At 60.3% G+C, this 89934-nt stretch carries 86 protein-coding genes and 1 pseudogene; 47 read left to right on the top strand and 40 right to left on the bottom strand.

Annotated features, from left to right (window positions below):
* Positions 1-738, top strand: a 738-nt coding sequence (locus ACMX25_RS29710; RefSeq protein WP_414953521.1) for an IS66 family transposase, incomplete at its 5' end; no start/stop codon positions are given.
* 358 nt (positions 739-1096) lie between these two features.
* On the opposite strand, the pseudogene ACMX25_RS29705 reads toward ACMX25_RS29710, so the two are convergent.
* Positions 1097-1350 (bottom strand): annotated as a pseudogene (locus tag ACMX25_RS29705) (GlsB/YeaQ/YmgE family stress response membrane protein).
* 260 nt (positions 1351-1610) lie between these two features.
* On the opposite strand from ACMX25_RS29705, the gene ACMX25_RS29700 reads away from it, so the two are divergent.
* Complete coding sequence (locus tag ACMX25_RS29700; protein WP_414953520.1) at positions 1611-2108, top strand: hypothetical protein; 498 nt, start codon at positions 1611-1613, stop codon at positions 2106-2108.
* Positions 2109-2135: 27 nt separating this feature from the next.
* On the opposite strand, the gene ACMX25_RS29695 is transcribed toward ACMX25_RS29700, so the two are convergent.
* Positions 2136-3011, bottom strand: coding sequence for a lipid A biosynthesis lauroyl acyltransferase (locus tag ACMX25_RS29695; protein ID WP_414953519.1), 876 nt, complete (start codon positions 3009-3011; stop codon positions 2136-2138).
* A gap of 403 nt (positions 3012-3414) precedes the next feature.
* Between ACMX25_RS29695 and ACMX25_RS29690 the strand changes: the two genes are divergently transcribed.
* The gene (locus ACMX25_RS29690) at positions 3415-3717 is read left to right on the top strand and encodes a YciI-like protein (RefSeq protein ID WP_414953518.1); all 303 of its coding nucleotides are present in this window, start codon (positions 3415-3417) and stop codon (positions 3715-3717) included.
* 36 nt (positions 3718-3753) lie between these two features.
* Here ACMX25_RS29690 and ACMX25_RS29685 read toward each other — a convergent pair whose 3' ends face one another.
* Together ACMX25_RS29685 and ACMX25_RS29680 are read right to left on the bottom strand one after the other, a co-directional pair.
* Positions 3754-4797, bottom strand: coding sequence for a LysR family transcriptional regulator (locus tag ACMX25_RS29685; RefSeq protein ID WP_414953517.1), 1044 nt, complete (start codon positions 4795-4797; stop codon positions 3754-3756).
* Between the two features lie 146 nt (positions 4798-4943).
* Entirely contained in the window at positions 4944-6311 is a 1368-nt protein-coding gene (locus ACMX25_RS29680) for a mechanosensitive ion channel family protein (RefSeq protein WP_414953516.1), read from the bottom strand.
* A gap of 165 nt (positions 6312-6476) precedes the next feature.
* On the opposite strand from ACMX25_RS29680, the gene ACMX25_RS29675 reads away from it, so the two are divergent.
* The 6 genes from ACMX25_RS29675 (at position 6477) to ACMX25_RS29650 (ending at position 10622) form a co-directional block, all read left to right on the top strand.
* Positions 6477-6698 carry a hypothetical protein gene (locus ACMX25_RS29675; protein ID WP_414953515.1) on the top strand — a complete coding sequence of 74 codons (222 nt, stop codon included), beginning with the start codon at positions 6477-6479 and terminating at the stop codon, positions 6696-6698.
* Positions 6699-6714: 16 nt separating this feature from the next.
* Positions 6715-7092 carry a fluoride efflux transporter CrcB gene (crcB, locus tag ACMX25_RS29670; protein ID WP_414953514.1) on the top strand — a complete coding sequence of 126 codons (378 nt, stop codon included), beginning with the start codon at positions 6715-6717 and terminating at the stop codon, positions 7090-7092.
* A 19-nt stretch (positions 7093-7111) separates the two neighbouring features.
* Complete coding sequence (locus ACMX25_RS29665) at positions 7112-7582, top strand: GNAT family N-acetyltransferase (protein ID WP_414953513.1); 471 nt, start codon at positions 7112-7114, stop codon at positions 7580-7582.
* A 120-nt stretch (positions 7583-7702) separates the two neighbouring features.
* Complete coding sequence (gene hutH, locus ACMX25_RS29660) at positions 7703-9238, top strand: histidine ammonia-lyase (RefSeq protein WP_414953512.1); 1536 nt, start codon at positions 7703-7705, stop codon at positions 9236-9238.
* Positions 9239-9258: 20 nt separating this feature from the next.
* Positions 9259-9954, top strand: a complete 696-nt coding sequence (gene hutC, locus ACMX25_RS29655) for a histidine utilization repressor (RefSeq protein WP_414953511.1) — start codon at positions 9259-9261, stop codon at positions 9952-9954.
* A gap of 338 nt (positions 9955-10292) precedes the next feature.
* On the top strand, positions 10293-10622 hold the full coding sequence (locus tag ACMX25_RS29650) for a DUF4148 domain-containing protein (protein WP_414953510.1): 330 nt from the start codon (positions 10293-10295) through the stop codon (positions 10620-10622).
* 165 nt (positions 10623-10787) lie between these two features.
* Here ACMX25_RS29650 and ACMX25_RS29645 read toward each other — a convergent pair whose 3' ends face one another.
* Positions 10788-11522, bottom strand: coding sequence for a TetR/AcrR family transcriptional regulator (locus ACMX25_RS29645; protein WP_414953509.1), 735 nt, complete (start codon positions 11520-11522; stop codon positions 10788-10790).
* 356 nt (positions 11523-11878) lie between these two features.
* On the opposite strand from ACMX25_RS29645, the gene ACMX25_RS29640 reads away from it, so the two are divergent.
* From ACMX25_RS29640 to hydA, 5 genes are all read left to right on the top strand, one after another.
* The gene (locus tag ACMX25_RS29640) at positions 11879-13138 is read left to right on the top strand and encodes a Zn-dependent hydrolase (protein WP_414953508.1); all 1260 of its coding nucleotides are present in this window, start codon (positions 11879-11881) and stop codon (positions 13136-13138) included.
* Between the two features lie 59 nt (positions 13139-13197).
* A complete protein-coding gene (locus ACMX25_RS29635) occupies positions 13198-14535 on the top strand; it encodes an NAD(P)-dependent oxidoreductase (protein WP_414953507.1) in 1338 nt (445 codons plus the stop codon).
* Positions 14536-14560: 25 nt separating this feature from the next.
* A complete protein-coding gene (gene preA, locus ACMX25_RS29630) occupies positions 14561-15853 on the top strand; it encodes an NAD-dependent dihydropyrimidine dehydrogenase subunit PreA (protein WP_414953506.1) in 1293 nt (430 codons plus the stop codon).
* 128 nt (positions 15854-15981) lie between these two features.
* Entirely contained in the window at positions 15982-17490 is a 1509-nt protein-coding gene (locus tag ACMX25_RS29625; RefSeq protein ID WP_414953505.1) for an NCS1 family nucleobase:cation symporter-1, read from the top strand.
* Positions 17491-17511: 21 nt separating this feature from the next.
* Positions 17512-18990, top strand: coding sequence for a dihydropyrimidinase (gene hydA / locus ACMX25_RS29620; RefSeq protein ID WP_414953504.1), 1479 nt, complete (start codon positions 17512-17514; stop codon positions 18988-18990).
* Between the two features lie 48 nt (positions 18991-19038).
* On the opposite strand, the gene ACMX25_RS29615 is transcribed toward hydA, so the two are convergent.
* From ACMX25_RS29615 to ACMX25_RS29580, 8 genes are read right to left on the bottom strand one after another with little or no spacing between them, the layout of a single operon-like run.
* Entirely contained in the window at positions 19039-20319 is a 1281-nt protein-coding gene (locus ACMX25_RS29615; RefSeq protein WP_414953503.1) for an MSMEG_0569 family flavin-dependent oxidoreductase, read from the bottom strand.
* Between the two features lie 26 nt (positions 20320-20345).
* Positions 20346-20630 (bottom strand): MSMEG_0570 family nitrogen starvation response protein, encoded by a 285-nt coding sequence (locus ACMX25_RS29610; protein ID WP_414953502.1) that lies wholly within the window; start codon positions 20628-20630, stop codon positions 20346-20348.
* A 9-nt stretch (positions 20631-20639) separates the two neighbouring features.
* Entirely contained in the window at positions 20640-21812 is a 1173-nt protein-coding gene (locus tag ACMX25_RS29605) for an MSMEG_0565 family glycosyltransferase (protein ID WP_414953501.1), read from the bottom strand.
* A gap of 11 nt (positions 21813-21823) precedes the next feature.
* Complete coding sequence (locus ACMX25_RS29600; RefSeq protein ID WP_414953500.1) at positions 21824-22789, bottom strand: sll0787 family AIR synthase-like protein; 966 nt, start codon at positions 22787-22789, stop codon at positions 21824-21826.
* The gene (locus ACMX25_RS29595; RefSeq protein ID WP_414953499.1) at positions 22786-23346 is read right to left on the bottom strand and encodes an MSMEG_0567/Sll0786 family nitrogen starvation N-acetyltransferase; all 561 of its coding nucleotides are present in this window, start codon (positions 23344-23346) and stop codon (positions 22786-22788) included. Before ACMX25_RS29595 ends, ACMX25_RS29600 begins: the two co-directional genes overlap by 4 nt.
* 2 nt (positions 23347-23348) lie before the next feature.
* Positions 23349-24431, bottom strand: coding sequence for an MSMEG_0568 family radical SAM protein (locus ACMX25_RS29590; protein WP_414953498.1), 1083 nt, complete (start codon positions 24429-24431; stop codon positions 23349-23351).
* Positions 24424-25437 (bottom strand): Nit6803 family nitrilase, encoded by a 1014-nt coding sequence (locus ACMX25_RS29585; protein ID WP_414953497.1) that lies wholly within the window; start codon positions 25435-25437, stop codon positions 24424-24426. The genes ACMX25_RS29590 and ACMX25_RS29585 overlap by 8 nt, the downstream gene beginning before the upstream one ends.
* 37 nt (positions 25438-25474) lie before the next feature.
* Positions 25475-25957, bottom strand: a complete 483-nt coding sequence (locus ACMX25_RS29580; protein WP_056365868.1) for an MSMEG_0572/Sll0783 family nitrogen starvation response protein — start codon at positions 25955-25957, stop codon at positions 25475-25477.
* Positions 25958-26370: 413 nt separating this feature from the next.
* Here ACMX25_RS29580 and ACMX25_RS29575 point away from each other — a divergent pair, with 413 nt between their 5' ends.
* The 3 genes from ACMX25_RS29575 (at position 26371) to ACMX25_RS29565 (ending at position 29405) form a co-directional block, all read left to right on the top strand.
* A complete protein-coding gene (locus tag ACMX25_RS29575; protein ID WP_414953496.1) occupies positions 26371-27762 on the top strand; it encodes an aminotransferase-like domain-containing protein in 1392 nt (463 codons plus the stop codon).
* 52 nt (positions 27763-27814) lie between these two features.
* Entirely contained in the window at positions 27815-28597 is a 783-nt protein-coding gene (locus ACMX25_RS29570; RefSeq protein WP_414953495.1) for a CDP-diacylglycerol diphosphatase, read from the top strand.
* Positions 28598-28697: 100 nt separating this feature from the next.
* A complete protein-coding gene (locus ACMX25_RS29565) occupies positions 28698-29405 on the top strand; it encodes an aspartate/glutamate racemase family protein (RefSeq protein WP_414953494.1) in 708 nt (235 codons plus the stop codon).
* A gap of 33 nt (positions 29406-29438) precedes the next feature.
* Here the strand turns inward: ACMX25_RS29565 and ACMX25_RS29560 are convergent, their stop codons facing one another.
* The 5 genes from ACMX25_RS29560 to ACMX25_RS29540 all read right to left on the bottom strand — a co-directional run bounded on the left by ACMX25_RS29560 (position 29439) and on the right by ACMX25_RS29540 (position 32469).
* A complete protein-coding gene (locus tag ACMX25_RS29560) occupies positions 29439-29777 on the bottom strand; it encodes a hypothetical protein (protein WP_414953493.1) in 339 nt (112 codons plus the stop codon).
* Between the two features lie 94 nt (positions 29778-29871).
* Positions 29872-31116 carry an aspartate carbamoyltransferase gene (locus ACMX25_RS29555; protein WP_414953524.1) on the bottom strand — a complete coding sequence of 415 codons (1245 nt, stop codon included), beginning with the start codon at positions 31114-31116 and terminating at the stop codon, positions 29872-29874.
* A gap of 81 nt (positions 31117-31197) precedes the next feature.
* On the bottom strand, positions 31198-31617 hold the full coding sequence (locus ACMX25_RS29550) for a secondary thiamine-phosphate synthase enzyme YjbQ (RefSeq protein ID WP_414953492.1): 420 nt from the start codon (positions 31615-31617) through the stop codon (positions 31198-31200).
* A 168-nt stretch (positions 31618-31785) separates the two neighbouring features.
* The gene (locus ACMX25_RS29545) at positions 31786-32106 is read right to left on the bottom strand and encodes a DUF4148 domain-containing protein (RefSeq protein ID WP_414953491.1); all 321 of its coding nucleotides are present in this window, start codon (positions 32104-32106) and stop codon (positions 31786-31788) included.
* An 81-nt stretch (positions 32107-32187) separates the two neighbouring features.
* Positions 32188-32469, bottom strand: coding sequence for a DUF4148 domain-containing protein (locus ACMX25_RS29540; RefSeq protein WP_414953490.1), 282 nt, complete (start codon positions 32467-32469; stop codon positions 32188-32190).
* A gap of 347 nt (positions 32470-32816) precedes the next feature.
* Here ACMX25_RS29540 and ACMX25_RS29535 point away from each other — a divergent pair, with 347 nt between their 5' ends.
* From ACMX25_RS29535 to ACMX25_RS29520, 4 genes are all read left to right on the top strand, one after another.
* Positions 32817-33491: an anti-sigma factor family protein gene (locus ACMX25_RS29535; RefSeq protein WP_414953489.1), complete on the top strand. Its 675-nt coding sequence runs from the start codon at positions 32817-32819 to the stop codon at positions 33489-33491.
* Between the two features lie 161 nt (positions 33492-33652).
* The gene (locus tag ACMX25_RS29530) at positions 33653-34171 is read left to right on the top strand and encodes an RNA polymerase sigma factor (RefSeq protein ID WP_414953488.1); all 519 of its coding nucleotides are present in this window, start codon (positions 33653-33655) and stop codon (positions 34169-34171) included.
* On the top strand, positions 34168-35031 hold the full coding sequence (locus ACMX25_RS29525; protein ID WP_414953487.1) for an anti-sigma factor family protein: 864 nt from the start codon (positions 34168-34170) through the stop codon (positions 35029-35031). Before ACMX25_RS29530 ends, ACMX25_RS29525 begins: the two co-directional genes overlap by 4 nt.
* Positions 35032-35297: 266 nt before the next feature.
* Positions 35298-35837: a cytochrome b gene (locus ACMX25_RS29520; RefSeq protein WP_414953486.1), complete on the top strand. Its 540-nt coding sequence runs from the start codon at positions 35298-35300 to the stop codon at positions 35835-35837.
* Between the two features lie 31 nt (positions 35838-35868).
* Here the strand turns inward: ACMX25_RS29520 and ACMX25_RS29515 are convergent, their stop codons facing one another.
* On the bottom strand, positions 35869-36906 hold the full coding sequence (locus tag ACMX25_RS29515) for a S1C family serine protease (protein ID WP_414953485.1): 1038 nt from the start codon (positions 36904-36906) through the stop codon (positions 35869-35871).
* 189 nt (positions 36907-37095) lie between these two features.
* On the opposite strand from ACMX25_RS29515, the gene ACMX25_RS29510 reads away from it, so the two are divergent.
* The 8 genes from ACMX25_RS29510 (at position 37096) to ACMX25_RS29475 (ending at position 44257) form a co-directional block, all read left to right on the top strand.
* Positions 37096-38118 (top strand): aliphatic sulfonate ABC transporter substrate-binding protein, encoded by a 1023-nt coding sequence (locus tag ACMX25_RS29510; protein ID WP_414953484.1) that lies wholly within the window; start codon positions 37096-37098, stop codon positions 38116-38118.
* Positions 38119-38125: 7 nt separating this feature from the next.
* A complete protein-coding gene (soxC, locus tag ACMX25_RS29505; RefSeq protein ID WP_414953483.1) occupies positions 38126-39373 on the top strand; it encodes a sulfite dehydrogenase in 1248 nt (415 codons plus the stop codon).
* On the top strand, positions 39366-39881 hold the full coding sequence (locus ACMX25_RS29500) for a c-type cytochrome (RefSeq protein WP_414953482.1): 516 nt from the start codon (positions 39366-39368) through the stop codon (positions 39879-39881). The genes soxC and ACMX25_RS29500 overlap by 8 nt, the downstream gene beginning before the upstream one ends.
* 17 nt (positions 39882-39898) lie before the next feature.
* Entirely contained in the window at positions 39899-40927 is a 1029-nt protein-coding gene (locus tag ACMX25_RS29495; protein WP_414953481.1) for a sulfonate ABC transporter substrate-binding protein, read from the top strand.
* Positions 40928-41165: 238 nt separating this feature from the next.
* Positions 41166-42314 carry an FMNH2-dependent alkanesulfonate monooxygenase gene (ssuD, locus tag ACMX25_RS29490; protein WP_414953480.1) on the top strand — a complete coding sequence of 383 codons (1149 nt, stop codon included), beginning with the start codon at positions 41166-41168 and terminating at the stop codon, positions 42312-42314.
* Positions 42315-42327: 13 nt separating this feature from the next.
* The gene (gene ssuC / locus ACMX25_RS29485) at positions 42328-43122 is read left to right on the top strand and encodes an aliphatic sulfonate ABC transporter permease SsuC (RefSeq protein WP_414953479.1); all 795 of its coding nucleotides are present in this window, start codon (positions 42328-42330) and stop codon (positions 43120-43122) included.
* Positions 43119-43943 (top strand): ATP-binding cassette domain-containing protein, encoded by an 825-nt coding sequence (locus tag ACMX25_RS29480; protein ID WP_414953478.1) that lies wholly within the window; start codon positions 43119-43121, stop codon positions 43941-43943. The genes ssuC and ACMX25_RS29480 overlap by 4 nt, the downstream gene beginning before the upstream one ends.
* A gap of 98 nt (positions 43944-44041) precedes the next feature.
* Entirely contained in the window at positions 44042-44257 is a 216-nt protein-coding gene (locus ACMX25_RS29475; RefSeq protein WP_031357267.1) for a TOBE domain-containing protein, read from the top strand.
* A gap of 20 nt (positions 44258-44277) precedes the next feature.
* On the opposite strand, the gene ACMX25_RS29470 is transcribed toward ACMX25_RS29475, so the two are convergent.
* The 7 genes from ACMX25_RS29470 to ACMX25_RS29440 form a co-directional block, all read right to left on the bottom strand.
* Positions 44278-45024, bottom strand: coding sequence for an ABC transporter ATP-binding protein (locus ACMX25_RS29470; protein WP_414953477.1), 747 nt, complete (start codon positions 45022-45024; stop codon positions 44278-44280).
* A complete protein-coding gene (locus tag ACMX25_RS29465) occupies positions 45021-45884 on the bottom strand; it encodes an ABC transporter permease (protein WP_414953476.1) in 864 nt (287 codons plus the stop codon). Before ACMX25_RS29465 ends, ACMX25_RS29470 begins: the two co-directional genes overlap by 4 nt.
* On the bottom strand, positions 45881-46882 hold the full coding sequence (locus tag ACMX25_RS29460) for an aliphatic sulfonate ABC transporter substrate-binding protein (RefSeq protein WP_414953475.1): 1002 nt from the start codon (positions 46880-46882) through the stop codon (positions 45881-45883). The genes ACMX25_RS29465 and ACMX25_RS29460 overlap by 4 nt, the downstream gene beginning before the upstream one ends.
* Positions 46883-47045: 163 nt before the next feature.
* Positions 47046-47849, bottom strand: coding sequence for a MetQ/NlpA family ABC transporter substrate-binding protein (locus tag ACMX25_RS29455; RefSeq protein ID WP_414953474.1), 804 nt, complete (start codon positions 47847-47849; stop codon positions 47046-47048).
* Between the two features lie 162 nt (positions 47850-48011).
* On the bottom strand, positions 48012-48866 hold the full coding sequence (locus tag ACMX25_RS29450; protein ID WP_414953473.1) for a CmcJ/NvfI family oxidoreductase: 855 nt from the start codon (positions 48864-48866) through the stop codon (positions 48012-48014).
* Between the two features lie 117 nt (positions 48867-48983).
* Positions 48984-49799: a MetQ/NlpA family ABC transporter substrate-binding protein gene (locus ACMX25_RS29445; RefSeq protein ID WP_414953472.1), complete on the bottom strand. Its 816-nt coding sequence runs from the start codon at positions 49797-49799 to the stop codon at positions 48984-48986.
* A gap of 118 nt (positions 49800-49917) precedes the next feature.
* A complete protein-coding gene (locus tag ACMX25_RS29440; protein WP_414953471.1) occupies positions 49918-50709 on the bottom strand; it encodes an SDR family NAD(P)-dependent oxidoreductase in 792 nt (263 codons plus the stop codon).
* 223 nt (positions 50710-50932) lie between these two features.
* Between ACMX25_RS29440 and ACMX25_RS29435 the strand changes: the two genes are divergently transcribed.
* The 5 genes from ACMX25_RS29435 (at position 50933) to ACMX25_RS29415 (ending at position 59508) form a co-directional block, all read left to right on the top strand.
* Positions 50933-51880 (top strand): TauD/TfdA dioxygenase family protein, encoded by a 948-nt coding sequence (locus tag ACMX25_RS29435; RefSeq protein ID WP_414953470.1) that lies wholly within the window; start codon positions 50933-50935, stop codon positions 51878-51880.
* A gap of 1048 nt (positions 51881-52928) precedes the next feature.
* Complete coding sequence (locus tag ACMX25_RS29430) at positions 52929-54209, top strand: DUF445 domain-containing protein (RefSeq protein ID WP_414953469.1); 1281 nt, start codon at positions 52929-52931, stop codon at positions 54207-54209.
* Positions 54210-54269: 60 nt separating this feature from the next.
* Positions 54270-54746: a nuclear transport factor 2 family protein gene (locus tag ACMX25_RS29425; protein ID WP_414953468.1), complete on the top strand. Its 477-nt coding sequence runs from the start codon at positions 54270-54272 to the stop codon at positions 54744-54746.
* Positions 54743-56734: an amylo-alpha-1,6-glucosidase gene (locus tag ACMX25_RS29420; protein ID WP_414953467.1), complete on the top strand. Its 1992-nt coding sequence runs from the start codon at positions 54743-54745 to the stop codon at positions 56732-56734. The genes ACMX25_RS29425 and ACMX25_RS29420 overlap by 4 nt, the downstream gene beginning before the upstream one ends.
* 41 nt (positions 56735-56775) lie before the next feature.
* Positions 56776-59508 carry an MGH1-like glycoside hydrolase domain-containing protein gene (locus ACMX25_RS29415; RefSeq protein WP_414953466.1) on the top strand — a complete coding sequence of 911 codons (2733 nt, stop codon included), beginning with the start codon at positions 56776-56778 and terminating at the stop codon, positions 59506-59508.
* 57 nt (positions 59509-59565) lie between these two features.
* Here the strand turns inward: ACMX25_RS29415 and ACMX25_RS29410 are convergent, their stop codons facing one another.
* Entirely contained in the window at positions 59566-60630 is a 1065-nt protein-coding gene (locus tag ACMX25_RS29410) for a TAXI family TRAP transporter solute-binding subunit (RefSeq protein WP_414953523.1), read from the bottom strand.
* Between the two features lie 175 nt (positions 60631-60805).
* The gene (locus tag ACMX25_RS29405; protein ID WP_414953465.1) at positions 60806-62422 is read right to left on the bottom strand and encodes a hypothetical protein; all 1617 of its coding nucleotides are present in this window, start codon (positions 62420-62422) and stop codon (positions 60806-60808) included.
* Between the two features lie 561 nt (positions 62423-62983).
* Between ACMX25_RS29405 and ACMX25_RS29400 the strand changes: the two genes are divergently transcribed.
* Both ACMX25_RS29400 and ACMX25_RS29395 read left to right on the top strand, forming a co-directional pair.
* Entirely contained in the window at positions 62984-65443 is a 2460-nt protein-coding gene (locus ACMX25_RS29400) for a putative bifunctional diguanylate cyclase/phosphodiesterase (RefSeq protein WP_414953464.1), read from the top strand.
* 101 nt (positions 65444-65544) lie between these two features.
* Positions 65545-66183 carry a TenA family transcriptional regulator gene (locus tag ACMX25_RS29395; protein WP_414953463.1) on the top strand — a complete coding sequence of 213 codons (639 nt, stop codon included), beginning with the start codon at positions 65545-65547 and terminating at the stop codon, positions 66181-66183.
* A 19-nt stretch (positions 66184-66202) separates the two neighbouring features.
* Here ACMX25_RS29395 and ACMX25_RS29390 read toward each other — a convergent pair whose 3' ends face one another.
* A complete protein-coding gene (locus tag ACMX25_RS29390; RefSeq protein WP_414953462.1) occupies positions 66203-67786 on the bottom strand; it encodes an aldehyde dehydrogenase (NADP(+)) in 1584 nt (527 codons plus the stop codon).
* 57 nt (positions 67787-67843) lie between these two features.
* Entirely contained in the window at positions 67844-68776 is a 933-nt protein-coding gene (locus ACMX25_RS29385) for a dihydrodipicolinate synthase family protein (RefSeq protein ID WP_414953461.1), read from the bottom strand.
* Positions 68777-68896: 120 nt separating this feature from the next.
* Between ACMX25_RS29385 and ACMX25_RS29380 the strand changes: the two genes are divergently transcribed.
* The 8 genes from ACMX25_RS29380 (at position 68897) to ACMX25_RS29345 (ending at position 74327) form a co-directional block, all read left to right on the top strand.
* Positions 68897-69856: a LysR family transcriptional regulator gene (locus ACMX25_RS29380; protein ID WP_414953460.1), complete on the top strand. Its 960-nt coding sequence runs from the start codon at positions 68897-68899 to the stop codon at positions 69854-69856.
* Between the two features lie 175 nt (positions 69857-70031).
* The gene (locus ACMX25_RS29375) at positions 70032-71264 is read left to right on the top strand and encodes a sensor histidine kinase (protein ID WP_414953459.1); all 1233 of its coding nucleotides are present in this window, start codon (positions 70032-70034) and stop codon (positions 71262-71264) included.
* A 56-nt stretch (positions 71265-71320) separates the two neighbouring features.
* Complete coding sequence (locus ACMX25_RS29370) at positions 71321-71617, top strand: type II toxin-antitoxin system RelE/ParE family toxin (RefSeq protein ID WP_414953458.1); 297 nt, start codon at positions 71321-71323, stop codon at positions 71615-71617.
* Between the two features lie 10 nt (positions 71618-71627).
* Positions 71628-71918, top strand: a complete 291-nt coding sequence (locus tag ACMX25_RS29365; protein ID WP_414953457.1) for a HigA family addiction module antitoxin — start codon at positions 71628-71630, stop codon at positions 71916-71918.
* 65 nt (positions 71919-71983) lie between these two features.
* A complete protein-coding gene (locus tag ACMX25_RS29360) occupies positions 71984-72148 on the top strand; it encodes a hypothetical protein (RefSeq protein WP_414953456.1) in 165 nt (54 codons plus the stop codon).
* Between the two features lie 131 nt (positions 72149-72279).
* Positions 72280-73011, top strand: a complete 732-nt coding sequence (locus tag ACMX25_RS29355; RefSeq protein WP_414953455.1) for a haloacid dehalogenase type II — start codon at positions 72280-72282, stop codon at positions 73009-73011.
* Positions 73012-73063: 52 nt separating this feature from the next.
* Positions 73064-73789 carry a haloacid dehalogenase type II gene (locus tag ACMX25_RS29350; RefSeq protein ID WP_414953454.1) on the top strand — a complete coding sequence of 242 codons (726 nt, stop codon included), beginning with the start codon at positions 73064-73066 and terminating at the stop codon, positions 73787-73789.
* A gap of 43 nt (positions 73790-73832) precedes the next feature.
* Positions 73833-74327 (top strand): Lrp/AsnC family transcriptional regulator, encoded by a 495-nt coding sequence (locus tag ACMX25_RS29345; RefSeq protein ID WP_414953453.1) that lies wholly within the window; start codon positions 73833-73835, stop codon positions 74325-74327.
* An 18-nt stretch (positions 74328-74345) separates the two neighbouring features.
* Here ACMX25_RS29345 and ACMX25_RS29340 read toward each other — a convergent pair whose 3' ends face one another.
* The 9 genes from ACMX25_RS29340 to ahpC all read right to left on the bottom strand — a co-directional run bounded on the left by ACMX25_RS29340 (position 74346) and on the right by ahpC (position 84292).
* Positions 74346-75464: an LLM class flavin-dependent oxidoreductase gene (locus tag ACMX25_RS29340; RefSeq protein ID WP_414953452.1), complete on the bottom strand. Its 1119-nt coding sequence runs from the start codon at positions 75462-75464 to the stop codon at positions 74346-74348.
* Complete coding sequence (locus tag ACMX25_RS29335) at positions 75461-76693, bottom strand: acyl-CoA dehydrogenase family protein (RefSeq protein WP_414953451.1); 1233 nt, start codon at positions 76691-76693, stop codon at positions 75461-75463. Before ACMX25_RS29335 ends, ACMX25_RS29340 begins: the two co-directional genes overlap by 4 nt.
* 24 nt (positions 76694-76717) lie before the next feature.
* Positions 76718-77653 carry an ABC transporter substrate-binding protein gene (locus tag ACMX25_RS29330; RefSeq protein WP_414953450.1) on the bottom strand — a complete coding sequence of 312 codons (936 nt, stop codon included), beginning with the start codon at positions 77651-77653 and terminating at the stop codon, positions 76718-76720.
* Positions 77654-77793: 140 nt separating this feature from the next.
* On the bottom strand, positions 77794-79383 hold the full coding sequence (locus tag ACMX25_RS29325; RefSeq protein ID WP_414953449.1) for a rhodanese homology domain-containing protein: 1590 nt from the start codon (positions 79381-79383) through the stop codon (positions 77794-77796).
* Positions 79380-79976, bottom strand: a complete 597-nt coding sequence (locus ACMX25_RS29320; protein WP_414953448.1) for a cysteine dioxygenase family protein — start codon at positions 79974-79976, stop codon at positions 79380-79382. The genes ACMX25_RS29325 and ACMX25_RS29320 overlap by 4 nt, the downstream gene beginning before the upstream one ends.
* 14 nt (positions 79977-79990) lie before the next feature.
* Positions 79991-81070 carry an LLM class flavin-dependent oxidoreductase gene (locus ACMX25_RS29315; protein ID WP_414953447.1) on the bottom strand — a complete coding sequence of 360 codons (1080 nt, stop codon included), beginning with the start codon at positions 81068-81070 and terminating at the stop codon, positions 79991-79993.
* 179 nt (positions 81071-81249) lie between these two features.
* Positions 81250-81723, bottom strand: a complete 474-nt coding sequence (locus tag ACMX25_RS29310; protein ID WP_414953446.1) for a hypothetical protein — start codon at positions 81721-81723, stop codon at positions 81250-81252.
* Between the two features lie 276 nt (positions 81724-81999).
* Complete coding sequence (ahpF, locus tag ACMX25_RS29305) at positions 82000-83595, bottom strand: alkyl hydroperoxide reductase subunit F (RefSeq protein WP_414953445.1); 1596 nt, start codon at positions 83593-83595, stop codon at positions 82000-82002.
* Between the two features lie 133 nt (positions 83596-83728).
* Positions 83729-84292 carry an alkyl hydroperoxide reductase subunit C gene (gene ahpC, locus ACMX25_RS29300; protein WP_414953444.1) on the bottom strand — a complete coding sequence of 188 codons (564 nt, stop codon included), beginning with the start codon at positions 84290-84292 and terminating at the stop codon, positions 83729-83731.
* 265 nt (positions 84293-84557) lie between these two features.
* On the opposite strand from ahpC, the gene ACMX25_RS29295 reads away from it, so the two are divergent.
* On the top strand, positions 84558-85253 hold the full coding sequence (locus tag ACMX25_RS29295; protein WP_414953443.1) for an NADPH-dependent F420 reductase: 696 nt from the start codon (positions 84558-84560) through the stop codon (positions 85251-85253).
* Positions 85254-85307: 54 nt separating this feature from the next.
* Here the strand turns inward: ACMX25_RS29295 and ACMX25_RS29290 are convergent, their stop codons facing one another.
* Complete coding sequence (locus ACMX25_RS29290; RefSeq protein WP_414953442.1) at positions 85308-86975, bottom strand: ABC transporter substrate-binding protein; 1668 nt, start codon at positions 86973-86975, stop codon at positions 85308-85310.
* A gap of 333 nt (positions 86976-87308) precedes the next feature.
* Here ACMX25_RS29290 and ribA point away from each other — a divergent pair, with 333 nt between their 5' ends.
* Together ribA and ACMX25_RS29280 are read left to right on the top strand one after the other, a co-directional pair.
* Positions 87309-87959, top strand: a complete 651-nt coding sequence (gene ribA, locus ACMX25_RS29285) for a GTP cyclohydrolase II (RefSeq protein ID WP_414953441.1) — start codon at positions 87309-87311, stop codon at positions 87957-87959.
* A gap of 220 nt (positions 87960-88179) precedes the next feature.
* Positions 88180-89454, top strand: a complete 1275-nt coding sequence (locus tag ACMX25_RS29280; RefSeq protein WP_414953522.1) for a tyrosine-type recombinase/integrase — start codon at positions 88180-88182, stop codon at positions 89452-89454.
* The last annotated feature ends 480 nt before the right edge of the window (positions 89455-89934 follow it).

The raw sequence follows: 89934 nt of genomic DNA, 5'->3' as shown, positions 1-89934 counted from the left end.
GGCATGCGCGTGGGACCTATCCTGCACTGGCTGCACACGGCCTCGACCCAGGCGCTGACGTGGTATGGCTCGCACCGCACGCGTGGCCGCGAAGCACTGGACAGCTTCGGCATCCTGCCCTTATTTACCGGGGTCGCGGTGCACGACGGCTGGGTGCCTTACACCTACTACGACTGCGAGCATGCGTTATGCAACGCGCATCATATGCGTGAGTTGATCGGGGTATGGGAATCCACCCAGCAGCCCTGGGCCGAACACATGCTCAAGCTGCTGCGCCAGGCCAAGCGCGAGGTCGATCACAGCATCGCCAGCGGCCATACGAGCTTGAACCACACGCGCACAAACCACTATCAGCGACGCAGCCGCGCCTTGATCAAGCAAGGCCGTAAGCTTAACCCGCAGCAGGCTCGTGACCCGACGCGTCAAGATGTGCGCGGCAGAATCAAACAAAGCGAAGCCTACAATCTGTTGGGCCGGCTCGAGCGTCATGCCAAGCAAGTGTGGCGCTTTATCGCCGACCATCGCGTCCCATTTGACAATAACCAAGCCGAACGCGATATCAGAATGCCCAAGCTCAAACAAAAGGTGTCGGGGTGCTTCCGCACCGCGCGCGGACTTCAGGCGTTTTGCATCATCCGATCGTATCTGGCTACCCTGCGCAAACAACGTCGCCCGCTCATGGCCGCGCTCGCTCTCAGCTTCGCTGGACACGTTCCCTCGCCTTTAGCTGCTGACTAGTTACCTTTGGACAAAGAAATGACGTGCCGCCACGCGCAGTGGCTAATAGTGATAAAGAAAACAGCTAACCTAAGCAGACCACTAACCCCGAAAGCACCAACCCGGCAATGAACCAGACCGCTAACGCCAGAACCCGTGCTACCGGGCATTGACCCCGACCGCTAACGCAAGAACCGACCACCCATAAATCAACCCCGCCCACTATCCCCAAAACCGCCAGACCCTTAAACCCCGTCCACCGGCGCGAGCAAAAAAAACCGGCGAATTAGGCAAAAAAAAGGCCGCTCCAACCTTCGTTGGAAACAGCCTCTTCCATTCAACCCGAAAAACTCATAAGAACAAATCGAGTCTCAAAGATTCAAGCCCGCCGCCGCACGACCAACCCCCAAATAAACAGCAAGACGATAGCGCCGACGATCGAGGCAATCCACCCTGCAGCCTGCCTTCGTGATACCAGCCGAGTGCACGGCCGGCATAGCCTGCTACAAGCGAACCGGCAATGCCCAGCACGATGGTCATGATCCAACCCATGCTGTCGTCGCCTGGTTTGATCGCTCGCGCAATCAGACCAATGATTCCCCCAATAATAATGGTACCGATAATTGAAAACATGAAGATTCCTCCGTTGTGTTAGCGAAAGTTGGCAAATCGCCCGGATTATCCGGGGCGCACGCCGGCGCACATGCGCGCGACACGCCTGCAACAAAAACGGCAGACGGCGTGCAATGTGCCCGTCGAGTAGACCGATCGGCCAGCGTGTGGGCATTTTCGACGATGCCGCGGCTTCTTGCAGGTTAAAATTCGTCGCTTAGGCACTCTGCAACACCCGCGTGCTCCCACACCGTTTCATGCAACTCGAGCTTCTTATTCTCATGACCGATTCAGACTCCGATCTCCAACCCGCCGAAGACACCACGCTCCACGAAGCCCGCCTATGGCGCGACGACGGCTGGACCGCGAAGGTGATCAAGAACGAAGATGACGACGGCTGGGCAGTCGAGATGATCAAGGACGGCGAAGCCGAACCAGCGCTCACCGGTCCCTGGACCATGGGCCGCGACAAAAAGAACCCAAAGCCGCTGGATCCGAACGCGTTCCGCACGCTGATCAAGACGGCGTCCGAAGTATTGCGCCGGCACGAGCAACAGCTTCACGCCATGCTTCACAAGGATTTTACGGTTCGCGCGGACGGCGAGGATGTGACGGTGTCACTGGATATCGTGCCTAATGAGGACGATCCCTACGCAGACCTGAAGGCCCTTGACTCGTTCGGCGCGCTGCTTGCCCACGTGCGAGTGTCCGCGGGATTCAAGCTCACTAAGACGAGCGCGCAGGCCTGGGTGGACAACGACTTCCGCAAGCCTGACTGATCGCGGCGCGCACTGGCACTGGCATTATCAGTAGACGCCGGCCACACCCTCCGGCCGATGTTTAAAGCGACGATGCACCCAGTAATATTGTTCCGGAAAACGCACTATTTGCGATTCCAGGAATTCGTTCATCCGGCGCGCATCGGTTTCATCGCTTGCCGACGGAAAGTCGGCTAGCGGCTCGAAGATCGTCATCTTGTAGCCCTTGTAGTCGGGCAGCACTTCGGTCACAAACGGCACCACGCGCGCGCCGCCAAGCCGCGCCAGTCGCGACACCGAGGTCAACGTGCAGGCCTGTACGCCGAAGAACGGCACGAAGACCGAGTTTTCGATTCCATGATCCATGTCGGCGGCCAGCATGACGGAGCCGCCCTTGCGGAGCAGTTTCAGAATGCGGCGGGCGCTGTCGGCGCGCATGACCATGTCGGCGCCAAAACGGCCTCGCTGTTCGACGGCCAGCGTGTTGAGCCGCTTGCTGGACATCGGCGTATAAAGCGCCGTGATGGGCAGCTTCATGGAGTACAGCATGCAGCCCACTTCAATGGCGACGAAGTGAAAGCCCATGAAAATAGTGGGCTGGGCGTTTTCGTCGTCGAGATCGATACGGCTCTCAAGCTGCACGAGTTTTTCGATAGCGCGAGCCGAGCCGAACCACTGCACGCCGCGCTCGACATAACTGCGCACAACGTGACGAAAATGCGAACGCCCGAGCAGTTCGTATTCAGCGGCGGTCTTTCCGGGGAAGCACAGTTGCAGATTGACCTGCACAATATGTTTGCGACGGCTCGGAATGGAATAAAGCAGTGCGCCGAGGCCGCTGCCGAATCGCGCGACCAGGCCGTATGGCAGGCGAGCGAGCGCGCGGAGCAGCGCTACGACGAGCGCGAAACCGAAATTATTCAAATTTGCCCCTTGAAACGGGCGGCGAAATACGTGTCACGGGCGCCGGGTGAATTTAAACTTCGACGATCGGCATGCGGCCGGATGTCGAAGAGGAGTAACGGCGAAACCCAAGCGCGGCGAGAGTGATTAATCCGAGTGATTAACCCTTCAACCGAAGAACCAAGAGGCGAAAAAGCCGCGGAACAGGCATGTTCCGGAGTATGTCCGACGCTGCCGGAATCTTGAGCGTCGCGGGCAATTCGCGAATCTGCGCGAAGGTAAAAGTCGAAAGTGCCGCCATGATCGCACACACGGACTCCGGCATACAGTTCGACGTCGCTACCCGCTCTTACACGCGCGTATGTCAGCCTCAAAAGCGGCACAATCGTGCGATTTACTTCTGTTTCATACCGGAGACAAGCTGATGCACTTCCTGTTGATTTACGAATTGAGCGCCGATTATCTAGAACGCCGCACAGCGTTTCGTGACCGCCATCTGACGGCGGCGTGGACATCGGCGGAACGTGGGGAGTTGTTGCTGGGCGGGGCGCTGGAGGAACCCGTCGACCGGGCGATCCTGCTGTTCAAGGCGGATTCGCCCGCCGTGGTGGAGGCGTTCGCGCGGGCCGATCCGTATGTGACCGAGGGGTTGGTCACGCGCTGGGAAGTGCGCAAGTGGAATACGGTGGCGGGCGAGGGGGCTACTCAGCCGGTCAAACCGGCGTGAGCGCCCGCGCCCGGCAGCGGTCACGCATGCGGCGCCTCATGACTCGCTAGTGGTTTCTTCATGCGCGTCCTCATCGCGGGCTGCAGCAGGCCTTGGCGCCGCAGCCTTGGTTGAAGCGGAGGCGGACGCCGCAGCCGGGCGGCGAGCGGTGCGAAACAGGCGCGTGAGCGTATCGTCCATTTCCTGCGAGCGCTCGAACAATTCCGCGAGCCAGTCCACGAACGCGCTGACCCTCGGCGCGGCTTGCCGGCTCTTGACGAATGCCACCGATACATTCATCGGCATCGACTTCCATTGCGGCAGCACTTCGCGCAGTTGCCCTGAACGCAGGTACGGTAACGCGGCAATGCGCGGCGGCTGAATCAGCCCGAGTCCTTGCAGGCCGCACGCGAGATACGCGTGCTCGTCGGTGACCTGAACGAACCCCGCCATCTTCACGGTCACCGCTTCGCCATCCACTTCGAAGTCGAAGTCACACGGCCGGCCCGTGCGCGGCGAAACACAATTCACCGCAATATGCTGCGCTAGCTCGTCGAGCGTCTTCGGCGTGCCGTGCGCTTCCAAGTACGCGGGCGTTGCACACGTCACGTGTTCAAAGGTGCCGAGACGCCGCGCGATCAGCCCTGAATCCGGCAATTCGCCAAGTTGCACGCTGCAATCCACGCCTTCGCCAACGAGGTCGACAGCGCGATTGCAGATGCCGATAGACAACTCGATATGCGGATAACGCGCATGGAAATCGGGCAGCGCGGGGACGACCAGCGCGGTGGCGACGGTATCGGGCAACTCGATGCGCAGACGTCCGCGCAGACGCTCGTCGCGGCCGTGAAAGCCCGCTTCCAGGTCGTCGATATCCGCGAGAATGCGCACGCAGCGCTCGTAACACTCGGCCCCTTCGGCCGTGAGATTGAGACGCCGCGTGGTGCGTGCGAGCAGTTGCACGCCGAGCAGCGCCTCGAGTTGTTGAATGGTCGTCGACACGCTTGCACGCGGCATGCCGAGAGATTCGGCGGCGCGTGAGAAGCTGTTGGTATCGACGACGCGGATGAAAACACGCATAGCATGAACGCGATCGGTCACGGGAGTTTTCCTGTAGAAGCGATGATGCGATGACCGGCGGGCGCCTTCGGTTGATGCAGAAGGAATGTCGGCAAGGTTCACACTTTAGGCATCAGGACGGTTCGCGTGAATACACAAAAGTCGCGGATTCTTGCCTGCTTCTCCGGCTAGAGCGTGGGGAACTCGCCGCGCAAACGGCCGCTGTCCGCGCCGCCAATGGCGCTTGCGCTGCTTGCGCCGCTTGGGCCGATTGCACCGGTCACGCCCCCGCCAATCGCCCTGCTCACGAGTCCGCTCATGTCGGAGCCCGACGGCGCTTGATAGAGCCGCAGGCCCATCTCCGGCAGGATAGACAGCAGATGGTCGAACACATCGCCCTGGATGCGTTCATATTGTGTCCATGCGGTGACGGCGGTGAAACAATAGACCTCGACCGGAATGCCTTCCGATTGCGGTTCCATCATGCGTACCATCATCGCCATGTCCTGCCTGATCTCCGGATGCCGCTGCAGATACGCGAGCCCATATGCGCGGAAGGTGCCAATATTTGTTAGCCGCCGCCGGTTCGCCGGTTCGCTCGCGAGCTCACCAAGATTCTTGTTCGCCTGGTCGACTTCAAGCTGTTTTTCTTCCAGGTAGTCGTGCAGCAAACGGAACTGCTTGAGCCGGGCGGTTTCTTCATCGGTGAGAAAACGCACACACGTGGCATCTATTCTTAACGTGCGCTTGATACGCCGCCCACCCGATTCGAACATCTGCCGATAGTTTCTATAACTCTCGGAGAACAACTTGTAGGTGGGCACGGTCGTCACCGTGTTGTCCCAGTTCTGCACCTTCACGGTATGCAGTGCGATGTCTTTCACGAAACCATCGGCGTTGGATTGCGGCATCTCGATCCAGTCGCCAATGCGCAACATGTCATTCGATGTGAGCTGCGTGCTCGCCACCAGCGACAGCAATGTGTCCTTGAACACGAGCAGCAATACGGCCGACAACGCACCGAGCCCGGAGAGCATCCAGAGCGGCGAGCGGTCGATCACAATCGACAGCACCAGCACGCCGCATATCAACGCGAGCGCAAGCTTGCCGATCTGTATGTAGCCTTTGATCGAACGAGTCTGCGCCTGCATGCTGTCCGCGTAGACGTCCTGCCATGCGCTGAGCGCGCCGCCCATCGCGAAGAAGACGCAGACCCACGCGCCCGCGTGCGCGAGCCGCTCGATCACATCTGCCATGTGACCAATGTACGGCACCTCGCCGATACCGATGGCGACCGCCGCGAATGGCACGGCGTACCAAAGCTGGTGATACGCGCGATGCCGGGCAAGCGACTTGTCCCACGCTTCGCGTTCGGTCAGCACGAGCAGCCGGTGCGCGAAATACAGCACGATGCGCGCGACCACCCACTGCGCGAACAGCGCGGCCAATACGAGCATCAGCATGCCGAGCGCGAATTGCGCCCAGTGGTGAGTGGGGTAGTGCTGCTGCACGGTGTCTGCAACAGTGTCTATCAGATCGTCCAGATTCAAGTTCATACGGGCAGTGTGAGACCTAAAAAAGCGAACTTGGCTACGACAAACGAAGCGATCCGTATTGTGCATGAAAGGCGGCGTCGCGCTTTCTCGTTTTCTGTGCCGGGTTCCTGATGCGCTCCATTATGATTACGGCTTCATGCATTTCCGCGCGCGAGCGCAACGCCCATGCGAACCGTCAAGCTGGAACATAACGACGACACCGTACTCGATCCCTCCGATCCCCAACTGGTCATACGCGGCTCCTTGCTGCTGGACGGTCACGAATGCGGCGGCTGGGAACAACGGCGCGACGGCACCTGGATTGCGAGGCTTTCGGCATCTGGCGAGACAATTGTCGCGGCAAGCCGTGAGCAACTCATCGAGCGCCTGACGCTCATTTCTCTCTGACCTTCATCCTTCGCTCATGTATCTGTCGATTCTGGCTGTAGGTATTGGCGGCGCGCTCGGTTCCCTGATTCGATGGGTCCTCGGCCTGCGCCTGAACGCGTTGTTCCCCAATCTCCCGCTCGGGACGCTGGCCGCAAACGTCATCGCGGGCTATGTGATCGGCGTGGCGGTGGCGTGGTTCGCGCGTTTCCCCGGGGTATCGATGGAATGGCGCCTGTTCGTCATTACCGGCTTGATGGGCGGCCTGTCCACCTTCTCGACGTTCTCCGCCGAAGTCGTCGCGCATCTGCAGCAGGGGCGCTACGGCTGGGCGGCGGGCGAGATCGCGATCCACGTGACGGCGTCGGTGGTGATGACCATTTTGGGCATCGCGACGGTTTCGCTTACGCGCTGAAGGCCGCGTGTTGTCGTCGATGCCACCCGTCATTCGGCGTTATGAGGCTGCGGATCTGGACGCAGTTATCGGTGTGTTTTTGCGCTCGGTGCGCGAGGTGGCGTCGCGTGATTACGATGCCGCCCAGATCGCGGCGTGGGCGCAAGTGGACCGCGATGTCTGGTTGCGTCGCCGGCTTGACCGGCTCACGTGGGTCGCTTTAATCGACGGCCTGACGGCGGGTTTCATCGATCTCCAAAGCGATGGGCACATCGACATGTTATTCGTCGATCCTGCCTGCCAGCGCAGGGGCGTGGCGAGCGCGCTGCTCGCTACGGTGGAACACGCGGCGCGTGCGCAGCGGCTCGCGGTCCTCGATACCGACGCCAGCATCACGGCCCGTCCGTTCTTCGAAAAGCACGGTTTCCAGGTTGTCCGCGCGCAAGTGGTGGCGTTGCGTGGCCAGCATTTGACGAATTTTCGGACGATGAAATGGTTGCGCGCTGTATAGACAACTGAACGAAAACATAGCCGATCGATCCCTGAAAAATCCATTTAGGTGTTTTCAGCCCTTGTTTTGGGGGATTTGTTTGTTTAGACTGGTCCGCAACTTGTATAGACAGGACTTGCCATGATCACATTGACCCCCGGCCACCTCACGCTCGCGCACCTGCGCCAGATCGCCTGCGGCTCCGACGCCCTGACACTCGATCCGGCCAGCTTCGCGGCTATTGACGCTTCCGCGCAAACCGTTGCCGATATCGCCGCCAAGGGCGAGCCGGCCTACGGCATCAACACGGGTTTCGGCCGTCTGGCGAGCACCCACATTCCCGCCGATCAGCTCGAACTATTGCAGCGCAACCTGGTGTTGTCGCATGCGGTGGGCGTGGGCGAGCCCATGTCGCGACCGGTCGTGCGTTTGCTGATCGCGTTGAAGGTATCGAGCCTGGGACGCGGGCATTCGGGCATCCGCCGCGAAGTCATCAATGCGCTGATCACCCTTTTCAACGCCGATGTCCTTCCAGTAATTCCGGTGAAAGGTTCTGTCGGCGCTTCGGGCGATCTGGCGCCGCTCGCGCATATGTCGACGGCGTTGCTGGGTATCGGCGAAGTCACCATCCGTGGTGAGCGTGCAAGCGCGCTGGACGGTCTGCGCGTGGCCGGCCTCGAACCGCTGACGTTGCAGGCCAAAGAAGGTCTCGCGCTGCTCAACGGCACGCAGGCTTCGACGGCGCTCGCTCTGTACAACATGTTCGCGATCGAAGACCTGTACCGCACGGGGCTGGTGTCGGGCGCGCTGTCGGTGGATGCCGCGATGGGTTCCGTCGTTCCCTTCGATGCCCGCATTCACTCGCTTCGCGGCCACGCCGGACAGATCGATGCCGCTGCGGCGTATCGCACGTTGCTGGAAGGCTCTGGAATCAACTTGTCCCATCAGGATTGCGACAAGGTGCAGGACCCGTACAGCTTGCGTTGCCAGCCTCAAGTCATGGGCGCGTGCCTCGACCAGATGCGTCACGCAGCGGACGTCCTGCTGATCGAAGCGAACGCTGTATCGGACAATCCGCTGATTTTCCCGGACACCGGCGAAGTGCTGTCGGGCGGTAACTTCCACGCAGAACCCGTTGCATTCGCCGCCGATAACCTCGCTATCGCCGCCTCGGAAATTGGTGCACTCGCCGAGCGCCGGATCGCGCTGCTGATCGATGCAACGCTCTCTGGTTTGCCTCCGTTTCTCGTACGCGATGGCGGCGTGAATTCGGGCTTCATGATCGCGCATGTGACCGCTGCGGCGCTGGCATCGGAGAACAAGACCTACGCACATCCGGCATCGGTTGATTCGTTGCCGACATCGGCGAATCAGGAAGATCACGTCTCCATGGCGACGTTTGCGGCGCGCAAGCTCGGTTATATCGCGGAGAACGTGGCGCATATTCTGGCGATCGAGTTGCTCGCGGCGGCGCAAGGCGTCGACCTGCGCGCGCCGCATCAAACCAGCCCGCGTCTCGCCGAAGTCATGAAGACGCTGCGCTCGGAAGTCGCGCATTACGATCTCGATCATTATTTCGCACCGGATATCGAGGCGATTGCGAAGCAGGTTGTCAGCGGCGAGATCGCGAAACATTCCCCGCTTTCGTTTGCTTCGGAAACACTCACGCACGTTTAACCGGACATCACACGCCCAGCATGAGCACGCCCGCGTATCAGGAAATCAAGGATCACATTCTCACGCGCATTCATGCGGGCGAGTGGAAGGAAGGCGATCAGGTGCCTTCCGAAAACGAACTGGCGCGCGATTTCAAAGTCGCGCGCATGACGGTCAATCGCGCGTTGCGCGAGCTGACCGCCGAGCAGATCCTGACCCGCGTGCAGGGCGCCGGCACGTTCGTGGCGCAGCCGAAATACGCATCGACGCTCGTGGAAATTCGCAGCATCTCCGATGAAATCACGGGGCGTGGCCATGTGCATCGGGCGGAAGTGATGCACTTGGGCGCGTCCGTGCTCGACGAACGTCTCGCGCTGGAGATGCAGCTCACCGAGGGCAGCCCCGTATTTCATTCGCGGGTGCTGCACTTTGAAAACGACTTGCCGATCCAGCTGGAAGAACGCTGGGTTAATCCGGCGCTTGCGCCGGAATACGCGCGCCAGGATTTCACCAAGATCACGCCGAATCAATATCTGATGGTGGCCGCGCCGTTGCAGCGGGTTGAATATCGGATTGAGGCGGCGCTTCCCGATGAAAACACGGGCCTCGCGCTCTCGATGAAAACCGGCAAGCCCTGCCTCATGTTGCATCGGCGGACGTGGTCGCGGGACGCGGTGGCGTCGGTGGCGAACCTCTGGCATCCCGGCGATCGATATCAATTCACGGGCCATTTCTAGGCGCGTCAGTTGTACTTCTATTCGTTCTGGACCTTCCCCAGGTCCGGGTTAATTCTTGTGGAAATCGCAATACGGGGCGCTGTAGCGCCGCTCGTTTTCCAATTTCAGCCGCATTCGTTCGTTTTTTGAGTAATAAATTCCGAATTTCTACCCTCATCTCCACTTAGCCGGCCACTTCCGCTCGATTATTGCGTTCTAAACAATGATGTTTCGCGTAAATAAGGGTTTTCCCTCAAGGTGCTGAAGCATAGACTTCTTACATCCGAAACAAATCGGCAAACGCTTATATCCGCCTGAGATTGTTTCGAGACCACAAACAAAATACCGGAGGTTTCACCATGTTCAAGTCACTTATTCCCGCAGTTGTTATCGTGTCGGCATTGGCAGCTCCGACGTTCGCATTTGCGCAAAGCACTGACAACGGTCCGCTGACACGCGCTGAAGTCAAGGCGCAATTGGTTCAACTGGAAAAGGCGGGATATAACCCGGCTGGCGACCAAGTCAACTATCCGCAGAACATCCAGGCCGCTCAGGCTCGTGTCGATGCTCAAAACGGTCAGGCAGCAACGTCGTATGGTCCTTCGACCAGCGGCACCTCGGCAGCAGGCGTTCGCAGCTCGGCTGCGCCGGCGCAAAACGCTCCCGGTTCGGTGTTCTTCGGTCACTAATCGGATCGAGCTGACGCTGAGAAGTTTGAAGTGGACCTGACTGGATCAGGTTCGGCGCAAGAGTTGATTGAATGACGGTTTGTTCTTTCCTAGTCAGCGCCAAATGAAAAACTCGCCCCCGCTTGATAGCGGCTGGCGAGTTTTTTTGTGCTCGAACAACCGCGGTCACTCCGGCGACTTCGCGCCGCACGCCCGGATCACGAGCTTCACCACTTCCTCAGTCGACGCATCAAACGCTTTCTGCGATAGCGCGCGCTTGCCTTTCAACGCCCGGATCTGCGCGTCGAAATCCGCGTAATGCTGCGTCGTCGCCCAGATCATGAACATCAGCGTCTGCGCGTCGACGGGCGCAAGCAGGCCACGCGAAACCCAACCATCGATCACGATTACCCGCGTTTCAAGCCACGGCTTGACGCGCTCGTTCAAGATGTCCTGCATGTGCACCGCGCCGTGAATGATCTCGCTCGCCCACACCTTCGAGCCGAGCGGGCGACGCCGCGACAATTCCATTTTCGTGCGTACATACCCCCCGATTGCTTCGACAGGGTCATCGCTGGACTCGAAGGTATCGGCGGCGCGATGCCAGTCTTCGAACAGATCCTCGAGCACACGCCGATAAAGTGCCAGCTTCGTCGGAAAGTAGTAATGCAAGTTAGCTTTCGGCAAGCCTGCACGTTCCGCGATCATCGCGGTACTTGCGCCTTCAAGTCCGCGCTCGGCAAATACCGACTCTGCGCACGCTAAAAGATGCGCTTCATTAGTCTCGCGAATGTGTGCCTTGCGTCGCCGCAATGGAGTGGGCGCAACGTCGTTTTTCGCGGCCTCTGCGGTCGCTTCGTCATCTCTCATCGTTTTCCTTGCATGGCGCTGTGCGCCTTCTCCATCTTGGTCGCGCCTCATTCTATGCGCATTGACGCCATCGCTGCATAGCCGCTTGTTCGACTCTTCCAAGGCTCTGCTGCATTGCAATGGCACGCTTCTCGCTATGTTTTTACTCTAATCGGAAACCCCGAAAGACGTTGATTTGCAAATATTAATCGGCTACAACCTGTCCAGTTGGACAGGATTTGCGAGGCGATGAATCGTGACTGAATCACCGCTATGAGACGGTCAACGTGAATGGATCAACATTGCACCGGCGCCGTGCGTCAGCGCCCCACAAGCCGACGCCAATGCACCAGATTCGTATCAGTCAAAACCCTTAGTCGAGCAACTAAGTCGAGCAGTCAAGTCGACACATGCAAGGAGAACGCGAAATGGATGCGGTAACTGATTCAGCGCTGGATACGTCGATCAGAGTCAATGGCAAGCGTCTCTGGGACAGCCTCATGACGATGGCAAAAATTGGCGCGACGCCGAAGGGCGGCGTGTGCCGGCTGGCGCTCACCGACCTCGATCGCGAGGGCCGTGACCTGATCGTCAGTTGGGCGAAGGAAGCGGGTTGCACGGTCAAGGTGGACCAGATGGGCAACGTGTTCATGCGTCGCGCCGGGCGCAACGCAGATGCCGCGCCGGTCATGACGGGTTCGCACGCGGACTCGCAGCCGACAGGCGGCCGCTTCGACGGCATCTACGGCATCCTGGGCGGCATCGAAGTGATTCGCTCGCTCAATGATCGTGGCATCGAGACAGAACATCCGGTGGAAGTCGTGATCTGGACCAACGAGGAAGGCTCGCGTTTTGCGCCTGCTATGGTCGCCTCGGGCGTGTTCGCCGGCGAGTTCACGCTCGACTACGGGTTGTCGCGCAAGGACGTGGACGGCAAGACGATTGGCGAGGAACTCAAGCGGATTGGCTATGCCGGCGATGAGCCATGCGGCGGCCGCAAGCTGCACGCGGCGTTCGAACTGCACATCGAACAAGGGCCGATCCTTGAAGCGGAAAACATGACGATCGGCGTGGTCACCGACGCGCAAGGGCAGCGCTGGTACGAGATCACGCTGACCGGGCAGGAAGCGCATGCGGGTCCTACGCCCATGCCGCGTCGACGCGATGCGTTGCTCGGCGCGTCGCGTGTCGTTGAGCTCGTGAACCGCATCGGGCTCGATCACGCGCCGCTGGCGTGTGCAACTGTCGGCATGATGCAAGTGCATCCGAACTCGCGCAACGTGATTCCTGGCCGCGTATTTTTCACTGTCGATTTCCGTCATCCCGACGACGCGGTGCTCGCGAAAATGGACGCCGCATTGCGTGCTGGCGTGGAGAAAATCGCAAGCGCGTCTGGGCTCGAAACGCAGCTTGAACAGATCTTCTATTACGCGCCTATCGCCTTCGACGCCGCGTGCGTGAAGTCCGTTCGCGCAGCCGCCGGACGCTTTGGTTATGCGCATCGGGACATCGTCTCGGGCGCGGGACACGACGCGTGTTACCTCTCGAGGGTCGCGCCCACGTCGATGGTCTTCGTGCCTTGCGTCGATGGCATTAGTCATAACGAGATCGAGGATGCATCGGAGGAATGGATCGAGGCGGGCGCAAACGTGCTGCTCCACGCCATGCTCGAACGCGCGGGGCGCTAAGCCTGAACGGGCGTAGTCGAAGATCATTCGCTTGGCCTTACCTTGACGAAGGAACGTGTATGACCATGAAGCCCATTGGCGACATTGCATCGAACAGGCTGTCGCAAGAACAATTGTCGTGTCAGTTTTCGGATGTGGCGCCCCTGCTCAATTCCACGGCGGCGGCCGCAGCGTCGAGCCGTTGCCACTATTGCTACGACGCGCCTTGCATCAATGCATGCCCCACAAAAATAGATATTCCCAGCTTCATTCGCAAGATTAGTCACGGCAACATGAAAGGCGCGGCCGTCGACATCCTGTCGGCCAATCCCTTGGGCGGCGCATGCGCACGCGTGTGTCCAACTGAAATTCTCTGCGAAGGCGCTTGCGTCAGAAATAATCAGGATGACAAACCAGTTCAGATCGGTGCGTTGCAACGTCACGCCACCGACTGGGCGATGGCACGCGGCGAGCCGCTCTTCAAACGCGCGGCGGATACCGGACGTCATGTGGCGGTGGTCGGCGCGGGGCCGGCGGGATTGGCGTGTGCGCATCGCCTGGCGCTCGACGGCCACCGGGTTACGCTCTTCGACGCCCGGCCGAAGCCCGGCGGCCTGAATGAATATGGTATTGCGGCGTACAAGGTGGTCGAGGATTTCGCGCAGCGTGAAGTGGAGTGGCTGTATTCGGTGGGTGGGATCGAGGTGAAGAACGACGTGATGCTCGGCCGCGACGTAACGCTGAGCGACTTGCGCAAGCAGCATGACGCCGTGTTCCTTGCCATCGGGCTGGGCGGTGTGCGTGTGCTGGAACTCGAAGGCGAGACGTTTCAAGGCGTGGTCAACGCGGTCGATTTCATCGAACAGGTGCGTCAGGCGGATGCGCTTGCAAACATTCCAGTAGGACGACGCGTGGTGGTGATCGGCGGCGGCAACACAGCCATTGATGCGGCAGTGCAAAGCCGTAAGCTGGGCGCTGAAACGGTGACGATGGTGTATCGACGCGGCGTGGAGAACATGGGCGCCACCTGGGCCGAACAAGAGTTCGCGCAGACCAACGGCGTGACGATCATCACGCACGCGAAGCCGGTGCGTTTAACCGATGCGGGCGGCCAGGTGACGGGTGTTGAGTTCGAAACGCCAGAGGGCGAGCGCTACGTGATTGAAGCCGACATGGTGCTGAAGGCGATTGGGCAAACGCTCGCGCCCGATGGTCTTGCGAACGACATGCTGACGCTCGACGCAAGCCGTATCGCGGTGGATTCGAGCGGCCGTACGACGCTCGACAACGTCTGGGCTGGCGGCGATTGTGCGGCGACCAGCGGCCTCGACCTGACGGTGCAGGCGGTGCAGGACGGCAAGGTTGCGGCCGAATCCATCCATGCGTTCTTCGCGGCAACGGCCATCAAGGCCGCATAAAAACCCACGATAAGGGAGCCAGCTCATGGCCGATCTTCGCAATACGTTTGCCGGTATTAAATCGCCGAATCCTTTTTGGCTCGCATCAGCACCGCCCACCGATAAAGCCTACAACGTCAATCGTGCCTTCGAAGCGGGTTGGGGCGGCGTCGTATGGAAAACGCTGGGCCTCGATCCGCATGTGGTGAACGTGAGTTCACGTTATGGCGCGGTGCAATGGAATGGCCAGCGCATCGCAGGACTGAACAATATTGAACTGATCACCGATCGTCCCCTCGATATCAACCTGAAGGAAATCACCGAGGTCAAGCGCGACTGGCCGGATCGCGCGCTGATCGTCTCGCTAATGGTGCCGTGCAACGAACGCGACTGGAAGTGGATCTTGCCGCTGGTGGAAGACACCGGCTGCGATGGCGTCGAACTGAATTTCGGCTGCCCGCACGGCATGAGCGAGCGCGGCATGGGCGCGGCGGTCGGCCAGGTGCCTGAATATGTGGAGATGGTCACGCGCTGGGTCAAGGAAGGCACGAAGCTGCCGTGCATCGTCAAGCTGACGCCGAACATTAGCGACATCCGCACCAGTTCTCGCGCGGCTTACAAGGGCGGCGCGGACGCGGTGTCGCTGATCAACACCATCAATTCGATTGTCGCGGTCGACCTGGATCTCATGGCGCCCATGCCGACAGTCGACGGCAAGGGTACGCATGGGGGATACTGCGGCCCGGCAGTCAAACCGATCGCGCTGAACATGGTCGCGGAGATTGCCCGCGACGTGGAAACGCCTGACTTGCCGATCTCCGGAATCGGCGGCATTTCGTCATGGCGCGATGCGGCCGAGTTCATGGTGCTGGGCGCAGGCAACGTGCAGGTTTGCACAGCGGCCATGCACTATGGCTTTCGGATTGTGTCCGATCTCGCGGATGGCCTCTCGAACTGGATGGATGAAAAAGGCTATGCCACGCTCAACGATATCCGCGGACGGGCCGTGCAGAATGTGACTGACTGGAAGTACTTGAATCTGAAATACGACATCAAGGCGCGCATCGACCAGGACAAATGCATTGAGTGCGGGCTGTGCCATATCGCTTGCGAAGATACGGCGCATCAGGCGATCATGCGCGAGAAGGACGGCAAGCGGCATTTTGAAGTCATCGACTCCGAATGCGTCGGGTGCAATTTATGCATGCATGTATGTCCCGTCGAGCAATGCATCACGATGGAACGCGTGGATGCCGGCGAATATGCGAACTGGACGACGCATCCGAACAATCCCGCACGCGTGAACGCCGACGTTGAAGAAAACGTGAAGGCCGCCTAGAGTTGAGAACCCGTAGCAAACTAACGATAAAAGTCCCCCCGGCGTCCGACGCCCGACCTGGAATCACAGCCTGATTTACAAGCCTGATCCGCGGGCGCGGACCGTAACGATCTGAGGAGATCAACCTGATGAAGCAGCCAGCGCATTCTGTCGACCCGCAGTTCGCGGCCGGCGCCAGCAGCAGTCTATATAACGACGATCTGGCGCCAACCACGGCCGCGCAACGGACATGGAAGTGGTATCACTTTGCGGCGCTCTGGGTCGGCATGGTGATGAATATTGCGTCGTACATGCTCGCGGCCGGGCTCACGGAAGAGGGCATGTCGCCGTGGCAGGCGGTGCTCACGGTGCTGCTTGGCAACATGATCGTGCTCGTGCCCATGCTGCTGGTCGGGCATGCTGGTGCGAAGCATGGCATTCCCTACGCGGTGCTCGTGCGCTCCTCGTTCGGTACGAAAGGCGCGAGACTGCCCGCGTTGTTGCGCGCGATCGTGGCGTGCGGATGGTATGGCATCCAGACCTGGCTCGGCGGCAGTGCGATCTATACGTTGATCAATATTCTCGTCGGCAATACGACGCACGGCGCACCGTTGCCCTTCCTCGATATCTCGCTCGGTCAGCTCGCGTGTTTTTTGTTTTTCTGGCTGATCCAGGTCTATTTCATCCTGCGTGGCACTGACTCCATTCGCTTCCTTGAAAGCTGGTCCGCGCCGATCAAGATCATCATGTGCCTCGCGCTCGTGTGGTGGGCGACCTCGAAGGCGGGCGGTGTGGGTGCAATGCTCGCGCAGCCATCGCAGTTCGTGGCCGGCGGGAAGAAGGAAGGTTTGTTCTGGGCGACGTTCTGGCCGGGTCTCACGGCCATGGTCGGTTTCTGGGCCACGCTCGCGTTGAACATTCCTGACTTCACGCGTTTTGCGCGCTCGCAGAAAGACCAGATCATCGGGCAATCGATTGGTCTGCCGGCGCCCATGGCGCTGCTGTCCGTGATCTCGGTGGTGGTGACGTCGGCGACGGTGGTGATCTATGGAAAAGCGATATGGGATCCTATCGATCTGACCAGCCGCATGACGGGCATCGGCGTAGGTGTGGCGCTGGTAATCCTGACGCTCGACACCATGAGTTGCAATCTTGCCGCTAACCTCGTGGGTCCGGCGTATGACTTTTCGAGCCTTTGGCCGAAGGGCATTTCGTATCGCGTGGGCGGGATGATCACGGCGATCATCGCTATTGTGATGATGCCGTGGAAGATCCTGGCGACCACGCAAGGCTACATTTTTACGTGGCTCGTGGGGTACTCGGCGCTGCTCGGACCTGTAGCGGGCATCCTCATGGTCGACTACTTTCTTATCCGCGGCACCCGCCTGAATACGCGCGAACTCTTTAACGAGAATGGCGAATACAGCTACACGGGTGGATGGAACATGGCTGCCGTGGTCGCGTTGCTCGTGGGTGTTTTGCCCAACTTGCCCGGTTTCCTGCATACGGCATTTCCGGCTGCGTTTCCGAATGTACCCGCGTTCTTCAACACGCTTTACACCTATGCATGGTTCGTGGGCCTTGCGCTCGCATCGATTGTTTATGGCGCATGGATGAAGATGGGCAAGCGCCCGACGGCGCGCATTGCCAGCGCCTGATTTTCTCTTTGGAGACACAAGATGACGATCCTGATTCGCGGCGGCACGGTGATTGACGCGGACCGTACTTATCGAGCGGATGTGTTGTGCGCAGATCCGGGGGACGGCGGCACGATCCTGCAAATCGGCCTCGATCTCGAGGCTCCGGCGGGGACTGAAACAATCGATGCATCGGGCCAGTATGTGATGCCCGGCGGTATTGATCCGCATACGCACATGGAGCTGCCGTTCATGGGCACCACGGCAAGCGATGACTTCTATACAGGCACGGCGGCAGGGTTGTCGGGCGGCACGACGAGCATTATCGATTTCGTGATTCCCCGCCCTAAGCAACCGTTGATGGCGGCGTTCAACGAGTGGCGCGGCTGGGCGGAGAAGGCTTCCTCCGACTACGGTTTTCATGTGGCGGTGACGTGGTGGGACGAGTCGGTGTACCGCGACATGGGCACGCTTGTGCATGATCATGGCGTGTCCAGTTTCAAGCACTTCATGGCGTATAAAAACGCCATCATGGCCGACGATGAAGTCCTCGTGAACAGCTTTGCGCGATCATTGGAACTGGGCGCATTGCCTACTGTGCATGCCGAGAATGGCGAGCTTGTGTTCCAGCTTCAAAAGCAATTGCTCGCGAAGGGCTTCACTGGACCGGAAGCGCACCCGTTGTCGCGGCCGCCCGAAGTGGAAGGCGAAGCGGCGAATCGCGCGATCAGGATTGCGCAGGTGCTGGGCGTGCCTATCTACATCGTGCATGTGTCTTCCAAAGATGCCGTCGATGTCATCACTCGCGCGCGCAGCGAAGGTCAACGCGTGTTTGCTGAAGTGCTGCCGGGGCATCTGGTGATCGATGAATCGGTCTATAGCGATCCTGACTGGACGAGGGCCGCCGCGCACGTGATGAGCCCGCCGTTCCGTACCGCGGAGCATCGGGAGGCGTTGTGGCGTGGTCTGCAATCGGGGCAGCTGCACACCACGGCAACTGACCACTGCGTATTTTGTGCGTCGCAGAAAGCCATGGGCCGCGAGGACTTCACGCGCATTCCCAACGGTTGCGGCGGGGTGGAAGATCGCATGTCGATCCTCTGGCACCATGGCGTGAACAAGGGGCGCTTGACGCCGAATGAGTTCGTGCGCGTGACCTCCACCAATGCTGCGCAGATTTTTAACCTGTTCCCGCGCAAGGGTGCGGTCCAGGTGGGAGCGGATGCCGACCTCGTTGTGTGGGACCCGGCGGCGACGCGGACGATCTCGGTCAAGACCCATCACCAGAAGGTGGATTTCAACGTGTTCGAAGGTATGACCGTGCAGGGCGTGGCGACGCACACGCTCACGCGTGGCGCACATGCATGGGCAGACGGCGACCTGCGCGCGGTGCGAGGCGCGGGGCAATATTTGAAGCGCCCGCCGAACGGCGCTTACTTCGATGCCACCCGGATTGCGAACGAGTTGAAGGAGCCGCATCCGATCCATCGTGCGGGTGACAAGGTCGTGAAGGCGGCTTGAGATAGTAGGTAGTGTTGCAACGAACCGGCGCTTGAGGCGCCGGTTTTTTTAGACCGTCGCTTCGTCGCGTGTAATGACCTTCGCTTCCCGGCAAGCTCCGATCTTCTCCACAACATGCGCAGCGTCCCGTGCGACGCCTGAGAAGCGGCCCGATCCCCATGTGTGCAGCCACGGCAACCCGACGAAGTAGAGCCCGTCCTGCGGGGTCAGGCCACGCGTGTGTGAGGGATAACCGCGGCCGTTGAAAATGGGCGCGTCGAGCCAACTGAAGTCCGGCGTGAAGCCAATGCACCACACAATCGACCCTATTCCGCTCGCTTCCAGATGGAGCGTCGTGCGTTCCTCCGCGGGTGACCACACGGGTTCATAGCGCGATCCGGGCGGAGCCTCGATGCCATGCCTTTCGATGTACGCATCGATGCCCGCGTTGATGCCGTTGAAAGTCTTGTCGGCGCTATCGAGATTCTCAATCAGGTTGGGCGCGAAATGCAGCACGCCGTCTTGCAGGTCCTGAAGCCGGCCGTACAGTTCCATGCCTTCAGCCGCGAACTTGCGCAGATCAATATCGCGGCCACCATCACGGCCGGTCACATAATGATTGGTGTTGTCGCGGACGCCTTCACGCAGCGGATGCTGGTCGACGGGCATGTCGTAGTACTTCATGTCGGCGAGCCAGTCGACCACATCGCGACCCCGGTAAAAGCGAGCACAGCGTGGCGCTTCGCCCACCGCGAGGACAACCTTGCGGCCGGCCAGATGCAGGTCTTCCGCGATCTGCGCGCCCGATTGTCCCGACCCTACGACCAGCACCGCGCCCTCAGGCAAAGCCTGCGGGTTGCGATATTCCGACGATTGAATTTGTTTGATTGAACGCGGCAAGCGCTCAGCCATGCGCGGCACGACAGGCGTGTGATACCCGCCCGATGCAACCACGACCTGGTCCGCCGTGAACTGCCCCTGGCTCGTGGAAACACTGAAACCGCCTTCGCTGTTTCGCGCGACCCGCTGCACTTCCGCGTGCTCGATCACGGGGGCATCGACGGTCCTGATGAAGCCATCGAGATACTCGATGATCTCGTCCTTCTTCATGAAACCGTGCGGATCGTCGCCCGTATAAGGGTAGCCGGGCAGCGCGCATTGCCAGTTCGGTGTGACGAGGCAGAATGCATCCCAGCGTTGCGTGCGCCATGTATGCGTGACGGTGTTTTTCTCCAGCACGAGATGATCGATCCCTGCTTGCTTCAGGTAGTAGCTGACCGACAATCCTGCCTGACCGCCGCCTACTACGATAACGCTGGTGTGCGTTGTGTTGCCCGATGTTGTCGACATGATTCGTCCTTTCGGAAAGAGTGCGCTCAGACGAGCGCGATGACCTTGACCTTCGCGTCCGGCTCACCTGTAAATCGTTCGGCTTCCCCTTCAATCTTCGCTAGCTGATCCATTGCCGCCGAGCATGCAAAACCGTACTTTTCGCGTACGCGTTCAGAGGCGATGTTGAGCGCTTCACGGGCGCGCGAGACGAAGTCATCGACAGGATAATCTTCTCCAGGCGTAAAGAAATCGCTGACCACTTGCGAGGGCGAATAACAATTTTCTTCGCGGTTATCGGGCCACTGGATTCGAAAATGCATGACCGGCATGACGGGTTCCTAAAGTGTTGGAAGAGAGCGGCTTGCAAGCAAGGCGCCATAAATGTCGAGATGTTTTCGTGCCGATGCCTGCCAGCTCATGCGATCGAGCAGCGCGGGTACAGCGTGATTGAAATCGGTTCGATGACGGCCGTCGATCACACGTTCGAGCGCGGAAGCTACCGAGGCGGGATCGGTGGGCGCGGCCCAGCAGCACAGCGAGTCATCGAGATATTCAGTGAACGGGGCGATGTTCGACGCCACGACCGGCGTGCCGCATGCAAGCGCTTCCAGTACGACCAGACCGAAACCTTCTCGCAGAGAGACCATGGCGAGGACATCGGCGCAACGAAAAAGTGCGGGCATGTCGGCGTCATCGAGCGGGCCGGTGATGACTACTTTTTCCATGAGGCCATACTCGCTCACGCGTTCCATGAAGGCACGCGCGTAAGCGTCATGATCGAGCAGGCTTGCACCACCCGCGATAATCAAGCGCGCATGGGGATGACGTTTGGTCAGCGCCGCGAATGCATCAAGCAGGCCAAGCGTGTTCTTGCGCGCTTCAACGCCACCGACTGCGAGCACAATCGGTCCGCTGCCATCATCGATACCAAGACGCTGCCGCAATCGTTCATCGTGAGGCGTGCGCTGCGTCGAATAGCGTGTCAGGTCGACGCCGTTCGGCACTGTCGCCGCTTCTATGTCATAGGTATCGCGCATCTCACGCGTCCACATTTCACTGACGCACAGCACGTGGTCCGCGTCGCGCCACGCTCGCGTTTGCCACGCGGCGAGGCGCGGGTTGTCGAAGTGATCCAGGTGATGCACTGTCCGCACAAAGCCTGCTATTCCACCTTCCGCCGTTAGCTCGGCAAGCGCGTTTCCACTGATGCTGTCCTGCGCGTGCAGCACGTCGAAGCTGCGTGGATCGCAGGCTTTGACGCTGGCCTTCAGCGCGCGAATGCGCGCGTCGACCATGGCAACGGTGTTGTGTTGTAACCCTGCGATGGCCGCAAGAATCACCCGGCATGGCGGCTCCCGGAAGAGCGTTTCTCCGGCAGCAGCCGGCGCGAAAAGAGTCACCTCATGGCCTTCGTCAACCAGCGCGCTGGCGAGTTCGAGCGCATGCACCACACCGCCGCGCGGATTGACCGAATGCGTGGTGAGGGCAATTCGCATCGCCGTGGGTGTCATGACCGGCTCCCTTATCTTCCAACGATGAACGCGTCATCGTTGAAGTTCCAAAGCTCAGCCGATTCATCTCCTTCATGCAGCACCACTTTGCGCGACGCATCGACCGTGCCGATCACCGCACACGCGAGCTCACGTTCAACAAACAACTGCTCTACCCGAGCCGCGTGTTCCTCGCGCACGGACATCACGAATCCAAAACTGGGGAACGCGCTTAACCAGCGCAGCCGGTCGTGTCCGGGCGGCGAGGGCAGGCGCGAAAGATCGATGCTTGCACCTGCGCCAGAGCATTCGAGCAGCATCAGTGTGGTGCCCAGTGAGCCGGCCATGCTGATGTCCTTGGCGGCATCGCAGAGACCGCTCTCGGCGAGCATGGGCAGTAATTCGAGGTCGGCTCGCAGACGTGCGGCCGGCGCGCCAACCGATGCATTCCAGAACGGATACGGATCTTCGAACGCGCCGCGCAGATCGACTGCCATCATCAGGCGGTCGCCAGGACGCGCATTGAAACTCGACAGCAATCTGTTCGCGCGCCCAAGAATTGATACTGCCAGTTGGGCCTGATCGCTGCGCGTATTGCTATGACCGCCGACGATCGGCACGCCGTATACGGACGATGCCGCCGCCATGCCCGCAAGCACGTCTTCGGCTGCGCCCAAGCCGTTGCTCCATAGGGCGTCGACTACAGCGATCGGGCGTCCGCCCATCGCGTAGATATCGCTGACGTTGACCATTACGCTGCTATAGCCCGCGAACCAGGGCATGTCGCGCACGAAGTCGCTGACCAGGCCTTCGATGGCGAAGAGTAAGTAGCCGTCTTTGTCGACAATGGCCGCGCAGTCGTCGCCGATGGCGACCGAGTCGCTTGAGGCGTTACTCGGGACGAACCGGGCGAGGGACGACATCACGCCTGCAATATCCGTCTTGTGGCGAAAGCCGCGCGTTTCCCTGAGTGCGGCGACGAGGTCCGTCAACGTCATGATGCCTTCCGCGCGGACGAATATTGCGTCATGAAACCGCTTTGCGGTGTCACGCAAGGCGGGTAGAACGCAAGGTCCGCCTGCATCAGATGATGCGGCCGGCCATGCATGAGTTCTTCGGAGAGCGTGGTCCAGTGCAACGCATGAAACAGCGCGGCGTTCTGGCTCTGAACATGCGCGAGGAAGGTCGTGCAGCCAAGCGCATGCGCGCTGCTGACCGCCAGCTTGATCAGGGTTGCGCCAATCTTGCCGTGGCGCCGAAACGCGGCATGCACCGCGAGGCGCGAGCCGGTCCAGACGCCCGGCGCGTCTTCATGAATGCGTACCGTACCAACGACCTGCTCAGGCATCCCGCCGATACAACTTACCGCGACGATCAACTGCGCGCGCTCATCGATTTCATCGCGGTCATCCCCGATAAAAATTCCTTGCTCGATGCAGAACACCGCGCGCCGCAGCTTATACGCTTCGTTCGCTTCCCACGGCAGCGTGATCCACTTGATCGCGTAGCTGGCGGGCGTATAAAGCGCTGCAAGATCTTCGGTATCGGCGAGCATGATCAGACCTCGTAGGATGACAACGATGAACACGCGCCGCATTTGCCGCAGCCTGCCTTGATATCGGCGGAGCGCATGCCGCCCGCCGACACCATCGCGCCAAGCGGCTGCAAGACCGAATTCATGAATTCGGGCGAGGGCGCGGGATGATCCTCGAGTGGCGTGCCGCTGATCGGCACGAACGGGACCACGAACGGGTACACGCCGAGATCGACCAGCTCGCGCGAGATCGACAGGATGGCGTCTGCCGTGTCACCGAGACCCGCGAGTATGTAGGTGCTCACCTGACCCCGGCCGAACACCGCCACCGCCGCCTTGAACGCTTCCATGTAGCGCGCGATGGGCACGCTCGCCTTGCCCGGCATGATCTGTTCGCGTAGCGCAGGCGTGACCACTTCGAGATGCATGCCAAGCGTATCGATACCGCTTGCGCGCATGCGCTCGAACCATTGATCGTCATCCGGTGGTTCGCATTGCGCCTGGATCGGCAGGTCGACCGCGGCCTTGATCGCGAATGCACTTTCGCACAGGATCTGCGCGCCGCGGTCCTTGGTCGGCGGCGTGCCGGTGGTCAGCACCATATGCTTCACGCGATCGAGCAACACGGCCGCGCGTGCGACTTCCGCCAATTGCTCCGGCGTCTTGCGCGCGATCGTCCTGCCCGCAGCAAGCGATTGCCCGATCGCGCAAAACTTGCAGGTCTTCTTGCGGCTTTCATAACGGATGCAGGTTTGCAGAACCGTCGTCGCAAGCACGTCCGATCCATGCAGCGTTGCGATGTGCGAATAGGGCACGCCGTCGAAGGTCTGCATCGCGTAGAAACGCGGCGACTTCGGAAAGCTGATGCTCGCAATCGGTATCGATCCTCGCAGCAACGCGCTGCTACCGTGGGCGTCAGGTGCGGACGCCACGAACGGCGAGTGCCACGCGGTATTCGTATGCACCGGCACCATGATGGTCACGCCGTCGATGGTGACCGCCTTGTGATCGGACGGCCCCGCGCCGCCGCGTCGGCTGGCCACGCCAAGCGCTTGCCCCGCACCCGGATTGGCGAGACGCAAACCTGTCGATTGCAGTTCAGTCATCAATTGCCGGCTCGTGGCCGACAAGGTCTCGTTCGCGTTCAAGGTGCAATCCCCCGGTGGAAGGTGAGAAGCTGTTCATGGGTGCCGACGTAACCGCGGGCCGGTCGTTGATCGCGAGGCTCAGTAGTTCGGGCCGCGCGTAGTGACCGACCGAATCCATCATGCGTTTGCGTTTGGTGATCAGCGACATGTCCAGGTCAGCGATCACCAGTCCTTCGCCCTCGCGCAACGGCGGGGCGAGATGCTGGCCCTCGGGCGAGATGATGGCCGTGTTGCAGCCGCCGCGAAGCGCCTTCTGCAAGCCCGGATCCTTCGTGATTGATTCAATCTGCGGCTCGGTCAGCCAGCCCGTTGAATTGATCACGAAGCAGCCGGATTCCAGTGCGTGATGGCGGATGGTCACTTCAATCTGCTCACCAAAAATAGGGCCGACCAGCGAGCCCGGAAACTGGCTGCAATGAATCTCTTCGTGCTGCGTCATCAACGCATAACGCGCAAGCGGGTTGTAGTGTTCCCAACACGCGAGCGCACCCACTCGACCGATGCTGGTTTCCGCTACCTTCAGTCCGGCTGCATCGCCCATGCCCCAGATCATCCGTTCGTGGAACGTCGGAGTGATCTTGCGGCGCTTGAGCAGCAGCTCGCCGTCGGTATCAAAGATTAGTTGTGCGTTGTATAAGCTGCCGTGATCGCGCTCGTTCACCCCCAGCACGACGACCATGCCATGCCGACGTGCGCGCTCCGCGACCGCCTGCGTCACCGGACCGGGCACGACCACCGCTTCGTCATAGAGACGCATGTGTTCGACACCCGATGCCACCGGCGCCCGCACGAACGAAAAGTACGGGTAGTAGGGCAGGAAGGTCTCGGGGAAGACGATGGTCTGCACGCCTTCGCGCGCAGCGTCGTCGATCGTCGCAAGGACCTTCTCCAGCGTGCCACCGGGCCGTTCGAGGTCCGGTGCGATCTGGACCGCGGCGGCGCGGACGATTCTCTTGTCGGGCATGGTCGTTCCGTGTTGATTAGAGGCTTGAGGCGCGGCGTCAGACGGTCCAGGTGTTGATAATCAGCGCGCCGTCCTTGCGATGCAGCAGCTGGATGTCGAGCACGTCGAGCGGACTGATCGGCTTGATGCCTTCGATCAACGACGCTTCGCCCTGCCCATACAGCGCTTGCAGCGCAAAGCGGCATGCATAGACCTTGCCGCCTTCCTCCATGAACTTCTGGATCTGCTTGTTGAAGTTCAGATGGCCAGGAAACGCTTCGTCGCCGAGGGTCGGAAAGCCGCGTTGAAGCCCAAGCGTCACACCTGGGCCATAGAGCAGCACCGAGGTTTCGAAGCCCTTGCGCAGCAGCCGGGTGGCCTGCAGCAGGTTGACGAAGCCGATGGAACCCTCGAACGCGACCGTGTGGAATGTCACCAGCGCCTTTTCACCCGGCGCGGCCTTGACGTCTTCAAATACCTTCTCTTCATAATCGACAAGGTAATCGCCTTTCTTGTGCATCGGGATATTGACGGCAGGCATTCTAATCTCCAGTAAATAGACGTTTGAACCAAAGGCACCGGATTTTTTAACCCGGAGCAAATTGCAGAATACGAAGCTGTTAATGCAACGGGCGTGCCATTCAATGAGCGCGTTAATGCGATCAATACCCGATCATTCAAACGATCAGTGCGTTTAGAGCAATGAAAAATTTTAGTGACGATCCCGAGGTGCCTTGTGCAGCTTGGCTTCCGGCCTGATAGGGTAACGGGTCTGCACCAGTCTGGCGTGATCACAATGGTGCTGCCGCGCCCGCATGGTGCAATAAACACCGGATACGTGCATTGACCCTTGATTAATTGGTTTCTCCATGCGATCACTCAATGCGATCACTTTATTTTTCCAGCCGCCGGCGTGTTATTGTTTTTTTAACCGTATTTATCCGAGAGCGCCTCATGGCCAGTCTTACTCATCACTGGATCAGGAAACTGACAGAAAGCCGTAAGCCGGCTTATTTACTGATTCCGGAATTAATCGAAGAAGATCTGGCGAGCGGACGCCTGCGCCCGCGCGATCGGCTGCCCGGTTTGCGCGACCTGGCTGAGGAACTGCAGCTCAATTACACGACCGTGGCGCGGGCCTACGCCGAGGCGCGCAAAAGAGGGCTGCTTGACTCGCGTGCCGGCAGCGGCACATTTGTGCGCGGCCGGACAGCGACGCTGCCGTTGTCCGGTGGCAGCAGTGTCGAGATGACCATGAACATGCCGCCTGAGCCCGCAGAACTCGCCGCACGTTTGCGCGATTCCGCGGCGCGGCTATTTTCCGCTACGGACCCGTATCGGCTGCTGCGGTATCAGGATTTCGGTGGCACTGCTGACGATCGGGCCGCCGGCACGACGTGGCTGAAGCGCCGTTTCGATGATTGCGATGAAGACAAGGTGCTGGTTTGCCCCGGCATCCATAGCGCGCTGGTGGCGCTGGTGTCGCAGCTTGCGCGACCCGGGGGAACCATCTGCCTCGATACGCTGGCTTACCCGGGCATCAAGGCGATTGCCGCTCAACTAGGCGTGCGTTTGCAGGCGCTGGCACGCGATGACGACGGACCGCTTGCCCATGCATTCGAAGCGCTGTGCAAGAGCGATAAACCCAGCGCGTTCTATTGCAATCCGACCATCCAGAATCCGAGCACGGTGACGTTATCGTCGAAGCGGCGCGAGGCGCTTGCCGATGTGGCGCTAAGGTACAGCGTGCCGATTATCGAAGACGATGCGTATGGCATGTTGCCGGTCCAGGCACCCGATGCGCTGGCTACGCTGGCTCCGGATCTTACTTACTACGTCACCGGGTTCTCAAAGAGTTTTGGCGCCGGCCTGCGCGTGGCTTACATTCGTGCGCCGTCCGCCCGGCGCTCTCAGCATCTTGCCGGGGCGTTGCGCGCAACCACGGTCATGGCCAGCCCCTTCACCGTGCTGCTGGCGACGCAGTGGGTGAATGACGGTACAGCAGACCTCATGCTCGATGCAATTCGTACGGAGTCCGCAGCACGTCAGGAACTTGCTGCGCGGGTGTTGTCCGGCTGGAAGTTCGATGCCGATCCGGCCGGGTTTCATCTCTGGATGCCTATTCCGGCAGAGTGCGGATGGAACGCCTCCGAGCTTGCATTGCAACTGCGATCGCAAGGGATTGGGGCGGTATCGGCGGCGGCTTTCGCGACCGATGGCAATCCGCCCGAAGCCATTCGCATCTGCCTTGGCGGTCCCAAGAGTCTCGATGAATGTGAAGACGCGCTCAGGCTGATTGCGGACACCGTCGAACATCCGCATCATCTCCATTTGCCGGTGATGTGAGCGCTTGAGTTGCGCGCGGCCGTTATGAAGTCTTGTTACGATGCAGGCTTTCGTGTCGACCGCTCACTCCATGCGCAATGTCCGGCTCCTTGTTCGCTTCGCCTCGTTCACTATCACCGCGCTGTTCGTCTCCATTGCTCACGCGGGCAACCCCGACGCGTTATGGCAGATCGTCCACAACTGGTGCGAGCCTGCGGCACGTGGCGCGAACGTCCCGCAGAAATGTGTCGATGTCGATCCGTCGGGCGGCTTCGCGGTCCTCAAGGATCTCAACGGCGTTGCCCAGTATTTGTTGATTCCGACCGCTCGCATTGGCGGCATCGAAAGTCCGGATTTGATGATGCTGGGCTCGCCGAATTACTGGCGCGCTGCCTGGGAAGCACGGCGTTTTGTTGAAGCGAAGTTAGGGCGGGATCTTCCCCGCGATGAACTCTCGCTCGCCATCAACTCGACCAGTGGCCGCACGCAAAACCAGTTGCACATTCATATCGATTGCCTTGCACCGGATGTCGTTCGCGCATTGCGTGAGCAAGGTCCGAAGATCGGCACGGAGTGGACCCCATTCCCCAAGTTGTTGCGCGGACATGCATACCGCATTCGGCGTATTGATGACGCTGATCTGGCTTCCATCGATCCCTTCAAGCTGCTTGCCCCCGACGTGGCGCGCGAAGGTCAGATCATGGCTGATCAAACCTTGCTGCTAGCGGGAACCACGGCGCCCGACGGCAAGCCGGCATTCTTTCTTCTCAATGATCACGTGCAACGCGATAAAGGTGACTTCGCGTCATCGGAGGAGTTGCAGGATCATAGTTGCGCAGTCGCGCGTGCGAAGTAGGTTGGGCGATCGGCCGACATCTTGAAATTCCGCACTAGCCACTCCTCCCGCTTCGCTGCACTATGTTGCTTCAATCAATCTGATTTGCAGGACGGGCATCATGAACAGCATGAGAACCATTGGCATGATCGGCGGGATGAGTTGGGAATCGACTACGGAATATTATCGGCTGATCAACCGGGACGTGCGCACGCGGCTCGGCGGCTTGAACTCCGCGCAAGTCCTGTTGCACAGCGTGAATTTCGCACCGATAGAACAACTCCAACGCGACGGACAATGGAACATCGCCGGTATTCGGCTGGCCGACGCAGCGCGTCATCTCGAAGCCGGTGGCGCGCATTGCATCGTGCTCTGCACGAACACCATGCATCTCGTCGCGCCGCAAATTGCGGCGGCCGTGTCCATTCCGTTCCTGCATATTGTTGATCCGACCGGGATCGAGGCGAAAAAGCGGGGCATACGCAAGGTCGGTTTTATCGGCACGGCGTTTTCGATGCGCGAAAGTTTTTTCCGCGACCGCCTGCAAGAGCGGCATGGCATTTCCACGCTCTTGCCCGAGCCTGCCGAACAAGCGGTGATTCACGACATCATCTATCGCGAGCTGTGTCTGGGGATTGTCAACGACGATTCGCGCAAGCTGTATCGCGATGTGATGCACGGACTCGCCGCGCGTGGTGCGGAAGCGATCGTGCTGGGTTGCACTGAGATCATGCTGCTGGTGAACGAAGCCGACAGCCCCGTCCCGTTACTCGATACCACCGCGCTCCACGCCCGCGCCGCCGTCGATTTCTCGTTGGCGCAGATTTGAGTCATCGGCCATGAAAGCCATGAAAGCCGCGCTTCAATGCTCGCGACGATGCGTGAACACACGCGGACGCACGGCTTCGATAACCGCTTCTGGCAGCACCTGATTCAGCGTGCGCACGGTGAACTCCAGGTCTTCCATTGCCACATCGAAGACCAGCCGGAGGTCGTCATGATCGCGCGATGCCTGGCTGACATACACGCCTAGCGGCGAGTGGAACAGCCGCCTGATGCGCTCGCGGGCGGCTTCATCCTGCCTGCTGTGCAGGACGGCGGAGAGATGCACACGGGACACGCAGGACGCTGAAATCGCTTCCTGCGTGTCCGTTTTTTTCGATGTAGCCGAGCCGGCAAGTCTTTCAAGGACAAGGTTCATTACGCTGCAAGCTCCTGTATTCGGGATCACTTCCAGCGTATCTTTTTGTGTGTAAACGCCGCGTTAATATTAACGGCGGCGCTGTATAGATCGCTTAATCGATGCCGTGGAATACCGCATCGTCAGGACCGATGTAAGCCGGTGACTTCCAGGCCGCGTCGCGCATGGAATGCTGGACCTGGCGTTCTACTCCTAACAGCACTGCGAAGATTGCCATGCGAACCGGAATGCCATTGTCCGTTTGCCGAAAGATAGCAAGTCTTGGATCGTGGTTGAGGTCGGTGCTGAGGTCATTAGCCCCGGGGCGTCCATCGCGCGGCAGCGGATGCATGATCAGCGTATCAGGCCCGCACACGCTATCGACCAACGCTTGATTGATCTGGAAATCCGGCGTGTAACCTTCAATGGATTCGTCGGCAAAACGCTCTTTCTGAATCCGCGTTGCATACACCACGTCCGCGCCTTTCAACCCCGTCTGCAAGTCGTTGGTCTGCTCGACCACATGATCGTTGCGATTGATCTGATCGAGAATAGCAGCGGGCATTTCGAGCGAAGCAGGCGAAATCAGCGTGAACTTCAGTCCCCGATACAGCGCCAGCAGCTTGACGAGCGAATGGACCGTGCGACCGTATTTAAGGTCGCCAACCATTGCTATATGCGACCCGTCGACAATCTTCCCCACGCGCGAGAATTCGCGCTGGATGGTGTAGAGGTCGAGCAACGCCTGACTGGGATGTTCGCCGGGGCCGTCGCCGGCATTGATGACCGGCACGTTGGTCGCACGCACAAATTCGGCTACTGATCCCTTCTCCGGATGGCGCACGACCAGTGCGTCGGCGTAACCGCTGATCACGCGGCTGGTGTCGTAGATTGACTCGCCTTTGGCCATCGATGAAAACGTGAAGCCGGTCGTGTCGCAGACCGAGCCGCCCAGCCGGCAAAATGCCGCACCAAAGCTCACACGCGTGCGCGTGCTGGCTTCGAAGAACAGGTTGGCAAGGACCGCGCCCTCAAGCACGCGCGTGATCTTCTGACGGCGCGCGATGGGTTGCATGGTGTCGGCGACCTGGAACAGCGCCTCGACGGAGTCACGCGAGAATTGATCGACGGATAACAGATGCGGCCGGCCTTCGTGAAGAATAGATGGTGAATATACGCGTTGTGTATAGTCGTCGCCGGACGGGATTCTTTCCACCAATTCCATGACGTAACGGCTCGCGATCTCGGGCATGGCGCGCGATTCCGCCGATTCATCCGGGAGCAGCCATGTATCCAGCGCTCGGCGCGATACGCCAATCCGGTTCGCGAACGCGTCGCGGGTCATGTTCAGGCGGCGCATGGCATCGCGCAGGATAGTTTGCTGTTGAGCTTGCACGATGGACGCTCCGTCGGTGGTTATGTACGCGATGCGTATATTAAATCACTCGCCGAAAAGGTGCAATACAACTTCACGTCGACTCGGGCCGCGCCGGTGCTCAAAGACATAAATGCCTTGCCACGTGCCGAGGACCATCCGGCCGGCATCGACGGGAATGGATAACTGAACTTGCGTCAACGCGGTTCGCAGATGCGCGGGCATGTCGTCGGGGCCTTCCGCGTCGTGGACATAGCGCCCGGGTGCTTCCGGCGCGATGGTCTCGAAGAACTGTTCAAGGTCGGTGCGCACGTCAGGGTCGGCATTTTCCTGGATCAGTAAGGAAGCGGAGGTGTGCCGCAGGAAGACGGTCAACAGCCCGGTCTGGATGTCCTGCAGAGTGATCCAGCGTTCAATGTCGCGAGTGATTTCGTGCAGTCCGCGCGTGCGTGTGGGCACGGTTAGATGTTGAAGCGCCTGCTTCATGTCGATGTCTCCGGAAGGGTAAGCGCGACGGGAAGCGGTCGCGCGTGCCTGTGAAGTTTATCGGCTGGAGCGAGGAGCGGGTTTTTGAACAATCGGCAAGCGCGCGGACCGGATGAGCGTAGAGCAGGCTTTGGTCATCGCGCGCTGGCGCCTTGCCGTGCATGCGGCTCAATGACCGAAGAAGACCGATTGAGGGCCGTTATCCGGCGCGGTATGTGCTGACATACCCGATGCAGACGTGCCGCTAACCGCCGCTCCGTACGACGAAGACGCAACGCCTTGTTGTTTGGCTACGCGTTGCTCGGCGGCCTGGATGTCCTGCGGATAATTGACGTCTTCACCGCCCGGGCTGTAGCCGGCTTTTTCCAGTTGAACGAGTTCGGCTCGGACTTGGGCGCGGGTGACAGGGCCGTTGCTTTGTGCGAAAGCGAAGGCAGGGGCGGCCAGTGCCGACGAGAGAACGAGAGCGGAGATAAGAAATTTGTTCATGATGACCTCAGGGGTAAAGTGAAAATTGTTAGGATGACGATTTATTTAACTGGCTGGCGAAGATTGATTTGGCGCGATGGTTCAGTTCGTTGCGCTGGACGAGTTGCTAGCCGATGAGCTGGCTACTGCGTTGGCGTTGGTCGTCTGGTTCTGAGCCAGGCGTGCTTCTTGTTGTTGTTGTTCGAGTTGATGCGCGAAGATCGGGTTGACGTCGGGGTAGGACGTATCGGTGACGAAATCACGGCCGTCCTGCTGCGCCGCGATCAGTTCCTGGTAGACCTCGGCGCGGGTCTTGGTTTGAGTAAAGGCGTGTGCTGAGGCGATCGTGGCGAGAAACAATACAGCGACGCTTAAGGTTTTCATGGTTCGCTCCTGCGAGGTTTAATCTGTACTTGAATGTGTGCAGCTTGCAATGGAGAGAACCCGTAATGGGTGCGGGATATTCCCGATAGATTTGATTATTTTTATGTTCGGATGAATCACGAGTGAATCCGAATTTATTTCGGATCGGACGGAATAACCCGCTAAAGACGGTGTTTACGCGCGCAGGGGATTACATAGGGGAATCTTGCGCCCGGTGTGGAATAAATCCCGGTGCTTTGTGTTCGCCCTAGTACGTGCAGCCAACATGCAGCCAACGAACCGCCAAACATAGCCAGATCATGCCCATAACAACACCCCCAACGGAACCCCGGCTCTCGGAGTCGGACGTGCAGGCATTCGCCGACGGCATGCTGGATCCCCAACGCGCGGCGAGTGTAGAAACGTATTTGAAAAGCCGCCCCGACGAGGCCAAGCGAGTAGCGTTTTACGGGCGCCTGAACTGGCAGATGCAAAACACCTTTCACGAACCCGACGACGAAACGGCGCCCCAAGCACCTGCGCCTCGTCGGCGCCTGTCGAGACGGAGCCTTCGGGCGCTGCTTATCGCGGCGGTCGTGACGCTGGCAGTCGCTGCCACGGCAATCTTTGCGTTCGACATTTCCGATTCAGCGCTCGACAATGCCTCGATGATGGCGCTGGAACAGGCGGTGGCCGCCCAGGAGATGGCATCGGGTGCAGTGGGTTATGAAACCTCCGCAGGGGCTTTGGCAGGCGCCCCGGATCTATCCAGCGTCGGTTTCCATCCCGTTGCGCGCCGGAAAATGCCGGTGGGGCCATTCGCTTCGGCAACGGAATATGTGTATCGCAATCGAGGTGAAGAGGCCGCCGTGCTGCTTGTGGCGCCGGGCCTGTTTGCGAAGCCGCAGCCTCAGTGGAAAGCCCATCGCGTGGGTGCCAGCCGTTTGCTTGCATGGACTGCGGGCGACAAGCGTTACGTGCTCGCGGGCCGTGCGAAGACCCGCGGGTTGATGTTGGCCGCCGACCTGATGACGGGTAGTTAGGGATTAATCCGTTATCAAAAAATTGTCGACGGCATAATCACGCACCTCGCCGACAAAAATACGCCGGCAGCAGGAATATTCGCCACGACCCGGTGTTAGCCCAGCATCAGAGCAACGGTTTATCGAACGTTTGCGTAAGCTTACAAAATGAAGGAAGGCCAATGGGCGTCCGTGACGAGTTAATGGAACATGTGCCGCGATTGCGCCGCTACGCGCGAGCGCTGATCAACAATCGCGATCTCGCCGACGATCTGGTGCAGGACACGCTTGAACGCGCGCTCCGGCACACCGAGAAGTTTCAGACCGGCACCGACTTGCGCGCGTGGCTGTTCACGATCATGCACAACGTGTTCGCGAATCAGGCCCGCCGTGCAGGTGTGAAGGCTGTGCATATTTCAGTCGATGACGAAAACATATCGGAGCGCGAATTTGCCGTGGCGGGCACGCAAACGCAATCGCTCGAAGTGCGCGATCTCGACTTCGCGTTGCAGCGCTTGCCGCTCGACCAGCGCCAGGTCGTGCTGCTCGTAGGACTGGAAGAAATGAGTTACGCCGATGTGGCGCAGGCGCTGGAAATTCCGATTGGGACGGTCATGTCGCGCCTGTCGCGCGGACGTGAAAGACTGCGCGCGCTGATGGCCGGCGCGCAACCGGGCGCTAAATTACAGGTGGTGCGATGAGCGACCAACAAACACCCATCACGGAAGACGAAATTCACGCGTATGTCGACGGATCGCTGGCCGAGCATCGCCGCGAGGAGATCGATCGTCTGCTGGAGCGCGACGAAGCACTGGCGACGAAAGTCAGCGACTATTTCTCGCTGAACAGCATGTTCCATGACCGCTATGACCGCGTGCTAAGTGAACCCGTGCCGCAGCGTCTGCTACCGCCGGAACCCAAGCGCTGGCGTGTTGCCGCCAACTGGCCGCAGTTCGCGGGCATGGCGGCGGCGCTGGTGCTGGGCGTCGGCATCGGCGTAGCGGGCATGACAGGGACCGTGGGCCATGACACGTTCATGGCGGGAAACGGCGGGGCATCGGTGCAACGTGCAAGCTATGCCGTCGGCGAGTCGTTCGCACGGCAATCGGCCATAGCCCACGTGATGTACGCGCCGGAAGTGATGCGGCCCGTGGAAGTGGGCGCGGATCGCGAGCAGGAACTGGTGAGCTGGATTTCGAACCGGCTCGGTACGGACGTGCGTCCGCCCATCCTGACCCGCTCGGGATTCGAGTTGATGGGTGGCCGCCTGTTGCCCGGCGACGACGGCCCCGTGGCGCAGTTCATGTACCACGACGCGAAAGGCGAGCGGATTACGCTGTGCATATCGCATCGCAAGATCAGCTCGGACACGACTGCGTTCAAGCTGTATCAGGATGGATCGGTGAACGTGTTTTATTGGATCGACGGGGATTTCGGTTACGCCGTCTCCGGTGCAATCGACCGGAAAGTGCTGCTTGACCTGTCGCACGACGTCTACTCGCAGTTGACCGCAATGGGCGGGGCTAAAGCGCCATCGGGTGCTTCCGTGTCTACGCAATAGCCTGTTCGAAGCCACGGTGTTGAAGAACATCGTGGCTTCGGAATAAGCGGCCATGCAAAGCTGTTCACTCCGTTGTAACCCCCCAAAATTAAAGAACTGAATCGTGCTTGCCCGTTAAGAATTCGTATTCATAAGGATATCGAATTAATGACAAAGGCGACAAACCGGATTGACCATCGATGCGAACGGCAAGACTCACATCGTCCGCTGGTCGATGATGCCCGAGACTCAGTACGCACCCGTCAACAACCGGCACGGAGTCACGAATGAGCGTCGATCGAAAGCACTTCAGTCCGTCAGCGCGATTTTTGCACTGGCTCATGGCGCCGCTTGTCATCGCTATGTTGTTCATCGGCGTGGGGATGGTGGCCACATTATCTTCATGGCATCAGACGCTGCTCGCCATTCACAAGCCGTTGGGTATAGCCATTCTTGTGCTGGTGAGCTTCCGTTTCATTGTGAGGCTGACACATCGAACGCCTCGTCTGCCCGACGACATGCCGCGATGGCAGCAGCAGATCGCGCATCTGTCGCACTGGGTTTTCTATGCGCTGTTGTTCGCCATGCCGCTGGTCGGCTGGTCGATGTTGTCGTCCGGCGGTTTTCCGATTCATCTATTCGGACCGGTGAACCTGCCGCCTATCGTTCCGCAGGATGTACGCCTTTATGCGTTGCTTCGATCAGCTCACACGGTGCTCGCCTTGCTGCTGTTCGCGGCTTTCCTCGCGCATCTCGGCGCGGCCATGTTCCACGGTCTGATTCGACGCGACGGCGTATTTTCGAGCATGGCAAAGGGCCGCGATTAAGCGGCCAGCTTGACATGCGGCGCCAGTTGTTTCAACCAGCTTGTTCGACCGGCGTCACGTCCAGTTCCAGCTTTTGCGTGCCGCGCAATACTGTAACCTTCACCGCCTGATCGATACGCGATGCATCCAGCGAGCGCTGCAAGCTATCCACGCTGTCTACCGGCAATGTGTCGATAGTCACGATCCGGTCGTCGGTCCGCAATCCGCCGAGCGCGGCCGGACTTCCTTTAACAACTTCCATCACGTGCACGCCGCTCGCCGCCGGCAGCTCAAAGTATCGTTGCACGCGCCGCGAGATGGGCATGGTCGTGCCGGCCACGCCAATGTAAGCACGCCGCACACGCCCGTATGCGAAGAGCTGCATGATGACCCACTTGGCGGTATCGATAGCGGTCGCAAACGAGATCGATTGAGCGCCGGCAATGATCGCCGTGTTCACGCCGATCACCTGACCCGCCGAGTTGATCAGCGGGCCGCCCGAGTTGCCGGGATTGAGCGCGGCGTCGGTCTGGATCACGTCGTAGATCATGCGTCCGGAGTTCGATCGCAAGGATCGTCCGAGCGCCGAGACCACGCCGGTCGTGACCGTCTGCACGAGCCCAAGCGGGTTGCCCACCGCGATCGCGATCTGCCCGACTCGCAGCTTGCCGGACTCGCCCAGCTCGACGTGCGGTAACGCCTCGGCCGAGCCAATGCGCAGCACCGCGAGGTCGCTGTCGGGATCGTCGCCGACGAGATCGGCGTCGAATGTGGCACCGTCGGCGAGCGTCACGCGGATATGCGTGGCGCCGTGGACGACGTGGCTATTCGTCAGCAGATAACCGTCGGGCGTGAAGATGAATCCCGAGCCTGAGCCTCCTTGTGCGCCGCGAGCGCCGCGGCCGTTTTTGTCGCCGGGCAAACGCCGTTCGACTGAAATAAAAGCGACCGCTTGCTGCACGCGTTCGAGCGCGCTGATCACGGTCTGGGAGTAAGTGTCCAGCAGGGCTTCGTCGCCGAGCGGGGTTGCGAAGGTCGCGCCCGCCGGACCCCGCGAGAGATCATCGATGAATTGGGGACGGCTTCCCATGATCGTGCTCCGGATAAATGGATCATGAGATGCGGGATTCTTGCGGGTATTTCAAGTCCGCACCGCGCTGTCCCGGGGCTCGCGACCCGCTCAGCATTTCCGCTGCAATCGATATCACGATTGATCGTTTAGTGCTGGACGCGCGCGTTGTTAGCATGATCGGCTGCTTAATCTGCCTGCGATATCCCCATGAAAATCTTCACCCGTCTGGTCGCGTGCGTTGCGCTGGCCGTGACTGCCCTGAGCGCGGTGAGCGCCATGGCGCAAACGCCTTCGGGCGATCCGGTCAAACTGCGGATCGGCTTTCAAAAATCGTCCACGCTGATCGCGATCCTCAAGGCGCGCGGCACGCTGGAACGCGCCGTGGCGCCGCTTAACGTTCGCATTGAATGGGGTGAATTCGCGAGCGGACTGCCGCTCACCGAAGCGCTGAACGCGGGCGCGGTGGACTTCAGCGCGGACGTGGCGGATACCGTGCCCGTCTTCGCGCAAGCGGCTAACGCAAACTTCGTCTACGTCGCGCAGGAAACGCCGTCGCCCTCGGCGCAAGCCGTGATCGTGCATCGCGACGCTCCCATCCACTCGCTCGCCGACCTGAAGGGCAAGCGCATTGCCGTGACCAAGGCAGCCGGCAGTCATTACCTGCTGCTCGCCGCGCTGGCTCGCGCCAAGCTCTCGCCGGCCGATGTCAAGATCAGCTATCTCGCACCCGCCGATGCGCGCGCGGCGTTCGAGCGCAACGACGTCGACGCGTGGTTCGCGTGGGACCCGTATGTCGCTTCCGTCGAACAAGATCCGGGCGCGCGCATTTTGATCCGCGGCGATGGCCTGGCGTCGTATCAGCGGTATTACCTCGCGTCCACGCCGTTTGCACAGGCGCACCCGCAGATCGTCGATATCGTGTTCAAGCAGCTCGTTGAAGCGGGCGTCTGGACCAAGGCGCATCCGCAAGAAGCGGCGAAGATCCTGGCGCCGGTGTGGGGTCTCGATCAAGCAACGGTCGAGCGCGCGAATAGTCGGCGCACATATGCGGTGCGTGCGGTCGTGGCGAAGAACTTTGGCGAGCAACAAGCCATTGCCGATACTTTCTATCAGGCGAAGCTGCTGCCCAAGCCCGTCGATACCGCCAGCGCGCTCGTTTGGGACTTCGCTGCGCACAAGGCCGTCGCGACGAATGTAGCCACGGCGTCGCTGACTGCCACGCAGCCCTAGGCAGTCGATGACCTCCCGAAAGTCCTCACCTTCACCGGGTCGCAGACGCCTGCTTGGCAGTCTGGCTGCCGGCGGGTTTGCCGCGTCGCAAGCCGGCGCTGCCGAGTTGCTGAAACCGCTTGAAATTGCGCCTTGGTCGAAGACGCCCGGCACGCCAATCCTCGAACATCCCTACGGCCTGCCGTCACGATACGAAGCCGACGTCGTGCGCCGCGCGGCCAAGGCCTGGCCATTGCCCGGCGCGGCGTCCTCCATGACGCCGCTCGCCGACCTGCATGGTTCGATCACACCGAACGGTCTCGTCTACGAACGTCATCATGCAGGCGTCCCGGATATTGATCCGGCGCTGCATCGGCTGGCTATTCACGGACTCGTACGGAATCCGAAGCTTTTCACCATGGACGATATCCTGCGATTGCCGTCGGAGTCGCGGATTCATTTCATCGAATGTTCGGGGAATACCGGTAACGAATGGAGCGGTCCGAGCGGCATGCCCGTGCAACTCACGCATGGCCTGTTGTCGTGTTGCGAATGGACGGGCGTGCGTTTGTCCACGCTGCTGGAGGAGGTGGGCGGCACGACCGGTGGATCGGGTTGGGTGCTGGCCGAAGGCGCCGACGCCGCCGCGATGACTCGCAGCCTGCCGTTGTCGCGCATTGCGGATCGGGCGCTCGTGGCTTACGCGCAAAACGGTGAACGCCTGCGTCCCGAGAACGGGTACCCGTTGCGGCTGATCGTGCCAGGCTTCGAGGGCAATACGCACGTCAAGTGGCTGCGTCGCCTAAAGGTGGTCAGCGCCCCTTTGCAAACGCGTGAAGAAACCTCGAAGTACACAAACCTTCTCGCCGATGGCACCGCGCGCCAGTTCGTGTTCGAGATGGACGCGAAGTCGGTGATCACGCGCCCGTCGCCGGGACATCGGCTGACGACGCACGGGTTTTATCCGATCTCCGGACTGGCATGGTCGGGACGCGGCACGATCCGCCAGGTGGACGTCTCGACGGACGGCGGCGCGACCTGGCGAGCGGCGCGGCTGGAAACGCCGGTCCGTGACCGTGCGCTGACGCGTTTTGAGGCCGACTGGAGCTGGACGGGTGAACCGGCAAGCATCCTGTCGCGCGCCACCGATTCAACCGGCTACGTCCAACCCACGCGCGAAGCGCTGGTCGCCGCGCGCGGTCTCAACTCGCAGTATCACTACAACGGGATCCAGCAGTGGCGTATTGATGCGGCAGGCGAGGTGCGCAATGCGTAGGGCGCTGCTGCTCGTGCTGTTTGTTGTGACGCCCGCATGTTTTGCAGCACACGACCTTGGAACACCACTGACCGCGGACGAGATCGCTGCATGGAATATTGACGTGGCGCCGGACGGTCGCGGTCTTCCTGCTGGCAGTGGCGACGTGACAATGGGCGCGCACGTATTCGTGGAGAAGTGCGCAGCCTGTCACGGCGCGTTGGGTCAGGGTTTGATCGGCGATGCGCTGGTGGGTGGCCGGGGCACGCTGGCGAGCGCAAAACCCAAACGCACGGTCGGTAGTTATTGGCCATACGCCACCACGCTGTTCGACTACATTCGCCGCGCGATGCCGTACAACGCACCCGAGTCCTTGTCGGCTGACGAAGTCTATGCGCTCAGCGCGTATCTGTTGAATCAGAATGGCATCGTACCGCCCGATACCCGGCTTGACGCGCGATCGTTGCAGAAAGTAAGGATGCCGAATCGTGATGGTTTTGTGCCAGACCCACGTCCCGGCCGACTTTGAATACTGAGGAGCAAAGCATGTCCGACCATTACCGAACAAAAGACGAAACGCTGCCGCAACCGGCCGCACCATCACGCCGTCAGGCATTGCTCAGGATAGCCGCGCTAAGCGCCGGCGCCACCAGCGTTCTGACCGGGACCGGAGCACTACTCTCGAGCCAGACGGCACGTGCCGAAGAGCCGGGAAAAATCTTTCGTATCGGTTATCAGAAGTACGGCAATTTCGTCGTTCTGAAGGCGCGCGGAACGCTCGACAAACGGCTGGCTGCGCAAGGCGTTACCGTGCAATGGCTCGAATTTCCCGCTGGACCGCAACTCCTGGAAGGCCTCAATGCAGGCGCAGTCGATGCCGGCACAGTAGGTGAAACGCCGCCGATCTTTGCACAGGCCGCAGGGGTGGACTTTGTGTATGTCGGCAACGAACCGCCTGCACCGCAAGGCGAAGCGATTGTCGTGCCGCACGACTCGGCTATCCGTAAGGTAGAAGATCTGCGCGGCAAGAAAGTGGCGTTGAACAAGGGCTCGAATGTCCACTATCTGTTAGTGGAAGCGCTGAAGAAGGCAGGGCTTTCGTATGCGGATATTCAGCCGGTCTACCTCGCTCCCGCCGACGCGCGCGCGGCGTTCGTGCAGGGCAGCGTCGACGCATGGGTCATCTGGGACCCGTATCTCGCGGCCGTGGAACGTCAGGCGAATGCGCGGGTAATCGTGGACGGCACGGGGCTGGTGCGCAACACACAGTACTACCTTGCAACACGTAAGTTCGCGACCGCTCAACCCCAGCTTGTGCATGCGTTGCTGGAGGAACTGGATCACGTCGATCAATGGGGCCGCGACAACGTGCCCGATGTCGCAAAGCTGCTGTCGCCGCTGGTCGGGCTGGATCAGCCTACGCTCGAACGTGCGTTGAAACGGACCGCATATGGCGTGCAGCGGATCACACCGGAGACCCTCGCGTACCAGCAGCAGATTGCCGATACCTTCACGGACCTGAAGCTGATTCCGAAGAAGCTGGCGGTCACCGATGCGCGCTGGAACGTCGCTTAGGCGGACTCGTTTAGACCTAATCTTGCGCTCCTGCGTCGCTAGAGACGCATAAGCAGAATTGGCGAGAACCTTAGCTTAAATAAATCGTTCATGCCCCAAGTGGGCATCGCTAAGATGAATCATCTGAACGGGACGGGTGACTCGTTTCGCGCGAACATGCGTCGTGTTTTTGTTCGTTGCGCTTGCGCTCGCTTCCCCACTCAACACTGAACTTAGATCCGTAAGGCAGGAGCCTCCGATGAATGTTTTCTGGTTCATTCCGACCCACGGCGACAGCCGCTATCTCGGCACGACGCAAGGCGCGCGCGCCGCGGATTACGACTACTTTCGTCAGATCGCGGTAGCGGCAGATACGCTGGGCTACGAAGGCGTGCTGTTGCCAACGGGCCGTTCTTGCGAAGATGCCTGGGTGGTTGCGTCGAGCCTGATTCCCGCCACGAAGCGTCTCAAGTTTCTCGTCGCGATCCGTCCCGGTCTGACTTCACCCGCATTGTCCGCACGCATGGCGTCGACCTTCGATCGCCTCTCCGGCGGGCGTCTGCTGATCAACGTGGTGACGGGCGGCGACCCGGTCGAACTTGCTGGCGACGGCGTGTTCAACGATCACAATACGCGCTATGAAGTGACGGACGAATTCCTGCAGATCTGGCGCGGTTTGCTCGAGTCGTCGCATGAAGGCGGCACGATCGATTTTGACGGCAAGCACCTGAGCTCGAAGGGCGGCAAGGTGCTTTATCCGCCGGTGCAGAAGGCGCATCCGCCACTGTGGTTCGGCGGTTCGTCGCCGGCTGCGCACGAGATTGCGGCTGATCATATCGATACCTATCTGACCTGGGGCGAACCGCCCGCCGAAGTTGAAAAGAAACTCGCCGATATCCGTCGCCGTGCAGCCGATAAAGGCCGCGAGATCAAGTTCGGTATCCGGCTGCATGTGATCGTACGCGAGACCGAACAAGAGGCATGGGCCGACGCGGACAAGCTCATCAGCAAGCTCGACGATGAAACCATCCAGCGCGCGCAGGCATCGTTTGCAAAGATGGATTCGGAAGGCCAGCGGCGCATGGCGGCGTTGCACGGCGGCCGGCGCGACAAGCTCGAGGTCTATCCGCATTTGTGGGCGGGTGTGGGGCTCGTGCGTGGCGGCGCAGGCACGGCGCTGGTGGGGAATCCTGAGCAGGTCGCGGGCTTGATGAAGGAGTATGCGGCGCTCGGCATCGACACCTTCATCCTGTCGGGCTATCCGCATCTCGAAGAGTCGTACAGGTTCGCCGAACTCGTCTTTCCGCTGCTGCCGCGTGAACAGAAAGAGCGCACGTCGGGTCCGTTGTCGGGACCGTTCGGTGAGATCGTCGGCACGTCGTACTTGCCGCGTGCATCGCAAAGTTGAACCCGGAGGTCCGATGAACGCAGTTTCGTTTTTTCGTCGCACCGGTGTACAGGCTGCGCCGTGGCTTGTGCCCATCCTGATCCTGATTGCATGGGAACTGGCCGCGCGCACGGGCGGTTTGTCGTCGCGTGTGCTGCCCGAGCCGCTTGCCGTTGTCAAAGCGGCTTGGGAGCTGATCCAGTCGGGCGACATGTGGGCGAACGTGAAGGTCAGCGCGTGGCGCGCCCTGACGGGCTTCGCTATTGGCGGGAGCATTGGCTTCGTACTGGGGCTGGGAACGGGGCTCTTCAAACCGGCTGAGATTGCCCTCGACTCAACCGTGCAGATGATCCGCAACATCCCTGCGCTCGCGATGATTCCGCTGGTGATCCTGTGGTTCGGTATCGGCGAGGAAGCGAAGTTGTTCCTGGTCGCGCTGGGCGTATTTTTCCCCGTTTATACGAACACGTATCACGGGATTCGTTCAGTCGATGCAGACCTGATCGAGATGGCTCGAAGCTACGGACTCTCGGGCTTCGCGCTGTATCGTGACGTGATCCTGCCGGGGGCGTTGCCCTCCATTCTCGTGGGCGTGCGGTTCGCATTCGGGCTGATGTGGGTGATGCTGATCGTGGCCGAGACCATCTCCGCGCAATCGGGCATCGGCTATATGACCATGAACGCGCGCGAGTTCCTGCAGACCGATGTGGTGGTGGTCGGCATCCTGCTTTATGCGCTGCTCGGCAAGCTGGCCGACATGCTTGCCAAGTCGATCGAGCGTGCCACGCTACGCTGGCATCCTGCGTATCAGAAGGGAGCAAAAACGTGACATCAAGCTACGCATCGTATGCATCGGGCAACGCCGTGCTGGAAGGCAACCAATCGGAAGTTGTCGCGCGCGAACGGGCGCCGGCGGCGGTTGTCCCTCGTAATCAACCCGCCGACATGGCCGTCGCGCTGCAAGGTGTCGACAAGCATTTCGGCGAGCGCAAGGTGTTATCGAACTTTGATTTCGCCATTGAGCGCGGCAGTTTTGTATCGATAGTCGGGCGCAGCGGCTGCGGCAAGTCCACGTTGCTGCGTTTGATCGCGGGCCTTGAAAAAGCGACCGGCGGTGTCGTGCAACGCAACGCGGCTGCAGGAGCAAACACCCTGGAGACACGCATCATGTTCCAGGATGCGCGCTTGCTGCCATGGAAAAGCGTGCTGCAGAACGTGATGCTTGGGCTACCGCGTTCGTCTCGTGAAGACGCTCGCGCGACGCTGGCTGAAGTGGGCCTGAGCGAGCGCGAGGGCGATTGGCCCGCGCAATTGTCGGGCGGTCAGCGGCAACGGGTAGCGCTTGCACGCGCGCTCGTGCACCGGCCGGACCTGTTGTTGCTGGATGAACCGCTTGGCGCGCTCGATGCGTTGACGCGCATTGAAATGCACGCGCTGATCGAGCGTCTGTGGCGCGAGCATCGCTTCACTGCGCTGCTGGTTACGCACGACGTGCAGGAAGCGGTCGCGCTGGGCGAGCGGATTGTGTTGATCGAAGCGGGGAAGATTTCCTTCGATGCCGCCATCACTCTGCAGCGCCCGCGTTTGCGCACGGCGGAGGGGTTCGCCGAATTGGAAGAACAGGTCTTGTCGCGCGTTCTCCGGACATAGCTCAGCGATTTGACCCATTGATTAGATTCATTGATTCGATTCACTCATTGCCGCTGTCGAATGGCCCCGGCACTATTTAATTTATACGGAGCATCATCATGGGCATCACGGCAATCAATGTACGCAACCAGTTCAAAGGGCACATCAAGGAGATCATCCGCGGTTCGGTGGTGTCGGAAGTCGATGTGGAAACGCCTTATGGCATTGTCACGTCGGTGATCACCACGCGTTCGATCGATGAGCTGGAATTGAAGGTGGGGAGCGAAGTGATTGCGTTCGTGAAGTCGACTGAAGTGTCGATTGCGCGTCTTTGAATTTTCCCTGAAGGGCGGCACTAGACAGTGACCGCCCCGAGACCTTCAAGCAATTCACCCCGCAGGCCCGCGAGCAAGAGATCACGACGATCGCGCGGCCGCTCGACCTTCACGTCGATCTCACGCACGATCTTTCCCGCGCCGGATTTACCCGACGGTGTCATCAGCAGCACGCGATCCGAAAGATAAAGCGCTTCGTCCAGATCATGCGTGACCAGAAGCGCCGTCGTGCCATGCGAGTGCACGAGTGATAACAACAGATCCTGCAAACGCATCCGCGTCATTGCATCGACAGCGCTGAAGGGCTCGTCAAGCAGCAACAGGTCAGGCTCTGGAAATAGACCCCTGGCGATTGCCACCCGCTGCGCCATGCCACCGGACAACTGCTTGGGAAGGTAAGCGCGCGCCTCGGCAAGACCCACTTCAACCAGCAATTTTCCTACACGAGGATCGTTCCCACGACGCGGGGCCGCCGGAAACGCGACGTTATCGGCCACGCTCAGCCAGGGCAATAAACGCGGCTCCTGAAAGATCACGCCGATCCTGCTCGACGGTCCGTGTTGTGGTTTTCCGCCGATGAGGATCTCGCCATTGAAGTCACGATCGAGGCCAGCGAGAATCCGCAGCAGAGTGCTCTTGCCGCAACCGCTCGGACCCACAAGACTGACTATTTCGCCGCGCCGGATCGAGAGCGTCAAGCGTTCGATTACGATGCGCGCATCGTAGTGTTTTTCCGCTACACGCAGGTCGAGAAGAGGGGCGCTCATCGGCTGTATCCGGTGCTGGTATCCCGCCAGGAGAGTACGCGGGTTTCGATCGCCTTGAGCACGCTGTCGCTTAGTTTGCCGAGCAATGCGAGTAACAGGATCGCTCCAAATACGAGGTCCGGTCGTCCCGTTTCACGGCCGTCGCTCAGCAGATAGCCAAGACCACGTGTAGCGGCAATCAACTCGGCGGCGACCATGAACATCCATGCAAGGCTCAGGCCGGTTCTAAGGCCGGTGAAGATTTGCGGTAGCGATGCCGGCAGCAGAATGCGCATAAAAAGCGCTCGTTGACTCAGGCGATTTACCTCGCCCAGTTCGATCAGCTTGCGGTCCACGCCGCGAATGCCGGCGACTACGCTCAAGTGCACTGGAAAGAAGGCGCCGATTGCGACCAGCGTGATCTTGGGCGCTTCATCAATACCCATCCACAGCAGCAGAACGGGCACCCACGCCAACGATGGAATCGCTCTTAGCGCCTGAAAACTTGGATCGAGCAGCGCGTCTATTCTTCGGCTTAGGCCCATTGCCGCACCAAAAAAGATTGCTACGAGTGCGCCAATGGCGAAGCCTGCAAACACGCGCAAACTACTCACGCCGATATGTCGCGCGAGCCGCTCACCACCGAGTTGCCAGAGTGTTTCGGCGATGGTGCTTGGCGCCGGAACCAGGTGTTCGGGAACTACATGCGTTCTCACCAAAATTTCCATGAGCCCGAGAAACGCGAAGGGCAGCAGGAGCCCGGCAATGCGCCATGGTTGGAGCGGAGACCGGGCTGTTTTTCTCCAGGGCGTTAGTTGCCCGGGCAGCGCGAGTGATTCATCGGAAGAGATCACCTGCGCCCTTAGCGCGGGACGATTCATTTGGCGTTAGCCGATGCTATGACCGGCTGCGCGAGCTTGACATCAATCAGTGCGTCGATCACCTGATTTAGATCGGTGCCCGGCTTGACGAGCTGTTCTTGCGTGAGAATGGGCGCAGCCGCCTTCAACGCATCGATTTGTTCGGCACCCAGTTGCGGGTGGCTGAAGTCATTGCGGCTCAGTTGCAGCTTTGCTACCGGCAACGACAACTTCGACTCCTCGGCAATGATCTTCGCGGTTTCGTCGGGATGCGCAGCAATCCATACGCGTGCCTGTTCGTACACTTTAAGCACATGCGCGAGGGTCTCCGGATGCTCCGCGATGAAGTCCTCGCGGGCATTCAGAAAGCCGTATGTGTTGAACGCGACGTTACGATAAAGCAGCCGCGCGCCGTCATCAATTTGTGCTGCGGCCATGTGCGGATCAAGACCCGCCCATGCATCGACTTGCCCGTTGGCGAGCGCAGTGCGCCCATCCGGATGTTGCAGGTTGACCAGTTCCACATCGTCGCGCGTCAGGCCGATCGTATGCAGTGCACGCAACGTAAAGAGGTAAGGATCTGTGCCTTTGGTCGCGGCAATTTTCTTGCCCTTCAAATCCGCCAAGGTCTTGATCGGTGAATTCTTGGCGACGACCAGCGCGGTCCATTCGGGCCGCGAGAAAATATAGACTGCGCGGATAGGGTTGCCGTTGGCACGCCCGAGCAGGGCGGCAAGGCCGGCTGTCGAGCCAATATCGATTGCGCCGCTGTTCAGGTATTCGAGCGCGCGATTGCTGCCGAGGCTCAACACCCACTTGACCTGCGTGTGATCAGGCGCAAGCTCTTTTTCCAGCCAGCCCTGACGCTTGATGACCAGGCTTTCGGGCGAGTAATACGCGTAGTCGAGCTTCACCTCGGCGGGCGGTGCGGCGTACGCGGCGGCCGGTACCCATGCTGCCGCCAACACGGCGAGCGAGGTAATGAAACGAGAGATTAGCGTACCCGTGGCGAGTTTCATCGATTGATCCTGATGGTCTGTGATGCAATTTTTTAGTGACCGGTCAATGTAATGAAAGGCGCCGCTGGGGCGAACCAATAAAAGCTCACAACTTAAGCACGTCGGGAGCTATGGCCGGTTCGCCGCGCGGCGTGAGGGTCTTGCTTAGCCCGTTTAGTCTCGCTTAGAACGCTGGAATGATCGAACCCTTGAACTGGGTATCGATGAAATTCTTTACGTCCGGTGACTCATACGCCGCGACCAGTTTCTTGACCCACGGCTTATCGCGATCCTGAGCGCGAACCGCGATCAGGTTGGCATAAGGACCCTTCAGGTCTTCAATGGCAATGGCGTCTTTCGTAGGCGACAGGCCGGCTTTCACGGCGTAGTCCGTGTTGATCGATGCAGCGGCGAGGTCATCCAGCGAGCGCGGCAATTGCGCCGAGTCGAGTTCGACCAGCTTGATGCCCTTCGGGTTTTCGACCACGTCGAGCGGCGTTGCGTTCACGCCGTCTTTACCCACGCCGGCCTTCAACTTGATGATGCCGTTTTTCTGCAGCAGCAACAGCGCGCGGTTGCCGTTCGACGGGTCGTTCTGGATACCGACTTTCGCCCCTTGCGGCAGGTCCTTCAACGACTTGAACTTCTTCGAATAGAAGCCCATTGGCGCAACGTAAGTCAGGCCCACGTTCACGATCTTGTAGCCGCGTTGCTTGATCTGGCTATCGAGGAAAGGCTGGTGCTGGAAGCCGTTGGCATCGAGGTCGCCGGCATCGAGGGCGGCATTGGGCTGGATGTAATCGTTGAATTCGATCACCTTGATCTTGAGACCTTCATGCGCGGCGACCTTGGACACTTCGGTCCAGATCTGCGCGTCGGGGCCACTCATGGTGCCGATTTTCAGCGGGGCATCTTCCGCGTGCGCGATGCTGAAGACAGCGCCGAGTGTGGCGAAGGCAAGACTAGCAAGAACGGTTCTACGATGCATGTTGAAACTCTTTCTGGTTGGCAGGCGCGAATCCTCTCATGACTTGCGCGCCGGGCTAACCATTCAGTTTTCATGTGTTTATGCCAATTTGAAAGCTTAGCTAAGATCCGGCGCATGCATGGCATCCGTGGCATGCACCGGTCAGCGATCGCCCAATCCGCCTCATTCCTTCCAGAAGACCAGTGCGCGCAATTCGATACTTCTGCGTGGTGCGGCGCTTTCCGGCGTGGTGGGATCTGTAAACGCCGTGTGTGCGGTCAGGCGTGCCGTGCCGTCGTCGCGAGAGTCGTAGATCTTGAGCAGCAGCGCTTCGTCGGGTCGCAGCTTCGGGAAGTAGTACCAGCGATGCGCCGGATTATGCGTAAAGGAAAAGGTCTCGCCGACTTTATCCTTGTACACAAGATCGCTTGGTACCAGATCGTTTGCCGCTATCGAGCGTGCGTCGCAGAGCGCAAGGGGTAGTTGCTCCACTACATCGAGCGGACGCCATAGATTGATGATCGCAAAGCGATGCGTGAGGCGTCGCGCGGCTTCATCGGCAGGGAGGTGGTCTCGCACGCGACGCGGCCCGGACACGAACGTCTGGTCGTTGTGCACACGCCTTACTGGTTCACGCAACGACGAGGTTGCACGCGAGCCGTTCAAGCTGTCGCGCAGGGTGTGATCGAATACGACAACCTTTTCCGCGCCGGTCGCCTTGAGCAGGACCTGGGCGGATTCGTCGTAGTAGATCGAGCGAATGACCGCGTCGTCGCTGAAGTCGGTCAGCGTACTTCTATGTTCGATGCGTTCGAAGCCGCTTTTATCCAGCGACAACTCTCCTGCGGCGGCAAGCGGCCGCGCGTCGCGGATGGTCACGCGGCGGGGTTCGAGCGCGCCGGATGTCCAGGGCACGCCGGGCGGCGGCTCGAACGTGTAGCTCACCGGCCGGCCTTCGCCAGCACGCAAATAGTTTAGTTCAGCTTCCACCGCCTGCAAGGTTTCTGCCTGCGGACGCTCTTCGAATACGGTGCTCATAGTCGTTCCTCAGCCTGGGGTCAGGCATTCAAAGTCAGGCTTCAAAGCTATACCCGCATGACCCGAAGCTGAACGAATAAAATTCCATAAGGTTATTCGGCAGGCGTAGCGATAACCCTACTTGCTAGCAAAGTATTCGGGCAGACGGAAGCCATCGTAGAAGTGATTGTTCAGGATGACCTGCTGAAAGGCAGGCGATTGATATGCATTGACAATGTCTTGCGTGCTGCGCGACGTCTTGTTCGCAGCCCTGACCACAACCTGGTTGATATACGGCGGCGTCATCTGTTCGAGGGCCAGTGCATCGGTGAGCTTGTAGCCGCTGAAGATGGCGAAGTTGCCCTGAATGGCGGCGAAATCGACGTCATCGAGTGCGCGCGGCGCCTGTGCATTTTCAAGCGGAACGATCTTGATGCCGGCCGGATTCGCGATGACGTCACGCTCGGTGACATCGACCGGATTGCTGTTCGGACGAAGCTTGATCCAGCCGATCCGCTGCAGGATCTTGAGCGCGCGCTCCAGGTTGACCGGATCGTTGGGCACGGCCACTGTCGAGCCGGCATGGACGTCAGTCAGCGCATGATGCTTCTTCGAATACAGGCCCATGGGCGGCGTGGGTACCTGGACGACGGGTACGAGATCGGTTCCGTTGCGGTCGTTGTATGACTTCAGATAGACCTCGTGCTGCATCACGTCTGCTGCGATCTCACCCCGATACACAGCCTGATTCGCCTCCAGCCCCGTGCTGAATTCAACGTACTTGATCGTATAACCCTTCTGGCGCAATTGCGGCTCGACGCCGGCCTTGAATTCATCGGCATAAGGTCCGGGCACGAAGCCGATGCGCAGTTCGTTTGCACCGGCGGCGCGGGCGCTGAATGGAGCGAGCGCGGCGCATAGCGCCAACGCAAGCAGGAAGGGGCGTTTCGACATGGGGGAATAAATGGAAGAAGTAAATGACTGTCATGCGCACCAGCAAGGAACGCATGACATTGAAATCAAAGCTAACCGCGCGCAAGGTCGCACAAGGATTTAGCGCGCAGCTTGTTGTTCAGAACGTTTCCTTGAACGGACGCAGATCAAGTTCCTGCGTCCATGCGCTTCTATGCTGACGATGCAATTGCCAATAACTCTCCGCTATGGCGCTTGCTTGCAGCAAGCCATCGTCGCCGGCTTGTTGTACGCGCTGCGGTGCGGATTGCCGAAGACGCTCGCCGTCGATACCGCCATCAATCACGATATGCGCCACATGTATGCCTTCGGACCCGAACTCGCGAGCGAGTGTCTGGCTTAATGAACGCAGTGCGGCCTTCGATGCGGCAAAAGCAGCGAAGGGTGGTTTGCCGCGCAACGCAGCCGTGGCGCCTGTAAACAGCAGCGTGCCGCGCCCCGTTGAGCTGGTGGCATTCAGGCCGTTGTTCAGGATCCGGCGCAGCGCTGCCTGAGCAAACAGGAAACCCCCGAGCACGCCGCTGCGCCAGGCTTGCTCGAAGTTCTCTGCGGTCAGTTCAAGCGTGGGCGCACGGCTTGCACCGCCCGCGTTGAATATGGCCGCCGACAGCGGGCCAAGTTCACGCACGCGGTTGGCAAGCTCGGTGACGGTTGCTTCGTTCGAGATATCGCCAGTTAAGGCGTGAGCCACACCGCCCGCGGCGCGAATCTCTGCCACTATGCTTTCGACACGTTCGGCTGTGCGTCCTGTGAGGGCGACCGTGAAGCCGCCCTCCGAGAAGCGCCGGGCGACTGCTGCGCCGAGTCCCGCGCTGGCGCCGACGCCGGCGATCCACGCGACGGGTGCTTGTTCATGCGGGAGAGTGGAAGATGATTGGATAGTTGAGTTCATGGCGGTGACGTTAGACCGGCTCCTGGCGATTGGGAAGGAAGAAAACCCGATAACGTTATTCAAGGTTGCGAGATTGATTCTAGTCCTGATCGATCTTTTGCGTCCGGCGTGGTTTGCATATGCGGATCGATTGGTTGAGGCCGCTGCGCGGCGGTCGTAATGTGCATATCGAAGCCAATCTTGCCCATATCAGACTGGCGATTCCCTTTTCAGGAGACACGCAATGAACGCAGCCGTCGCAACCCATACCGAGTCCGTCCAGATCACGCCGCTGTCGGCGTTTATAGGGGCTGAAATCAGTGGTGTCGATTTATCGCAGCCACTCGACGCCCAGCAGGTCGCGCAGATTCGTGCGGCGTTGTTGAAGTGGCGTGTGGTCTTCTTTCGCGAGCAGTTCCTCACGCATGCGCAGCATGTGGCGTTCTCGGCGCAGTTCGGCGAACTCACGTTGGGGCATCCCGTGTTTGGACATGTTGAAGGGCATCCGGAGATCTATTCCATTTCCAAGTATCGGAAGGCAACGCGTTTTGAAGGGCAGGCGTTGTTGCGTCCGTGGACCGGCTGGCATACCGATGTAACCGCTGCGGTTAATCCGCCATTTGCATCAATCCTGCGTGGCGTCACCATCCCGCCTTATGGAGGCGATACGCAGTGGACGAGCCTCGTTGCCGCGTATGAAAAACTCTCTGCGCCGCTGCGTGATTTTGTCGATGGCTTGCGTGGCGTGCATAAATTCACACCGCCTGCCGGAGCCAGCGCCACTAGCGCATTCGAGCAGGCGGTGCAGCAGCGCGCGCTGGTCACGGAACATCCGCTGGTGCGCGTGCACCCTGAAACTGGTGAGCGGGCGCTCTATGTCAGCCCGAGTTTCCTGAAGCATATTGTTGGTGTGACGCCGCGTGAGAGTCAGGCGATCCTCGAATTGCTGTGGGAACATGTGACGCGTCCTGAATTCACGGTGCGGTTCAAATGGGAACCGGGCAGCATCGCGTTCTGGGATAACCGGTCGACGGCGCATCTTGCTCCTTCCGATATTTTTGATCTGGAATTTGATCGGCAGTTGTATCGAACTACGCTGGTCGGTGATGTGCCGGTGGGGCCGGACGGACGCGCTTCCGTCGCGCTGGAAGGTTCGCCGGTTAATGCGGCGGCGGCCGTGGCGCTGAATTGAACGGGGTTTTCGTTCGCTTTGGGGGTGGGTTCTGGGGTTAGCGGTTGGGGTTGGCGCCGGGTTGCACGGGTTCTGCGTTAGCGGTCGGGGTCAATGCCGGGTTGTTGTTTTCCAGGTCTTCGCGCGTTTAGTGCTAGCTGTTTTCTTTATCACTATTAGCCACTGCGCGTGGCGGCGCGTCATTTCTTTGTCCAAAGCGACAAAGAAACGAAGCAAAGAAAACGCTTTTAACAGCTCTACCCTAAGTGTCCACAGCGTGCAGTTCCATTTCATAGGTGCCCCAAAAGCACGGTGCTCGCCAGAGCCACGGATGTGTGAAACCCTCTTTCTCGCGAATCCTGACAGTAAAACGCTTCGCCCCGTACGCTCTCGGGCTAGCACTAGCGACTGAACCTGCCCAAGGAGTACCCCGCGCTATCCGCGGAAAACCAACCTCCAAATTTGGATGCATGCCGAACCATTTTTTAAACCTCCGAGAAATGGATCTGCAGAATGCGTGAGGCCTAACCCGGCAAATAACAATGCAAATTGATAGCTAACTCGCGAAGTACCACGGCGGCAAATACGCGTGAGGCCGTGCGGGTTTCCTTGGCACGGGTGCTAGCCCGAGAGCGTACGGGGCGAAGCGTTTTACTGTCAGGATTCGCGAGAAGGAGGGTTTCACACATCCGGTGCTCTTGCGAGCACCGTGCTTTTGGGGCACCCATGAAATGGAACTGCACGCTGTGGACACTTAGGGTAGAGCGGTGAAAGCGTTTTCTTTGCTTCGTTTCTTTTTCGCTTTGGAAAAAGAAATGACGTGCCGCCACGCACAGTGGCTAATAGTGATAAAGAAATCAGCCAAGATATAACTTGCGAAGACCTGGAAAGCAGCAACCCGGCATAGACCCCGACCACCACGCCCAAAAACACCACCCTGACGCTGCCCGCTAACGCCAGAACCCAACACCCCAACCTCGACCCATAAAACCCCTTCCGCGAATCCACCGACCTCCAGTGTCACTGGTATGCTGGCGCCCTTGTTCCACCAACAAACCCCCCGACCAAGATGGCAACGCAGGACAAAGCACTCGCACTAAAGAAGATGAAATGGTTCGCCGCCGGCCTTCTCGTCGCGGCGGCCGCACTCTTCGTGCTCGCCAAGAGCCAGCACGACGCCGGCGTCTGGGCGTGGGTCTCGGCTTTCGCCGAAGCCGCCATGGTCGGCGCGCTGGCCGACTGGTTCGCGGTTGTCGCGCTGTTCCGCCACCCGCTCGGGCTGCCGATCCCGCACACGGCTATCCTGCCCGCGAACAAGGCACGCGTGGCCGATAACCTCGCCGAATTCGTCCGCGATAAATTCCTCGGCACCGACGCGCTCGTTGCCCGCGTGAACGCCTTCGATCCGGCCGGCCGCCTCGCGATCTGGCTGGCCGAACCGGCGAACGCGGCATTACTCGGCGCAAAAGCGGTCGCGGCGGCGGCCCAGATGCTCGATTTCGTCGACGATGAACGCGTCAAGACAATGCTCCACGAAGCCCTGCGCCGCCGCGCCGAACAGTTCGACCTGGCGGGCGCGGTAGGCGGATTGCTGTCCACGCTGACGGCGGACCGGCGCCATCAAATGCTGCTCGACGAAGGCCTGCGCGAACTTGCGCAATGGCTAGACCGTGAGGAAGTTCAGGCCATTCTCGCCGCAAAAATCCTCGACGTGGCGGGCGAGGAATATCCGAAGCTGATCGGCATGCTCGGTTTCGTGGGCCTGAGCGCGGAAGATCTCGGCAACAAGTTCGCCGGCGGTCTGGTTCGCGGCGCAAACAAGTGGCTGCACGACATCAGCGAAAACCCGGAACACGAGCGCCGCCAATCTTTCGACCGGACGGTGGAAGCATTCATCGAACGCCTGAAAACGGACCCGGCATTCCGCGCGCGCATCGACCAGCACAAGCGCGAATGGCTGGAACGCCCGGAATTGCGCACCTACGTGAACGGCCTGTGGGACGAATTCAAGGACTGGCTGCGCCGCGATCTCGCGCAAGCAGATTCGACGCTGCACAAAAAAGTGACGGGCGCATCGGCATCGTTCGCGGCAGCGCTGGGCAGCGATCCGGCGTTGCGCGAGTCGATCAACGAGCACATGCGCGACGCGCTCAAATCGCTTGCACCGGATCTGCGCGACGGCATTGCCAAGCATATTGCCGCGACCGTGCGCAATTGGGACGACGCCACGCTCGTGCGCGACGTGGAACTGAGCGTCGGCCGCGACTTGCAGTTCATCCGCGTGAACGGCACGCTGGTGGGCGGTGCGGTCGGCCTGATCATTCACGCAGTCTCCATGTTCATGGTTTAAGCTGCGGAATTAGATTGGTGTAGCCGCGGTCAGCTAATTTCCCTCTGGACGAGACCGACTATGACGGACCCGAACGCCGCGTTGATCCAGCGCTTCTACGAAGCCTTCCAGCGTTCCGACGCCGAGGCGATGGCGGCATGCTACGCGCCCGATGTCGAGTTCCGCGATCCGGTGTTCGGCGTGTTGCGGGGCCGCGAAGCGGGAGATATGTGGCGCATGCTGATTTCGCGCGCCGCTGAATTCTCCCTCACTTTCAGCAACATCCAGACTGTCGGCCAGACCGCGACGGCGAACTGGGTCGCGACCTATCGTTTCACGCAGACCGGGCGCAAGGTGATCAACCGCATCAACGCGCGTTTCGCGATCCGCGATGGCCTGATCGTCGAGCATCAGGATAGTTTCGATCTCTGGACCTGGAGCCGTCAGGCGCTCGGACTCAAGGGCTGGCTGCTCGGCTGGTCATCGATCGTGCAAAACAAGATCCGGGCGCAAGCCAGCAAGGGTCTTCGCGCCTACCGGCAGCAGCCCCAAAAATGACACGCCTCGAATGCCCTGCCAGTGAAGGCTGTCTCAACGACGAGTGGCTCGAAGCCGATGCGCTTGGCGGCTTCGCATGCGGCACGGCGGGCACTGAACGGACCCGCAGATATCACGCCCTGCTTCTCACCGCCACGCAACCGCCCGCGGGGCGCATGGTGCTGGTGAACGGCGTGGAAGTGTGGCTGGAGGACGCCTCCGGGCAGACGCGCGTTCCGCTGTCCATGCAGCGTTATGGCGACGGTTCTGTCTGGCCGGATCCCTCCGAAAGCCTGCTTTCCTTCGATACCGACCCGTGGCCCACGTGGCGCTTCCAGGTCGGCGACAACCATATCCTGACCGCTGAACTGTTCGTCGCGAAGGCAAGTGCGCAGACGGTGATGCGCTGGCGGCTCGACGGCGAGGCATTCACGCTCAAGGTTCGGCCATTGCTTTCCGGCCGCGACTATCACGCGCTGCATCACGAGAACCCGGCGTTCAATTTCAATTACACGGCGACGGGAGATCAGGTCCGATGGCAAGCGTATGGCGACGTGCCGGCGGTGGTCGCGGCATCGAATGGATCGTATGTTCACGCGCCTGACTGGTACCGCAATTTCTGCTATACCGCCGAGCGCGAACGCGGCATGGACTTCAACGAAGACCTCGCTACGCCCGGAATCTTTTCGTTCGATTTATCGCTTGGCGAAGCGGTGCTCGTGTTGAGCGCGAATGAGGGCGCGAAGACCAACGCCGTCGATACCGCGAAGCAGCTCGCTGACATTGAACGAGCCCGCCGTGCAGCTTTTGCAACGCCGCTGCATCGTTCTGCCGATGCCTACATCGTGGCGCGAAACAAGGGCAGTACGATCCTCGCCGGTTTCCCGTGGTTCACGGACTGGGGCCGCGACACCTTCATCGCGATGCGCGGCCTGCTGATCGCATCCGGCCGATACACCGACGCCGAATCCATCTTGCTCGAATGGGCCGGCACGCTCTCTGAAGGCATGCTGCCGAATCGTTTTCCCGACAGCGGCGCGCCGGAATACAACTCGGTGGATGCATCATTGTGGTTTGTGATCGCCGTGCACGACTATCTCGCGACGGGCCACGCTGAACGGGAAGCGCAGGACCGGTTGCAGCAAGCCGTCGATGGCATTCTCGACGGCTACTCACGCGGCACGCGTTTCCAGATCGGCGCCGATCCCGACGATGGCTTGCTGCGAGCCGGCGTTCCCGGCGTGCAACTGACGTGGATGGACGCGAAGGTGGGCGACTGGGTGGTGACGCCGCGCATCGGCAAGCCAGTCGAAGTGCAGGCGCTGTGGATCAACGCGTTGCGCATTGGGTCCGCATGGAATTCGCGCTGGACGGAACCGGCCTCGCGTGCCACGCAGGCTTTTCAGCAACGTTTCACTGATCCGGCCAGCGGTGCGCTCTACGACGTAATCGATGCCGATCACCAACGCGGCAAGCTCGACCACGCCATCCGTCCGAACCAGCTTTTTGCCGTGGGCGGCCTACCGTTTGCGGTGATAGAAAATAGCGTCACCGCACGCGCGGTCGTCGATCAATGCGAGCAGCTTTTGCTGACGCCGCTCGGCCTCAGGACCTTGTCGCCGAATGATCCTGCCTATCAGGGCCGCTACACCGGCACGCCGCTGGAACGCGATGGTGCGTACCATCAGGGCACGGTCTGGCCGTGGCTGATGGGGCCGTTCGTTGCGGCGTGGCTGCGGGTTCACGGCGACGATCAAGCATCGAAAGCCGTGGCTCGCGAGCGTTTTGTCAGGCCCCTGCGCGACCATCTGCATGCTGCGGGGCTGGACCATATTTCCGAAGTGGCGGATGGCGACGCGCCGCATACACCCGGCGGCACGCCATTCCAGGCGTGGTCGCTCGGCGAACTCATGCGTCTCGAACGTCTGCTTGATAATCCACTTGATACGCAACTTGATAGTCAACCCGCTGACGCCGCCGATCCTGCCGAGATGCCGCAAACGCGCTAGATTATCGGTCTTTCCGTCACGCTTTTAGTCAAGGACGTCCCATGCCGCCACTGCGCGCCACCAAGTCACTCGACACCATCGAAGGAGCCCGGCTCCATTCCACAGACTGTCCGCGCTGGCAACGCTGGGGACCGTATCTCAGCGAGCGTCAGTGGGGCACCGTGCGCGAGGACTACAGCGAAAACGGCACCGCCTGGGACTATTTTCCGCACGATCATGCGCGCAGCCGCGCTTATCGCTGGGGCGAAGACGGCATTGCCGGATTCGGCGATGACCACCTCAACTGGTGCGTTTCGCTCGCGATGTGGAACGGCGTCGACCCGATCCTCAAGGAACGTTTGTTTGGCCTGACGAATGCGCAAGGCAACCACGGCGAGGACGTGAAGGAGCTGTACTTTTACGTCGATGGCACCCCGACGCATTCCTACATGCGCATGCTGTACAAATATCCGCACGCCGCATTCCCCTACGACGATCTCGTCGCGGAAAACGGCCGACGCGGTGCGGACATGCCGGAGTACGAAGTACTCGACACGGGCGCGTTCGAAGACAACGCGTATTTCGATGTCCATGTCGAGTACGCGAAAAATACGCCTGAAGATATCGTGATGCGGGTGACGGTCGAAAATCGCGGGGATCGCTCCGCTTCGCTCGACCTCCTGCCGCAGATCTGGGCGCGCAATACGTGGTCGTGGCAGCCTTCGAAAAAACCTTCACTGACCTTGCAATCCGATGCAAAGGGCAGCCGCGTGATAGCGCAAAGCGACGGCCACGAGCCACTGGTCGTAACCGCTGAAGCGCGCGGCGACGCCACGGTCAACTGGCTGTTCTGCGAGAACGAAACCAACGTCAGGCGCTTGTTCGGCTCGGAAGGGGCGGGACCGTTCAAGGACGGCTTCAACGACTACATCGTGCAGGGCGAAGAAAGCGCCATTCGCCGCGACACCGGCACGCGCGCCGCCGCGCACGTGCATCTCGAGTTTGCCCCGAACAGCCGCACGGTCGTGACCATGCGCTGGCGCCCGGCGTCGGATGTGGATTGTGACCGGCAACCGCTTGATATCGACGCGCTGTTTGCTCGCCGTATTGCGGAAGCCGATGCCTTTTACGCGGGCCTCCAGCATGAAATCGTTGACGCCGACCAGCGGCTCGTACAACGTCAGGCGCTGGCAGGCATGCTGTGGTCGAAGCAGTTTTACCAATTCGATGTCACGCGCTGGATGGACGGTGATCCGTTGCAGCCGAAACCGCCAGCCTCCCGCAAGCGTGGCCGCGATGCCGACTGGCGGCACTTGTGCAATGCGGACATTGTCTCAATGCCGGACAAGTGGGAATACCCGTGGTACGCATCGTGGGACCTCGCGTTTCATGCGGCCGCGTTTGCACTGGTCGATCCGGCATTCGCGAAGAAACAATTGCTGTTGCTGGTGAAGGACCGCTACCAGCATCCCAACGGGCAACTGCCCGCCTACGAATGGGCGTTCGGTGATGCCAATCCGCCGGTTCACGCATGGGCGACATGGCGCGTTTATGAAATCGATCGCGCCATTACCGGCAAGGCGGATCGCGACTTCCTTGAACTCGTCTTCCACAAGCTGCTGCTGAACTTCTCGTGGTGGGTGAACCGCAAGGACGCCGACGGCCGCAACATCTTCCAGGGCGGTTTCCTCGGGCTGGACAACGTCGGCATCTTCGACCGCTCGGCGCCGCTGCCAACGGGCGGCCGCATCGACCAGTCCGACGGCACCGCATGGATGGCCGCGTATGCGCTCGACCTGATGCGGATCGCGCTGGAACTGGCGGTCGCGAATCACGTATTCGTCGATATCGGCGTGAAGTTCTTCGAGCATTTTTTGTACATTGCCGAGGCGGTCAGTTGCAGCGATACGTGTGACACCGGTCTCTGGGATGAACGCGACGAGTTCTTCTACGACGTGCTGCAACTCCCTGACGGCACGAGCGTGCCAATGCGCATCCGCTCTATCGTCGGCTTGATTCCGCTGTTCGCGGTCCATGTGCTCGAAGAGCATTTGCACGGCCAGTTGCCGGGCTTGCGGGACCGGCTGACATGGTTCCTCGAGCATCGGCCTGATCTCGCGAAGCTGGTGTCGCGCTGGAACGAGCCGGGCAAGGGCAATAGCCTGCTGCTGTCGGTGCTGCGTGGACATCGGATGAAGGCGCTGCTCAGGCGCATGCTCGACGAAAGCGAGTTCCTGTCCGACTACGGCGTGCGTGCGTTGTCGCGAGTACATCGGGACGCGCCGTTCGTGCTCGAGCACAACGGTGACCGCTTCTGCGTGCAGTATCTGCCGGGTGAATCGGATTCACGCGTGTTCGGCGGTAACTCGAACTGGCGCGGGCCGATCTGGATGCCGGTCAACTATTTGCTGATCGAATCACTATACGAATTCCATCGTTATTACGGCGATGATTTCCGCGTGGAGTATCCGACGGGATCGGGCGAGAAGCGCTCGCTGAGTGAGATAGCCGACGAACTCGCGCGCCGCCTGACGCGCCTGTTCCTGAAGGGCAAGGACGGCTTGCGCCCGGTCATGGCCGCGTATCCGCAACTGCAGGCGGACCCGCGCTCGGAAGACCTGGTGCTGTTCCACGAGTACTTTCATGGCGATACCGGCCGAGGCGTGGGCGCGTCGCACCAGACCGGCTGGAGCGGGCTGGTCGCGCTGCTGTTGCAGCCGCGCGTAAGCATGGTCGCGCAGAACCTGCCGGTCGGCGGCGAGGTCTATCCCGAAGTGGAACTGGCAACGAAGTAACCGAAACGACAAAGCAGGCAGGCGGGTTCATTCCGCCTGCCTCTTCCACCGCCCGCGTCATTCGTTATTGCACAACATCAACACCTTTTCTGCATCGGTGCATGGGCGCTTAGGTGCGTGTTGCGTCACGGGCGTAGCCGACTCGCCGCTGCCAGCCGACGCCATCTTCCGGATGCACGCCCGCAAGTGTTTTTCTATCGGCGGATAGTATTTCCAGCCGCGAGTGAGCGGTGGCAATTCCATCTTCACCTGCTTCCATTTCGGATGGCCATTGGCCTGCAGCTCATCGAAGTGGGTGCAGAGCGAGTCGGCAAACTGCGTCATCGCGCCGACGGTACCGCGCAGGTTGTAGTCGTAAGTCACCAGAAACGCCTTGACGGTGAACGTCGGCGAATCTTCCTTGATCCAGTTCGGATAACTCGACGTGCGGATGGTCGCCGGGAAATACGTCTGTTCAGCACGCGCGGTCTCGGGCGCTGAAGGATCGACCTTGAGCAGTTTGATCTGGCTCAGCAGGTCCGGGTTCAGGTCCTGGAACAGCTTGGCCGGCTGCCCCGCGATGATGACCGCCACATCGAGTTTGCGCACGATCAGCTTGGCGAGCGCGTCCTCGTTGCTGTAATGCTGCGCGTTCTGGTCGGGGATCGGGCTATTGAACATCAGCCTGTAGATCGTGGTTGCCGATTGCGCCGTGCCGCTGCCGATCAATCCGACGCTGATGTTCTTGTCCTTGATCTCATGGATGTAGTTCAAGGGCGAGTCCGCCCGGACTACGAAGTAAATTTCTTCGTTATACAAGGGCATGATGAGCCGCAAAGGCTGGATGATCTTGCCTGCTTCCGTGTTGCCGGCCTTGGCCATATCGAGGTAAGCCTGGTACACGTCCGACTGCACGAGCGCGAATTTCACGCCCGGTTCGTAACGCATGCGCTGCACGTTTTCGGCGGAGCCCTTGGACGCGAGAACGTCCAGGTTCATGCCGATCGGATCAGCCACTATCTTCGACAGGTCCTGGCCTATCTGGATGTAAGTGCCGCGTTCCGGTCCGGTGACGATCTTGTAGTCGGATTGCGCATGCGCCTCCGCAACGAGGCCGGCGAGCCCGAAGAGGGCGAACAGCATGAAGAAGAAAGTCTTGCGCATGATGTCGTGTGAGTCGTTTTAATGTGTTGGCCAACTTTCATTACACGTATAGACCACAGTGGCCTGCGTCTCCCGGCGCGGCCTTCAACCTCCTAAAAGTCTCCTGTTCCCTGTCTCCCGGGTGTTTCTGCAGCGTGTTTCTACCGCGTGCTTCCTACTGCGGCGTGGAGCGTTGTGCAGGCGACGGGCTCTTGCTCCAGCCCGACTCCAGGATTGCGCGCTCCTCCTCGTCGGCATTGGTCGAATTGAAGGCCGGCACATGCATTGGAGCCGCACTGGTCAGGTTGCGACCTGAGGCGGCCGTGCGAGCCACGGGAGGCGACACAATGCCCGCCCGCACCGGCGCAGCTTCGCTGACCGGTGCGAGTGGCCGTGTCGACGTCGGTGAGGCGGTATCGCTCGGAATCTGGGCCGCAGTAGCCGGAGGATTGCCCACCAATGCGGTAGCGGGCATCGCGTCCGGACCGTCCGGCATCGGGACAAACGCGGGTGCTGCCGAACGAGATGGCGCAGTCTCTTGCAGCAGCGGCGTGCCGGTCGCTGCCGACGTGAGCGGAGCCTGCGAGCCCGTGCTGACGCGCGCCGCTTCTGGCGCGGCCCGTGCGGCGACAGGCGAGCGCTTGGTCGTGACGACCGTGGGTGCGACCGGCGCCGCTGCCAAGGGTGTTTGAATGGGCGTGGGCACTCCCATCGCGGCGACGGCTCGCGCATGCTCGGCCGCCGAGACGCTGACGGCGGGCTTGTGTGTCGACGCAGGCGCAACCGTGGCCGCTACACGCGGAGCGGGGGCATCCATGGGCGCAGGCGTCACTGCTGCCGTGTTCGCATTGTTATGGCGGCCGCCATGCGCCGCCGTGGTCGCGGGAGCGGGCGCGGGTTTATTGAGCCATCCCGAACGGGCGATTGCGTGCTCGACGAGGGTCTGCGCTTCCGCATTGCTGGCATCGATTGTCAGCACGACACGGGCGTTCTGGCGCACGCACAACCATGAGCCGATCGCTTCGCAACTGTGCGCGGCTCGCAGCATCTCGTCTCGTGCGTGTTCCAGGCTAGTGAGGTCTGCCTGGGTTTGCTGCACGTTGGCGGCGCTCAGTTGTGACGCCGGGATCTTCGAGAAACGCCGCCGCGCCGTGGTCAGGTCGCCGCGCGTGATCGCGTCTCGCGCGGCCTGCAGGTTGTCGGTCGCGCTGGCTAGCGGCGTTGCCGCGCGGGAGGAGGTATCGGTGGGCAAGGCTTCGCGGGCGGCGACGGAGGGCGTTGCCGCTGTTTGCGCCTGCCTGGTTGTCATGGCCGTGGCCGCGGCAGCGGACCTCGCCGGGGGCGCTGTGGGCGCTGGCGTATCGTGGGCGGTTTTCATATCGATGACGCCATACGCGCTATGCTCGGCCGGCGTTTCGGAGTGGGTGGCGGTATCAACGCGGCTGCTGCCGCGCTGCGAATAGATCACGCCGCCGGCTACCAGCACCAATGCCACGGCGCCCAGCGTGATGGTTCTCGATACGTCCCAGCGCGGCTCGCCGGTGCCGGCCAGCCTGGACTCGTCCGTCATGCTCGGGTAGGGCGGCGACACGTTCAGGACTTCGCGACGCGCACCGAAAGGCAAGCGCAGGTTTGTTGAGAGCGCGGTGGTTTTCGCCGCGCTTGAGTCCGGGCCAACCGGGCCGTGATCGGCGCCGCAATGCGGACACATATCGGCATCGCTCGGGATGTCGTTGCCGCAACGCTTGCAGGTCACGGAATCGGCGGATGTGGGAAAGAAGAGATGGGCCATGCCAGAAACCTCCCGGGACACAAGGGTTGTCCCTCCCGCTTGCGTGTCCGGTTTAATCGGACAATACCGTTACTCGTATGATGAAATGCTTCGGACTCCCTAAGCTAAACAATCGCCGAGGGAGCCGGAATCAATATGTGACATCTCCGTGGCGGCGTCAACACGCTAGGGGATCGATCACGCGGAGCTTGCGCCACAGCGCTTAAATGCCTGCTTAGGCCCCGCCGGTCAAGGCGCTGGCGAACAGGTAAAAGCGGCCGGTGGTTTCGTCGGCGGGAGCCTAGGTTCTGTCCGAATATGGCGCTTCAAGGCACGCCTAAACAGGCCGCTGCGGATTCAAAAACAACAGCTTGAGCCCATTATTCTTCGGTGTTTACGCTGAATAGAACACCCAGTAATAAATTTGAGCCAGACTCGCAATTTGGTAGGATGTAAGCGCGCTGCGAGAGGCTGGGCGCAACACCCCTAAAGCCGCCAAAAATACAAGTGACTCACCATCCGATGCTCGCCGCGTGACCTCGGCAACTCACCCGGCATCGGGCCTGGAGAAGGGACATATCGATGGACATGCCGTCTAAGGGCGAGAATGCGCAGCTCATACGGATCACCTGGCCGTTTCTGGTCGTCATTCTTGTCCTGGTTTCGCTCGCCATTTTCAGTATCGACATCATGTCGTCGGTACGGGCCTACATTGGCGGAGAAAGTATCTGGTCGAAGGGCCAGAAAGATGCGGCTTTCTATCTGAACCTGTACGCCGAAACCGGCTCCGAAAGCAGCTACAAGCAGTATCTGACCGCCATGGACGGCCCGCGCAACCTGCGCACGGCCCGTCTGGCACTCGACCAGCCCAAGGCTGATCCGGTCACCGCACGCCGGGCGCTCATGGCGAGCGGCGTACATCCCGACGACGTCAGCGACGTGATCTGGACCTTCAAGATGTTCCGCCACGTCAGCTATTTCAGCGAGGCGGTCGGCTACTGGACCCGCGGCGACGCCGAAATGGCGAAGCTGGAGCGGGTCGGCAACGAGCTGCACGCGCGGGTCGCGGCCGGCGGCTTGCCCATGAACCTCGTGAGTGCCTATAAAGCGCAGATTGCGACGATCAACGCGACCATCGCGCCGCTCTCCTGGGCTTTCTCTCAGGTATTAAGTACTGCATTCCGTAAGACGGCGTCATTGTTACTGACGGTCGACCTGGTCGCCGCGCTACTGCTCGTGTGTCTCTCAACGGTGCATGTGCGGCGGCTGATCGGGCAGCGCGGGCGCATTGAAGCCGCGCTCAAGCGAAGCGAGGCGCGCGCGAAAGCGACGCTTGGTTCCATCGGCGAGGCGGTGATCGCGACGGGACCCTCAGGGCATATCGAGTTCATTAACCCGGCGGCCGAGCGCATCGCCGGACGTCTGGCGGACGACTGTCTCGGGCGGCCGCTGATCCAGAACTTCAGGTTGCTTCACGCCGATAGCCGCCAGCCGCTCAACCCGATCGAAGACGCCCGGGCGGGCACGCGCCCAGATGGCGAAGCCGCTGAAATGCTGCTGCAGCGGCGCGACGGCGCAGAGATTCGCGTGCAGGCGGTGACGTCGCGCATCAGCGCGGCAGGCGCATCGCCGAACATGGCCGATGAGGAATCCGGCTTCGTGCTGATCCTGCGCAATATGACCCGCGAGTACGAATATATCGAAAGCCTGGCTTGGCAAGCCACGCACGACGGCCTCACGGCGCTCGTGAACCGCGCCGAATTCGAGCGGCGCCTGCAACATGCGCTGGGTACGCGCTGGAGCGAGGTGGCGTCGTGGCTGCCGGCGGCATCGGCGCTCCTGTTCCTCGATCTTGACCGTTTCAAGGTGGTCAACGACACCTGCGGCCACGCAGCCGGCGACGCCATGTTGCGTGAAGTCGCGTTGCGCTTCGAGGCCAGCCTGCAGCCCGACGACACGCTCGCGCGGCTCGGCGGCGACGAGTTCGGCGTGCTGCTGCAGGGTTACGACACCCCGGGCATCCAGGAGGTCGCGGAACGCCTGCGCGCGTGCCTGAATGACTTCGTCTTCAACTGGGAGGCGCAGCCGTTCACCACCAGCGTGAGCGTTGGCGTGGTTGACTTGCGCAACACGGAAATGAGCGTGGAAGAGGCCATGCGGCTCGCCGATATCGCCTGCTACATGGCGAAGGAACGCGGCCGCGACCGGGTGCAGCTGGCGGACCTCGGCGACCGCGAACTGGCGCGCCACGCGAGCGAGGTATCGTGGGGACGACGTCTGAAGCAGGCGCTCGAACACGACGACTTCTGCCTCTACGTGCAACCTATCGTGGCTGTCGGCGAGGGCTTGCCGGCCTCAACGGAAGGGCAGCGCGCCGAATTGCTGTTGCGCATGCTCGACCCGACCGTGACCAACGGCGTGATCGCGCCAACGCTGTTCATTCCTGCCGCCGAGCGCTATGGCCTCATGACGGCGATCGACCGGTGGGTGATCCGCAATGCCTTCGATATGCTGTCGCGTACCCGTCATAAGCGTTTCAAGGAATACGCGATCAACCTGTCGGGCGCGTCGGTCGGCGATGAACGTTTCCTCGGCTTCGTGCGCGAGCAATTTCAGCGCACAGGCGTCTCGCCTGGCATGATCTGCTTCGAAATTACGGAGACCACCGCGATTGCCAACCTGGCATCGGCGGCGCGGTTCATGCACGAACTGAATGCGCTCGGCTGCCATTTCGCACTCGATGACTTCGGCGCCGGCATGTCGTCGTTCGGTTACCTGAAGCATCTGCCCGTGGAGTATTTGAAGATCGACGGCAGTTTCGTGACCGACATGGTGCTCGATCCGGTGAGCCGCGAGATGGTCGCGGCCATCAACGAAATGGGCCACTCCATGAAATGCCGGACCATTGCGGAATACGTGGAAAGCGAAGGGATCCTGCGGGCGCTGCATGCCCTCGGGGTGGATTACGCGCAAGGGTATTACATAGGGCGGCCAACGCTTTGGACAGAGCCGGCCGTCCTGACATTAGCTAAGGAGGCGTAATGGGGGGTGGGTTTACAAGAGAGGGCGACCTCAAGAACACAGCAAGCTACCCACTTTGGTTGCAGGAAGTTTTGTTGGAAACCGGCGCGGCGAAAAACCGTGTGACGTCTCATCCGCTGTTTCGGTCCTTGCGCGACGCCGAGCTTGGCCCGCGTGAAATGCGTGCGTTCCTGATCAACGGCTGGCCGGTGATCAATCAGTTTCCGCAGTACATGGGCATGAACCTGCAGAAGATCGGACCCGAAGAAACGCCGGGCTTGCGTATGGCGCGGCGGTATCTCACGCGTAATATCCGCGTCGAGCAGAACCACGCCGATTACTGGGTCGACTGGGCCGCGGCCCACGAGGTAACGCGCGAGGACCTGCAAGCCGGCGAAGCGCCCGCGCTTGCGTTCGCACTGAGTCACTGGTGCTGGAAAAGCAGCAATGCGGACCCGCTGCATGCGTCGATCGCGGCGACTAATTTTGCCGTTGAAGGGGTGACCGGAGAATGGTCGACGCTGCTCTGCAGCCGCGACACCCTCGCGCACAGCTACCCTGAACCGATCCGCAAGAAGACCATACGCTGGCTCAGGATGCACACCCATTACGACGACGCGCATCCGTGGGAAGCGCTCGATATTGTCGCCACCATGATGGGCCTCACGCCGCGCATGGCCGACATCCGCGAAGTCAAACGCAGCATCCAGCGCAGTTACGAGTACTTCGAGGTCAGCTTGAACTGCTGCCTCGAAGTGTGATGCCCGCCGCTTTAGGTCCTTACTTCCCTAACTGCAGCTTGCCGTCGAGCCGCCGGTTCAGACCGAGCGGATTGGCGGTCTTCAATGCGTCCGGCAACAAGCCGTCGGGCATGTCCTGGTAGCTGACGGGACGCAGGAAGCGGTCGATGGCGAGACTGCCCACGGACGTTGATCGGCCGTCGGCGGTGGAGGGAAAGGGGCCGCCATGGACCATGGCATGTCCAACTTCGACGCCCGTACCGAACCCGTTGACAAGAATCCGTCCGGTGCGCCGTTCGAGCGCTGGCAGGAAACGGCGTGCATCGTCGAAATCCGCTTCGTCGATATGCAATGCCGCCGTCAACTGGCCTTCCAATTGTTCGACGAGCTCAAGCACGGTGGCCAGGTCCGGGCATCGGACGATCAGTGAAGCCGCGCCAAAGATCTCCTCATGCAATTCCGGGTTAGCGCGGAACGCTGCAGCGGTGGTCGAGAACAACGCCGCTTGCCCTTGCGTCGCGCCTTTCGCTGCACAACCTCGCGCGAGTGTCTGGACCTCGCCGTGTTCCGCTGTCTTGTTCACCGCCGATTCGTAAGCCTTGTGAATACCCGGCGTCAGCATCGTGGCGGCCGGCGTCTCGCTCAACGCAGCACCGGTTGCTTCGATGAACGCATCGAGCTCGGGGCCATCAATTGCCAGCACCAGGCCAGGGTTCGTACAGAACTGGCCGGCACCCAGCGCAAGCGAGCCGGCGAAGGCCTTGCCGATCGCCGCGCCGCGGTTTTTCAACGCGTGCGGGAACAACAAAACCGGGTTGATGCTGCTCATCTCGGCGTAGACCGGAATCGGTTCGCGACGCGCCGCTGCCAGCTTCATCAGCGCCGTGCCGCCGCCGCGCGAGCCGGTAAAGCCGACTGCCTTGATGCGTCGATCCGAGACGAGACCCTGGCCGATGTCGCGGCCGCTATCGAAGAGCAGGGAGAATGTGCCTTCCGGCAGACCGCAGTCCGCGACCGCTTTTTGCACGGCGCGTCCGACCAGCGCCGACGTCCCCGGATGCGCCGAATGCGCCTTCGCGATCACGGGACAACCGGCGGCCAGCGCGGAGGCAGTGTCGCCACCGGCAACCGAGAACGCCAGCGGGAAGTTGCTCGCGCCGAACACGGCGACGGGGCCGAGGGGCACATAACGCAGGCGCAAATCGACGCGCGGCAGCGGCTTGCGCTCCGGTTGCGCCGGGTCGATACGCACGCCAAGGAAATCGCCTTCGCGCACGACCGCCGCGAACATGCGCAACTGGCCGACGGTCCGGCCGCGTTCGCCCTCGATGCGTCCGCGCGGCAGGCCGCTTTCGGCTACGCAGCGGTCGATCAGCACATCGCCGATATCGAGGATGTTCTGCGCGATCGTTTCCAGGAACCTGGCGCGGGTTTCAAGCGGCAGTTCGCGGTAGATATCCGATGCTTGCCACGCTAGCGCGCAGGCTTGCTCGAGTTGATCGAGCGACGCGCCGCCGAAGGCGGGCGCGAGCGGCTCGCCCGTCGCGGCATCGATACCCTTGATTGAGCCGTTCGTACCGTGGACGGATTGTTTGCCGATCAGCAGATCGCTGGAAATTTCCATGATGTTTCGAATCCTGTGGGTGTAATTGAGCGTGCGGATTGCGTTACTTGGCGCGTGCTATTTGCCCCAGCTCAGCACGAGCGGATCGAGGCGGCGCGCGACTTTCAGCAAGCCGGCGCGAGTCGATGGATGCATCGCGGCAAACGGGTGACGCGTGGTGTCGGAGCGGATCACGCCGCCCTCCATCATCAGCGCCTTGCAGGCGGCGAGACCGCATTGGCGGTTTTCGTAGTTGATCAGCGGCAGCCATTGCTCATACAGCTTGGCGGCGCCTTCCGTATCGCCCGATGTGTAGGCGTCGACGACCTTGCGAATCCCGTCCGGATAACCGCCGCCGGTCATCGCGCCGGTCGCGCCTGCATCGAAATCCGGAATCAGCGTGATGGCTTCCTCGCCATCCCACGGGCCGATGATCGCGTCGCCGCCCAGCTCGATCAGTTCGCGCAGCTTCGACGCCGCTTGCGCCGTTTCGATCTTGAAGTACGACACGTTCGCGATTTCCTTCGCGAGCTTCGCCAGGAACGGCGCGGAGAGGGGCGTGCCGGCGACCGGCGCGTCCTGGATCATGATCGGGATGTCGATGGCGTCGGACACGCGGTTGAAGAACTCGTAAATCCCGCGTTCGCCCACACGGATGGTCGCGCCGTGGTACGGCGGCATGACCATGACCATCGCGGCGCCGGCGTCCTGCGCGGCGCGGCTGCGGGCCGCGCAGACATCGCTGCTGAAATGCGTGGTGGTCACGATCACCGGCACGCGGCCGGCCACGTGCTCCAGCACAGCTTTCTGTACGGCGGCGCGTTCGTCGTCGGTGAGCGCGAATTGTTCGGAAAAGTTGGCGAGGATGCACAGGCCGTGCGATCCGGCGTCGATCATGAAATCGATCGCGCGTCGCTGGCCATCGAGGTCGAGGCGGCCGGTGGCGTCGAAGACGGTCGGGGCGACCGGGAACACGCCGCGATAGATTGCGCGGTTAGACGGATTGGGCATCAGGAGTCTCCATTATCTATTTGAGACAACTATAGGGGCTGGTTCGAGGCGCTGTATAGTGAAACCTTTCCATCTAGTGATCGCTTTTGCGACTCACCCTTAAGGTTCGTAGAACGCGCGATGAAATCCACGCTGGATGTATTGATGGGCCGCTTGCGCATGAAACAGTTGCAGTTGCTGATTGCGCTGGACGACCACAAGTCGCTGCACAAAGCCTCGAGCGCGATGTCGATGACGCAATCGGCCGCGAGCAAGGCGCTCGCCGAGCTGGAATCCATGCTGGAAGCGCCGCTGTTCGAACGCGCGAAGAAAGGGCTGGTGCCCAACCAGTTCGGTTTTTGCGTGATCCGCTACGCGCGGCTGCTGGCGGCCGACCTGACCTCGCTATGCCAGGAAGTCGCCGATATCCGCTCGGGCACGGGCGGCCGTCTGGCGGTGGGCGCGATCATGGGGGCGGTGCCGGATCTGGTGGTCCCAATCCTGAACGAGTTGCAGGTGAGCAACCCGGGTTTATCGAAAGAAATAGTCGAGGACACCAGCGCGCGGATGCTGGCGCTGCTCGACGAAGGGCGGCTGGACTTGGTGGTCGGCCGCTCGATCGTCAGCGATGAACCCTCGCGCTACATGTATCAGCCGATAGGCGATGAACCCTTGTCCGTGGTGGTGGGCTACGACCATCCGCCGTTTGCAGCCAATGAGCTGACCTTTGCCGATCTGGGCGGGCATCGCTGGGTCACGTATCCGAGCGCCATGCCCATGCAGGCGCTGTTGCAGCGCGAGATGGACCTGGCGGGCGCGCAGGTGCCTTTAAGCGCGATCTCGACGGCGTCGACCTTCGTGACAGTCGCGTTGCTGCAATGTAGCGCCGACCTGGTTTCGGTGCTGCCGGCGGGCGTTGCCCGGCTGTTTTGCAAGCATCGCATGCTGCGGACGCTGCCGATCGGCTTCAAGTCGAAATCGCAGACATTCGGGATCGTGACGCGCAAGGTCGGCGTGCTGTCGCCGTCGGCGCGTCAGTTTGTCCAGCGCTTGATGGACGCAAGCGCGTCGATGTCGCTCGCGACGGCAAGCCGGGAGTGACTGCTGCCGGGCACGCGCAAAGCAATCCGCTTCCCTCGGTTACGTCGTCTTATACTTTACTCACTCGCATCCAGTATCCGGACCGAGCGTTCCGGCGGGCGCCATCCATCCCGCCGGCATCAGCACGACCCAGGCGCCGACCCGGCGCTCACCATCAAGCTTACGGATCTCGGGCATGAGCCATATCACCATCGGCGCCTTGAACGGCCTCGCGACCGCTTTGCGCGGCCGACAGGCGGAACTCACCGAACGCTGGATGCAGCTCGTCTTCGGCGACGCAGAGGTAGAGCATTCCGACGATCTCACCTATCGGCAGCTTGCCGATCACGTCCCGCGCATTTTCGATGAAATCTGCCTCGTGCTCGAATCGCAGGACATGGATACGCAGGAACATGCGATCGAACATGACGCGCGCGAACACGGGAAATGGCGCTGGCAGCAGGGTTATCGCATTGACGAACTGGTTCGCGAACTGGACTTGTTTCGTCAGGTGCTGCTCGCGGCCATTGGCGAGTACGCGGAGCACGACCACTCATTCGATCGCAAGCGCGAGGAACGCGCCCGTCTGATCACCGACCAGACGCTCAGTTTCGTCACGCTCACGTCCGTTCGCGAGGCGGTGGGCGAGCGCGACCGGAAACTCGACGAATACACCGGCATGCTGGAGCGCGCGAATCACGAACTGACCCTGCGGCAGAAGTTGATCAGCGACCTTTACGAAACCCGCATGCAGGTCGCCCGCCGCGTGGCGCATGACCTGCGCAATTTCCTGAATGTGTTTGCCACTGCGCTGCAACTGATCGGGCGCTCGCAGGCGAAAAACGAAAGGGCGATTGCGCTCGCCAAACGGCAAGTCACCGACATGGCCACGCTCGTCGATGAAATGGGCGAATACTCGAAAGTGCTGGGCGATGATTCCATCCTCACGGTCGAGCGTTTCGACCTGAACGAATTCTTCGATGAACTCATGCAACTCTGCCACGGGTCCGCCAATGCGAAGGGGCTGACGCTCAAGGGGCGAGTTGATCCGGCATTGAGCACGATCGCGTCCAACCGGCTGAAGATGAAGCAGATCGCGCTGAACCTGCTGTCCAACGCGATCAAATACACGACTACGGGTGAGGTGGAACTGGCGATCGTCGTGTCGGACGCGAAGCACTGGACGCTGCGCGTGTCGGACACCGGTGCGGGGATCAGCGAAGAGGATCGCGAACGCGTGTTCGAGGAATTCGAACGCGCGGCGTCCGACGAGATTCCCGGCACCGGGTTGGGGCTGGCGATCGTGAAGGAACTGGCGCTCGAACTGCAGGGCGTGATCCGCTTTGAATCGTACAAAGGCCGCGGCAGTGTGTTCGAAGTGCGTTTTCCGCTGGTGCTTGAAATTGGTGGCGGGGCGGCGGTGGTTTGAATCGCGCACAATCGGTCGTTCTTCTATTTCGTATAGCGTTCGTGTACACTATACGAATGATCAAGAGCTTTCGACACAAAGGGCTGGAGCGGTTTTTTATGACCGGATCAAAAGCCGGGAGTGCCGCCGCCCATGCGGAGAAACTGCAGATTCGCCTGACGGCGCTGCATGCTGCTACGGGTCCCGAGGATATGAACGCAGCGGCGTGGAAACTCCACGCGCTCGCCGGCCGGAACTCGAAGAAGCAGGATGTCGAAGGCCACTGGTCAATATGGATAACCGGCAATTGGCGTCTGACGTTTTTTTTCGAAGGAACAGACGCTGTTCTGGTTGATTACCAGGATTATCACTAAGGAGCCCACGATGACATCAATGCATGACCCGGCGCACCCCGGACTGGTGTTGCGCGACTACCTGGGCGAACTCAGTATCACGACTGTTGCCGAGCGGCTGGGCGTAACGCGTGCCGCACTTTCTCGCATACTCAACGGTCACGCCGGCATTTCAGCTGAGATGGCTATATTGCTCGGTGCGGCGCTCGGAACGTCGGCCGAAATGTGGGCCATCATGCAGGCGCGCTACGATCTGTGGCAGGCGCAACGAAAACCGCATCGGAAGATCAAGCCGTTCCCCGAACTGGCACGAGCGGCCTGACGCGCGAATTGCCGCATCACCTGAACCGCCCTCGAGGCGGTTTTTTTTCGACCGGGCGCCATAACATGCGCGGTGTCGGCGATAAAGCCTTCGTGCAGGATCCGCAAAAGGCGGCAGACTGGCTGGCGGCCCGCAGCGTGCTGCCGCAGAAAATTAACGTGTCGGATTATTGCGAAGGTTTGATGCGGCATCTGTCCTCACGTTTCGTTCCGCCGATGCTGGAAACCTGACAGCAGAATCTGCTGTCGGCCCGCTTTCACAAGAAAGCAGATGCTGCAGCCGATCCCGACATCAGTAACGGCTGCTGTCGTGAGTCAATACACTGTGGCCTCAACCTGTGAACAACTGAGGGCAAAGTGTTATGAAACTCACCGACTTCAATACGCTGACGTTTGACTGCTACGGGACCTTGATCGATTGGGAGACCGGGATTTTCCAGGGGCTGCGTCCTCTGCTTGATCGCGTCAAGCAGCCGCTGACGCGCGATCAGGTCCTTGAGGCCCATGCGCGGCACGAATCCTCGCAGCAGAAATACACGCCTGCCAAGCGGTATCAGGAACTGCTGACTATCGTCTACAAACGACTGGCCGAGGAATGGCAAGTGCCGGTTACGCTGGACGACTGCGTAGCGTATGGAAAGTCAGTTCAGAACTGGCCGGCTTTCGACGATTCGGCAGAAGCCTTGCGATACCTCAAGCAGCATTTCAAGCTCGTCATCCTGTCGAACGTCGATAACGAAAGCTTCACTCACAGCAATGCGAAATTGCAGGTCGAGTTTGACGCAATCATCACCGCCGAAGACGTGGGTTCGTACAAACCGTTGTCGCGTAATTTCGACTACATGCTGGAGAAGCTGGGTGATCGTGGAATCAAAAAGGAAAATATCCTGCATACCGCCGAGAGCCTGTTTCACGATCACAAGCCGGCCAACGAGTTTGGCCTGGCATCGTGCTGGATTTATCGCCGGCACGACAAGGAAGGCTTCGGTGCGACAATGAATCCGGGTCAGCAGCCTAAGGTGGACTTCCGCTTCAACAGCATGGCGGCGCTCGTGAAAGCGCACCAGGAAGCCTTGCTGCAAAGTAATGCTTGATCGTGACTGACGCTCGCCGTAGTACAACGCGTTTTATTTTCTGGAGGTTCAAGTGCGACTCACTGATTTCAGGGCACTCACCTTCGACTGTTACGGCACGCTGATCGACTGGGAACGCGGAATAACTACCGGCGTTGCGTCGCTGGTCAACCGCGTTGACCAGCCGTTGACGCGTGACGACGTGCTCGAGGCGCACGCGCGCCACGAATCATCTCAGCAACGCTATACACCGGAGATGCCGTATCGCGATCTGCTCGCGGTCGTGTTCAAGCGGCTCGCGGAAGAATGGAAAGTACCCTATTCAACGGATGAGGCTGTCGCATACGGCTGCTCAGTCGCTCAGTGGCCCGCTTTCCCCGACTCCGCAAGCACCCTGCAATATCTGAAGAAGTACTTCAAGCTGATCATCCTGTCAAACGTCGACAACGAGAGTTTTGCCGCCAGCAGGTCGATGTTGCAAGTAGACTTCGACGCGGTCATCACAGCGGAAGATGTCGGCTCTTATAAACCGTCACATCGCAATTTCGATTACATGCTTGAACTGCTTCCTTCGCTTGGCGTGCGAAAGGAAGAGACGCTGCACGTTGCGGACAGCACATTCCACGATCATGAACCGGCAGCCGAGCTTGGCATAAAATCCTGCTGGATCTACCGCCGGTTTGAGCAAAGGGGCTTCGGTGCCACAATGCGCACGATCAATGAACCGCCGGTCGAGTTCAAATTTACGAGCATGGCGCAACTGGTGAAGGCGCACCACGAAGAGTTAAGCGGAGGGTGACCGGATAGACCCGCCTGCAAATCACCGGACGCGAGAGCACCACATGACCACTCGACAGAAACTGGATCGGATCGACATCAAGATCCTGGCGGAACTGCAGAAGAACGGCAATATAACGAATGCGAACCTGGCCAACGCGGTCGGGCTATCGCCGAGTCCGTGTCTTCAGCGAGTCAAACGGCTCGAGTCGTCGGGCATCATCTCCGGGTATGGCGCGCACCTTAATCTTGCCAAGCTGACGACTACGGTGACGGTGTTTACCGAGGTGATGCTGCAGGATCATCGGCGCGAGGACTTCATCCGGTTTGAAGCGAATGTCCGGGCGATCGACGAGATCATCGAATGTCATCTCGTCAGCGGAGGTTATGACTATCTGCTGAAGTTTCTCGTCGGCAATATCGGCCACTATCAGGAGGTCGTGGAACGCCTGCTGGATCTCAACCTCGGCATCGAGAAATACTTCAGCTATATCGTCATCAGGTCGCCGTTTGTGAAGCACGTCGCGCCATTGGACAGACTGCTGACGGACGAACAATAAAGTTCGTCACGTCAGCGTTCAGGCCTGCACCGCTTCGCGTTCTTTGTTGCTCGTTTTGCTGTCTTCCTGTGCGACTGCCGCACGCACCAGCGGCAACAGATCGCGCCCATAACCCAGTGCATCTTCCAGAGGATCGAAACCTCGGATCAGGAACGTCGAGATACCCAGGCGGTAATACTCGATCAACGCTTCCGTCACTTGTTCGGGCGTGCCGACCAGCGACGTGGAGTTGCCGGCCGCTTTTGTCAGCGCGGCAATACCGGTCCAAAGACGCTTGTCCACCACGGACCCTTTCGCGGCTTCAGCAAGCAGGCGCTGCGCTCCGACGTTCTTGGGTTCAGCCGGACGGCGAGTAAAGTTAGGATTGCTTTTCACTACCTCGGTCGCGCGTGCAAGGATCGATTCCGCACGCGCCCAGGCCGCATCTTCTGTTGAAGCGATGATTGGACGCAGCGAAAGGCTGAAGCGGATAGCGTTCTCACGCCCATACGGTTTGGCGGCCGCGCGCACTCGTTCGATGGTCTCGGCGACCTGCGCCAGCGATTCGCCCCACAGCGCAAAAACGTCGGCATGCTTGCCCGCGACCTGAATTGCTGCTTCTGATGAACCGCCGAAATACACCGGCAGGTGCGGCTTCTGCAAAGGACGAATGAGCGACCGGTGACCCTTCACCCTATAAAACGTGCCCTCATGATCAAACGGCGTTTCGCTGGTCCATGAGCGCTTCACGACATCGAGATATTCATCGGTGCGTTTGTAGCGGTCGTCGTGTTCGAGGAAGTCGCCGTCGCGTTGCTGTTCGGTATCGTCGCCGCCCGAGATGATATGCACGGCGGTGCGGCCTGCGCTGAAATGATCGAGCGTGGCGAGTTGACGGGCGGCGAGCGTCGGCGCGACAAAGCCCGGGCGATGGGCAAGCAGGATACCCAAGCGCTTCGTCTGTTGCGCGACGAACGACGCAATTTGGAAGCCGTCTGGCGACGCACTTGAATGAGCGATCAGCACGCGGTCGAAGCCACCATATTCATGCGCTTGCGCGACCGCGGCAATGTACGGCGGGTTAACCGCGGGTCCTTGCGGCAAGTGGATTTCGCTTGATTCCTGATGGCTCACATAACCGATGAATTCAACGCTCATAGTGGTGCTCCCTTGATAGATTGTCTGGCCTGAAGCGCGGCGAATCCGGTGCGCCCGAATGCACTGAGCAGCGCGTCGTTTTGCGGCGTGTGAATGCGCGAGCACAGCACGTCGCGATGATGGCGTTCAAGCGGGTTGTTGCGGCTCAGCCCCGGATTGCCGCTGGCCTCGACCGCGAGTTCGACGGCCGTGATGGCGTTCTGCGTCACGAGATATTTGATGGCGGGCGCTTCATGCAGCGGAATGTTGCCGTTCGAGCCGGCATCCAGCAGCACACGGTTATTAAGCAGCAATGCGTCGATACGGCCAAGCGTCTGCTGGAAACTGCCCAGGCTCGACAGCGGCGCACCCAGGTTGGCGGGTTTGCGATCAGAGGCCCACGATGCAAACCAGTCGCGCGCAGACTGGGCGACGGCATCGTAGATCGATGAAAGCAGCACGTTCATCCACAGCGTGGTGAGCGGGTCCATGCCGCTCGCGGCGATCTCGGGAGAGTTGAAATCGACTGCATGAGCAGCGGGAACACGGACGTTCTCGAAGATCACTTCGTGACTGCCGGTTGCACGCATGCCAAGGTGATTCCACGGCTCGCCGAACCGGATTCCCGGTGTGTCCCGATGCACGAGGAACGTCCCCACGCGCGGCGGGTTTTCGTCCGTGCGGCCCCAAACGGCGAACCATGTCAGGCCCGGACTACCGGTCGAATAGATCTTGCTGCCGTTGAGAATCCACGCGTCGCCGTTGTCGGTCAGGCGTCCGATCGTGCCGGGCAAACCGCCGCGAGAGGGCGAGCCCAACTCGGGCTCCACGCGCAGCGAGTTGATGAGTGCGCCGTTTTCCACTGCATCACGGGCGACTTGTTCCTTCAGCGCTTGCGGCCAGTTTGGGTTGGCCTGCAGGCGCAGATGATAGAGACATTGCATCACGAGGATCAGCGCCGTCGACGGCTCGCCACGCGCAACCGCACGCACCACCTTGAGTACTTGCGGGAGCGTAGCTTGGCGCCCGCCAAGTGCTTGCGGCACCGTCAGCGCGAGCAAACCCGCGCTTCGCAAACGCGCGAGGTTGTCGTGGGGAAAGATCGCGTCACGATCCAGCGCGCCGGCGCTCGCAGCAAAATCCTGAGTGAGCGCGGCCAGCCATTGGCCGGCGGCGGGACTGTCGAGATCGGCGAGAGCCTCAAGTGCTATCGGGTCCTGCAACGCTGTGGGCGGATGCCGTACGGTCATCGGAAAGTCCGTTATTGACGAGTGTTAATGCGCGGTGAACTGTGCGTCGAAACTTGGCGTGACGTCGAGAGTCGTCTTGATCACGCCCGCGCGAACGTAGAGATCGGCGGTGCGCTGCTGCTCGGCGATCACCTTGCTGTCGATCGTGATTGGCTTCAACTGCGCCCGTTGATACACCACCTTCAGCACATCGGCGGGCAGGTGCGTGACGCGCGACTGGATAGCCGCGACTTCGTCAGGATGCGACAACGCCCATTGCTGACCGGCCGCTACGCGGCGCAGGAAGTCATCTATTTGCGCGCGTTTGGTCTTGATCGATTCATCGGTAGCCGCCTGAAAGCTCAGGCCCGACGAAAGCCCCACACCATTCGCGATGATGCGATTGTTATCGCGCAATTCACCGAGCGCGACATACGGGTCCCAGGTGGACCACGCATCGACGTCGCCCGACTGGAGCGCTGACTTCGCATCGGCGGGTTGCATGAATGAGAGCGTCACGTCAGAGAGCTTGATGCCCGCGCGTTCGAGCGTCGCGATGGCCAGAAAATGGCCGATGGAACCTCGCGTGGTCGCAATGCGTTTGCCCTTCAGATCGGCTGCACTTTTGATGGGAGAGCCGGCCGGCACGAGAATCGCAAGGTCGACCGGTTGCGAGCGGGTTGCCGCTACCGCGCGCACACGTGCACCGGCGGCGTAAGCGAAGATCAGCGGGGCGTCGCCGAGACCGCCTATATCGATTGCGCCTGCATTCAAGGCTTCGCCGAGCGGTTGCGCGGCCGGGAAGTTGAACCATTCGATCTGGTACGGCACGTCTTTCAACTGGCCCGATGCTTCGAGAATGCCGCGTGTCTGCAACTGCTGGTCGCCGACTTTCAGAACAGGCTCAGCTACCGAAGCGAGCGGATGCAGCGCGGTGAATGAGGCAAGCGCGGCGATCAACAGGAGGCTGCGTCGTTTCATGAATCTTCCATACAGGAAAAGACATTAACGATACGATTCACCGCGGCATTAGACAAACGCGTTGTTCTGCTTTGCTAATCGCTGGAGTTGGAATGACGCGGTTCGGGCCGCGTCAGACCGTTCGCTTGAAAGCTGTTGTTTCAGATCGCGAAGAAACCGTGCGTACCGTCACGTTCGAGTTGTGCGACGAGGCCGTACTCCCACTCAAGGTACGCGTTCATGGCTTCGCGCGGAGCGTCGGTGCCTTCATACGGACGCCGATACCGGTCGATACGCGGCGATGCCAAATGTGTGTCGCCTTGGGCAAGGGGCAGGCCTGCCGCAATCCACGCAGCGGTGCCGCCTTCGAGCAGCAGGACAGGCTTTGATGTCAGCGCCGCCACGTCCGGTCGGGCGAATGCAGCAAGTGCGCTCGATCCGCAGGTGACCACGTATTGCTTTGCGTCCGGCAACGCGGGCAAGTCGAGCGCAAGCCGGGAGCGCACGGTCCACCACGCGCCTGGAATGTGTCCCTTCACATGGCTGGCGCTTGCCGTGAAGTCGAGCACGATGGTCTGACTCGCGGGATCGTCAAGCAGGGCAGCGAGTTCGTTCGCGGTGATCGCAGGTGTGGGTGCAGGCAGCGGTTTTTTAACGCGCCACGGACCTTCTTCAGTCAGGTCGGTGCTCGTTGCATCGTCGACTACATGGACGTCGATGTTCATCTGCGCGAGCCATGATGCGGTCATGTTGGCACGCACGCCGTCGTCGTCGAAGAGAACCACGCGCGCGCCTCGAACTGGCGCGAACATCTCCGTTTCCTGCACGAGCTGGCCGCCCGGCGCCCCTTGAAAATCCGCTGCATGGGCGTGCTCGTATTCGGCTGGCGTGCGGACATCGAAGCGATAGGTCGTGCGGTCAGCATCGTCCGCCCAGCGCTTCGCGTCCGACAACGTCGTGCGCTTCACGCCTGCGCGATCGGCTACGGCCCGCGCCGATTCGCGCGAAGCGGCGTCGGTGCGGCCGTCGTCGGTCGCAAACTGCCGCGCGCTGCCATGCGCGAGCGATTGACCCGCGAGCAGCCAGCCGATCGTGCCGTTGCGCAACGCCGCCACCGGGTTCGGAATGCCCGCATTCACGAGCGACTGCGTGCCGATAATGCTGCGCGTGCGCCCCGCGCAATTCACGATCACGCGTGTCCTGGGATCTGGTGCGAGTGCGCGGGCACGCAACACAAGTTCAGCGCCCGGCACGCTGATGCTGCCGGGGATGTTCATCGTCTGATATTCGTCGTAGCGGCGTGCGTCCAGCACGACTACGTCGTCGCCGCTTTTCAGCAACGCGTCGACTGCTTCCGCCGATAACGCCGGCGTATGCCGCTTCGCTTCCACGAACTCACCGAACGCCTTGCTAGGCACGTTGACGTCGCGGAACACCTCGCCGCCTGCACGTTCCCAGCCTCTCAGGCCACCTTCGAATAACGAAACATTGGAATAGCCGAGTTCTTCGAACTTGCGTGCAGCGCGCTCCGCGAGACCTTCGCCGTCATCGAGCAGAACGATCGGGACGCTCTTACGCGGCAGCTTCGTGAAGGCATCAAGTTCGATCTTGGACAACGACAGGTTCGCGGCAAACAACGGATGGCGTTGCGCGTGCGGATCTTCTTCGCGGACATCGAGGAATGCTATTTCGCGCTTTGAAAGCAGGGCGTCGCGCACGTCGTCGAAGCTGCGCTGGGGGATGGCGCTCATGAGTCGAGTCGTTCCTTCGAAAGGTTCCAGAGGTTGGGGAGCGTGTCGTTTGTATAGCCGGAGATGAAGGGCTTTGGCGGACCGTCAGCGGGATAGACGTGCCGCGAGATGCCGCCGATATTCGCACCGTATACATGGATGCTGATGGACACGCGGTCGTCAAACGCATTGCTCACGCGATGAATATCGCCAACAGTCGGTGACACCGCAGCCACCGCGCCTCGTTCGAGCAACTGGTCTTCGCCCGATATAACCAACGCGCCGTCGTCGTTGCGTACATACGAGCGTGCAACTTCCGCGCCGCGCAATACACCGACGAGGCCCCATACCGTGTGATCGTGGACGGGCGTTTGCTGACCCGGTCCCCACACGAAACTGACGACCGAGAAACGGTGACGGGCATCGGCATAAAGCAGGAATTGCTGGTAGTAATCAGGCGACGGTTGCGAGTAGGCATCGGGCAGCCAGTCGTCTTCGGCTATCAGCTTGCCGAGCGCAACGGCCCCTTGTTCCAGCAGGTGCGCTTCAGGCAAATTTGAATCGACGAGTTGCGCAATCTCGCTTATGAATCCGCGCAGTTTTTCATGGCTCATTGCTGACTGTAGCGTCACGCCGCGTGCGCAATGTGGGATGTCAGTTCACGCGTGGCCGGGATCAGCTCGCGTCCGTAATCGAGCGCGTCTTCCAGCGGATCGAAGCCGCGAATCAGGAACGTGGTTACGCCGAGCGCGTGATATTCGGCCAGCGTTTGTGCCACTTGATCCGGAGTGCCAACGAGTGCCGTTGAGTTCGACCGGCCGCCGATCTCCTTCGCCACGCCGGTCCACAGGCGATCATCGGCCCGCACGCCGTCTCCCGCCGCGGCGAGCAAGCGGCGCGCGCCTTCGCTTTGCTGTGGCGTTGCTACACCGAGACCTTGCACTGCACGCAGGCGCCGCGTTTCAGCAAGAATGTGATCTGCGCGTTCCCATGCGGCCTTTTCTGTTGCCGCAAGAATTGGGCGGAACGATACCGAGAAGCGCACGTTATTGCGGCCATGCCTGGCCGCTTCCGCGCGGACGCGGGTGATTTGTTCGCGCACTTGTTCTTTCGATTCGCCCCACAGCGCATAGACGTCTGCGTGCTTGCCCGCAACCTCGATAGCCGGCGCCGATGCACCGCCGAAATAGATCGGCACATACGGAGCTTGCTTGGGCTTGACTTCGGAGAACGCTTTTTCGAAGCGGTAATAGCGGCCTTCGTGATCGAAGGGTTCGGATTCGGTCCATACGCGCCGCAGGATTTGCAAGTATTCGTCGGTGCGGGCGTAGCGTTCGTCATGCGAGAGAAAGTCGCCGTCGCGGCGTTGCTCGACGTCGCTGCCGCCCGAGATGAAGTGGACCGCAAGGCGCCCGCCGCTGAGCTGATCGAGCGTGGCGAGCTGGCGTGCGGCCAAAGTTGGCGCGACGAATCCTGGGCGATGCGCGAGCATGAAGTGGGTGCGCTGCGTGACGCCGGCCGCATAGGCGACGGTCAGCATGGCGTCGGGGCTGGTCGACTGATAGGGCACGAGAATGCGGTCGAAGCCGGCTTTTTCGTGCGCCTGGGCGAAGTCGCGGAGGTAGTCGATATCGATTGCCGGACCGCGCACCAGATGCGTCTCCGACACTTTTTGCTGCTGGATCATGCCGATGAATTCGACGCTCACGAAAGACGCTCCTCGTTGATTCACACTGTTGGGCAGTGCGTGAAGAGACGCTTCAGAACGCTGCCGATAGCTTAAAAGGCTAACATCGGCTGACGCAGATCTTAAATATCAAAACGAGCTAAACATATGGGCAGGGCGCTTGCCACGATGCGTGGAGGGACCGGGATGCCACGCAGCCATTACGCTCCCTTGGTCTTCCCCGATGACCCCGACTTCACAGCCGGCGACCGTGCCCGCCACCTACTAGTCATCTCTCTCCCGGCGACTTCATCCATTGCCACCGCGATCAACTCGACCCGTTGCTCGCGCGTGAAACTCGCATAGGCCACGCCATCGATCACGCCGTGTTTCTTCAACAGATGAACGGCTGCGGACCGGTTCGCCTTCTCCAGTTCCAGGTCTTCCTGCGCGCTGAGCAATGCCGCTGTCAGACTCGCGACGGCCGCTTTCTCCTGCGCGACGTCGAATTTCATCAGGTCCATTTTGACGTCGATGCCAGGCGCATCCGATGACGTGCCAAGTCGCAATTGCGTCAGTTCGCGCTTCAAATCGCTTTCCCGGCGAAGCGCGCGCTCGAGCTTTTGCGCCATGCCGGGGTCTGATCGCCCGTGGCCGCGAAAGAGCGTGCTGAAGGTGTTTCCGAGAATTCCCATACCGTCATGACCTCGAGATGATGTGTTCATCGGCGTGCATTTGGTGTGAGAACGGAGTCTCACTCCCGGTATCTACGGCAGCGTGCGGCGAATCTTTAGGCTTTTTAGCAACCGCATAATTAACGGTATTTTTTACACGATGAAAGCCTGGGGAGAGACGAAAAAACGCCCGATAATCAATATGATAGATGATTATCGGGCGTTCCGATGCAGCAATCAGACAGGGCTCAAAAAGCTGTCCGTAAGGTAAAACGTGTCGAGTTATTCAGATGTTCTTCAAGCCACCGCTTCTTCGGCTTCAGCCTCGACCGTTTCCGTTTCCGTTTCCGAATTCCGGATCAGGTAATCGAATGCGCTGAGGGATGCCTTGGCGCCTTCGCCGACCGCGATCACGATCTGCTTGAACGGCACGGTGGTGACATCGCCGGCCGCGAACACGCCCGGCACGGACGTCGCGCCGCGCGCATCGACCACGATCTCGCCGTGACGCGACAACTCGACCGTGCCCTTGAGCCATTCCGTATTCGGCACCAGCCCGATCTGAACGAATACACCTTCCAGCTCGATATGTTTCGCTTCGCCCGAACTCAGGTCCTTATACGAGAGACCGTTGACCTTCTTGCCGTCACCGGTGACTTCCGTGGTCTGTGCCTGCGTGACGATAGTCACGTTCTTGAGGCTGCGCAGCTTGCGTTGCAACACGGCGTCGGCACGCAACTCCGTGCCGAATTCGAGCAGCGTCACCGTGCTGACCAGTCCAGCCAGATCGATCGCCGCTTCAACGCCCGAATTCCCGCCGCCGATCACTGCAACACGCTTGCCCTTGAACAGCGGGCCGTCGCAATGCGGGCAATACGCCACGCCGTGATTGCGATATTGCTTCTCGCCCGGCACGTTGATTTCGCGCCACCGGGCACCCGTGGCCAGCACGATCGTCTTCGCTTTCAGCACCGCGCCGTTGGCGAGGCGCACTTCGTGAATCTTGCCCGGCACGAGCGCTTCGGCACGCTGCACGTCCATGATGTCGACGTCATAGCTTTTCACGTGCTGCTCGAGCGCCGTGGCGAATTGCGGTCCTTCGGTCGCTTGGACCGAGACGAAGTTTTCGATGGCGAGCGTATCCAGCACTTGTCCACCAAAGCGCTCAGCCGCCACGCCGGTCGAGATGCCCTTGCGCGCCGAGTAGATAGCTGCCGCCGCACCGGCAGGTCCGCCGCCGACGATCAGCACATCGAATACGCCTTTCTTTTCGAGCGCTTTCGCGGCGCGGGCCCCTGCGTTGCTATCGAGCTTCGCAAGAATTTCCTTCACGCCGGTGCGGCCTTGGCCGAATACTTCGCCGTTCAGGTAGACGGTCGGGACGGCCATGATCTGGCGCTGCTCGACTTCGTCCTGGAACAACGCGCCGTCAATAGTGACCTGGCGAATACGTGGATTGATGAGCGCCATCACGTTCAGCGCCTGCACGACTTCCGGGCAGTTCTGGCACGACAGCGAAATATAGGTTTCAAACTCATAGTCGCCGTCGAGTTCGCGGATCTGTTCGATCACGGCGTCGTCAAGTTTGACCGGATGACCGCCGGTCTGGAGCAGCGCCAGGACCAGCGATGTAAATTCATGGCCCATCGGAATGCCCGCGAAACGGATACCCGTGGGTTTGCCCGGTTCGCCGATGGAAAACGAGGGTTTGCGATGCGTATCGTCGCGCTGCTCGATCACCGCAATGCGGTCCGACAGCGTGGCGATTTCATGCAGCAGCCCGTGCAACTCGATGGATTTCGGCGAGTTGTCGAGCGAAGCGACGATCTCGATCGGCCGGCTGACCTTTTCCAGATACGCTTTCAACTGAGTCTTGAGGTTGGCTTCCAGCATGGCGGTTTCGAGTCCGTTTAAAGATGATTTTTGTGCAAAAGACGTGCTGACAGACATCCGGGCCGCGAACGGCCCGGATGGTACAGCGCATTACAACGAGGATTTAAAGCGGTGAATAAAGCGGTAAAGCAGCTTAGATCTTGCCAACGAGGTCGAGCGACGGCGTCAGCGTTTCAGCGCCCGGCGTCCACTTGGCGGGGCACACTTCGCCCGGGTGTGCAGCGACGTATTGCGCTGCCTGCACCTTGCGCAGCAGCTCGCCAGCGTCACGGCCGATGCCGTTGTCGTGGATTTCGCACAGCTTGATCTCGCCTTCCGGGTTGATCACGAACGTGCCGCGCAGCGCCAGACCTTCTTCTTCGATCAGCACGTCGAACGCGCGGGAGATGACCAGCGTCGGATCGGCAATCATCGGATACTTGATCTTGGCGATCGTGTCAGACGTGTCGTGCCATGCCTTGTGCGTGAAGTGCGTGTCGGTCGACACGCTGTAGATTTCCACGCCCAGCTTCTTGAATTCAGCGTAACGGTCGGCCAGATCGCCGAGTTCCGTCGGGCAAACGAACGTGAAGTCAGCCGGGTAGAACACCAGGACGGACCATTTGCCCTTCAGGCTTTCTTCGGTCACGGTGGTGAAGTCGCCGTTGTGATAAGCGTTGGCTTTGAACGGTTTGACCTGGCTGTTGATGATCGGCATTGCGTGAGTCCTTGTGTTAAGTGGTTAAGGAGAAGTGAATGAAGTATGAAGGGAGGCACCCGATATGGAAAATCGAATGATTTAATGGGGTCGATGTGGTGAGGCTATCAGGGTTAACGTGGAATCAGCGTGGCATATCGGGGCGGCATTTTAGCGTCGCCACGAAGCAGCTGCCAGTCCCATAGCTGCCGCAAGGCCAACGAACACGACGGGCATGGGCGTTGCGCGCATCCCGCTTCAGCTAACCGAATCAACAGGAGGGTGTATGAAAATTGGCATCATTGGCGCGGGTAATATTGGTCGCGTGCTGGCGCTGCGCTGGGTCGAGCGGGGGCATGAGGTCCTGATCGGCAATTCGCGCGGGCCGGATACGCTGGCCGACGTTGCCAGCGAAACCGGCGCGAAGCCAGCGGAACTTGCCGACGTGGTCCGTGGCGCCGCTGTAATCGTCGTCACGATCCCCGAAAAGAAAGTGTTGAATCTGCCGAAGGGCTTGTTCGACGGCGTGCCGGAAACCACGGTCGTGATCGATACCGGGAATTACTATCCGCGTGAGCGCGATGGCCGTATCGACGGAATCGAGTCCGGCATGATGGAAAGCGAATGGGTCGAGCAGCAACTCGGGCGTCCGGTCATCAAGGCTTTCAACAACATCTACGCGGCGCATTTGCGCGATCTCGGCAAGCCCGAAGGCACGCCGGGACGCATCGCATTGCCGGTCTCGGGCGATGCCGCCGATGCGAAAGCCGTCGTGATGCAACTGGTGAACGAGATGGGCTTCGATCCGGTCGATAACGGCAGCATAGGCGACTCCTGGCGTCAGCAGCCGGGCACGCCGGTCTATACGAAGGATTTCGACAGAGAAGGCCTGAAGGCCGGTTTGCAGAAGGCGGAGCGGGCTCGCACGCCGCAATGGAGTGCGACGGACAAGAGCCCTGGCAGCTTTGAAAAACCTGCATGAAGCTGAACGGCGACGGGCCTCTCAAAGCCCGTCGCCTTGACGATGCAGCTCGCGTTAGTCTAGCGAGATCCCGTCGAATCGATGACCGCCCAGCGGACTGATCTCGTAGCCCTTCACGTCTTTCGTCATCAACTGAAACGCGTTTGCATGGGCGATCGGCGTGTACGGGACCTGATCCTTGAACACGACCTGCGCCTGCTCATACAGCTTGGTGCGGGTCGGCTGGTCGGTAATCAGCCGCGCTTTGCCGAGCAGATCATCGAATTGCTTGTTGCACCACTTCGCCACGTTGCTGCCATGCACGGCATCACAGCCGAGCGTCGTGCCGAGCCAGTTGTCCGGATCGCCGTTATCGCCCATCCAGCCGTAAAGGATGGCGTCGTGCTCGCCGCCTTCTTTCGCGCGCTTGTTATATTCGGCCCATTCGTACGTGACAATATTCGCTTTCACGCCAATCTTCGCCCAGTCCGATTGAATCAATTGCGCCATCAGGCGAGCGTTCGGGTTGTAGCCGCGCTGCACGGGCATGGCCCATAGCGTGATCGAAAAGCCGTTTGGAAAACCCGCTTGTTTCAGCAGATCACGCGCTTTCGCGGGATCGTAAGGTGCGTCCTTCAGCGCCTTGTTATACGACCATTGCGATGGCGGCATCGGATTCGACGCCACGGTCGCGGCCCCGTCGTAGACGCTCTTCAGGATCGCCGGTTTATCGACGGCCATGTCCAGCGCACGACGCACCAGCACGTTATCGAGCGGCTTGTGCGTGGTGTTGTAGCCGACATACGCCACGTTGAAACCCACTCCCGAGAGCACCGCGAGTTTCGGATTGCTGCGGGCGGTCTGGATATCGGCGGGGCGCGGGAAGGCTGTCATCTGGCATTCGCCGCTCGCGAGTTTCTGCATGCGCACAGCGGCGTCCGGCGTGATGGCGAACACCAGTTTCGCGATATGCACGTCCTTCTTGTTCCAGAAGTCCGGATGCGCGTCGTATCGGATGATCGCGTCTTTCTGATAGTCACGGAACACGAACGGGCCGGTGCCCACGGGCTTCTGGTTCAGGTCTTCCGTCTTGCCGGCCTTCAGCAACTGGTCGGCATATTGCGCCGACACAATGGAGGCGAATTCCATCGCTATATTGCGCACGAACACCACGTCCGACGTGTGCAGCGTGAAGCGCACGGTGTAGTCGTCGAGTTTTTCAAGCGATGCAATGTTCTTGTCGTAGCCGAGATCGCTGAGATACGGGAAGCTGACCGGATGCGCCTTCTGGAACGCATTGTCCGGATCGATCATGCGTTTGAACGTGAAGACGACGTCGTCCGCATCGAAGTCGCGCGTGGGCGTGAACCAGGGCGTGGTCTGGAACTTGACGCCGTGGCGGAGATGAAACGTGAAGGTCTTGGCATCGGGCGACTCGTCCCATGACGTGGCCAGGCCCGGCACCAGGTTGAGCGACCCGCGCTCGAACTCGACCAGGGTGTCGTAGACTGCGTGCGCGCCGGCGTCGAAGTCGGTGCTGGTGGTGTACTGCGCGGAGTCGAAGCCGGCCGGGCTGCCTTCCGAACAGAACACCAGCGTTTTGCCCGCCGCGTGGGCTGTGCCGGCGAGGGCACCGAGGGCACCAAGCGCCGCGAACGCGCAGACGGCGCTGCAAACAGCGGTGCGGGCCAGCTTGCGGGCAGGGGCGAAGAATGAGTCGGACGGCAGGCTTTTATGTGGCATGTAAGGTCGATGAAGGTTGAGAGGCGGCGCCCGGAGGCGACCAGTCGTGCCTAAGTAACCGCATACTTTACCAACCAGGGAATTTTTGACGAAGCGATACGTTCTTCTTTAGATAGTTCGAAACCAGCCATCGCCATTCAGGGCGAGTTCATGCACCTTTTCGCTCGGCTTTTCACGCAGCCGCCTAGGAACCCTGAACCCGCAGGCTGCAAATATTTCCCGGGCGTTTTAACATGTCGGACCGGGCGCTCCCGCTTTTTTGCGGCTTCTTGCTAAAGTTACCGATTAATGACCGGCACGCGGCCCACGCCCTCCTATGCAGTACAAGAGAACATGAAAAACGTTTCTGATTCACCGGCAGCCACTGCCGAAGCAGCCCACGAAGAATGCGTCGAACTCGTGGCAAAGGCCACGATTCCCACGCGTTATGGCGTGTTTGAGTCGCATGTGTATCGCGTGACGAGCACGGGCGCCGAGCATCTGACGCTCGTCATGGGCGATGTCAGCCACGGCGAATCCGTTCTGTGCCGGTTGCATTCCGAATGTGTCACGGGCGATGTTTTTGGCTCGTATCGCTGTGATTGCGGTGAGCAGCTAGATCTGGCGATGCGTTATATCGCGGCTGAAAATCGTGGAATATTGCTGTATTTGCGGGGTCATGAAGGACGCGGCATCGGGCTGGCGAACAAGATCCGCGCGTATGCGCTGCAAGAGCAGGGGTATGACACTGTCGACGCCAACCTGCATCTCGGCTTGCCCGACGATGCGCGGGAATACGACTCGGCGGCAGCTATCCTGCGCGCGCTCGACGTGCGCTCGGTGCGCTTGATGAGCAACAACCCGTCGAAATTCGACACGCTGCTCAAGCACGACATCCCGGTCTGCGAACGGGTGGCGCTGGCCATTCCCGTGCGTGAGGAAAACGAGCGCTACATCAAGACGAAGCAGGTTCGCTTCGGTCACTACTTCGACGAAAACGAATAGCCGATTTTCGCCATTTGTCCGTAGTCGCTTGACACGTGCCAAGGAAGTCCGCAACCCTTTGAAATTAAATAGAAAAGTGTTTTAGTTCGAGTCTCGGCTGGGACATCGACGCTTTTCTGCATACGTTAAAACTTGCGACATCGGCGTAGGTTTTTTGGCGTTGCAAAGCAAACCTACGCCGGATATTCTTGCCTCAAGAAAAACCTACGCCGAGGAAAGGATGCGCTTCGATGCCCGCGCCGCAGCTACGCTGCCGAGCGGCGATCACATGACCTTCGCGGAGTTTCCTGGGCTGCGCCTGCAAGCTTCAAGCAACCGCAAATCGTGGACGTATCGCTACAAGTCTCCCGTTGACAGCCGCATGCGACAGGTCAAGCTGGGCGAATGGCCGGCAATGTCCTTCGCCGGTGCTATTGCTGCATGGGAGAAGAGCCGTGTCGCGAGGGACTCGGGAGCCGAGCTCTCGGCGCTGCGCCGAAAGAAAAAAAACGACGATGCTTGCCCATCACCACACGAATACACCGTCAGAAAGCTGTGCGGTGACTATCTGCAAGGGTATGTAGAAGTTAACCGGAAGACCAAGGGCGCAGTTGAGGTCGCACGTATGTTCAAGGCGATGCTTGGACCTATCGCGGATATGCATGCGGCTACCGTCACACGCGCCCAGGCTTTCGATTTGCTCGAATCATATCGATCAACGCCTATGCTTGCGGCTCGCCTTCGAATGGAGCTTGGCGGTGCCTGGCATTACGCTCTAGATGCCGGTCGTCTGCCTGAAAACACTGCAAATTGGTGGAAGGAGATTTTAAGAGGGCGGCTGAAGAGCAAAGGGCGTAAGGTCGAGGGGCAATATACCGGGACACAGAAAAGGGTGCTATCGGTAGAGGAACTCGGCACATTGATCCGGTGGTTACCAAATTTCAGTTTGACTGTCGCCGATGCATTGACGCTCTACCTCTGGACGGGCACGAGGGGAGGGGAGATCGTCGCTATGGAGAGCACCGAGATCGCAGATGAGAGCGATGGTCTTTGGTGGACGATTCCCAAGCAAAAGACGAAGAGTCTGCATAATGAGAAAGCAACGGATCTGCGCGTGCCGCTCGTAGGCCGCGCAGAAGTGATTGTGCGGCGACGCCTCGATCAGGCCAAGCGGACGGTTATGTTTCCTTCCTCGCGTGGGGTGACGATGGATCAGACTGTGGTCCAGCACGGCGTCTATTACCATCAGCCGTACTGCAAGATCGAGCCGAACCGTGATCGCCCGCGATTACCCGTGACGCATTGGTCGGCCCACGATCTTCGACGTACAACACGCACGCTACTTGCAGCGCTCGGTTGCCCAAACGAAATTGCCGAGGCAATCCTTGGTCATGTTCAGCCTGGAATCATCGGCGTCTATAACCGCTATACCTACGACAGAGAACGGCGCGAGTGGCTCACGCAGCTATCACATCGCTTGGAAGAGATTGCGGCGATATATCCTGCGAAGAAGTAGCGCGGATGCGATCGATGTGCCCGTGTTCGGCGTGCGGTGTATTTGGATTTCGGCGGATGGACCATGCAGGGGCCCGTGCGCCAGCCATGCGACATAGATCCGCGGCGCCGCATGGATTCGAGATTGGAATTGAACCCTCCGTACCATGCCGTGCCACGGTGGATTTAAATACGCTGCATGTGATTCATCGCCGGTTTCCGATCGCACATTTTCGACGAACGCATATCAACCGTTGTGGCTGGCGATAGCTCGAAAGCGGGGTGAGCAGCGCGGGCCTTTGTTCTGCCCATATGCCGGCTGGAATCGGATTCCCATTGACTGTCAAATGAGGAGGATCGACGCCAAAGTACAGGCGCTAAGGAGAATGGCACTTACTTAAGCCCGTGGCGCGTGCCCATATTGTCGGACGCGCTCGCGTGCGATGTGACGAGGCTCTTTCAGCCATGGGTAAGACTTCGGTCTTCGTTTGCGCATTCGTGG

The organism is Caballeronia eucalypticola (assembly GCF_047608185.1).
Lineage (GTDB): Bacteria > Pseudomonadota > Gammaproteobacteria > Burkholderiales > Burkholderiaceae > Caballeronia.
Note: the sequence above shows the minus strand (reverse complement) of the source record. Positions and strands in the feature narration are given on the sequence as shown.

Coding starts and splice junctions, on each gene's coding strand:
- ACMX25_RS29700 (WP_414953520.1), top strand. CDS start 1,611: ATGACCGATTCAGACTCCGATCTCCAACCCGCCGAAGACACCACGCTC.
- ACMX25_RS29690 (WP_414953518.1), top strand. CDS start 3,415: ATGCACTTCCTGTTGATTTACGAATTGAGCGCCGATTATCTAGAACGC.
- ACMX25_RS29680 (WP_414953516.1), bottom strand. CDS start 6,311: ATGAACTTGAATCTGGACGATCTGATAGACACTGTTGCAGACACCGTG.
- ACMX25_RS29675 (WP_414953515.1), top strand. CDS start 6,477: ATGCGAACCGTCAAGCTGGAACATAACGACGACACCGTACTCGATCCC.
- crcB (WP_414953514.1), top strand. CDS start 6,715: ATGTATCTGTCGATTCTGGCTGTAGGTATTGGCGGCGCGCTCGGTTCC.
- ACMX25_RS29665 (WP_414953513.1), top strand. CDS start 7,112: ATGCCACCCGTCATTCGGCGTTATGAGGCTGCGGATCTGGACGCAGTT.
- hutH (WP_414953512.1), top strand. CDS start 7,703: ATGATCACATTGACCCCCGGCCACCTCACGCTCGCGCACCTGCGCCAG.
- hutC (WP_414953511.1), top strand. CDS start 9,259: ATGAGCACGCCCGCGTATCAGGAAATCAAGGATCACATTCTCACGCGC.
- ACMX25_RS29650 (WP_414953510.1), top strand. CDS start 10,293: ATGTTCAAGTCACTTATTCCCGCAGTTGTTATCGTGTCGGCATTGGCA.
- ACMX25_RS29645 (WP_414953509.1), bottom strand. CDS start 11,522: ATGAGGCGCGACCAAGATGGAGAAGGCGCACAGCGCCATGCAAGGAAA.
- ACMX25_RS29640 (WP_414953508.1), top strand. CDS start 11,879: ATGGATGCGGTAACTGATTCAGCGCTGGATACGTCGATCAGAGTCAAT.
- ACMX25_RS29635 (WP_414953507.1), top strand. CDS start 13,198: ATGACCATGAAGCCCATTGGCGACATTGCATCGAACAGGCTGTCGCAA.
- preA (WP_414953506.1), top strand. CDS start 14,561: ATGGCCGATCTTCGCAATACGTTTGCCGGTATTAAATCGCCGAATCCT.
- ACMX25_RS29625 (WP_414953505.1), top strand. CDS start 15,982: ATGAAGCAGCCAGCGCATTCTGTCGACCCGCAGTTCGCGGCCGGCGCC.
- hydA (WP_414953504.1), top strand. CDS start 17,512: ATGACGATCCTGATTCGCGGCGGCACGGTGATTGACGCGGACCGTACT.
- ACMX25_RS29615 (WP_414953503.1), bottom strand. CDS start 20,319: ATGTCGACAACATCGGGCAACACAACGCACACCAGCGTTATCGTAGTA.
- ACMX25_RS29610 (WP_414953502.1), bottom strand. CDS start 20,630: ATGCCGGTCATGCATTTTCGAATCCAGTGGCCCGATAACCGCGAAGAA.
- ACMX25_RS29605 (WP_414953501.1), bottom strand. CDS start 21,812: ATGACACCCACGGCGATGCGAATTGCCCTCACCACGCATTCGGTCAAT.
- ACMX25_RS29600 (WP_414953500.1), bottom strand. CDS start 22,789: ATGACGTTGACGGACCTCGTCGCCGCACTCAGGGAAACGCGCGGCTTT.
- ACMX25_RS29595 (WP_414953499.1), bottom strand. CDS start 23,346: ATGCTCGCCGATACCGAAGATCTTGCAGCGCTTTATACGCCCGCCAGC.
- ACMX25_RS29590 (WP_414953498.1), bottom strand. CDS start 24,431: ATGACTGAACTGCAATCGACAGGTTTGCGTCTCGCCAATCCGGGTGCG.
- ACMX25_RS29585 (WP_414953497.1), bottom strand. CDS start 25,437: ATGCCCGACAAGAGAATCGTCCGCGCCGCCGCGGTCCAGATCGCACCG.
- ACMX25_RS29580 (WP_056365868.1), bottom strand. CDS start 25,957: ATGCCTGCCGTCAATATCCCGATGCACAAGAAAGGCGATTACCTTGTC.
- ACMX25_RS29575 (WP_414953496.1), top strand. CDS start 26,371: ATGGCCAGTCTTACTCATCACTGGATCAGGAAACTGACAGAAAGCCGT.
- ACMX25_RS29565 (WP_414953494.1), top strand. CDS start 28,698: ATGAACAGCATGAGAACCATTGGCATGATCGGCGGGATGAGTTGGGAA.
- ACMX25_RS29560 (WP_414953493.1), bottom strand. CDS start 29,777: ATGAACCTTGTCCTTGAAAGACTTGCCGGCTCGGCTACATCGAAAAAA.
- ACMX25_RS29555 (WP_414953524.1), bottom strand. CDS start 31,116: ATGCGCCGCCTGAACATGACCCGCGACGCGTTCGCGAACCGGATTGGC.
- ACMX25_RS29550 (WP_414953492.1), bottom strand. CDS start 31,617: ATGAAGCAGGCGCTTCAACATCTAACCGTGCCCACACGCACGCGCGGA.
- ACMX25_RS29545 (WP_414953491.1), bottom strand. CDS start 32,106: ATGAACAAATTTCTTATCTCCGCTCTCGTTCTCTCGTCGGCACTGGCC.
- ACMX25_RS29540 (WP_414953490.1), bottom strand. CDS start 32,469: ATGAAAACCTTAAGCGTCGCTGTATTGTTTCTCGCCACGATCGCCTCA.
- ACMX25_RS29530 (WP_414953488.1), top strand. CDS start 33,653: ATGGGCGTCCGTGACGAGTTAATGGAACATGTGCCGCGATTGCGCCGC.
- ACMX25_RS29525 (WP_414953487.1), top strand. CDS start 34,168: ATGAGCGACCAACAAACACCCATCACGGAAGACGAAATTCACGCGTAT.
- ACMX25_RS29520 (WP_414953486.1), top strand. CDS start 35,298: ATGAGCGTCGATCGAAAGCACTTCAGTCCGTCAGCGCGATTTTTGCAC.
- ACMX25_RS29515 (WP_414953485.1), bottom strand. CDS start 36,906: ATGGGAAGCCGTCCCCAATTCATCGATGATCTCTCGCGGGGTCCGGCG.
- ACMX25_RS29510 (WP_414953484.1), top strand. CDS start 37,096: ATGAAAATCTTCACCCGTCTGGTCGCGTGCGTTGCGCTGGCCGTGACT.
- soxC (WP_414953483.1), top strand. CDS start 38,126: ATGACCTCCCGAAAGTCCTCACCTTCACCGGGTCGCAGACGCCTGCTT.
- ACMX25_RS29500 (WP_414953482.1), top strand. CDS start 39,366: ATGCGTAGGGCGCTGCTGCTCGTGCTGTTTGTTGTGACGCCCGCATGT.
- ACMX25_RS29495 (WP_414953481.1), top strand. CDS start 39,899: ATGTCCGACCATTACCGAACAAAAGACGAAACGCTGCCGCAACCGGCC.
- ssuD (WP_414953480.1), top strand. CDS start 41,166: ATGAATGTTTTCTGGTTCATTCCGACCCACGGCGACAGCCGCTATCTC.
- ssuC (WP_414953479.1), top strand. CDS start 42,328: ATGAACGCAGTTTCGTTTTTTCGTCGCACCGGTGTACAGGCTGCGCCG.
- ACMX25_RS29475 (WP_031357267.1), top strand. CDS start 44,042: ATGGGCATCACGGCAATCAATGTACGCAACCAGTTCAAAGGGCACATC.
- ACMX25_RS29470 (WP_414953477.1), bottom strand. CDS start 45,024: ATGAGCGCCCCTCTTCTCGACCTGCGTGTAGCGGAAAAACACTACGAT.
- ACMX25_RS29465 (WP_414953476.1), bottom strand. CDS start 45,884: ATGAATCGTCCCGCGCTAAGGGCGCAGGTGATCTCTTCCGATGAATCA.
- ACMX25_RS29460 (WP_414953475.1), bottom strand. CDS start 46,882: ATGAAACTCGCCACGGGTACGCTAATCTCTCGTTTCATTACCTCGCTC.
- ACMX25_RS29455 (WP_414953474.1), bottom strand. CDS start 47,849: ATGCATCGTAGAACCGTTCTTGCTAGTCTTGCCTTCGCCACACTCGGC.
- ACMX25_RS29450 (WP_414953473.1), bottom strand. CDS start 48,866: ATGAGCACCGTATTCGAAGAGCGTCCGCAGGCAGAAACCTTGCAGGCG.
- ACMX25_RS29445 (WP_414953472.1), bottom strand. CDS start 49,799: ATGTCGAAACGCCCCTTCCTGCTTGCGTTGGCGCTATGCGCCGCGCTC.
- ACMX25_RS29440 (WP_414953471.1), bottom strand. CDS start 50,709: ATGAACTCAACTATCCAATCATCTTCCACTCTCCCGCATGAACAAGCA.
- ACMX25_RS29435 (WP_414953470.1), top strand. CDS start 50,933: ATGAACGCAGCCGTCGCAACCCATACCGAGTCCGTCCAGATCACGCCG.
- ACMX25_RS29430 (WP_414953469.1), top strand. CDS start 52,929: ATGGCAACGCAGGACAAAGCACTCGCACTAAAGAAGATGAAATGGTTC.
- ACMX25_RS29425 (WP_414953468.1), top strand. CDS start 54,270: ATGACGGACCCGAACGCCGCGTTGATCCAGCGCTTCTACGAAGCCTTC.
- ACMX25_RS29420 (WP_414953467.1), top strand. CDS start 54,743: ATGACACGCCTCGAATGCCCTGCCAGTGAAGGCTGTCTCAACGACGAG.
- ACMX25_RS29415 (WP_414953466.1), top strand. CDS start 56,776: ATGCCGCCACTGCGCGCCACCAAGTCACTCGACACCATCGAAGGAGCC.
- ACMX25_RS29410 (WP_414953523.1), bottom strand. CDS start 60,630: ATGCTGTTCGCCCTCTTCGGGCTCGCCGGCCTCGTTGCGGAGGCGCAT.
- ACMX25_RS29405 (WP_414953465.1), bottom strand. CDS start 62,422: ATGGCCCATCTCTTCTTTCCCACATCCGCCGATTCCGTGACCTGCAAG.
- ACMX25_RS29400 (WP_414953464.1), top strand. CDS start 62,984: ATGGACATGCCGTCTAAGGGCGAGAATGCGCAGCTCATACGGATCACC.
- ACMX25_RS29390 (WP_414953462.1), bottom strand. CDS start 67,786: ATGGAAATTTCCAGCGATCTGCTGATCGGCAAACAATCCGTCCACGGT.
- ACMX25_RS29385 (WP_414953461.1), bottom strand. CDS start 68,776: ATGCCCAATCCGTCTAACCGCGCAATCTATCGCGGCGTGTTCCCGGTC.
- ACMX25_RS29380 (WP_414953460.1), top strand. CDS start 68,897: ATGAAATCCACGCTGGATGTATTGATGGGCCGCTTGCGCATGAAACAG.
- ACMX25_RS29375 (WP_414953459.1), top strand. CDS start 70,032: ATGAGCCATATCACCATCGGCGCCTTGAACGGCCTCGCGACCGCTTTG.
- ACMX25_RS29370 (WP_414953458.1), top strand. CDS start 71,321: ATGATCAAGAGCTTTCGACACAAAGGGCTGGAGCGGTTTTTTATGACC.
- ACMX25_RS29365 (WP_414953457.1), top strand. CDS start 71,628: ATGACATCAATGCATGACCCGGCGCACCCCGGACTGGTGTTGCGCGAC.
- ACMX25_RS29360 (WP_414953456.1), top strand. CDS start 71,984: ATGCGCGGTGTCGGCGATAAAGCCTTCGTGCAGGATCCGCAAAAGGCG.
- ACMX25_RS29355 (WP_414953455.1), top strand. CDS start 72,280: ATGAAACTCACCGACTTCAATACGCTGACGTTTGACTGCTACGGGACC.
- ACMX25_RS29345 (WP_414953453.1), top strand. CDS start 73,833: ATGACCACTCGACAGAAACTGGATCGGATCGACATCAAGATCCTGGCG.
- ACMX25_RS29340 (WP_414953452.1), bottom strand. CDS start 75,464: ATGAGCGTTGAATTCATCGGTTATGTGAGCCATCAGGAATCAAGCGAA.
- ACMX25_RS29335 (WP_414953451.1), bottom strand. CDS start 76,693: ATGACCGTACGGCATCCGCCCACAGCGTTGCAGGACCCGATAGCACTT.
- ACMX25_RS29330 (WP_414953450.1), bottom strand. CDS start 77,653: ATGAAACGACGCAGCCTCCTGTTGATCGCCGCGCTTGCCTCATTCACC.
- ACMX25_RS29325 (WP_414953449.1), bottom strand. CDS start 79,383: ATGAGCGCCATCCCCCAGCGCAGCTTCGACGACGTGCGCGACGCCCTG.
- ACMX25_RS29320 (WP_414953448.1), bottom strand. CDS start 79,976: ATGAGCCATGAAAAACTGCGCGGATTCATAAGCGAGATTGCGCAACTC.
- ACMX25_RS29310 (WP_414953446.1), bottom strand. CDS start 81,723: ATGGGAATTCTCGGAAACACCTTCAGCACGCTCTTTCGCGGCCACGGG.
- ahpF (WP_414953445.1), bottom strand. CDS start 83,595: ATGCTGGAAGCCAACCTCAAGACTCAGTTGAAAGCGTATCTGGAAAAG.
- ahpC (WP_414953444.1), bottom strand. CDS start 84,292: ATGCCGATCATCAACAGCCAGGTCAAACCGTTCAAAGCCAACGCTTAT.
- ACMX25_RS29295 (WP_414953443.1), top strand. CDS start 84,558: ATGAAAATTGGCATCATTGGCGCGGGTAATATTGGTCGCGTGCTGGCG.
- ACMX25_RS29290 (WP_414953442.1), bottom strand. CDS start 86,975: ATGCCACATAAAAGCCTGCCGTCCGACTCATTCTTCGCCCCTGCCCGC.
- ribA (WP_414953441.1), top strand. CDS start 87,309: ATGAAAAACGTTTCTGATTCACCGGCAGCCACTGCCGAAGCAGCCCAC.
- ACMX25_RS29280 (WP_414953522.1), top strand. CDS start 88,180: ATGCGCTTCGATGCCCGCGCCGCAGCTACGCTGCCGAGCGGCGATCAC.